Source organism: Streptomyces hiroshimensis, assembly GCF_014650335.1.
Classification (GTDB): Bacteria; Actinomycetota; Actinomycetes; order Streptomycetales; family Streptomycetaceae; genus Streptomyces; species Streptomyces hiroshimensis.
Genome location: NZ_BMUT01000003.1, coordinates 450,577 through 564,743, shown reverse-complemented (window position 1 = coordinate 564,743; position 114,167 = coordinate 450,577). Strand labels below are relative to the sequence as shown.

The window sequence follows — 114,167 nt, the reverse complement described above, 5'->3', positions numbered from 1 at the left end:
GCGGACGCCTTCCTGCTCGTCGGGGTCCGTCCGTGCGACCAGGCACACCATGTCGTCGCTGCCGTTGTTCACCGGCATGTGCGGGGTGTCGGCGGGGATGTGGATGTAGTCGCCCGCGTGCAGCACCACGTGCTCGGCCAGGCCCTCGCCGTGCCACACCTCGACCTGGCCGGACTGGATGAAGATGGCCGATTCATGGCCCTCGTGCAGGTGCGGGCGGCCCCGGGTGCCGGCGGGCATCACCAGCCGGTGAAGGCACAGCGCCTTCGCCCCCGCCGACTGGGCGCTGATCCCCGCGCCGAACGTGCCGCCCTGAACGCCTTCGTACTGCCCGGTGCGGACCACCGTGCACTCGTTGTGATCTTCCATGCGCGCAGTACAACAAGTCTGCTGCAGCATGCGATCAGTTCGAGCCAGACGCCGCCGCCTCAGGTGCCCACGCGAGGGCAGGCAGCGGCAGCTTGAGCTCACACAGGGCGGGGATCTCCGCTGCCGAGCACCGGATCGGGCTGCCGCGTCGCTGTCCGCCGGACCGCCCGGGGCGCCGGCACCTGGGCCATCCTGCGCTCCGGGCCGCGACGCCGCAGGACCAGATAGCCCAGGAACGCGACCGGCCCGAAGAAGATCTGGGCAGGGACCAGCGAAGGCTCCTGTCCTGTCACGGCGGTGGTGATGTGCAGGGTCGCGCTGGGGGCGACGGCCCCGAAGAGGGTGACCAGGGTGAGTGCGGTGGCCAGCCCCGGCCTGCCGTAGGCCTTGTACGCGGCGGTCGTGTACAAGGCGTAGGCGAGCAGGTCGCCCATGCCGACCACCGCCGCCAGACCGCCGATGCGCATCCCGGCGGTGGGTGCGAAGGGGTAACCCTGGATGGCGTCGGCGAGTTCCTGGGTCAGCGGTACCACGGTGGCGAAGAACGCGTCGTAGGCGGTCAGCGCGAGCAGGAACAGCGCGACGTGCCTCAGCCGCATGCCGCCTTGCACGTTGAGGTTGGTGGCCGACACCACGATCAGGCCGACGAGGCAGCTGTTGGCGAGCCAGTACGCGGGCGAGTCGGAGCCGATCGCGAGGCTGCAGGTCATCACGGTGACGAGCAGGGCGGCGATCAGCGCCCAGCGGATTCTCCCGTCCGGGACGACCGCCTGGTAGCCCACGGTCAGGCCACCCGCGAACGCCAGCGCGAGCAGCGTCGGCAGGGTGGCGCCGGGCAGCGCGAGATAGACGTAGGGCAGTACGAGGACGAACCCCATCGTCATGGTGATGTCCCGGCCGTTGAAGGTGCCGATCGGTGCGCGCTGAACGCGCACGGTGCGGAAGAAGACGACCGCACCGAGGCTCACCGCGAGCGCGAGCACCACCGTTCCGGCGATCTGGAAGAGGACGGTCATGGGGCGCTCCTGGTGAACGTGTGCTCCAGCAGGTCGCAGCGGAGCGGGAACCGCCGGGCGGCGGCCGCGGGGTCGAGCGGCAGTACGGTGACGGTGGCGTCGATGCCGTGTGCCTGCAGCCGTGCCGAGGCATCCGAGGCTGCAGCCTCCCGTGTGGCGATCTCCACGTGGAGCTTGCCGTTCGCACCCACCTCGGCCCGGTGGCGGATCGGCCACTGCAGGCCGGGGGTGCCGTCCAGCGCTTCCAGGACGTCGCGCGGCGTGAGCGTGCCGTCCGCGGTGCGGTGCAGCCGGCCCGCCTTGCCGAGGATCTGCGAGACCGCCGGGATGGCCCCCATTTCGCAGTCCAGGTCGCCGGGCAGGGCTCGTACGACGTCACGCGTGTCGTACCGCAGGACCGGCATGCACTCCCGGTACGGGTAGTACGGGGTGACGGTCAGGGTGCCGAGCCGTCCGGGCTCGGCGGGCGACCCGGTCTCCAGGTCGAGTACTTCCGCGTACCCCATGTTCGGGTCCATGTGCAGATGGCGGTGGCTGCAGGTCCGCCCGCCGACGGGCAGGAGCTCGGTCATCCCGAAGATGTCGTTGACCTGTTCGGCTCCGAAAGTCTTGCCGATCGCGTCCGCGAGCCCCGCCGTCAGCATCTCCCCGCCGACGTTGACGGCCCGCAGCCGGAAGTCGCCCGGACCGCAACCGCGGCGCAGCGCCTCCGTGACGACCTGGCCCAGATAGCTGGCGTTGCTCGCGACGATCGTGGGCGCCCGTCCGTACGTGCCGAGCAGGTGGTCGAGCGACTCCTCTGCCGGAATCTGCCCGACCACATGGACGGAGGAGTGGGTGAGACGGGACACTTCGACGGCTTCCCGGATCGGGGCCGTGGCCCGTGAACTCACGTTGATCTGTGTGAGGTCGGCCGGACGCAGATCGCCGCGCAGCAGCACGGCCAGCGCGACGAGGGCGGGCCACAGCCCCATCTCGTAGCGGGAGACCCACAGCTGGAGCGGCCGGCCCGTACTGCCCGTCGTCTGCGTGGCCAGGTAGGGCGCACTGCACAGGAAGTCCGCCGGGCGTTCGATCAGATCGGCCTTGCGCGTCACAGGAATCGCCGGCAACGTCTCGGTGCTCACCCGGTCCGGATCCACCCCCGCCAGTCGCTCCCGGTAGAACGCCGACTGCCGGGCGAGCCGCCGCACCGTGCGGCGGAGCGCGCGATCCTGCAGATCGCGGCGGTCACCGGGGTCGGCGAAAGGCCCGTCGCTCAGTTGCTCGACCTCGTCGCCGAGCGAGCCGAACTCGTCGAGTGTCGCGAGGGCGTCGGCGACCAGGGCCTCCAGGGCACGTACGTTCAGCCGGCGGCCGAACACCATGGACATCGCCATCCGCACCTGCCGGACCCCCGTTTCCAGCATGGAATTCTCCTCGGGCCGTCGGCACGGGTGGAGGGGCGGTTGCGACCGCCCCTCCACCCTCTGGATCAGGAACTGCAGCAGGTACCGAAGAAGACCGCCGTCATGGCGCCCATCACGTACTTGAACTGCTTGGCACTGCTCTTGACCGTGCTCATGGAAGCCCTCCCTTTTCGTATGCGGACATGTGCGGAGGATGCCCTACGGCCGACTATGCGGCGCGTATGGGGCGGGCTCTCCGCCTCGCAGGCGTCAGAGTGGCAGAGCATTCTCGGAGGGCGCAACAAATAATTCCGGGCAGCCGGGTGTGTGGCCGGTAAAAGGTTCGTTCTGCCTGGTGGGGGCCGGTTCGGGGGCTCCTTTACAGAAGAGGGAATTCCGGACACCCGGGTGGGGAATGTTATCTTCTTAACGATTTCGGCGATGCCTGATTCCGCTTTCCGGAAATGTGGAGGAAATAATTCTGCCCGCCGGTCCTGTATTCACGGGCGTGTGGCGCCGACCGGTGTATGCGAGGCCGCGGATACCGCTTCGGCATCCACCTGATGATCATCCGTGACACTCGTCCGGCAGGATGGCGCCTGTGAACGACTACCAGTACCAGCAGTCCCCGCCCCACCCATACGGTTCACAGCCTCAGCCCGGGCATCCGTATGCGCACCCGCAGCAGCCGCCCTATCCGCAGCAGCAGTCATACCCGCACCCGTATTCGCAGCAGTCGCACCCGCACCCGCAGCAGCCGAATCCGTACCCGCAGCAGCCGTACCCGTACCCGCAGGCCCCCGTCGTCCCCGAGCCGGTCGGTGACGAGCGCCGCATGCTTGCCTCCGCAGTCGACGGCACCATCACGGTCGTCGCCGGTCTCTCCCTCGGCCTGCGGCTCGCGGACGACAAGAGCGTCGGTGTCTTCTGGGCCGTCGTCGCCGCGTGCGTGTTCGGGGTGTCCTTCGTCCACCACGTGCTGGGGGCCGTGGTGTTCCGGACGACCGTGGGCAAGTTCCTGCTCTTCACGCGCGTGGTGCGCGAGGCCGACGGCGGGCGGCCGCGCTTCTGGCAGGCCGTGGGCCGCTGGCTCATCGGCCTGACCTGGCTTCCGATGCAGCCGCTGCGGAGTCTGGTCTGGGCGGACGGCGACCCGTACGAGGACGGCTGCGGGCTGCGGTACGTACGCAGCAAGGACCTTCGCTGACCGCCGGCGAGTGCAGCGTGAGCCTCTTGGTTGCGGAGGAGTCCATGTACCAATAGACCTGGTCACATGGCATTGAGTTGGAAGCTGGTCATCGACAGCACGAACGCACCCGCCCTCGCGGATTTCTGGGCCGCGGCCCTGGAGTACGAGGTGGAGGACCCCAGCACGCTCGTCGAGCAGCTGCTGGCCGCCGGTCACCTCGGCGAGGAGGCGGTCGTCGAGCGCCACGGCCGCAAGACCTTCCGTGGCTACGCCGCGATCCGCCACCCGGAGGATCCGTTCGACGAGACCAGCGGCGTCGGCCGCGGTCGGCGGCTGCTCTTCCAGGACGTGCCCGAGGGCAAGTCCGGCAAGAACCGCCTGCACCTCGACGTGCACAGCGAGCCCGGAGGCCTCGACGCGCTGGTGGCCCGGCTGGAAGGGCTGGGGGCGACGCGCGTCCGCGAAGTGAACAGGGGCCCGGCCGGGCACTGGTGGGTGATGCAGGACCCGGAGGGCAACGAATTCTGCGCGGCGTAAGCGGCCGGGCGAGCTGCGACCACACGTCGTACGCGCGTCTCGATCGCATGTGAAGTGAATCACGGTGATGGACTGTCACGGTCTGCCGGTGCGAGGTGTCTCGATGGGTGCCCGAAGAGAGGAGCCGGTTGTGGGGGACGCCTTCACCGAACACCGTGCGCTGCTGTTCACCATCGCCTACGAGATGCTGGGCAGCGCCACCGACGCGGAGGACGTGCTGCAGGAGAGCTATCTGCGCTGGAGCGCGGTCGATCCGGCCGCGGTCGAGCATCCGCGCGCCTACCTGGTCCGCGTGGTGACCCGGCAGGCCCTCAATCACCTGCGCTCGGTCAAGGCGCGCCGCGAGGAGTACGTCGGCGCGTGGCTGCCCGAGCCGATCCGTACGGCGCCCGGGGTGAGTGAGGACGCGATCCTGGCCGAGTCGGTGTCGATGGCGATGATGCTCGTCCTGGAGACGCTGAACCCGACCGAGCGTGCGGTGTTCCTGCTGCACGACGTATTCGGCTACACCCACGGTGAGATCGCCGCCTCGGTCGGCAAGACCGAGGTCACCGTCCGGCAGATCGCCCACCGGGCACGCCGGCACGTTCACGCGCGCCGCCGCCGCTTCGAGCCCGACTCCGCCGCCGGCCGGGAGATCGTCCAGCGGTTCCTGCTCGCGTCGGCGACGGGTGACGTCCAGGCGTTGATGGACCTGCTGGCGCCCGATGTCGTGGTGATCTCCGACGGCGGCGGGAAGGTGGTCGCCGCCCGCCACCCGATCACCGGCCGCGACGAGGTCGCCCGGTTCGCCCTCGGGGTGTCCCGCACCGGCGCTGCATCGGCCCCCTTCGAGCACGTCACCTGCAACGGCATGCCCGCGGCGCGGTTCCTCGCCGACGGCGAACTCGACTGGCTGCTCGCGTTCGAGATCCACGACGGACGGATCACCGGCCTCTACGGCATGCGCAACCCGGACAAGCTGCACCGCGCCGATGCGGTGCGCCCACTCGACAGAGGAGGACGTCAACCGTGGAAACCATGATCGTCGAACGCGTCGTCAACGCCCCGATAGACGATGTCTTCGCCTGGCTCACCACGACCACCAACTACACGAGCTCGCCGCTCGTGGTGCGCTGCCGCCTGACCCGGAGCGGCGAGACCGCGGCCTACGGGGTCGGCGCGGTGCGCAGTCACCTCTGGCTGATCGGCTGGTTCCGGGAGCGCATCACCCACTACGACCCGCCGTACGCCACCGAGTACGTCGTCGAGCGCAGCCTGCCGCCGGCCCGGCACGAACTCGGCCGTATGACGTTCACCGAGGTCGAGGGCGGCACCCACGTCCGCTGGACCACCCGCGCCGAGATCCCCGTCCCGCTGGTCGGCCCCTTCCTCACCCGCCGCCTCGCGCGGCCGATCATCACTCGCACCTTCCGCAACATTCTCGACGCCGCCGACGGTGCACTGGCCTCGGGTCCCGCTCGCAAGTGAGCCGCGGGCAGTGAGCCGCGGGCAGTGAGCGGTGAGCAGTGAGCGGCGAGCAGTGAGTCGACCCGCGACCTGAGCGTCAGGACTCCCCGTCAGCCGGCCGTCTCCCGGGCGGCCAGCGCGCGGAGTGCGTCGGCCAGTTGGCCGGACGTGAGCGGCGGGGAGGGGAGCGGGAGCGCAGCGTCGGCGGGCGCGCGCAGGCCGTCGAGGAGGAGGCGGAGGTGGCGCCGCCAGGCGTGCGGGGCGACGGTCACTGAGGCGGGGACGACGCGGCCGAGGGCCGCCAGCGCGAACAGCAGATCCTCGACGACCACGTCGTCGCGCATGGACCCCTGTTCCTGGGCGCGCCGGATCAGCAGGCAGACGGTCTCGTGGTGGTGGGTCTTGAGGGCGTCGAGGGAGGGAACGCCGGGGATGCCCGTCGTCATCAGGTCGTTGGCGCCCCGGTCGGCGGCCAGGCCCTCGAAGATGTACTCCAGATAGCCGGTCAGGCCCGCCCACGCGTCGTCGGCGTTCCGGGCTTCCTCGCCCCGGCGCAGGGTGTGGGTCAGGGCGTCGCCGAAGACCGCCTCGATGAGTGCGCCGCGGGTGGGGAAGCGCCGGTAGAGGGTGGCGTTGCCGACGCCCGCGCGGCGGGCGATGTCGTCCAGGGGGGCGTCCACGCCGCGCTCGGTGTAGATCTCGCGGGCGGCCGCGATGAGCAAGTCCCTGTTGCGCTGGGCGTCCTTGCGCAGGGGGGCCGTCCCTCCCCGGCCCGAGCCGGAGCGGGAGCCGTGGCCGTCGTCGGGGCTGTGGCCGTGGCCGGGTGAGGCGCCCCCGCCGGTCGCGTCGCTCATGGCTCCTCCTGCGGGATGTTCAGCGGGATGTTCATACAGCAGCGACAGCACTCTAACAGCGAAGCGTGGACTGGTCCCCGTTTCGCTGTTAAGGTCACGGCACGTAGTGGGGAGCTATCCCCACTTTGCCGGTCCGCTACCGGCTGACGAAGGGATGACGATTCATGAGCACGCTTCCCGACTTCCAGGCCCTGGCCCCGGCCGGCATGGACCTCCCGGACTTCGTGGCCGACCCCTACCCCCTCTACGCCCACCTGCGCGAGCTGGGCCCCGTCCACCGCGTCCCCACGGAAGGGGCGGGCGACGTGTGGGTGATCCTCGGGTACGAGGCGGCGCGCGCAGCCCTTACGAACCCCGCGCTCAGCACCGACGTGCGCTACTCCTCCCGGTGGACCAGCGACGGCGGCCAGGCCGTCGGCCGCAACATGCTCCAGACCGATCCTCCCCAGCACACCCGCCTGCGGGCGCTGGTCGCCGGAGAGTTCACCGCCCGTCGCATCGAGGCCCTCAGGCCGCGCATCCAGCAGCTCACCGACGAGCTGCTGGACCGGATCGCCCCGCTGGGCGCCACGGACCTCGTCGCCTCCCTCGCGCTGCCCCTGCCCATCGCCGTCATATGCGAGCTCCTGGGCGTACCCGAAGCGGACCGCGAGCCCTTCCGCGAGTGGTCGCAGCGGATCGTCTTCGAACCCGCCTCCCCGGAAGGCGCCGCGGCGGCCGCGGCGATGGCGGCCTTCCTCGCCGACCTGCTCCGGTCCAAGGAACACAGCCCCGGCGAGGACCTGCTGAGCGCCCTGGTCCGGGCCGAGGACACCGAAGGGCAGCGCCTGCCGGCGGACGAGTTGATCGGCATGGCGTTCCTCCTCCTCGTCGCAGGCCACGAGACCACCGTCAACCTGCTGGCCAACGGCACGTACGCCCTGCTCACCCACCCCGAGCAGCTCGCAGCCCTGCGATCCGAACCGTCCCTGATGGAAGGCGCGATCGAGGAGATGCTGCGCTACGAGGGGCCGGTGACTTCCGCCGCCTACCGCTGGACCACGCACACCATCGAGATCGCGGGCCGGACCATCCCCGCGGGCGAGCCCGTCCTGATCATGCTGGGCTCGGGCTCCCGGGACCCCGGCCGCTTCGCCGGTCCCGACCGCTTCGACATCCGCCGCCCCCGGACACCCGGCGGCCACCTGGCCTTCGGCCACGGCATCCACCACTGTCTGGGCGCTCCCCTCGCACGGCTGGAGGCGGCCGTCGCCTTCCCCGCCCTCCTCGACCGCCTGCCCGGCCTCAACCTGGACACCGACCCGGCCAAGGCCCCGTGGCGCCCCGGTCTGATCCGCGGCCTGTCCCGCCTGCCCGTCCGCTACACCCCCACCCGTCCGACGCGGTAAGGCGCGGTAAGGCGCAGTAAGACGGAATGGGGAGCAGTAAGGCGAAGTAAGGCGCAATAAATAGATGGAACGGATGATCGATGCGCGGCTAGAGTGCCGCTCAGCGGGGGCGGCTCCGCAGGCGTGCTTCCTTCTCACTCTCTGACATCCGTAGCGCGCCCACTCTCCGCCCCCGCCTTTCTGCACCTTTCACCACCCCAGGGGCCTTTGTTTGTCCGTGACGTCGTCGCTCGCGCCCGTGCTGTTCCGCCGTCTGCGGACGGTCTACATCGACCACGCCGGGCCTCGCCCCGGTGACGCACCGACAGACGAGGGCCTGGTCGCCCTCGAAGCCGAGCTCCTCGACCGGGGATTCGTCCCTACGGGACCCCTCCGCTCCGCTCTCGCCTGGCTGGGGCCCACCGGTCTGGCGGAAGCGGGCAAGGACCTGCTGCGCCTCATCGACGCCGAACTCGGCGCCGACCGCACCCACATGCCGCTCTTCCGCAGCTTCCCGGTCTCCGTCCCCGACGACACCTTCGGTCTCTACGTCGACCGGGTCTTCACCATCCTGCTCCAGTGGCCCGACCAGCCGTGCGTGCTGTGCGGCACCAACGGCTCCGTACAGGCCGTATCACCGTGTGCCCACCTGGTGTGCCGCGCGTGCTGGGACGGCGCCGACTACTCCGGCTGCCCGATCTGCCACCGCCGGACCGACCCCGCCGACCCCTTCCTGAAACCGGCCCCGCCCGCCAGGCCCGTCGAGACGCCCGGCGGCCCGTTGCAGCCCCTGACGCGCGGCGTCGACGCGGCCGCGGACGCCGCCAGGGCCCTGCAACGCCTCCTGGCGCGCCGCACACCCCTGCCGCCGCAGGACCGCGACGACGTCAAGGTGCTGCTCGCGCACGCCCCGCCCGCGCTCGACTGGCTGCCCGACGCCATCCCCGTACGCGAGACCAAAGCACTGGTCATGGGCACCCTGCTGCTCGACCGCCGTACCCGCGAGGCCGCACGCCCCTTGCTGACGGAGCGGCTGACGACCGCCACCGACGTACTGCGGCTGCTCGCCGTCTGGTCGGGCGGCGAGGCAGACCTTCTGGACGAGCGGCCCTTCCGCTCGCTGCCCCGGGCGCTGCGCCGCACCCTCCTCACCATCCTGGACGGTCTGGACACCGCTTCTCTCGTCGAGGACCTGCTGCGCCACCCGGCGAGGTGGAAGCGGGCAGCCGAAATCCTGCACCCCTACGAGCAGTACGGGCGCCACCCGCGGGCCGCCCTCGCCTTCGCGGTGCTGCGTGCCACCGACACCTCGGCCGGTCCGCTCGGCGACGCACTGCTGCGCACCGCTGCCGAACACCCGCGTGCCGTACGGGTCGACGGCAACCGCATCAAGGCGAACACCTGGCCGGGCCGCGTCGAGCAGGCCCTCGCAGGCCGTGACCCGGATGCCGCCGTGGCTCTGCTCGCCCGGCGTCCGGGCGAACTGCTGCGCCGCCTCGACCACGTACTGCGCTCCTGCCCGGGCGGCGTTCCGTCCCCGGCCCTCAAACGCGCGCTGGAGAGCGGACTGGCCAAGGCCGGTCCGGGTCCGCTGCTCGCGTCCCTCGGGCGGCTGAGGACCCGGCACGTACCCGGTGAGCGGCGGGTGTTCTTCCCGCGCGGCCAGGTCACGCACTCGTACACGACCGACGACACCCGTGCCCCGCTGCCGTCCGCCACCGTCGCAGAAGTCTGCGCACTCCTGGAGCGCGAGGTGCTCCGCCGCCTCGGCGACGGGGAGGCCGAGCGCTACGACATCGCCGTCCTGGACGAGGCGCTGGCCGGCCTGGCCGTGCCGTCCGCCGAGGGCGCGGCGGCCAAGGCCCTGGTCTCCGTGCCGCGCGGCAGCACCCAGCCGCTGCCTGCGGGCGCGGTGCTGCGGATGTTCCTGCACTGGACCGAGCCCGCAAAGACGCGCGTCGACCTGGACCTGTCGGTGGCGCTCTTCGACGCCGACTGGGAGTACGTCGGCCTGTGCGACTTCACGCATCTCGTGTACGGGAAGCGGGCCGCCGTCCACTCGGGCGACCTGACGTCGGCGCCCGCACCGCACGGGGCGACGGAGTACGCCGACCTCGACCTGGCGGGTCTGTCCGCGGCCGGGGTGCGGTTCGCCATGCCCATCGTGTTCAGCTTCAACAACATCCCGTTCGAGCAACTGCTGGACGCCTTCGCGGGGTTCATGGCCCTTCCGTCGGCTGACGAACGGGATGAAGTGAGTGAAGTGAGTGAAGTGGGTGAAGGAGGGGGACGGGGTGCCCGGAGTGCCCGGTACGACCCGCGCACCGTGCGGCAGCGCTACGACCTGGTCGGCGAGTCCCGGATCCACGTGCCGATGCTGGTCGACCTCCAGCGGCGCACGTTCTTGTGGACCGACCTCCACCTGCCGTCGTCCGAGGGATTCCACAGAGTGTACCGGCACAGCGCCGACCTGGGCCGGGTCGGCAAGGACCTGCACCAGTACTTCACCGCGGGCCGGACCACACTGTGGGACCTGGCCGTGTGGCACGCGAGCGCAGGCGCACCGACCGTGGCCGTGCTGCGCGAGCATGAAGTGTGGCGCTACGAGCGCGGCCCCGGCGAGGACGTCGCCCTCTTCGCCGCACGGATACGGACCCTCGCGGCACCGGACGCCGTAGAGCCGGCGGACCCGCAGGGCCCCGTCGGCGTCGGCCGCCGGGTGTTCCTCGCGCTCGTCGAGGGCGACTTCGCACCCGTACAGGCGAGCGGCACCGTCTACAGGCTGCTGCCCGGGCCGGTGGACGGCTGCGGGCTGGACCAGATGACGGCGGGGGACCTCGTGGCCGCACTCGGCTGAGCCGGCACGGCCGTCGTACTCGTGGAAAGAGGAAGCGTTCAGTTCTGTGGAGATCTTAGAAACGCACCGTGCCCTGCTGGACCGGCTGCTGCCGGACGACGAACCGGCTGAACGAACCGTCCGCCGCGGTCAGTTCCATCACGTGGTCATCGGCTCCGACCGCGTCGTGTGCCTGCCTCGCACGGACGCGGTCGCCTCCCGGTTGCCGGATCGGGCCGCCACGCTGCGCACACTCGCCGCGCTCGACCTCGGCTTCCGCACGCCTGAGCCGTTGTGCGAGGGCGGAGGCCATGAGGACGCAGAGGAGGCAAGTGAGATGCCGTTCCTGGTCCTGAGCCGCATCCCCGGCGCACCTCTGGAGCCCGGCGCGCTCGACGACCCTCTCGTGGCCGATGCCGTGGCGGAGCAGTACGCCTCACTGCTGGCCGGCCTGGCGCGGGCAGGCACCGACGAGACGGTACGAGCGGCTCTGCCCCGTGCACCGGAAGGCCGGTGGCGGGAGTTCGCGGCGGACGTGCGCGCGGAGCTGCTCCCTCTCATGTCCGGCAGCGGACGCCGGCGAGCCGAGCGGGAACTCGCGGCACTCGACACGCTTCCCCACCTCACCTGCGCGGTGGTGCACGGAGACCTCGGCGCCGAGAACGTCCTGTGGGAGCACACCGGCGGAGTGCCCCGGCTCAGTGGAGTCGTCGACTGGGACGAGGCCGGGCTCGGTGACCCCGCCGAGGATCTCGCGGCCGTCGGCGCGAGCTACGGCCGGGACTTCCTGGGGCGGGTGCTCGCCCGCGGCGATCGGCCCGCTGACGGACTTGCCGCCCGTGTCGCCGCGATCCGCGGCACGTTCGCGCTGCAGCAGGCCCTCTCCGGCTACCGCGACGGCGACGAGGAGGAACTGGCGGAGGGCCTGGCCGGCTACCGCTGAGCGCCGGCGGACGGCCCTGCGCCGGACCCGGCACCGGACGGCCCTGCGCCGCACCCGCCGCCCTCCGGGGGCAGGTGTACGTCCAGGAGGCACACGTCGTCGAGTTGCTCGTCCGGGAGCAGGCGGGTCAGCAGCGCGTCGAGCGAGCCGGTGCCGCCCTTGGCGTACTCGGTTCCGGCGGCGTCGGCGAGGCGGCCGAAGCCGACGTCGAGGTGTTCTCCGGGGCGCTCGACCAGGCCGTCGGTGTACAGCAGCAGGTGGTCGCCGGGTTCGAGCCGGCATGCGGCCTCGCCGAAGGAGGGCCGCAGCGTGGCGCCGAGCAGGATGCCCTCGGGCGGGGTGAGGAGCTCCGTCTTTCCCCGCCGCACCAGCAGGGGAGGGAGGTGGCCGGCCTGAGCCCAGGTCAGACACCGGTCGGCAGGGTCGTACCGGCCGAGGACCAGGGTGGCGGTGGCATGCGTCTCGTGCGTGTGCAGGAGCAGCGTGTTGAGCCGGTGCAGTGCGCCGGTCAGCGACGAGCCGGTGAAGACCATCCCCTTGGCGGTGAAGCGCAGCTGCGCCATGGTGGCCACGGCGTCGATGCCGTGCCCGGCGACGTCCCCGACCGCGAAGAGCACGCACCCGTCGGGCATCTCCACGGCGCTGTACCAGTCGCCGCCCACGTTGAGGTCGTCGTGCGACGGCAGGTAGGCGACGTTCACCTGCAGGTCGGCGAGGCCCAAGGACCGCCCGGGGTGGGGCAGCAGGGCGTGCTGCAGACGGGCGGCCACGGTGCGTTCCGCCTGCAGGACGCCGCGCTGGGCCAGGACGGCCTGCTGGGACTCCAGCAGGGCCAGCTCGGCGCGGCGCTGGGCCGTGAGGTCCTGGACGAAACCGCGTACCTCCACAGGGGTGCCGTGGGCGTCCTGCACCGCCTCGGCGACCAGGCGAAGGTGCTTGACGCCCGTCGCCGTCATGCACCGGAAGGGGTGGTCGACGGGCGTTCCGTCGCCGAGGAGCGACTGGACGGCCCGGGCGAAGGCGGGGAGGTCTTCGGGCAGCAGACGGCCCGGGAGTTCCTCTAGGGTCATCGGGCCGAGCGCCCGGTCGCGGTCGAAGATGGCGTAAACCTGGGGTGACCAGGTGATCGTGTCGGTGACGAGATTCCAGTCCGTCCAGCCGAGGTTGCCCAGGCGCTGCAGGTCGGCCAGCAGCTCCTGCTGCCGGTCGGCGGGGTCGTGGCCGACCCAGGTGACCACCAGGCGGTTCCCAAGCCTCGCCGCCCGTACGGAGTAGGTGGACAGACGCCGGACGCCGGCGACGACCTCCTCGTAGGGGAGCGGACCGCTCTCGTACGGCCTGCCGGTCTCCAGCGTTCCGAGGAAGCCGTGCCAGGCGGGCGAGCCCGCCATGGTGGGATAGCACTCCAGGACGCGCAGGCTCACCAGCTGGTGGCCATGCCGGCCCGCGACGTCGACGGAGTGGGGTGCGGCCGCGTCGATGCGGAAGTCCTCGACCTCGCCTGCCGGCGACCGGAGCGGGGTGAGCAGGGCGGCGGGGCCCGGAAGCGCGTCGAAGACCGCCTGTACGAGTTCGGCGTCGCGGCCCGGGGGAGGGGCCGAGGAGCCGTCGCACATGTGCAGGCTCCCGGCGCACAGCTGCGCCACCCTGTGCAGCAGCTCGCGCAGGCCGGGGCCGAAGGGGGTGCCGACCGTGCGCAGGACGCCCAGGGCCGCGGTGACGGTTTCGCCGTTGGTCACGGGGAGCCAGGCCCGGGTCGGCCATCGCTGAGCGGATTCCCCGATCAGGTGGTATTGCCGCGCGGCCTCTGCCACGTCTTCCATCCAGACCGGTTCACCTGTACGGACAACGTCCAGTGCCGCAATACCGCTGACGGGTGGCACGGACCGCCACTGAGCCGCCGTGGCGGCCCCCGTACCGGCGTGCCCGCCGAGTTCCAGCGTGCCGTCGGCGGAGGCCAGGAAGATCATGACGGCGTCGGCCTGGACCGGGGGCCCGGCCAGGTTGTCCAGCAGCCGTTCGGCCAGCTCCTGCGTACCCGTGACGCCGGCCAGGGCTTCACCGAGGCCGCTCAGGAGGTCCGCTTCCGTCCGCGACCGACGGCCGGCCGCTCGCGGCGTCGAGTGGCGGGTGTACCGGGCGGAGTCGAAGACGGATCCCTCGGGAGGTGATCCGTCGGGAGGTGACGCGTCGTGAGGCGATCCGTCAGGAGACGATCTTTCAGGAGGTGACCCGTCCTGGCTCTCCGGGGGCCTCCGGGCGGTGGGGACGAACCTGCCCCGGGGGATCTCGCCGAGGGCGATCCAGCACTCCTCCGCCAGCGTACGGCCACCGGTCCGGGCACGCTGCGTCAACTCCGCGTACGCTGCCGCCGAGGAACAGCCGGTCTGCGCCATGACGACGCCCTTGGCGCGCTCCAGCACGGCGGTCGTGGACGCCAAGCGCTCCAGCCGCTCGTTCTCGGCCCGAAGCTTCGCCACCATCTTTGCCAGCGCGGCGACTTGGGGCACGACAGTGGACTTCCGGTCCTGGTCAGACTCGCTGGTCACGCCCCGAGCATGGCACAGACGGCCCCGAGCGGGGCTTTTCTGTATCCCATCTTCCGATGAGTTGACCGGGCTGACCGTGTTGAGCGGGCCGGCCGGTCGACCCGTTACGGTCGGCGCGGTGCACGGGCCGTTATCGGCGTCCGCGCAGGCGGCCGAGCAGCCTGCGGGCCCGGGCACGCTTGCGCGGATCGGCGGCGGCGCGCCGGGCCGACGCGATGGCCCGCCGCCCCTGCGGACTGCGGGTGAACTGCTTGATGCGCGCCATCAACCCGGGCATGACTCCTCCTTCGGGCCGTCCACCTTCCCTCTACCCGGTGGCCACGCGGTGATGTCCATGCGAGGCCGTCAGGTACTGCTACTGCACGGTTCTGGAGCGCGCACGGCTGCGTCGGTGCGGCAGTTGGTGAACAGCGCGCTGAACGGCGCATGCAGTGGCCTTGCGCAACTCACCTGACCGACAACTCAGCCGGCCGACGACTCATCGGCCTGCGCCGACGCATCAGCCTCCGTCTCGACCCCGGGGAGGAGCATGACGCCCCACGTGACCAGCGCCGCACCCACCCCCTCCGGGACGAGCCACCAGCCGGTCCGTACCCGCTCGCCGTACACCAGGCCGCCCAGGGCCAGACTGACCAGCGCCTCACCCAGGGTGAGGGCCGGCTGAGAGGCCACCAGCGGCCCGGACTCCATGGCGTTGGCGAGCAGGAAGAGCGCCAGGGCGCCGGCGGCGACGAAACCGTACGTCTGCCAGCAGGTGAGAAACGCCCCGGCGCCCTGCCGTTCGAAGACGTCGGTGGCGGTCGTCATCAAGGTGGCAGTCAGCGCATAGCCGATGGCAGACGCGGAGCTGAACAGCGCAGCCCTGGCCATGCCCCGGGGCCTGGTGAGGGCCGCCATGACGCAGGCCGCCATGGCGCCCACCGTGGCGGCGAGGGTCAGGGCCCACACTCCGGCGGAGACCTGACCGTGGCCGCCGGAGGGCGCGGCGGCGACGAGCGCCAGCCCCAGCCCGGAGGCCACCATCAGGGACGCGGCCCAGCCGGTCGCGGAAAGGCGACGGCGGGAGAACGCACAGGCGATGACGAGAGTGAAGGGGAGCTCCGTCACGAGGATGGGCTGGACGAGCGAGAGCGACCCGAGGTTCAGGGCCAGCGCCTGGCACCCCGCAGCACCCACGATCACCGCGATCCCGCCGAGCCACGCCGGGCTGTGCACCAGATGCCGGATCAAGCGCACGCTGAACGCGTCACCGTGCGGCACGGTGCGCGCGCCGATGCGCTGGAGCACCGTCCCCGTCGCGTTGGCCGCGGCCGTCAGCAGGGCAAACGCCGAGGAGAGCAGGGCTGACACGCAATCCTCCCGTCGTCCGTACCCGTCGTCCGTATCTCGGGCATGGCCTCACCGGCCGTCACGTGGGAAAGACGATCACACGGCGGGGCGGACCGGGGAAGAGGCGCGCAGGCACGCGGGTGCCGGTGAGGTCGTGCCGAGGGGCGGGCGCCGGCTCGCCGCCCACTTCGGCCGCACCCTCTGACCGGGCGCGGGCCGGCCGGCCCCCCGACCCCGGCCGGCCCCGCTCGGAAGGAACGAACGGCACCTAAAGGGGCGAATAATGCCTAAAGGAACGAACGGCCCCTACTTGTCGGCGGTCAGCTTGCCCGCCACGCCCCAGCTGTCGGCCGGAACCTCGTGAATCCACACCTGCACGGCCTCGGCGGGAATCTGCAGGGCGTCCACGAACGCGTCGGTGACGCGGGCCACCAGGTCACGCTTGAGCTCGATGTCACGGGGACCCTGCTGAATGGTGACGATGGGCATGATGTGCTCCTTGATGAGAGTGCCGCACCGGCCCGGTGATTCCGGTGTGGTGCGTTTTGTCGCTGGAGACAGTTCATCGCGCAGGGCGGGTGCCCACCCAGACCCGAATGGCTCTTGCAGCGATCACGATTACTGATCGCTGATCGCTGAAGGGCAGGTGCTGTTGAGCCGCCGTCGCTGGTCCGACGGCGCTGGTCAGCTGTCGCTGGTCAGACAGCGGGCGGCGCCCCGCCGCCCGGGCGCCGGGCATCCGCCACGGCATCCTGCAACAGGCCGACGAGCGGGGAGGACGCGCCGCCCCGGACCACCAGCTCGACGGGCAACCGCAGCCCGGGCTCGGAGAAGGGGACGAAGGCCACTCGCGGCATCCGCATCAGCCGGGCGTTGCCGGCGTAGACCACCGTCCACATCGGCGTGCCCGAGCCGATCGCCGCCAGAGTGTCCTGGAGGCTGCCGAACACGGGCCCCGGAATGGGCTCGAAGCCCGCCCTCCGGCAGCCGTCGAGGACGAGGTCGACCAGCGACGGGTGATGACGGCGCTCGGTCAGGCGCAACGGCAGCCCCGCAAGCTCGGCGAAACTCACTGTCGACTGCTCGGCGAGGGGATGCCTGGCAGGCACCGCCGCCACCAGCTCGTCCTCCCAGAGCAGGCGGCGCGGCAGCTCGTCACCGTCCCCCTGAGTCATGTCGTTCCGGGCTATGCCGTCCTGCCCCGATGCGCCGTCGGAGGCCGGCGCTCCGCCCCGGACGAAGACGGCGTCCAGACGACCGTCGGCGAGCCGCGCGAGGCGCTCGCGTACAGGCAATGCGACCAACTCCACCCGGACACCCGGTGCATGCTCCCTGAAGGTCTCCAGTACGCGGTCGAGCCTCTCGCCGAGCCCGGTGATCGTGCCGAGCCGGAAGATGCCGCTGCCGCCGCCGGTCAGCTCTGCGGCCACGGCCCGGGCGGAGTCCTCTGCCGCGAGGACGGCGCGCGCTGCGGGGAGGAAGGCCTGCCCTGCCGTGGTGAGGCGGACGAGCCGGGGCGTCCGGTCGAAGAGCTCGATCTTCAGCTCGCGTTCCAGTCGCCGGATCTGCTGGCTGACGGCCGGCTGACCGATCACCAGCCGCTCCGCCGCCCGTCCGAAATGCAGCTCCTCCGCCACCGTGACGAAGTAACGCAACTGACGCAGCTCCACCGGTCTCCCCGTCTTCCCTTTTCCCAGGTCCCTTCGGTCGATCCTGCCGCACCGGCATGGAACGTGCGCCGCTGGGACCGCATCGCCGACGCCTGGGCCGCCGGCGACGCCCAAGGCCTCGACGACGCCTGGACCGACACGATCGCGGACCTGGGCACGCCTAGGGGTGCTGCCCGTCCAGGTGTCCGTCCAGGTGCCCGGCCGGGTGCCCGGTCAGGCGCCCGGCGAGGTGCTCGGGCATCAGGCGGGCGTGGTGGCGGGTCGCGGCGTGGGGGGTGAACCCGGCCTCGGCGCAGAGCTGTTCGACGGTCCCGGCCAGGCCGTGCGAGCTTCCGTACTGAACCCAGCGGCGGTCGGCCAGCTCCGCCAGACGCACGGTCTTGCGCTGTGCCAGGGGATCTCCGGGCGGGGCGAGGACGACGAACTCTTCGGATCCCAAAGGGTGGTGAGGGCCGTCCCAGTTCTCGGGCAGCGGGCCGATGGCCACATCGGCGGTCGCCTCGGTCATGGCACGGGCGAAGGAGTCGAGGCCGGCGTACTCGTGCAGGACCACATCGATGTGGGGGTGCTGCCGGTGCCAGGCGGCCAGGACGGACGGGACCACGCCCAGGGCCACGCTCAGGACCGCGGCGAGGTGCAGTTCGCCGTGGACCATCCCGGCCACGGCGCGGGCGGCGCCGGTGGCCCGCTCGGCACCGGACAGTGCCTGGCGGGCGCCGGGGAGGAAGGCGCGGCCGGCAGGGGTGAGGTGGGCGCCGCGTGGGGTGCGCTCCAGCAACGGGGTGCCGACCGTGCGCTCCAGGCTCTTGAGCTGCTGGGAGAGGGTGGGCTGGGCGACGAACAGGCGGGCCGCGGCGTCGGTGATGGAGCCGGTCTCGACGACGGCCAGCAGATTCCCGCCCCGCCGACGAAAGGGCCCCTCAACGGCCTGGCCACCCTCGCCCTCGCCTACGGCGCCATCTCCATCGTCGGCGCCTTCGCCCCGCCGGTTCGCGACATCACGGGCACCACCCCCATCCCCGCCCTCATCCTGGGCGCCACAGGATGGGCCAACGCCCACCGCATGAACGGCGCCGGCCGCAAGCAGGCCGTAGCGGGCCTGGTCACCGGCCTGACGGGGCTGGTCCTGACCCTCATCACCCGCTGATCCCGTCACCGGCCTCTGCCGCTCAGCCTCCCGGGGCTCGTAGAGTCGGGTCCCATGGGACGCTATGGCCGCGCGCACCTCGTCAGCTGGCACCACCGGTTGCCCGAGCGCCGTCTCGACACCATCACCGCGGTCGTGCTGCACGCCACCGAGCTGCCCGATTTCGACGAGGCGCTGCTGGAGGCCGACAAGACAGCGCGGGAGAGCGAGAGCGGGCGCGGGATGTGCGGGCACCTGTACATCGACCGGGACGGTACGGTGCATCAACTCGTCCCGCTCGAACGCGTCGCACAACACGTCCGGGGGCACAACACTTCGTCGATCGGCATCGAACTGATCAACCGCGGGCGATACCCCCGATGGTTCGATGCCGACCACCAGACCCCGACCGAGCCGTTCCCGGCCGCACAGGTGCAGTCCCTCCTGGAGGTGCTCAGGACGCTGCACAGCGAATGCCCCCGCCTCACCGAGCTGTACCGGCACAGTGACCTCGATACCGCCCTGGTTCCGGCCGCAGACCGCTCCGAGGTGAAGGTGCACCGGCGGATCGACCCGGGACCGCTCTTCCCCTGGACCGACGTGTCAGCGTTCTGGGCCGGGCTGGGCCGCAAGCCATAGGCCGTAGGCCGTAGGTCATGATTGCCGACCGATGGCCGATGGCCGTGGCCGCACTTCGGCTGGTTTCGGTGCTGCTGAGCCGCGCTTCCGCAGGCCACTGTGACGGCAATGGTCCGTCGAGAAGGGTGAGAACATGCGCGATCGCAGTTGGCTCGTCGTCGCCGTGGCAGCACTGACCGCCACGCTGGGATCCACAGGAGTCGCCGACGCCGCCGCCCCCGGCGCGAGACCCGCCGCCGGGGGGCAGCAGTTCGACACGTACAACGCCTTCACATCCCGCTACAGCGGCCGCTGCCTCGATGTCGCGGGTGGCAGCAACCGCGATGAGGCGAACATCCAGCAGTGGGACTGCGTGGGCGTCGCCAACCAGCACTGGAAACTCGCGCCGACCGGTGACGGCTACTACTACATCACCGCTCAGCACAGCAATATGTGCCTGGATGTCGATACCCGCGCGGCCAACGGCGACTACGGAGGCAACGTCCACCAGTACCACTGCTGGGGAGGCGCGAATCAGCAGTGGCGGCTGGACTACATCGGTGACGGCTACTACTACGTGATCTCACGGCACAACAACAAGTGCCTGGACGTGGACACCCGCCCTGGCAATGTGAACGGCGCCAATGTCCACAACTGGACCTGCTGGGGCGGAAACAATCAAATGTGGAGGATCACCCCAGCCTAAAGGTGCCTAAAGGTGCCTGAAGGTGCCCGAAGGGCGGGTGGCCGGCTCGGGTTCTCGCTAGACGACCTGGAAGTTGCCCATCATGGCCATGTCCTCGTGTTCGAGGTTGTGGCAGTGCAGCATGTAGCGCCCCTTGTACCCGGTGAACCGTACGAGGACTTCCACCACCTCGTACGGGCGGACGTCCACGGTGTCCTTCCAGCCGGCATCCGCCGGGGCCGGCGGTCTGCCGCCTCGGGCGACGACCTGGAACTGGGCCAGGTGTACGTGGACGGGGTGGTGGAAGTCGCTGCTGAAGCGCCACCGCTCGACACTGCCCAGGCGTGGGGATGCCAGCACGGTGTCGGTGCTGAACGGCCGGCCGTTGACGGTCCACATCTGCCGGTCTTCACCGGTGTCGGTCCGGCGGAAGTCGAAGGCCCGCACCGGCATGCCCTTGCTCGGCGTGAGCTTGTCGAAGGAGGCGGTGAGGCGGGCCGGTATGCGGCTGTCGTCCCGCGCCTTGCGGACGACGTGGAAGCGCATGACGTCGCGCATACTGCCCTCGGCCACCGTGTTACGCAGGGTGATCCGGCTGCCGGTGGGAAAGCCGGCGAAGTCGAGGACGACGTCGCACCGCTCACCCGGCGCCATGTCGACCGTGTCGAGCGGCCGGGGGGCGTCCAGCAGGCCGCCGTCGCTGCCGATCTGGACGAACCGCCCGCCCCTGCCCCCTTCGGCTCCCAGCCGGAGCCGGTAGCGGCGGGCGTTGGAGGCGTTGAGGAGGCGGAAGCGGTAGCGGGTGGCGGACACCTCCAGGACGGGCCACGGTGCGCCGTTGACGAGCTGGACGTCGCCGAGTACCCCGTCGGGGAAGGCGTCGTGGCCGTGGCCGTGGGCGGGATAGCGGAACGAGCCGTCCTCCTCGAAGGACCGGTCGCACAGCATCAGCGGGATGTCGCGCTTGCCGCCGGGCAGCGGGAGCCGGTCCTCCTCCTGGTCGCCGATGAGGAAGAAGCCGGCCAGGCCGCGCCAGACCTGCGGGGCGCTGTGGTCCATGCGGTGGTCGTGGTACCAGAGTGTCGCGGCCCGCTGCGGCAACGGATACTCGTAGTCGCGGTAGCCCACGGCGACCCGCCCCTCGTGGGCGCTCGCCATGCCGCTGTGCGCCTCGCGTGCCCGGCCGGGTGAGCAGCGGGCGGGTAGCAGCAGGTCGGTGGGGTAGCCGTCGGACTCCGGCGGGGTGACGCCGCCGTGCAGGTGCGTCACCGTCGGGACCGTGAGGCTGTTGCGTACCTGGAGCACGGTCCTGCGCCCGGAGCGGGCGGCGAAGGTCGGCCCGGGGAAGATTCCGTCGTACCCCCACACCGTGGTCTTGCGGCCCGGCAGGATCTCTACGCGGCCCTCGCGCTGCTCGACCTCGTAGACGTCCGCGCCCCGCTCGCTGCGTACCGGCCGGGCCACCGGCGGCACCGGCAGGGGGACGCCGAACGGCTTGGGCAGCGGCCCCTTACTGGCCAGGATCCGGCCGGTGGACGCGCCGGCCAGGCGGGACCAGCCCGCCGCCCCCACGGTCACCGCTGCCCCGGCCCCCGCCGCCAGCCCGAGGAGCCCCCGTCGGCTCAGGCGCCTCACTCGGTCACCCCCGCCACCCCCGTCACAGGCTGTCCCGCCTGCCCGGCGGCACCGGTGCGGTGGGTGAACGCCCAGTACGCCAGGGCCGTCGCGCAGCCGAAGACGGCCATCCCCAGCGGCATGTGGCCCGCCAGCACGCGGGCTTCGCCGAGCCCCTGCTGCACGCTCACCAGCGCCACCAGCACCGCGCCCGCGGCTGCGGGCCAGCCCGGGGCGGCGAGGCGCCGCCACACCACCAGCGCCGCGACGGTCAGGGCGCTGAGCACGCTCGCGTTGGCAGCGTGCCAGGTGAGCAGGTCCAGATCGCCGGTGACGAACAGCCCGGCGAGCGCGGCCTGCACGAGCGTGTCCAGCAGCACCGCCACCGCAACAGCCCGTAGCACACGCATCGGCCACCGCGGCTGATGTCGCTTGCGCCCCGTCACCGGCCGGCCCCGCCGGCCAGCACCTGCTCGTACTGGTGGAAGCCGTCCTCGACCCCCAGGAAGACCTCGCCGAAGGTGAGGTACCCCTCGGCGATGACCGGCGTGTCCCGCAGGGCCTCGATCAGGAAGTAGTACGCGCCCAGGTCCCCGGTCTCCAGCACGACGAAGTCCGAGATACGGCCGCTGAACGCCTCGGCGTCGAAGAAACGGGCCCGGACCCGGTCGGCGTAGGCGGCGAAGACCGGCTCCAGATGCGCCTCGCGCATCGCGTTGCGCCCCTCGCGCGACAGCGTCAGCCACCGCTCGGTGACCGTGTAGGTCAAGACGATGCCGTACTTCATGAGAACTCCCCGCAGCAGTTGTGAACACCGTTAACTTTCGAGGAGGAGCTAAAGTGATAGGTGTTAACTTTGTCAAGGGAAGGCGGGCCGAGCCCGATGTCCAGCACTGCGGGAACCCGTACCGGCCGCCGTCACCGGGTGCGTGAGGAGGCCCTGGCGGAGATCCTGCGCACCGGCCGGCGGCTACTGGTCGAGGAAGGGCCCGGCGCCGTCACGCTGCGGGCCATCGCCCGCGAGATGGGCATGACCGCACCCGGCCTGTACCGCTACTACGCCGGCCACCGCGACCTGATCCAGGCGCTGACCTCGTCCCTCTACGACGAACTGGCCGTCGCCCTGGCCGCGGCGCGTGACCGCCACCCGTCCGCCGGGCCCGGACGGCAACTGCGCGAGGTGTGCCGCGAACTGCGCCGCTGGGCACTCGCCAACCCCCGCGAGTTCGGACTGCTGTTCGCCAAGCCGGTCACCGACGCCGACACCACTCCGGGCACGGTCGCCCACGACTCCGGCTGGCGCTTCGGCGGCGTCATCCTCGAGCTCATGGTCCGGCTATGGCACGGCGGAACCGTCCACCCGCCCGCCGGCCTCGATGCCGCCTGGGTGGCGCAGCTGGAGGAGGTGCGCGAGCACCTCTCCGGCGAACCGGTACCGCTGGAGGTCATCTACGTGTTCGTCGCCTGCTGGACCCGCCTGTACGGGACGGTCGCCGTGGAGGTCTTCGGTCACCTCGACTTCGCCCTCACCGACCCCGAACCGCTCTTCGAGCACACCCTCGACGACATCCTGACCGCCCTGGGCGACACTGCCGGCCGCATGTCTTCTGATGTCTTCTGATGTCTTCTGCAACGGGAACGCCCGCCGACCTTGTCAGCGGAAACTTCAGTGCCCAGGTCGGCGGTCATGTCCACTGAAGCAATGAACGGAGCCCGACACGGGCGGCTGCCGCGCCGACACTCAACCGGCACCGGAAGCCATGATGGGGGTATGGCGTGCAGGCCGGGCGTAGTACGTGGCCGACCGAGGACGACCGAAGCTGACCGAGGACGACCGCGGGCCGGTAGAACGCCCCCTTCGACTGTTTCGAGGCGAACCTGATCCATGACCACATCACGGGACCTGATGATCATCGCCATGGACGCGGCACCCGACCGACCCGTGGAACAAGGCGACCTGTCGCTCGCCCTCGCAGGAGCCGAGGTGATCGATCTCCTCGATTGCCGGGCCGTCACCCTGGACGGCGATCACATCGTGCCGGGCCCCCGGCCCACCACAGCCGACCCCCTGCTTGAACAGGCCGCATCGTCGCTTGTCCGCGAGGTGCCGCCGTACGAGTCGGTCGGCGACTGGCTGTGGCGCAGAGGCCGGGACCTGTCCGCGGCCTATCTGCAGGCGCTGGAAGCGGAAGGGCTGCTCAGCCGGCAGCGCCGTGGGATGTCCTTCAGGGCCGGACCCCTCGTGCTGGCCGATTCCTCGGAGCGTCGCGCGGCGGCGGACCGCAGGGCATCGGGTGAGCCCATCCTGACCGCCCTTGCAGAAGCCATCGGGATCCAAGGCGAGGGCGGTGAGGGCGGAGAAAACGGCGAGGGCGGAGAAGACGCTGCCGGCTTTTCGAGTACGGACGATGATGCCGTGGACACCGTCCTCGCTGCTGTGATCGATGCGCTGATGCAGCTGGAGGCCCTACGGCAACGGCGTGCCATCGAGCAGGCCGCCTTCGACAACATCTGGCGAGGCGACTGACATCGCTCGGTATCCGTCGGTATGCCTCGGCATCGCCGACATCGCTCGGCATCCCTCGGTGTCCCTCGGTGTCCCTCGGCGCCTCTCCCGACGCCTGCCCTGATCCCTCGGACACCCCCTGGCTAAGGTGGACGACAGCACATCGTGAACCGGAACAAGGAGCAGACGTGAGCGAGCCGGCGTCCATCGCCCTGCAGCAGGAGATCGCCCGGGAACTGGAGGTCGCCGAGACCTTCGAGGCCGAGCGGGAGATCGAACGCCGGGTGGCCTTCCTCGCCGAGCGGCTGACCTCCACCGGTCTGCGCTCCCTCGTGCTCGGCATCAGCGGCGGCGTCGACTCCACCACCGCCGGCCGGCTGTGCCAGCTCGCCGTCGAGCGGGCCCGGGCCGCCGGCCACGAGGCGCGGTTCTACGCGATGCGGCTGCCCTACGGCGTCCAGGCCGACGAGCCCGACGCCCAGCTCGCGCTCTCCTTCATCCGGGCCGACCACGTGCTGACCGTGGACATCAAGCCCGCGAGCGACGCCGCGTCCGACGCCGCGCTGGCCGCCGGCGTGAACTTCCGCGACGCCCACCACCAGGACTTCGTACACGGCAACATCAAGGCCCGGCAGCGCATGATCGCCCAGTACGCGGTGGCGGGCGCGCACGACGGCCTGGTCGTCGGCACCGACCACGCCGCCGAGGCGGTCTCCGGCTTCTTCACCAAGTTCGGCGACGGCGCCGCCGACCTGGTCCCGCTGACCGGCCTGACCAAGCGCCGGGTGCGCGCCGTCGCGGACGCGCTGGGCGCGCCCGCCGAGCTGGTGTGGAAGACCCCGACGGCCGACCTGGAGACCCTCGACCCGGGCAAGGCCGACGAGGACGCGCTCGGGGTCACCTACGACGACATCGACGACTTCCTGGAGGGCAAGCCGGTGGGGGAGCGGGCCTTCGAAACGATCGTCACCCGCTACCGCCTTACCGACCACAAGCGTCAGCTGCCGATCGCTCCCTAAGGCCTGCTCGGCGGGTTCTGTGGCTGTCATGAGCCCGAGCCCGGAGCGCGCAAAGACGACCCCGGCCGTCTGACCCATCAGCATGACGATGTCCAGTGCGACGGCCGGGCGTCCTGGGGCCTGCGGACCGTATGTCTTTCAGCGCCATGGAACCGGATGACACTGTGGTTGCGCACCACATCGGGCCGGTCGTCGCCCCGGCCTAGGGTGCGGGCATGACCGCGCCCCACTCCCCGAGTCCGGAGAATCCACGGAGCCTTCCGGACCCCTCCTCGTCCGACCCTTCCGGCCCTTCCATCTCTGCCGTCCTGTCTGTTTCGTCCGCCCCACAGCCTCACCCGGTGCGCACCGCACTCGACTTGCGCGGACGCACCGCGCTCGTCACCGGGGCCGCGGGCGGCATCGGAGCCGCCTGCGCCCTGCGACTGGCCGCCGCCGGAGCCCGGGTGCGTGCCCTGGACCGTGACGCTCCCGGCCTGGACGCCCTCCGCGCACGGGCGGCGAGCCTGCCCGGGGCCGTCGAGGGAGTGCTCCTCGACCTCACCGACCTCGATGCCGCCGAGCAGGCGGCCGCCGGCGCCGACATCCTCGTGAACAACGCCGGTACCCAGCTCGTACGCCCTATCCAGGACTTCCCGCCCGAGGAGTTCCGCGCCGTCCTCACTCTCCTCCTGGAAGCGCCCTTCAGGCTGCTGAGGGGCGCCCTGCCGCACATGTACGAACGGGGCTGGGGCCGCGTCGTCAACATCTCCTCCGTGCACGGGTTGCGGGCCTCCCCTTACAAGTCCGCCTACGTCGCCGCCAAGCACGGCCTGGAAGGACTGTCCAAGGTCACCGCCCTCGAAGGAGCGCCCCACGGAGTCACATCCAACTGTGTGAGCCCCGGCTACGTGCGCACCCCCCTCGTCGAGAAGCAGCTCGCCGACCAGGCTGCCCTTCACGACATACCCGTCGAGAGCGTCCTGACGGGGATCCTCCTGGCGGACTCGGCCGTCAAACGCCTCATCGAGCCCGGCGAGGTCGCCGAGGCGGTCGCCTACCTGTGCGGACCGCACGCCTCCTTCATCACCGGCAGCACTTTGACGATGGACGGCGGATGGACCGCCCACTGAACGAGCAGCGCTCACCGGTCGCTGGCGCGCCGCCGGACGGCGGCGGTAATCCTGTGCGCATGTCCGATGATCACGCCGATCACGCCGATCACGCCGAGACCGAGACCCCGTACCTCGCGCTGCTCGCGCGCGGCGCGCCCGCCGGGGAGTACGAGCATCCGGTGCTGCGCGCCCGCGCCGACGGGGCAACGCCGGACCGGATCGCCGCCCTCGACCGCGCCAAGCACCTCGCCCTGCGCGTACGGGCCGAGCTGGAGGACCGGCGGCGGCGCGAGGCCGAGCTGTCGGCCCTCTTCGCGACCGCCCACGACCTCGCCGGCCTCCGCGACCTCGACGCGGTGCTCCACGCCATCGTGCAGCGGGCCCGCACCCTGCTGGGCACGGACGTCGCGTACCTCACCCTGCACGACGCGGCCGCCGGCGACACGTACATGCGCGTCACCGACGGCTCGGGCTCGGCCCGCTTCCAGCAGTTACGGCTCGGAATGGGGGAGGGGCTGGGCGGACTCGTCGCACAGACCGCCCGCCCCTACGTCACCGACGACTACTTCGACGACCCTCGCTTCCAGCACACCCGGGCCATCGACTCGGGCGTCCGCGACGAGGGCCTGGTCGCGATCCTCGGCGTGCCGCTCAAGCTCGGCAGCCGCGTCATCGGGGTGCTCTTCGCGGCGGACCGCCGCGCCCGGGCATTCGAACGCGGGCAGACGGCGCTCCTCGCCTCCTTCGCCGCACACGCCGCCGTCGCCATCGACACGGCGAACCTGCTGGCCGAGACGCGTTCCGCCCTCGCCGGTCTGGAGGCCGCGAACGAGATCATCCGCGACCGCAGCGCCGTCATCGAGCGCGCCTCCGACGTCCATGACCGGCTGACCGCGCTCGTGCTGCACGGCGGCGACGTACACGACGTCGCCGCGGCCGTCGCGGAGAGCCTGGGCGGGCAGGTCACCTTCCTGGAGGCGGATCAGTGCCCCGCGGCCGCCGTGGACCGCTCTCGTGCCGTACGCCACGAGGACGGCTGGTACGCCGCCGTCTCCGCAGGCGGCGAACTCCTCGGGGCCCTCGTCCTGCACGGGCACCCCGCACTCGACCCCGTCGACCAGCGCACCCTGGAACGGGCGGCCATGGTCACCTCACTGCTGCAACTCGCCGGCCGCCAGGCCGGTGAGGCCGAACAGCGGGTACGGGGCGAGCTGCTCGACGACCTCCTCGACGCGCCCGGCCGCGACCCGCGCCTCCTGAGGGAGCGGGCCGCACGCCTGCGCGCGGACCTGGACACGCCGCACGTGGTGCTGGCGGCGAGAGTGGCGGAGGGCGCAGAGGCTACGGCGCCGGATCCCGGCTCGGGCCTTGCGGAGGGAGCCCCGTCCGCCGACCACCGGCAGCGACTGTGGTCCGCGGCGTCCCATCTGGCGGCGACCCGGCACGGCCTGGCCGCGGCCAGGGACGGCGGCACGGTGCTCCTGCTGCCTCACGACGGGCGGCACAGCGCGTCCGAGGAGGCCCGCCGCGCCGCCCGGCAGCTGGGCGCCGCGGTCCCGGCCGGCGTCACGGTGGGCGCCTCCGCGCCCGTACCCGCTCCGGCGGCCGACCCCGGGGCCGTGGCCGGCGCGTACGCTGAGGCGAGGCGCTGCCTCGACGTGCTGCACGTGCTCGGCCGGGACGGGGAGGGCGCGGCGGCCGACGACTTCGGCTTCGTGGGCCTGCTGCTCGCCGAGGCGGGCAGCGGGGGCGGGGGAGGAGACCGCATCGACCGATTCGTGGCCCGCACCATCGGGCCCGTCGTCGACTACGACACACGGCGCGGCACCGTACTCATCCCCACCCTGGACGCGTACTTCGCCGGCGGCATGAGCCCGGCCCGCACCAAGGACGCCCTCCACGTGCACGTCAACACCGTCGCCCAGCGCCTGGACCGCGTCGGCTGCCTGCTGGGCGCGGACTGGCAGACGCCCGCCCGGTCCCTGGAGATCCAGCTGGCGCTGCGGCTGCACCGTCTTGCGGCGCCGTCGCCGCCGTCGGATCGTCGGGCAGACCACCGAGGTCACGGTGGCGCGTCTCCGGCGCGAGACCGACCGCGACCACCGTGACCACGACGGCGGCGATCACGTACACGGCGACCGGCGTGCCGCTGTCGTACTCCGCGAGCAGCGCGGTGGCGATCAGCGGGGCCGGTGCCCCGGCGGCCACGGAGGAGAACTGCGCACCGATCGAGGCGCCCGAGTACCGCATCCGGGTCGCGAACATCTCCGAGAAGAAGGCCGCTTGGGGCGCGTACATGGCCCCGTGGAGGACCAGCCCGACCGTGACCGCGGCCACGAGCCCGCCGAAACTCCCGGAGTCCACGAGCGCGAAGAACGGAAAGGCCCAGAGCCCCACGCCCGCGGCTCCGATCAGATACACGGGCCGCCGCCCGATCCGGTCCGAGAGGGCGCCCCACGCGGGAATGACCGCGAAGTGCACGGCGGAGCCCACGAGTACGGCGTTGAGGGCGGTCTGCTTGGCCAGCTGGGTGTGCTCGGTGGCGTAGACGAGGATGAAGGCGGTGATGACGTAGTAACTGATGTTCTCCGCCATACGGGCACCCATGGCGACCAGGACGTCACGCCAGTGGTCCCGCAGCACCGCGACGAGCGGGGGCTTCTCCGTCTCACCCGCCGAGGCCCGCGCGAGGGCGGCCTTGAAGACCGGCGACTCGTCGACCGACAGCCGGATCCACAGCCCCACGATCACCAGCAGCCCCGACAACAGAAACGGCACCCGCCACCCCCACGACGCAAACGCCGCCTCGGACAACAGCGCCGTCAGCGCGGACAACACCCCGGTGGCGAGCAACTGCCCGGCAGGAGCCCCGGTCTGCGGCCAAGCAGCCCAGAACCCCCGCCGCCGCGCATCCCCGTGCTCGGACACCAGCAACACGGCCCCACCCCACTCCCCACCCAGCGCAAACCCCTGAACGAGCCGGAGCAACGTCAGCAACACGGGCGCCAGCGACCCGACGGCAGCATGAGTGGGCAACACCCCGATGGCACACGTAGCACCCCCCATCATCACCAAACTCACCACCAACAACCGCTTCCGCCCGAGCCGATCCCCGAAGTGCCCGAACACCAACGCCCCGACGGGCCGCGCGACGAAGCCGACGGCGTAGGTGAGAAAGGAGAGCAGAGTCCCGACGAGGGGATCGGACCCGGGAAAGAAGAGCCTGTTGAAGACGAGCGCGGCAGCAGAACCGTAAAGGAAGAAGTCGTACCACTCGATAGTGGTCCCGATGAGGCTCGCGACGACGATTCTGGAGAGCGAGTTGGGAGTTGGGGTGAGTAGGGGAGGGGCAGCCATGGTCATCACTTCCGGGTGGGCGAGGGACGCGTCATTGCGTTGCCACACCGTAGGAAGGGGCAGGTCAGGGGGCCTATATGGTGGGGGGCCACACTTCGGAGGCGGGGTGTGAGGGCAGCACCCATGAGGGGGCCCTGCGGGCCCTGTGGATCACTCAACTCGATTTAGGAATCCGGCGCGGAGTAATGTCGTGATTGGGATGATCTGGCACTCAGGTGCTGACTCCCGTGCTGACTTGGTGCTGACTAAAATCCCACGTCAGCACCCCTGGTCACCTCTCCCGTGCTGACTTGGTGCTGACTACGCAGCGTTGAACTAGGGCATTCGGCGCGCATCACCCCGCTGCCGAGCGGGCGAAGGTGTTCTTCCGTGGATGTGATTGCCCGAGGCGTGGAGTGCGGGCCCGGCGGATCGCCTGGCTCGGATCTTCAGTGCAAGACGTCCCGCTCTGCATGTCGCGTCAGGAAGAGTTCGCCGGACGTAGGTGCTGTTGGCCTCCTGCTATCGGGAGTCCCTGCGGGTCGCGGACGAGCTGGGTGCGCGGACAGTGGCGTTCCCGGCGATCTCCACGTGTGTCTATCGATGGCCCGTGGAGGACGCGGCCCGCATTGCGGTCGAGACGGTGCGGCAGACGCCGACGTCGGTGGAGGAGGTCCGCTTCGTCCTCTTTGGCGAGCAGGCGTACGAGGCATTCGCCGCACAGGTGAGGTGACTGACCTGCCTCTCCGCCGGGAACCATTGCCCGACCTGAGCCCCCTTCAGAGCCGCTGGGATGCCACCACGCCATCAGGCAGCGGCATCCTGACGGGTTGCTTTTCGGGGACGTTGGTGAGCATTTTCATGTGGGTCTCCTCCAGGAACGGGCGGTGAGGTCGCTGACCTGCATTTCCGCAGGTCAGCCGTGGTGAAGGGGGTGGTTGATCTTGACAGGCTCTGGCGGTCGGTGGCGGTCTGTGACGGTACTGATGCTGACCTAACGCTGACTTTGCTGACGCTCCATCAGCTGAATCGTGGGCTACTCAGCGTGATGGTCCTAGCGTACTGAGACTGGTGCGCCGAGAAACTCCGGTGCCTCAAGAGCCGAGCATCATCAGGTGGAGGCCGTCTCGACTGCTGTGGTGAGTGTGGCGGCCAAGGGGAGGGGCGCTGCGAAGGTGATGGCTGCGCGGGTCAGCGCGTGGGGATGGCGGATTCACGCATCGCCGACACTTCACGAGATGACGCCGCCCCGCCGCTGCCAGCCCGCCTACGCCGAATGCCTCGAGGTCCTGGGGCTGCGGCTGTACAACCTGGGACAGCTCGAACAGGCCCGCCGAGTCTGCGCGTCGGCGGCGCGCGAGTGGAAGCAGATCATCCGCAAGGATGTCCGCCCCACTCGCCGGCTCATCGACGCGCTGCTGGGTGTGGGGCGGCTGTGGTCAGAGACGGGGCGCGGCGACCGTACGCTGTCCGCGTTCCAGCACGCCTCCAGCCTCGCCTTCGAACTGGCCAAGGCCGACCAGTTCGCAGACGCATCCCAGGTCCCGCGTCTGGGAGATGACGCTCGCACCGTTGTCGCCGCTGACACCACGAGGTGTAGGCTGCCGACAGCCATGCGGATCCCGGGCTGAAGCGCCGGGTCCGACAGCACCTCACCTCCGATCCACGCGGACGAACCAGTAGCTCGTGCGACACATCGGATGCCAGGGTTCCCTCATTCTTCTGCGGCCCAAGCACGTGTGCGTGCCGGGACCGCTCCTGAGATGCGATGTGAGACAGAGATGATCCATTCGTTCATCGCCCACACCAGCCCCGGGCGCAGCAGGGTGTTCGCCCTTGTAAGGAGTCCTGCAGACGAGCTGGAGGCAGTGACCACACTGGGAGCGGGCGATCTGCACCTGACCGGGGAACTGGTCAGCGCGCTCAACTCCTTCCTGTACGACCGAGACGACAGCGCTCTCGGAAAGGTGCTGGACCGTGTCCCGAAACCGGTGCGCATGGCCGCACAGCAGTACCTCAGGAACCGGTGCGAACCGGTGATGGGGGCCTTCACCGAGTACGGGCCGGTGGAGGTCGTCCGTGAGGCGGTGTACTTCTCGCAGATCGACGCGGAACTTGAGGAGTACCTCGAAAGTGCCTACATGATCGGACTCGGGATCCGCATGTCGAATGAGAGGCTGCGCGATGGCGGCGTCGGGTGGGTCATCCGGCTGCTCAACGACGAGGTTTCCGTGCGGGCCAGCGCCGAGCCGCGTACCTGGGCCCTGCCTGAAGGGGCGAAGCTCGCACGGACCTGGACGAGTAGGCAGATGACCGGCAGTGTCGGTCCTGTGCGTGGCGCGCTCCAGGTTGCGGTGGATGCGACGGATCAGGGCCGGTGGGTGCGGATCCACACGCTGCTGCACAGCCGCTACGACGTCGACTTCGAGGGCAGCGGAACCTCGGAGTTCGTCGTCGACGTCTTCGACTCTCCCATCCCGCTGAAACAGCGGGGCGAGTGAGGCCGGGGGCTGTTGCCCCGGCTGCTCGCCGGGCCGCCTGGGGCCGGCGGGAGAGAGATTGCCTGTAGCCGTTGCCGCCACGAACGTGAACGAGGCGGCAACGGCCGGCCGGTCCGCCTTGCTCTGGCCGTCTCTCAGCTATGTACGGGGCTGTGCTGTCCGCAGTGGCGCAGGCCATGCCGAAGGTCCTCATCGCCGGTGATCAGTCGGACGACCTGCTCGCGGGGCTGCGGCCCGGGCCCCTCGGCCATGCGGCAGACCTTGCCGGGCGGCTTCGACGGAGTATCAGACGGCCGGTTCGCGAGCTTCGGGCGGCTGGTCCAGTTGTTGTTCCCGGCGCCTTTGCTCCACCCTGAGGGTTTCGACTCTGGCGGTGAGCAGGGCGAGGTTGGCTGCAGGGTCTGCACTGTCGTAGGGCGGCAGAGCGAGGTGGAAGGCGTTGGCGTGCTCCTCGATCGAGTCCGCTGTCTGCTGCAGGTTGAAGCTGCGTTCGCGGAACTTGTAGTACCCGGTGATTCCCGCGCAGATGGCGACCAGCATGGTCAGGCCGATGATGATCGATTTGAGTGGCTGGGCGGTGTCGCTGAACGCTTGTGCCCCAGCGTTGGCGATCGAACCGACGATGATCAAGAGCTGGAAGAAGTTGTGCCGCCGACGGTAGCGGTGGCTCTCCTTGCGTAGCTGATCCAGCTCCTCGGGGATGGACTCGCTGTAGGCGAACTGCCTGTTGCGGATCGGGATGTCGAGCGGAGCGGCATCGATGAGCCGGTTCTCGATTGCGACTTCGAGATTCAGCTCCAGTTCCTCGCGGGTGAGCCGGTCGCCGGGTGTCCCGGGCTGCGGGCCTGCGTGCCTGATCGTTTCTATCCACGAGGACCCGACGAACCCGATGACACATACGACGCCCAGGAGGATGAGCACCGTGTTGATGGGGGCCATGTCGAAACGGCGCCACGTCAGCGCTGTGGGGACAGCGACGCCAAGGACGCAGAGCACGCCACCCGCACCGAAGCTGTACATCAGGCGCTGCCTGAACCTGACGTCCCGAATATGCTGACGCCACTGCAGAACCCGCTCGTTATGCTCGCGCAGGCGTGCGGCTGGCCCTAGTGACAGCGGAGCCGACATCCATCTCCCCCTACCGTTTTACTCTTCCCGGTCCCGCCTCGGCCTCGATCTTCAGCGCGGCAAGCCCGCAGGCAGATCGTCTTCGTCGGCGTATCGGCACGATAGGGCCACGGCCTTGCGCAGGGGGTGGAGTTGCATCAGTTGGCCACAACGCGATCTTCGGACCCTGCGTGGCTTCGTTTCCGTCGGCTCAGCCGTAACGGCCCCTGCCGTGATGCTGGCCGCGTTGTCAGTGGGAGAACGTAGGATCTGCCGATCCTCCCGCGAGGCGTCAGCATTCTGAGACCGCCCGAAGGAGGCTCGTCGGTGGGTCAAGGAACGCGGGGAGGGGCGGTCGGTGAAGGCGGAGCTTGAGGAAGCCATGGTCTGGGGGCGGCAGAAGCTTGGGGAGATGGGGGTCTTCGCTGTCGATGACGGTCTGCGCTGGGCTGCTGCTCACGGACTGGTTCTGTCTGTGTGGCGTAATGGCCCGGTCGAGGACGCGCATGCCGCTCGGCCGACCAGTCGACGCAAAGACATGCCTGACGGGGTGATGTTCGCCCGCAACACCTGGCTCACCCGGCAGGCATTCGATGTGTTGGGATCGACGCGTCAGTACCGTCTGTACGGGCTGGAGCGTCTGATCCTGGACCGCGACACCGAGTGGCCCGGATGCGGCGGAACGCTCACGGACTTCGGCTGGGGCTACCTCGGAGAGATCCAGAAGCACGTGAAGAAGCGCATCGACCAGTTCGCGTACTTTGAGGAGATGCTGGAGCCGGAGGACTTCCTCGTCTTCGCCGCAGCTCCTCAGATCGGCACCCATATTGATCACTATGGCATGCCGCAGTGGCCGACCTGCGTGGAAGCGGCCCTGCGCCGGCTGCGCGGCGAGGATGAGGAGTTCCTCCACAAGTGGGGCGACTTGATGGAGCGCATCGGGCCGGCGCCCGACCGCGTCACCGCGGACATCAATACGGCGGGCCAGCTTCTGCTGGAGTCGCCCTGGGAGCTGGGCGCCGACGTCCTCGAGTGGTTCGCCTGGAACCCTGTCCTTAGCAAGCCGGACATTCCCTCGTAGCGCCTCGCGCCGCCTGTTCGATTCGAGGGCTACGGCGGCGGGCGGCGTCAGCGGTGTTGCGCGCGGACGGTGTCGACTCGCGTGAAATCGTCAGGCATCTCGTCCATGAGCAGGCCGCCGGGGTCCACGAGTGCCGCCACCATGGGGTGGAGGTCCTGGCCGGCGGGGTCGTCCTGGCTGGCGTGCCATCGCGCAACCGCCCGGCCGGCGCCTGCCATCAGGTCGGCAAGCTGGAGGGAGAGGTGGTCCACCGAACGGCCGCGGACCAGGCTCTGAAGGTGGCTCTGCTTGATCAACCTTTGCACCAGGCCCACGGCTGTCGCCCCGCGTTCCAGGACGTCGAGTTTGTCGTCGGTCAGCAGCCGTTGGTCGTCCGCAAGGACCTGGAGCTTGCCGCCGTAGCGGATCGAGGCGTGGAGAATGACTGTCGGCACGGCGGTGACGAGCGGATCGGTGGGCCTCGGCCGGACGTTCACAGGCGAAGGCTTCGGCTTCGGCGCGGGTTCTCGCAGTATCTCCAGGACCCGTGTCGCCTTGTTCGCCTGCAGGGGCTTTACGGCGGCGGGCGTAGGCGTGGCACTGCTGGATGACGGTGAAGAGGTCGTCGACGGTGACATGGTCGCCCGTACGGTTCTTCTTGGAGAAGAAGCCCACGGCGGTGGCGATGAGTCGGTCGAAGCCGTCGCTGCCCATCGCCCGGGGGCCTTCGGTGGCCAGGTCCAGGGCGAACTGCCGGGCGACGCCGTTCATGACGATGTCGATGCCCATGGCGTTGAACCGCTCCTCCAGCAGGAGGTCGACAAGTTTGGCCGCGACGAAGTAGTGCTTGTCGATCACGTATACCGAGGCGCGGTCATGGAGCGGACCACCGGGTGCCAGCAGGTCGCCCAGGAGGTGACGGCGCCGGCCCGCAGCCGGGCCGGCGAACATCTTCTGGAACTTCAGCTCTGTCGCGGACTTCTGGATCCCCGCCTTGACACGCAGGGTGTCCACGATGGCGGCAGCATCGGCGTCATCAATGGCCACCGAGCCCAGGATCATGTAGCGGTCGCCGCCGTGCAGCTGATCGCCGTGGTAGCCGGACTCGTCGATGGCGATCCACCGCCCGGCCCTGGCCCGGTCGTCGGTCGGTTCCAGACGGCTGCGACGACTGAAGTTCGCTCCGAGCAGTCCCGTCCCGGCGTTCGGCGCATGGTCACGTTCGATCATCCCGCCATCCTCGGCGCACGACGCCGCCCCGACAAGCTGCCCGACTGCTCCACCCGACTCCCGTGCCTGCTGCTGCGCTGCAGGCACGACGAGCATGCCGGTGAAGTCTCTTTCTCGCAGCTGGGCAGGGATGACGGGCGTATCGCAGACGAGGGGTGCGCCGCGCAGTTGTAGCGTCGGTGTACCGGTCCGGGGAGGACTGGACCGGGCGCAGGAGACATCCCGGATGCTCCGTGGCGCCGGCAGAGGGTGCGGGGCACCCACTTCGCCCTTCATGATCGTTCTTGATCCGCACCATGTGGTCCTCCAGCCGGCGGGGCAGCACCGAAGGGCTCACCGTGCCCTCCTCGCTCCGCCGCCGGGCAGACCACCTCCGCGCCGCTGGCGAGATCCGTTCCCTTGCCGGCGCCGGCATCGCCGGCACGACGTCGACGCTCCCGACGCCGACCGCGGCCTTGCGGCTCGGGTGCAGGCCGCATGCCGTGAGCTGCTCCTGTCGGCCTGCGGGAATTGCTGTGCAAGTCAGCGCTGCATGAGCCGGATGTCGGGGTACTGGCGTTCGTCGGCAGGCCATGGAACGGCCCACGGCTGGTTGTCCCCGTCCCGCAGGAGGGTGACGATGTTGCGTCCGTCGTACAGCTCCTCGAGGGGCTGACCCGTGACATGGGACAGAACCTGTGCGTAGTCACCCACGTCGAAGGGATCGAAGACGAACTTGGTGGACATGCCCTGGAGGGGCAGCGTCATGACATCGACGTGGTTCTCACCTGCATACAGAAGGTGCTTGGGGACGCGGTTGAACAGGGTGGTCATATAGGCGGCCAGGGCAGCCACCTCATGGAACTGCTGTGGGTGGAGGACGAGTTGTCGGGCCGCCTCGAAAGCCGGGACAGTCACGGCCTGGGCAAGGGCACCCCAGTCCTGGAGCACGGCGACGACGGCGGTCGCTCCGACTCTGATGGCGAAGAACGGGAAGTTGATGATGTCCACGTAGTCGAAGCAGTGGCGCGGGTCGGTGGGCTCCTGCGCCTGGAAAACGAACACGGAGGCCGGATGCTGATCTTTTTGCCAGCGTACGGCGCCGCGGGCCGCCTGCAGCAGCAGGTGGTGCATGCGGAAGGTGGTCAGGAATTCGGGCGAAACGATGGAGCCGCCCTGCGGGTCGCGCCGGTCAGCGAGGAGCGACAGTTCCCGGAACATGAGGCCGTAGTAGATCTTGCCCATCCACAGGAACAGGGTGGTGGCGTCCAGGGCCGCAACCGCTTCGGGGCCCTCGGCGAAGGCGTCGCCCACGGCTTGTTCGATGCGGGACAAGTGTTCGTTGTTGCAGGTGCTGCAGCAGGGAATCTTCATCTGCTTGTACGGCATCAGGGTGCCGTTGAGCAGTGTGATCTTCTCGTTCCACAGGTCGCACCGCCGCAGCAGCCACTGGGGGAAGACATGCTCGTCGGTCCGGCCTCCGGCAAGGTCGGCCCCGCACAGGAAGCATCGGTCCTGGGTGAGCGCCTGGTCGCGGTCCCACTGGTAGAGGAAGCCTGGTATCTCGTTCTGATCGTCGGTCTGTGACACGGGCCGACCCTAGACCAGCTGGCGAGCCTTATGGGCAGGGCAGCGTCGCGACCGGCCGCGCCAGACGGTTCAAGGCTGCCGAACACGTCGTGACAAGTTCCTTGAACCCTTGGCGTCCGTCCTGCAGATTCCGCGGCTCAATCTTCGTTCGTGTTACGGCCAGTACCATGGTCACGAGGTCACTCTGTGCCCGTACCCAAGCATCGCCAGGCTGGTCGAGGCGTCTTCGACTACCAGCGCCCCGCTTTGCTGCGTCCTTGGCCGAGGCATGCGGGGAGTTCCAATACCCGACTCCACCATTATCCCGCAGCCGGGACAGCATCCACGACTTCCTGGACATTGAGACCGCCCGCGCCTCAGCCGACGCCCTCACCACGCTCCACGCCGACCTGGAAGACGGCGCCGGGATGTCCGGCCCGGCCGCCCGCCGTGCCATCCACGCCGCCGCACAGGCCCCCGCCTTCGCTGGCACCGTGATCGACGCTGTTGAAGAATGCGTTCTTCAGGTCCAGGTGGCGCTGGGTGAGCGCGTTGCGGGGAACACTAGCCTCGGTGGCGAGGGCGACGATGGTCAGAGCGCCGTTGGAGCGCCGTGCCCGCGGCCAGACGCCCGGCAGCGAGATGAGGCTGCGCAAGCAGATCACCAAGCTCAAAGAGCTCCGGGCCGCCGACGCCGAGGAGCTCACCCAGCTGCGGGCGGATGTCGACAATCTCGTCGGCGCACTGCACCAGCTGCAGATGGAGAACCGGCAGCTTCGCCAGCAGCTCGCCCGGCCTGACCCGCGCGTGCGCGTACTGCCCACCCAGCCGAGGCCGCCCGCTCGTCACTGACCACCCGCCCGCAACACCGTCCGCCCGGGCGGGCTGACGCAACCCGGCAGCGCTGGCGCCCCTTCTACTTTGCGGTGACGGCCGCAGGTTGTCAGAGGCCTGTGGTGTGCTGGTTCCTCCGGTGCCAGTGCCGTCAACTCTCTTGGGGGTGCACGTGGTTGTTGTCGACAGCAGTGCGAGGAAGAGCCGCAGGGTACGGGAGAGGAGGCGAAGTGCCACCGCCGGCCGGGCCCGCCGGCTCCGATCTTGCCCGGTTCGGCAGGGTGGTGGGCGGTGGTGATGTACCGGCCGACGGCGACGCGCCGCCTGGCCCAGCGCACGCAGCCGCTGGTGTTCGGGGTCCCGGTTCTTAGGGCGCTCGCTGTCACCGCCCTCGCCATCGTGGGGACCGCTGCGGCTGTGGCCTTCATCGTGGCGTGCCTGTGGCTGTCGGACCGCCACTGGGTCCTCGCTACCGCCTTGTCCCCGGCCCTGTTCCTTCTCGCCTGCTGGGGCAAGGAACGCAACGACATCCGTGAGGAATGGGACAGGATTCGGGGCCCCGGGCTACGCCTGCAGTTGCCGGACATCGATGCTCTGCACCATCGAGAGTTCGAGATCGCGATACGCGACCTGATGCGCCGGGACGGCTTTCGGGCCGAACAGCTCGGCGGCGCCAATGATGACGCCTGCGACGTCCGTGGGGTGGACCCCGACGGGCGGGTGTGGGCACTGCAGTGCAAGCACCGGCGGGACGGGCTCCGCGGAGCGGCGACCGGCACACCGGTACTGCAGCAGGTCAAGGGAACCGCCGGGTCGGTTCACAAAGCGGACTTCGCGGTCGTGGTCACCAACGGCCGTTTCTCCTCCAACGCCCTCACCTGGGGTCAGACCCATGGCCTCCACCTCGTCGACCGGAAGAAGCTCGGCCAGTGGGCCGCGGACGGCCGCCTGCTATGGGAGGTTCTCGAGAAGACCCCGCGCCCGCGCAACGCCCCGTCCCGGCCCCGGCGGCCCCGGGGTGCGCGCCGGGCAGCGGTCCGTGCCGCCGCCCGGCGGGCGGTGCCGCTGCGGCGGCCTGGTCAGCCGAAGACCAGGCTCCGGAAGGTGTTGCGGATGTCGGTTAGGGGCTGGCGGTCACGGGTGTAGCAGAGCTTATTCGTCAGCAGGACCGCCCACGTCCCCTGCTTGGGGGAGATCCACATGCCGGTACCGGTGAACCCGTAGTGCACATACGTGCGGTCGGCGGGGTCGGTACCGGGGGCGGGGAAAGCGTCACCCACCTCTGACCGGCACACATCCGCCGGCACTAGGAGAGAACGCCGGTCCGAACGAAACGCAGTCGCTCGGACCGGCCGTCAAGACCCAGTCCCACCCTGCCGCCAGAGACCGGCAACCTACAGCAAGACCTACTAGCGATCCAGGGCGTACCGCCCTCAGAACGCCAGATCTCTCACCGCGAAGAGAGGGATCTAAGGCTGAGCGCGCCTCCGCACCCCCAGTCACCCCCAGCCGCAGGCCCCTCCCCCCCCCCACGCCTGCCACGGCCGCGCAGCGTCTCGCCGAGCCGTTGCAAGACTTCACGAGAGGGGAATTCCTCAGCTCTGTCCGGGACCTGAAGATCGTTCCGCTCCTAGTGATCCTTTCGCAGGCTTCGTCCGGGGGCAGTCGCCGAGCGCTCTCCGGGAGATGGATGCGAGACGGTCCGCATGTAAAAGAAGCGTGACTGTTTGCGTATGGGAGGGCACGCAGTTTCGGCCAAGGGCGGACGATTGGGCCATGGCCGGGCGCGTGCAAATGTGGATCGGCGGAACTATCGCAGGTGTGGCTGCGGCGGTCCTTGCAGTGCATCTTGCGGTGGCGGGGTTGGAAGCCGCGGACAAGTGGGCCAGTGTCTTGAGCTTGTTCGTGGGCCTGGCCGGGCTGGGCGTGGCTCTGGCTGGTCTGCAACGCAACCGTCAAGAGAACAGCAAGCAATCCGTGGAGGACAGCGGCATCGATGGCAACCTCTCCATGGTTTCCGGAACAGGTGGAAACGTGAGCATCACACGCCGCCTTCGCAGCCGTCGCCCGGCCGGTGGCGCGCCGACGGTCCCGATACCACCTGCCGGAGCGCCCTCGGCGCCGAACAGCGGACAAACCGTGCGTAAAGTCACCACGTCTGGTGACGTCAGCATGGTTCAGGACACGGGCGAGAATGTAGATATTAAAGAGGTCCCGTGACTGCTGAGGGGCCCTGGCGCCGCTGGTGGCCGAGCCACGGAAAACGGACCGCCCGGGCTTCGCAGGTGGTCACCTCCTCGGTCGTGTTCGGGTCGCTGGTAATGGTTCAGGACACCACCGGCAACGTGGACATCAGTTTGCCCGCGCCAGTCTCAACCGCTCTGGCGTCACTGCCCCCTGTGCCGGCGGGCTTCACCGGCCGGGACCAGGACCTGGCTGAACTGCTGGAGGCGCTGGCCTCCGGCTCGGCCGCTCCGGCGGGAGCGGGAGCGGCCGTATCAGTGGCCGGACTACCCGGCGTGGGTAAGACCTCTCTCGCTCTGGCAGCTGCTCACGCCGCGCGTACCCGAGGCTGGTTCGCCGGGACGCTGTTCGTCGACTTGCGCGGCTACGACGAATCCCCCGTCGAGCCTTCTCAAGCCCTTGAGAGGCTCCTGTGTCAACTGGGCGTTGCCCAGCCGTTCCCGCCGACCTTGGAGGAACGGCAGGGCCTCTATCTCTCGCGGCTAAGCGCCCTCGCTACCGCCGGTCGAGGAATGCTGGTGGTGGCGGACAACGCTTCCCATGTAGAACAAGTGCGCCCATTGCTGCCTGCCCACGGCCAGCACCGACTGCTCGTCACCTCGCGGGACAGGCTGCCCACCTTCGAGGCGCGACTAATCGAGTTGCACGTTCTGACCCCCGAGGCGGCGGTGCGCGTTCTCGATGCAGCACTGAGGATCACTGACCCTGCCGACTCCCGCATCACCAGTGACATAGACGCGGCGCAGACCCTGGCCATGCGGTGCGGGTATCTGCCGCTGGCCTTGCGTATCGCCTCTGCTCGGCTCATCGCCGACATGGGACAACAGGCGGCCGCGCTGGCCGCTGAGCTGGAGGAGATCCGTTCTCGACTGGAGCTTCTGGACGACGGGGAACGCGCGATCCGCGCATCCTTCTATCTGTCCTACCGCCACCTGCCCGCCGCCTTGGCCGAGACCTTCCGGCTGCTAGGGCTCAACCCGGGCGTGGACATTTCCACCGAGACTGCAGCAGTCCTGTCTGACGCTCCCCCTGAGGCGGTGAAGCGGCTGCTGACTCAACTGACCCAGGCCCATCTCCTGGGGCGAGGCCAGGCCCAGGGCCGGTGGCGCATGCACGACCTGATCCACGCCTACGCCGGAGAGCAGGCCCGTGCCCACGCTCGGGGCCACCCACGGGTCGCACGCACTTACCAATGGACCCAGCGCCGGCTACTGGAGCACTACACGGCTCATGCGGAAGCCGCCAGTACACACTTTGATCCCGATCCGGCCGCAGCCAGGTCGCCGCGGTTCAGCACCCGGCGTCAGGCTGCGGACTGGCTCGACGTGGAACTTCCCAACGTCATCGCTGCTTTCACAGGCCCGATGCCCTCGGAACAGAAACGGATCATTCTCCACCTTCCCCGCACCATGGGCAGCTACCTCAACGCCTACAGATACCTCGACGAATGGCTCATCATCTCCCAGACCGCCGTCCAGGTCGCACGAGAGCTCAGTGACGAGGCAGCCGAAGGTGTCGCCCTGGAAGCATGTGGAACAGCCCTCAGTGGACTCCGCCGGATGCGCGAAGCCGAAGAAGTACTCAACGGGGCTCTAGAAATATCCCGACGCACACGCAACCGCGACCTTGAAGCCCTGACCCTGACCGATCTCGGCAATCTCGCAAATTCCATTAACTGCAGAACATGCGCCCTTGACCATCACAGGAAAGCGCTGAAAGTTTTCCAGTCACTGCAAGACGAACGCGGTGAAGCAGCAGCCTGGAGCAACCTCGCCCTGTCATTAATGTTCGCAAATGTGCCTGACGAGGTGCTCAATGCACTGGATCGTGCCGACAGTATATACCGCCGACTCGGAGACGAAGACGGCTCTGCCAAGGTTTTGATGACCCGAGGCATAGCCCTAGGGAAACTCCGACGGTTTAACGAAGCGATCACCTGCTTCCGTACGACTGCCGCAGCATGGCGCGAACGGCACCAGGAATACGAAGAAGCTTCGGCGCTGAGCAACCTGAGCTGGACCTTGCTGGCAGCACGGAAACTTGATGAGGCCATCGTCGTCAGCCGGAGCGCGGTGGAGATAAGCCGCCGGGTAGCGCAGAACAGCCATGGCGAAATTCCCTCCCTAGGCTTCGTCGGCGCGCTCAATGCATACGCGGAGGCCCTGTACCGCTCGCGCAAGAACCTGAGTCAGGCTGCTGCAAGCATCAACGAGGCGCTTACCCTGCTCGAGCAGATCCCCCATCCGGGTGGACACCTGGAGGCGGCCCACTTCACCGCCATCAGAATTCTCAAAAGGCTGCGGCGCGGCAGGAAGAACGCGAAAATCCGACGTCAACTCTCAGCACACCTCGGTCCGACGGTAAATGCATCAGTTCAGCGACAGGGGCGATGGACGTCACGTTGGCGTGGAATAACGCTGCTCCAAACCGCTTGGGTCGCCGTGGTTTGGTGCGGTTTCTTTCATGCGCGCCAGGCCAACACGTCGGTATGGCTGCTGATCCTCTACTGCGTCGCCGGACTGATCGCCACGGGGTTCATAAAGATCAAGCCGCGTACCAAAACCCAAGGAAGCCTCATGCAGACTGGGCATCCCTCGAATATGGAGATTAGCTGCATGCCCAGGCTTTTGCCAGCCCTCAGCCTAGTCGTGTCTCTCTCCATTCCTCAGATGCTGGGTCCGTTCAATACAGCTGGTGACCTACTTGTTCGCATGCTGGGATTGTCCTGACCCGCCGCGCCCACGGTGTGGCGGCACCCTTGCACATCACCGCGCGTCTGAGGAGCCAACCGGAATACGCCGGAAATAGGCAACAGTCGGATCAACAGGTGGGACGGATCTTGTGAAAGAGCTGATTCCGGTGGTGGCCGGGTTCCTGCTCACCACGGTGCTGGGCGGACTGCTGGGCTCCTTCTTCCAACGTCGCGCTTGGGCGCATCAGCATCGTGTCCAGACGCAGGACCGGGAGCGGGCTGTGCTGGTATTCGAGGAGGTCAGCAGGCTGCTGGACAAACGCCTCTACCGGGGCGGCCTTCGTGGAACTGGGCGAGGCCGTGGAGGCCATGTGGAGGCGGTTCAACAGCGGCACCGGTACGGCAAGCCGCGAGCGGATCAACGACGCGCTGCTGACCGCGCTCGGAGGCAGATTTACGCTTACAACCTGGACATGATCCGGGCCATCCAAGGTGGAGCAGTCGGCTGGTTGGTCGAAGAGAACCGCCGCCTGCCAGGGCGAGACAGTGGGAACCGGTCGGCCTGATCGCACCCGCACACCAGGCCACAACGCGCTCACTCACGACGCCCCGGCAATGGCCATCGCCGAGGACGGCGTCCAGGACCTCGCTGGTGAAGGAGGGGCAGATCCAGATTGCCTGGTGCCGACGCTAATTCTGCTGGAGGCGATGGTGGTCGTCTTCCGCCGTAGCACGGGGCACTGCTTGAGGTCGGCAGCCTGTTCGGGGGGGGCGAGGCGGACCAGGTCGGCGGTGAAGCGGGGCAGGGCCTCGTACGTGGGCACAGCGAACTTCTCCAGGAAGCACGAAGCCCCGGCCCCGACCGGGGGGTGCTGTTCGTGGCGAAGGGCGTCGGTGACGCGGTGCGTTCAGCAGTGGGGGTTGTCGGGGGGTGTTGCGCGCGGAGGCCCTGGGCCTCGGGCCGCTTCGGCGACTGCATCCAGCCGCCACGGGTCGGCGGTTACGGTGAGTTTGCCGGACGGGGGCGGTCGCTCTCGACGCTGGGCCCTCCGCTGGTCACCCCGTAGACGCTCGAGGAGGAGGCCACCACCAGGCGCGGGACGTGCATGCGGGTGGCCGCGTCCATCACGCGCTGGGTGGCGAGGATGTTGGAGCGGACGTACTCGCTGAACTGCCATCCCCATGACGGGCGCACACCGGGGACGCCGGCCAGGTGGAAGACGACGTCCGCGTCGACGAGCAGCGGGTCGATCGCGCAGTCGATGAGGTCGGCGGTGACGGGGATGTAGCCGTCGCGGCCGTGCAGCACGCTGAGGTTGGCGGCTGTGGACTCGTCGCTGGCAGGGCCGCGCCGGTCCACGCCGATCACGGTGGCCCCCGCCTGGAGGAGAGTGTGTGCGAGGTGGGAGCCGATGAACCCGGCCGCGCCCGTCACGACCGCGCGCCGGATGACCGGTGCGGTGACGGCGGGGTGGATCTCTGACATAGGGGACCTCCGAAAGGGCCGTGGCGAAGGGGTTAGCTCAGGCGTGAGAGAACGGTGCGGCCGTGGGCGGTCAGGGTGGGGTCGTCCTGTTCGTGTCCGCGGACCAAGGCGGTGGCGGCTTCGATGGCGCCGAAGCGCTCGAGAAGGCGCTGCTCGGTGGCGGACGGGCGGGATCGGTAGCCTTCGAAGAAGGCGTCGCGCAGGTGCGGCGCTGCTTGCCAGCGGCGGAATTCGAGCCGCGCGAAGTCGCGCACGCGGGCATCACGTCGCATGTGCTCCATGTCGATGACCCGGAACTCGTCTCCAGAGATCCAGTTCTGCGGCTGGTAGTCGAGGTGGCAGACGGCGCTGTCCATCGGGGTGCTGGCCAGCTCGGCGGCGATCCGGCCGAGGAGCCGATGTTCGGCTCCTGAGAGGAGGTCGGCCCGCTCGGCCTTGGCGATCCAGCTGCGTAGGCGGGTGGCGAGCTCGATGCTCAGGGCGCCGGCACTTCGTCCTGCCGTGCCCCGATGCAGAGCCTGGAGGACACGGCCGGCGTCGTGGTGCGCCTGCTCCTCCTCGGCGGATCCGGGAGGGAGGCTCTGGCCTCCTTGTCCGTGGACGGCAGTGAGCAGCAGCGTTCGCGTGGCGTCCTGTCGGGCGACGAGCGTCGGTGCGTGACCGTGCAGATGGCGGACCCACGTCGTGTAGGCCCGGACTTCTTGGGCGTAACGGGCGGATCGTTCGTGCTGCTTGGCGAAGTAGGTGTTCTCTGCGCTGTCGGCGAGCCGTAGCAGGTGTGGGGGGAGTGCCGGGTCTGTGACGACGGTGACCTCGCCGACGGTACTGCGAGCGAGTTGGACGCGCGGGTCGTCGGAGTCGGCGCTCACGGCGCGGGCTCCGTCGTCGGCCCGGCGAGGTGCGCGGTGTCGTTGTGGACCTTGAGCAACCACCGGTGCTGGCCGAGCCGGTTGAGGTGGTGCTGCCACCGGCTGATCGAAGCGTGGGAGATGGCGAAGCCGGCATCGGTGCCTGGACCGAGACCGAGCAGCAGGGTGTGGGCGGCGATGACGGTCTCGCCGTGCGCGGCGAACAGGAGGCAGTCGCCTTCGTGGGTGGCGATGAGGTCGCGGAGAAAGGCACCGGCCCGTTGCAGGTAGCCGTTCCAGGTGTCGGATCCCTCCGCCCACGGCTGGTCAGGATGGGCGTGGGGCGCGCCTCCGGCGGCGGTTTTCACCTCGGTCCAGGGTTTGCCGTCGGCTGCGCCGTGGACGGGACCGTCGAGGCCAGGGTCGGTGCGAACGGGCAGGTTGAGGGCCTGGCTGAGGATCTCGCCGGTCTGGCGGAGCCGGAGGCGTGGGCCCGTGTAGAGCGCGGTGAACGGCGTGCTTCGGTGCTCGGCGGACAGCCGGGCAGCTGCCAGTGTCACCTGGGCGTGGCCGCGGGTGGTGAGTCCTGTGCAGGTCGCGGGGCCGCCGACGACACCGTCAACGTTGCACTGGGCCTCGCCGTGCCGGATGAAGACGATTTCGGTGGTGATCACGTTGAGCCTCCGAATCGTGGGATGCCGAAGCGGTAGCCGTTGCGTCCGGTGTACGGGGCGGTCAGGTGCACGTGGAGGGTGAGAAAGGCGTGAAGGCGCTGGAGATCGGTGGCGGCGAGCCGGGTGTCGTGGCGGGAGGCGGCTGCGTTGTAGAGGTCCAGTGCCTGCTCGATGCCGGGCGGTTCGATCGGGCCGTGCGTCATGACCAGCGTGGTGATCAGCTTGGCCAGGTCGTATCCGAAGGGGGCGAGCGTGAGGTCGTCGGTGTCGACCGTGAAGATCGTGCCGTCGGTGGTGATCAGGAAGTTGCGCGGGTTGCTGTCCTTGTAGAAAGCGACAGGCCCTCCAGCGGTCTCTTCCAGGAGTGCGAGCAGCATGTCCAGAACCGACGCGTCGCGCAGGTGGCCCTGCTCCAGCCGCTTGCGCAGGGCGACCTTGCGGCACGCGACATAGTCGGGGAACGGGGCGCCGTCGCGGAAGGTGTGTGGCATGGCGAGCGAGGCGTGGTGTAGGTCGCTGGTCCAGGCGGCGCCATGGGCATCACCCAGCATTCCGGCCAGTCGCGGCAGGTCGTGCGGCTCGGCGTGCCGGCCCTCGACCCATGCGAACGTCAGGCTGGCTGGGGCAACGGCGGTGAGCGCCGGCTGCAGGAGCGGCCGGGCGTGTGCGGTGAGCCAGTGGTAGTGCCGGGCGGCTTCGGCCGCCTGCCTCGCGCTGACGTAGCCCTTGGTGAACCGGGTGGAGGTCATGGTCGGCCTCCCCGGTGCCGGGCCACGACGTAGGTGATGACGGAGCTGGTGGTGATCGGCTGCTCGGGGAGCGCTTCGTGGAGTGCCTCGGCCAGTGCGCTCGGGTTGCCGTAGAGACCAGGGGTGAGGTGGTACTTCGGGTTCGTGGCGAGGTACTCCGCCGCGTGATCAAGCCCGTCGAACGTGAAGCGGTGCTCTTCGTGCTCGGTCGTGACCACTTCCAAGGAGGTGTCCGTCAGCTCCGCGAGGTTGCCGCTGTGCGCGGCGGTGTAAAGGCTCTCGTGTTGCTCGGCGCGGGGGTCGAGCCCGGCGTCGGCGACGAGGGAGTCCATCTCTCGATAGCTGTCGAGCGATTTGGTGACCAGGACGGCGAGCCCGTCACCGGCCAGCACGCGGGTGATCTCGGCGAGGGCCCGTTCGGGCTGCGGCGAGTGGTAGAGGCAGAAGGCGGCCACCACCGACTGAGCTGAACCGTCGGCCAGAGGCAGATGGTGGAAGTCCGCTTGGACGAACTCCGTACGAACATTGCGATGCCTTCCCGTCCGCTCGCGGGCGTCGGCCAGGAGTGCCGGGGCCAGGTCGATGCCGATCAGCCTCGTCGGCCGGAGCTGCTCAGCCAGGGCCCGGCTGGTGGTACCGCGTCCGCAACTGATGTCCACCACCAGCCCAAGCTGTGGTGCGCCCTCGCCGCGATGATCCGTGAGGCTGCGGACGATGGCCTCGGGCACCGGTCGACCGGAGGTCTTCGCACGCATGAGAGCGCCGGTCCGGTGGGCCAGCCGGCCAGTCTGGCCGTACAGATCGTGATGCCGTCCGGGGTCGAGAAAGGGGTTGGTGATCATGAGCCGCACCCCCGCAGGGGCTGCGACCGGCTCAGCTGTGCTCTGCGGCGACCTGCCGGAGCCAGCGGCGCGTGTGGCGTCGGCTGGTCAGCAACACCACGGTGGCGTGCCCGGCGGCGAACTGCTCGATCTTGGCCATGACGCGGGGCCGCATCTTGCGCCGGTACGTCGCGACATACTTGATCACGCCCCAGTGGATCCGGTTGTGCACCCCGTTGCCCTGGTGACCGGCGCCGTGCCGGATCTGCCGGGAGAAGATCCCCCACAGGGCGGCCGGAGTGGAGACGTCCATGAGCACGACCGTGTCGCAGGCTTCGAGCCGGATCTGGAGCGTGGAGTTGTAGTTGCCGTCGATCACCCAGGCCGACGCGGCGACGAGGTTCCGCTGCACCTCGGCGAACTCCGCCATGGGCAGCTCGTTCCACTCCTCGTCGTAGAACGCGGCATCCAGGTGCGTCACCGGTGCGCCGAGCAGAGCGCCGAGCTCGCGGGCGACGTGCGACTTGCCGCTGCCTCCGCAGCCGACGACGGCGACTTTCTTCATGATGCTCCAGCCTAGGGCTACGGGGACGGCCAGGCGGCCTGGCTGCCGAGAAAGGTCCGGGTGATCCGGGACGGGCTGCCCGAGCGTGGCCATTCATCGGGCCGCTCCGCGGCAGGCACCCACTGGGGCGCTGGAGACCGAGCCGAGGACGGCTTCCAGCGCGTCCACCTGACGGCTCAGGCCGAAGAGCTCGAGGCGGGCGAGACAGGCGGAGATCAGTTCCGCGTGCCGGCGTGTGCCGGCGATCTTCTTCAGATCAGTGATCTTGCGGACCACATGGCCGCCCGACCGGACCACCAGCTCCTCGGGGACGAACCGCTCGACGTGCCGGATGTCGGACGGGGCCAGCGGCAGGCAGCCGGCCAGCACGGCCTCGAAGATCCGCTGCGTCATCTGGCCCGCCGCGGCGTACCGCTCGGGCAGCAGCAGGACAGTGGCCAGCGCGCCACCGTACAAGTGGGCGACCTCCGTGAAAGGGACCCGTCCGAGAAAGGTGACGTGCGGCCAGCGACCGGTCTTGGTCCACTTGCCGCCGACCCGGTGCTCGAAGCAGGAGGCGGCCGGGGCGAAGAAACGGTCGAAGGCTTTGTTGCGGTCGTACTGGTTGCCCACGTAGGCCAGCGGCACCTCGCGGGGCTTCACCGCCAGGGTGTCCGGATCGGCCTGGGCGAGGAGTCCCTCGTCGACGGGGAACAGGAGCGTGTGGGCGCCCGGGGTGGGCTCCAGGGCGGCCTCGCACACCGCGACCGTGGGGTGGCGCCGCCAGATGCTGTCCTGTCGCAGCTGGCGATCCTTGTCCCAGATCACCGTGGGCACGCGACGGTGCGTGGTGTAGTGCAGCAGCAGCTCGGACTGGCGGTGCAGATCACAGGTGTGGCCCGAGGTTCCGCAGATGGTCGTGTTGCGCCCTTCGATGGGCCAGCGCCACTCGAGGAACAGGACGTCGATGTCGGGGAACCCGGCATCGAAGGTGTAAGGGCTGCCGACGGTGTCGCCGGCTTCGAGCCGGTCGCGGTCGGCTTGCAGGAAGACGATGTCGTGGCCGCGCGCGAGGAGGGTGTCGATCAGAGGACGGCGGTGGCTGCGGCCTCCGTCAGGGGTGTCGGTGATGCCGCTGCCGAGGAAGCCCCAGAAGCTGTACCCGATCTTCATTTGGTGATCCACCGGCCTTCCAGGAACAGTGCGTCCAGCCCGGAGGTCGCGAGGCAGTCGAGCGCCATGTCCGGGGTTCCGCAGATGGGCTTGCCCTTGACGTTGAGCGACGTGTTGATCAGCACGGGGACGCCGGTGCGGCGCCCGAACGCCTGGAGAACGTCGTGCATGAAGGGGTTCTGCTGTGCGGTGATGGTCTGGAGCCGGGAGGTTCCGTTGGAATGGACGACAGTGGGGATCTGCTCGCGGGCCTTGGGGGTGACCTGGGAGGCCATGGACATGTACGGGGCGTCCTGGCCGAGGGTGAAGAACTCCCCGGCCCTCTCGGCGAGGGTGATGGGGGCGAACGGGCGGAACGGCTCCCGGAACTTCACCGTGGCGTTGAGCCGTTCCACGACGCCGTCCTCCAGCGGGGAGGCGAGGATCGATCGGTTTCCCAAGGCGCGGGGGCCGGCCTCGACGCGTCCCTGGAACAAGCCGATGATCATCCCGTGGGCCAGCTGGTCGGCGAGGAATTCCGCGGCTTCTGCGCCCAGGGTCTTCTGCTTCAGGCCCGGCCACCGGGTGAGGTCCAGGCGCGGCTGCGGGTAGGACGGGCCGAGATAGCAGGCGCGGGCGACCCCTTTGAGAGGCTGCCGGCTGCCGGTATCCGTGTGCACGGCGATCGCGGCGCCGATCGCGGTTCCGGCATCGCCCGGCGCGGGCGGGACGAAGACCTCATCGAAGGCCCCTTCCTCGATGATCCGCCCGATACTGACGCAGTTCGTGGCCACGCCCCCGCCCACGCACAGCCTCCGCGACCCGGTGACCCGGTGAGCGCGGCGGGCCAGGTGGAGCATGACCTGCTCGGTGCGTTCCTGGAGCGCTGCGGCGAGGTCCTGGTGGACCGGCTGGGGCTGCTCTCCCGGGTTTCGCGGCGGACAGGTGTCGGTGGTGAAGAGAGGCGAGATCCGGGGGTAGCCGGAGTGGAGCACCCGTGGGGGGAAGTAGGCCGGGTCCACGACGAAGCCGGTGGCGGTAATGCGGAGTGCGCGGGCGAAGACGGGCCGGAACCGGGCGGCGTCGCCGAGGGCCGCGAGCGCCATGACGGTGCCTTCCTCATCTCCGCGTCGCCAGCCGAGATGTTCGGTGACGGCCCCGTACACATAGCCGAGGGAGGCTGGGTCGCAGATCTCCTCCAGCGGGCGGATGCTCGGACGTTCGGCGTGGCGGCCGTGGGCGACGGTGGTGGTCTGCCGTTCCCCGAGGCTGTCCACGACGAGGACGGCCGCCTCACTCCATCCCGACGCCGCGAAGGCGATCAGCTGGTGGGCGCGGTGATGCAGTACGGGGACGACCCGGGCGCGGGGGAATTGCCGTCGCAGGTATTGGAGACGGCGCTGGGTGCGCACGGCGACCTTGGCGAACCCGGTGACGCGCGGCAGGGCTCGCGAGCGGGTTGCGCTCGACAGCAGCAGCCGCGCCGCGGCTGGTACCTCGGCCAAGTAGCGGGCGGGCTGGAAGTTGTACGCCACGGCGTCCACGTCGGCCGGCGCGAGGCCGGCCCGGCCGAGGAGCCAGGCGACGGCGTGGTGGGGGTATTCCGGGGTGTGCTTCTTGCCGGAGAGGCGTTCCTCTTCGACGAAGCCGACCAGCTCGCCGTTCACCAGGAGGGCTGCGGCCGAATCGTGCGTGAAGGAACACAGGCCGAGGACGACGGCGGGTACCTGATCCATCGCGGCTCACCCTTCCGCTGCGGACGGGACAGAGGCGTCGGCACGGCGGTTCAGTTCGCCGTACCAGTGGATCAGCGCCTCGCCGAGCGGTCCGTCGACGGTCGTTGCGATGTGTTGTGCCTCCTGGCGCGCCCCGTGCTTCCACAGGCGGTAGCTGCGCATCGTTGCGGCCATGGAGTCCCAGGTGGGATGCCCGGTCTCGCCTCCGGCTTCGACGCGGTCGAGCAGTTTGTCGAAGCCCTCCCATGGGGTGGCCAGGGCGGGCATGACCTGGCTCGCGTTGACGTCGGTCAGGCCGTCGGCTTGCTCGAGGTCACGTTCGTAGACGTGCAAGGAGCCGACTTGGTGGTGGTACTCCCCGAGTTCGGCGCCCAGCCATCCGGCGACCAACTCGTGCAGCGTGGTGTAGAAGAACAGGTCGTACGGCATGCCGATCCACACGTCCTGGCCGCGCATGCTCGTCGTCATGTGCAGGCGGCCGGCGCGCAGGTGGAAGCGGAAACCGAGGGTGCACGGGACGTCCTTGTGGCCGGCGGCATCCTGCGCCGGGTCGTAGAGCTGGATCAGGGCCCGGCGGGAGTCGGGGTCCTCCTTGAGGATCTTGACGACCCTCTGGAGCTGATCGATCCTCCCTGCCCAGTTCCGCATCCGGGGCCCGTACGCGCCCTTGAGAATGCCGTTGTCGGCGTAGTGGCGCAGCCGCCCGTTGAACTCATGGATCCACGGGGCATCGGTGCCGGAGAGGTACCAGACCGTCTCGGCCACGGCGAAGGCCGGGTTGATGATCCGGGCCGGCGGAGCGCACAGCAGTCGTGCCCTGGGCTGGGTCAGCCGCATGGTGACGTTGAGGATCTCGCGGGTGGCCATGTCACGGGGGCTGACTTTGTCGCCGTTCTTGGCCAATGCCACGGCTCCAACGAAGAGTTCGGCAATGCTGTCGGAGGTCAGATGAGTCATGCTTGCGTCTCCTCACCTTGCGATTCGCCGGGCCAATGCCCCGGCACGGTGGTGAACGTGGCTACGTCGGGGCGGGTCCGAGACCGGTCGACGATGAGGCGGGTGATGTCGCGGGCGCTGGTGCCGCGCCAGTGGCACACCGCGTCGGTGTTCCTGCGCGACCCCTGCGACTGGGGCGGCCTGCTCAGTGCGTTGGCGAGGTCGTCGGCCGAGCTGCAGCGCTGGGCGAGCCCGTGGTCAGCGAGGCCCAGCGTCCGCCCGCCGGGATGGGCAAGTTCGACCACGGGGACATCCAGCAGCACGGCCTCGATGCCGCAGGTGGAGTAGGCACTCAGGACCGCGTCGGCGCCGGCAAGGCACCCGCGGGCGCCGATCCCCGGATCGGCGGTCGCCACCGGCGGCCCGCTTGCCCTTTCGAGGAGGAGGGCGAAGGAGCCGGCGCTCTGCGCAGGGTGGGGCGCGATGACCAGGCCCCAATCGCCCTTGGCCTTCCGCAGGCCCTCCAGGACGAGGCTCCCCTGGGCGCGGAGAAGGTCGGGACCGAAGGGCTGACAGGCCCATACCGCGATCTTCTCCGGCCGGCGGTCCGTGCGGGCCGCCAGAAGTTCGTCGAGGTAGCGGCGCTGCTGCTCTTGATCGATGTCGGCGAGGGCATCGAACCGCGGTTGCCCCAGGACGTGGATCTCGGCGTCCGGGTGCCGTGCCCAGGCCCTCGCGGGCGCGATGTCCCGTTCGCCCATGACGACGATGTGACGGCTGTGCAGAGCCGGCCACGTCACCGACTGCGGGGTCCACGCTCCGTGCTGGACATAGACCGTGGTTATGCCGTGCCGTTCGGCAGCATGAACCGCGAGCGCCCCCAGCGGGCTGGTGTCGTTGCAGAGCAGGACGGTGTGCGGCCGGGTGGAGGCGAACACGCCGTCGAGCCAGGTCTCGGTGCGGACCATCGCGCGCCACGACGGCTGGGTGCTGCCGCCGCTCGTCTCGACGACGGAGGCAGCAAGGCTATCCAGGCGGTCCAGTCGCACGGCCAGCTCGCGGACACGGATCGTCTTGTCGTGGTCGCCAGGGTCCTCGTCGGCGAGGGCGGGGCGGGAGACCGTACCGGCGGGGGAGAGGAGGCTGGGCGGCGCCGGGCACAGGCGGATGGACGGGGTCGTCGGCTCCGGGCATCGATCCGCGGCGTCCGTGCCCAGATCGACCAGGACAGTGGGGTGGCCGCCGCGGGCCAGCTCCTTCAGCACCGGCAGGAGGGTCTCGGCGTGGCGGGACGACCACGACAGCGCTACGACCTCGGACTGTGGCAGCGTCGAAGGTACCGGGCTGGGCACGGGCGAAACCTCCGTGCGAGAGACCGCGAGCTGTTGGAGCTGAGCGGACCGCCTCGGATCGCCGGGAGCCGGCGCGCCCAGGAGGTAGGCGATGCCGGACCAGGTGACGGTGTAGAGGCGGTAATCACGGGAGCTCGTCTCACGCGTACTGATCAGTGCTTCGCCCGCAGCGGGAATGATGCAGCCGGGGTTCTGCGCGAACGGCTCCCAGGCGCTCAGGGCCAGCAGCTTGCGCACAAGCCGACCGACGAGGCGTCGCACCGGAACGTGCTGCACGTGCAGCCATGAGGCCCCACCGGGCGTCAGAGCCCGCTGGGCGCTGTACGCCTCCAGCTCGGCCATCATGGCCTGGACGTGGGAGTCCAACTCCTGCCGATCGGTGGGCACGACATCGAGAGCCGTAGTGGCGATCCACGCCGCTGTCCGCTGGTTCGGCAAGGCGCCTTCTGCGACGAGCGCCCACCGGTACGCCTCGTCCGCCCACACCCGGGCGAGAACGAGGGGGCCCGCATCGTCCGGGTTCACAGCAGGCTTCCTTCGAGGAAGGGCCCGGAGTGCCGGCCCTCACCGAGGAACTGGAGGAGATCCTTCGGAGCGCGCGCGGTCGGAGGGACCGGGGCACCGGGAGAGCCGTAGCCCCAGGCCGCGTGGACGTAGGCGACTCCAGCTCGGCGCGCCGCTTCATGGTCGACCGCCATGTCGCCCACGAAAGTGGCTTGCGCCGGATCAGCACAGAGATCGACGAGCGCGAGCAGCAGGGGATCGGGGGCCGGCTTGCTGCGGCCAGGGCCGCCGGCTGCGCGAACCGAGCCGAACGGGCACCCGAGCTGTGCCAGCAGCGGGGCCGCGCGATCCAGTGGCTTGGACGTGACGACACCGAGGAGCCAACCGCGGGCGACGAGGGTGTGGAGTACTTCCTTCATGCCCTCGAACGGCCGAGCCAGATGGGCGACGGCCATCGACGCTTCCGAGTACGTCTGATGCACAGCCTCGGCATCGGTCACGGCCAGGCGCCTCATGATGTCGTTGAACGGGCGGCCCAAGTGCTGCTCGTACTGTTCGAACGGCACATCGATGCGGTGGCGCTGCTGGACCGCGCCCCACGCCTTCTGCATCACCGGTCGTGTGTCGAGCAGGACTCCGTCGAGGTCGAGGAGCAGCGAGCGCTGTCCGCCGCGGCGCGCCGGATCGGTGTGACGGCTCTGTATCGCGGGGCGAGGTGTCGAGGCCATGTTCTTCTCCCTCGAGTCCGGGGTGGGACTGCCGTGGTTCGAAAGGGCGTGCCGAGCCTTCGGATGCCGGTGAGAGCGATGCGTGGGCGATCACTCCTCGGCCGGCAGATCGGACACGCTGGCCGGCGGTGGGTTCGGCACGGCGTTGTGGTGGTGTTCGAGCCGGACGAGCTGCCCGAGCAGCCCCAGCGTGGCGACGACTCCGACCCCGTACGTCCACTTGCACACGGTGCCGACGGGGTCGTAACAGACGAGTCGGCGTCGAGGCTGTGCGCGGTCCCTCATGACGCGGCCGCCGGGTAGGGCTGCTCGAAGCCCGGTTCGGCGAGCGCGAGAGCGAGGAGGTCGCGACAGATGTGGGCGAGCTCTTGGGCGTACACGCAGCGCACGACCGCGGGGCCGGCCTTCGGCTCGTTGTTCAGCCTGTCTCGCACGGAGGCGGTCATGAGGCGGATCTGGTCGTCCTGGCCGAACCGCGCCCAGCCCTTGGCCTCGATCTCGGGCAGCAGCAGCTGGATGTGACCGCGCAGGCGCAGCAGCAGGTGCTCGACGATGGCAGTCAGCGGCAGCCTGCCGAGGGTGATGCGGACCGTACTCATGATGTCGTCGACATCGATGGGGCAATGGGCGTGCCTGACTGGGGAAGCGCCCTGGCGGGTAGCGCGCAGTCGGCGACCGGCGGCTGTCTTGAGCGTTCTCATGACATGACCACCCGCCCGGATGCGGCCGGCTTCGTGGCGGATCGCGAGGCGGGCGCGAAGCCGCGGAGGAGACGGAAACGGGGCTCGCCGAGGACGCGCCAGCACAGGCGGCTGCCGGTAAAGGATTCGCGGGCGTGGAGCCAGCGCCCGTTGTCGATCAGGTAGCCCTGGCCGGCGTCCAGCGGAAGGCGAATCTGGTAGGTGGTGAGCGCGCTTCGGAGATCCGGCAGGTAGCTCTGCACGATGGGGCTGAAGCGGGCGAGGCCGTCGAGCCTGAGCCGCACGGACACCCGGCCATCGGGGTGTTCGGTGAACACCTGCGTTGCGTGGCCGTCTCCGCCGCCGAAGAACGCCGTGCGCTCCTTGCCCAGCGCGACGATGGCCTCGCGGCGGCGTGCCGCGATGCCCGTGTAGACCGCTCGGCCGTCGGTGAGCAGGCAGTCGCCGCCGTAGGGGGCGGGGGTGCCGCAGACCAGGAGCATGAGCCGGGGCGGCTCGGGGACGCCGGAGCGCTCGGTGTGCGGGGCGAGTTCGCTGTTGCCGAAACCCCCGTATCCGGCCAGGTGCATGTGGCGGCGGGTATTGCGGAGGGTGGTCAGCCCGTCGGGGTCGCTGTCGCGGTGAGGAGTGATGTCCATGATTCGGGAGGCGAACTCACGAACGACAGTTCGGGAGATGAAGCCGGTGAGGGTGACCATCCCGGTGACACGTAACCGCTCGCGGACCACCTCTTCGGCCCGCGACGACTGAACGTCGACGTAGTGGGCCGTGTACGGCTTGGTCTCGCGCATCAGTGCACTCCTTTCCTCGGGGACGGTGTGGCCAGGGTCGACTCGGACCGGTGGCGTGGTACAGCGACGGATTGTCGACTCGGACAATTCGCTTATAGGGGCGGAGGGTTGTCGGGCGCGTGCTATGTTCCGCACGCCCCAAGGAACGGCGACGTACGAAGGACAGCGATGACCTACACGCCCCCGACCTGGCCCGTTTCCGTCAAGGCCGTCGCCCTCGACATCCACCAGCGCGTGCTGCTGCTTAAGAACGAACGCGCGGAGTGGGAGCTGCCGGGCGGCCGCCTCGAGCACCACGACGACAGTCCGGAGACGACGGTCGAACGGGAGCTTCTGGAGGAGACCGGCTGGGAGGTGAAGACCGGGCCGCTCATCGACGGCGGCGTGTGGATCTACGAGCCGATCCCTGGCCGGCGCGTGCTGATCGTGACGTACGGCTGCACAGTGCTCACCCCGGATCGCGCGCCGGTCGTCAGCCATGAGCACAAGAGCATCAGCCTCTTCACAGCCGACGAGGTCCCAGGACTGAACATGCCCGACGGCTACAAGCGCGCCATCGCCACCTGGTACGGACAGCGGCAGCGCTGACCGGCCGCCGGGGAGAACGACATGATGCCGCCGGCGCCCCGCCCTGCCGCCCGCCATGTGGTCTGGCACTGGGCGACCCCGCAGGCCGAGGCCGTCCTCGCCAGTCACGACCTGGGGACGATCTTGCGGTTCCACCGGGCCGTGCACCGGCTCAACCAGACCGAGCTCGGCGAGGTCCTGGGCTACGACAAGACGTACGTCTCGGCCCTGGAACTCGGCAAACGCCCGCTGGACGACGTCGGCTCCCGCCGCCGCATTGCGGAGCGGCTCGGCCTGCCACCGCACGTCCTTGGCGTGACCGACGTCGCCGACACCGACCACCGGGCCATGGTGCAGTTCGGAGAGTCGACCGTCCGGCTCGCCGAGATCGCCCGCCAGTCCGGCCACGCTTCCGAAGCCGTCGCCGAGCTCTGGCCGCTCGTCGCGCGCCTGGAAGCCCGCATCGAAGATGGGCACAGCGAACGTGACGTCGTACGGCTTCTTGCCCGCGCCCGCGTTGGCCTCGGCGTCGCCCTCGGCAACGTGCTCCCCGAGGAGCGCCTGGCCACCGCGGCCCGCTGGACCGCCCGCAGCCTGGAAGCGGCCCACCACCTCGGCGACGACCCCGCCCTGCTCGCCGGCATCATGCGCATGCACGGCAACGAACTGCGCAAAGCCCGCATCCACGGAGCCGCCGTCGAACGCCTGCGCCACGCCGCTGCCGTCGCGCCCACTTCCGACGACCGTGCCGCCGTCCTGCCGCTCCTGGCCCGTGCCGCCGGGGCCATCGGAGACCGGAGCCTGTTCGACACAGTGATGCGCGAGACCGACGGCCTTCTCGACCGGGCCGCGCACACCTCGCTGTTCAACCCCTACTCGCTCCACGAGATCCGCCTGCGCGGACTCCTGGCCACGGGCCGCGCACCGGCGGCGATACGGCTCGTCGAGGAACGGCCGGCGCTCACGACCAGGGTGGCGCCGCAGTGGCGGGTGATTGAGCTGGTCACCGTCGCCCAGGTCCGTCTCATCGGCGGGGACCGCGCGGGGGCGGCCGAGGCCCTGGGCGTGGCGCTGGGCGAAGCGGTGGTGCAGCGACTGCCGCACCAAGTGCAGCGCATGATGCGCGCCGCCGGCCAGCGGCTGCCGGACATCCGGGTCACCGCGGGCGAGGCGCTGGACCGGATGCGACAGGAGATGGCCGCGTAGGACCGCGGCCGCGAGCCCGCTCACTGGATCTGCCCGGGGCCGAGATCGGGGAAAGGGACCGCGCGGGCGAGGTCGTAGTAGACCTCGAAGTCGTGGGCGGGCCAGGATGTCGCATCGCCGTGCGCTTTCCGGTAGTGGGCTCCGACGGGGGATTCGGCGGGGCTCTCGAACTTCTGCTCCGGATAGGGCGTGGGTCCGGACATGGCCGTGCCAGGAAAATCGGGCATGGGGAGGCTCCAGCCTGAGCGGTCTGCGGGCGCGGCGAGCCATCGTTGCCCATCGGTTCGAGACGATGGCCCACCGCGTTGTGTACGGGGGATGGAAGGCGTTGCCCAAAACCGGTAAGAATCAGGGTCGTTGAGTCATGCGCCTGGGCACGGATACTGCACTTCGCCGCCACGGCTGTGAAAGCAGCGGATGCGTACGGCCCCCGGATGTACGCATCAACGGCGTGGACGATGAAGGAGACGCGATGCCGCAGCCGCCGAAGCCACTGAACCCGACAGGATCGGTCAGGGAACGGTTCGGTGCCCACCTCCGCCACTGGCGCATGGTCCGGCGCCTGTCGCAGACGCAGCTCGGCGCCCTGGTCCACGTCAGCGGCAACCAGATCGGCAAGATCGAAAAGGGTGAGCGGATATGCCGGGCACCGCTGGCGCGCCTTCTCGACGCCGCGCTCGACACGGGCGGAATTCTGGAGTGGATGTGCCCCTACGTCGAAGCCGAAGCGGACAACGGCCGGCGTGATGCGTACAAGACCAAGGACGGGACAGACTCTGGCCGTATGGGTGTTCCCGAGGCGGTCATGCTGTCACTAGACGATGACATGCTGAGTGACAACTGGAGTGACGTGCGACGCCGTTCCTTCCTCACCGCCGGAGGCGCGACCGCGATAGCGGCCTCTCCCTTCTCCCACCTGCTCGCGCCCACCGAGCCCGCGCAGCTCCCGGCTGTCGTGCGCCTTCAGGACATCGAGCAGATCCAGGACGCCGCGAACGTGGTCTCCGGCTGGGACAACGCCTACGGTGGGGGCGGCATCGTCCGACAAGTGGCCACGGCACAGCTGAAGTGGGCCTCTGCCCTCCTCGAGTGCCGCTGCCCGGAGAAGATCCGGCCTCAGCTGTTCGCCGCCGCCGCGCGGCTCGGCATGGTCGTCGGCGCCACCGACTTCGACGCCTACGCCCACGACGACGCTCGCCGCGTGTTCGCCTTCGCCGCAGCCTGCGCGGAGGAAGCCGGGGAATGGCACCTGCGTGCGAAGATCTACAGCTTCCGGGCCCGTCAGGCCATCTGGCTCGGCGACGGAGACACCGGCTTGACCCATGCCGAGCTCGGCCTCGCCCGCTCCGACCGGTTGACCGCTACTGAGCACGCCATGCTCCACACCGCCCGGGCCCGCGCCTATGCCAAGCTCGGCGACACCGAGGCGGCGCTCAAAGCCGTCGGCCAAGCGGACGATGCTTTCGCCCGGCGCGACCCCGCCGTCGACCCTCCGTGGATGGCCTACTACGACGAAGCCCAGCACCAGGGCGACACCGGCCACGCTCTGTACGACCTGGCCCTCGCAGGCCACCACCAGTCGGCGGCTGTGGAGCGCTTCGACACCGCGGTGAAGCTCCACACCGATGCCTATGTACGGTCCCGGGCGATGTCCCGGACGAAGCTCGCCGCCCTGCACATGGCCGTCGGGGATCCCCGCGAGGCCGTCGCCCTGGGAACGCTGGCCCTTGCCGACGTCGGGCAGATGCGCTCCCGACGCGCAGCGGACGGGCTGCGCGAACTCGCGACCCTCGGATACCGACACCGCGCCATCTCAGAGGTCACGGAGCTCCGTGAGCGCGTTAAGGAGACGATCAACGCGTGAGCACCGTTGCCGTAGAATCCCGCCGGGTCCTTAGAGCCGCCTGCCGCCAGATCGGGCTTTCCGACGAAGGGGCTCAGCCGATACGGATCGCAGGCAATGCCATCTGGCGGCTCCCGGGCAAGATCGTCGCCCGCATCGGCCGACCCAACGGCCAGGAGACCGCGGAACGAGAACTGGCCGTGGCCCGCTGGCTCACCGGCAACGGCGTTCGCACCGTCCGTCCGGCCGTCGTCGATCAACCTGTCCTCGTCGATGGGCAGCCGGTGACATTCTGGGACGAGCTCCCACCCCACCGGCCGGGAACCGCCGCCGACATCGCCCGGCTGCTGAAGCAGATGCACCAGCTCTCCCCGCTGGCCTCCCTCTGCCTGCCGCCGCTCGAACCCGTCACCAAGCCCACGCGTCGCATCGCCGACGCCGGCCTCCTCACCGCCGATGACCGCCGCTGGCTCCAGGACCACGCTCGCCGGCTCACCGCGGAATTCGCCGGCCTCCCGGCCGGCCTTCCGCCGTGCGCTCTGCACGGCGACGCCTGGGACGGCAACGTCGCCGTCGACACCGACGGCACCGCCTACCTCCTCGACCTGGAGAACACCTGCTACGGACCACCGGAATGGGACCTCGTCTCCACCGCGGTGAAGCACCTCACGACCGCCACCGTCACGGCAGCCGCGTACGAGGATTTCTGCTCCACATACGGCATGGACGTCACCTCGTGGTCCGGGTACCCGGTCCTGGCGGGCATCCGGGAACTGCGCATGGTTGCCTTCGCCCTCCAGATCGCCGACGAACACCCGCATGCCCGCGCCGAGGCCCAACACCGGGTCGATTGCCTGCGTGGTCGCAAGGGCTCACGGCCGTGGACATGGACGGCCGTACCGTAACCCGATAACACGCCCGGTGGCTCGGTGTTTCAGATTTCAGGTGGCAACGAGTCGCTGCCGGCCTCCTACTGCCGGGAGTCTCTGCGGGGTCGCGAACAAGCTGGGTGCGCGGACAGTGGTGTTCCCGGCGATCTCCACTGGCATCTATCGCGGCCTATGGAGGACGCGGCCCGCATCGCGGTCGAATGCGCCTCGGCCGAAATTCGCCCACGGCAGACGGCGAAACGGCTCCAAAGACTGGAACGTTCCCCGAGGGCCATGTCAACGTACAGCGTCCCCCGAAAACACTAGGCCGATGGAGGCGCAGGGTCTTGCAATCCGGGCCCTGGGCCAACCTTCATTATCAGTCCGCCTTATGAGGCGGTTCCCCATCTTCGTCCCTGCTTCGTGAGAGGCACCGCGCCAAGGAGCCCACTTGTCCAACACTGTGCTTAGTTCCCCATACTTAAGGCTCCGGCCCTTTTCGTTCTCAGCGCACTGAATGCCTGGAGCACAGCAGCGCCAAGAGCGCGGTACTTGGGCCACCGCCCTGTATCTCTGCGCTAGTGCGGCCAGCCTCTTGTAAGGGCTTGCTGCAAAGCGACTTCCGACGTAGGTGGGAGGTCGTCGCGCACTTTGCCGGTATTCCTGATGCCAGTGCCGACGCATCGCCCCCGCATCCGGCGTCCGGGGACGCGCCGTGGTCCGCAACCTCGACTGCCTCGTCGCCGACTACCGCCTCGCCCCTGGAAACCGACGACGTAAAGCCCCCTTCTCTCGGACGGATCGGCCTTCTGACACCTGGTGCTGCTCACAGCCGGAGGGCCTCCGATGGGGGGGAGGTCATACATAGACGATGATCCCCGGTTAGCCAAACCGGGATATCTCCGCACCATAAAGGTGCAGTCAGCCGCAGGGGCGGCTGTGCTCGGGAATCAGACGATCAAGGGGAGTGTGTCTTGGCGCAGGGTGGCAGTTATCGCCTGCTTACGCCGGCGGAGGTGGCTGATTGGCTGAAGGTCAGCGAGAACACCATCAAGAACAAGTACCGGGGTTGGGGGCTGAAGCCCCAGAAGGTGGGCCGTCTGCTTCGCTTCCGCGAGCGTGACGTGGTGGCCTACTTGGACCGCAGATACGGATGATGCAGACATTCATGATGAGCACGGGGTGGACGGCGTAGCTTGGCCAGGGTATTTCAGAAGTGCAAGGAAGACGAGGAGAACAGGAACTACCCGTGCGATCAGACACGGTGCGGCCACCCCTGGACCGCGCGCTACCGTGAGCCAGGAGGCCGCACCGGCCGCCAGCGTGAGAAGACCTTTCGGAAGAAGGGGAATGCCGATGCGTTCGTCGCCAAGATTGAGCGGGAGAAGGATCTCGGCACCTACATCGAGCCTCTCGGCTTCCTGACGCCGCTGGTACAGGTCTACCGCGAGTTCATCGACATCGGCGGTGACGAACGCGTCAACAGCACCCGCTACGCCTACGAGACCAGTCTCCGCCTTCACGTGGAGCCGTACTTCGGCGCCCGGGCCATAGGTGCCATCAAGCCTAAAGACCTCAAGGCCTGGCTGAAGTGGATGGTCGAGGACCGCGGCTACGAAGCCAGCACCGCCATCAACCGCTACGAGACCCTCAGCGGGGTCTTCAGCTTCGCCTTCGCCAACGACTACATCGCTAAGAACCCCTGCCAGCAGGTCAAGGCAGGCCGCACCCGCGCCAAGCGCAAGACCAAGAAGACCATCTACCTGCCCACCCTGGCGGAGATCGAAGCCATCGCCGCCAACCTCCCCGGACCTCTCCAGCTCCTGGTCTGGCTGATGGCCGGGTGTGGCCTGCGCATCGGCGAAGCCAGCGCGGTGTCCCTGCAGCAGATCGACTTCGAGAACGGCACTCTCCACGTCGACCGGCAGATCACCCAGGACGGCAAGAACGAAGAACCCACCACAAAGCGGCAGAAGGCGGTGACCAAGGGCAGGGGGCGTGCCCACTGCATCCGCCACCTCAAGTGGCGGGACCAGGACGAAGGACGCTCCGTCCCCCTGCCGGCCACCATCGCAGCCAAGATCCGCGAACACCTGCAACTGCACGGCACGTTCCGCGTCGAAGACGGTCTGAACCGGATCGCGGGGGACTACCTGTTCTCCAACATCGGACGGACCAACATCCTCATGTACTCCCTCGTCGACCGGCTCTGGCGCAACGCCAAGAAGGCCGCCGGCATCATCAGGAAGATCACCCCTCACTGGCTCCGGCACTTCTTCGCCTCCGCCGGCTTGTCCAAGGGTGTACCCGTCACCGACATGGCCGCATGGCTCGGCCACCGCGACCCCAAAATCACCCACCAGACCTACGCCCACATCATGCCCGACGCCCCACAGCGCCTCAGGACCGTGATGGACTCTGTCTTCATGCTCGAGACGGAGCTGACCCTGCCCCTGCAGTTCGACGCGCTCGTCGAAGCCGCGTAGGACGTCCTGGGTGGCGACCGGGGGTTTGCGCGTAGAGGTTCCTCGGCCCTCTGGCACCCGACATGCCTCACCTGGGCTTTTACGAGACATCATTACTCGTCTGGGGTGATCCAGGCTGGTGGGATCAGAGCGGCGCGCCCACCACGCCAACGTTCTACGACCGCAGTGCGGAAGACGTCATCCTCCAGGTCTGCGTGCTCCATCACGATGACCTGGAAGCCTCCGTCCAGGTGGCTCACCGTGTCGTTGATGGCCTGATAGATCCGCAGCAGTGAGGTCCGGTCCTCGCCGACGAGATCCACTTGTGACCCGTCGTAGTCGGAGGGGAAGTACACCTGGGACGGCTGGTCGAGGACCAGGACTCGCGGTAGGGGGCGACCCCGTTCTGCGAACCATTCGTGGAGACTCAGCAGGGCCGCGATGTGGTAGCCCAACCAGTTCTCGCCGCTACCCATGTCGCTCAGCGGCACCGGGCCCCGAGGAGTGTCGGCGACGATGCTGAGTCTGCGCAGATCCAGCCGTACGGGGTGTTCGGAGTGTTCCAGGCCAAGGGTGCGAGCCTTGGCCGCGATCTTCTGGTTGATCAACGAAAGGCAGCTGGCGAGCCGGTCGGCCTGTGTGTCTGCCCCTAGTGCTTCCTCAAGGTCGGTGATTTCCCGCTGCAGTTCCTCGCGTGTGTCGGTGATGGGAGGAGCATGCTCGGCTCGGGTCGCATTTTCGAGGAAGAGACTGATCCTGCCCTGGACGGAAGCTGCGCGCAGCGCTTGGCTGTGGTAGCGGGCCGCCTCTCGTATGCCGGCGTCGAGTGCCTCACGCTGCTCCCGGTTGCGCACCACTTCGGTGCGCAGTTGCTGGAGTCGTTCTTCCTCAGCGGCGATCATGCTTCGGATGAGAGGGGCGTCCTCGCTGACGAAAGCGACGTCGGAGTCCAGACGCTGCAGATCCTCACGGATGGCCTGAATGGTCTGCTGTGCTGGGGCGACCACACTGTCGCATACGGGACAGTGCTCACCGGCGCGGTCGGTTGCGGTTCGCAGCAGACCGAGGGACGCAAGTCGTTCGCGCTGGTCACTGGCCTGAACCAGGTAGCTGTTCTCTTCAGCCAAGGTTTGGCGGAGCTCAGTGATGCGCGCCCTGATTTGCAGATGGCGGGATCGCAATTCCTGTCTCTCGTGGTCCAGCCGGGCAGCGTGATCGTTGACGTCTGCGTGCTCCAGTTCGCCGGGGGAGTACGTGAGAACGGTAGCGAGGATGCTCAGCGCCTCGTCGAGACTGACGGCCTCGTCGACCGAAGCATGCAGGAGGCCTGCGCTCTCGGCCTCGGCTATGAGCGCGCGAGCCTGTCCAGACGCGGGAGCCGCTTGCGCAGCCTGGGCGATCCGCCGTTCGACGGTTCTCAGCTCGCTGCGCAGCTGCTTGAGTCGGGCGTGGCGGATGGCCTGTTCGGGATCGACTGCTCCCAGAAAGTAGGGCAGGGTGTCGCGGATGGCTTGCGGCCGCCACTCATGCCCCTGGGAGTGAAAGAGGTGATCCGGGTTGGCGATTTCGTTCTGAGCCTGGAGGCAGAAGAACAGAGCGTGGCGAATGGACGGCGACATGGTGGTGCCGCGTGATGCGGGGATGCGGATGGTCCGGTCGATGCCACAGAACTCGCTGAGAAGGCGACGGGCGGCATCCAGGGGGAAGGTAAAGTCGATGTCGTCCTGGGCGAGCGGAGGTGCGCCTGCCTGTTGGAATTGCAGACACAACCGCGGGGCCGGGGTGGTGTTGCTCTCCGGTGCGGGACGGGCGATGAAGAGCTGCTGGTCGCCGCGCACCAGTTGTAGGGCGAAGATGCTGGTGTAGTCACGGACCTTGCCCGCGCGCACGGGGTAGTCGCTGCTGCCCATGCAGTAGTCGGTGATGGTCCAGATCGATGTCTTACCAGTGCGGGAATCGCCAGTGATGATGTTGAGGCGACCTGTATTGAGTGAAAGGACACGCATCTGCTGCAGGCTGTGCCCGTACAAGGTGAGCGATTTGATCTGGTAGGTCACGGGCGCACTCCGAGCAAGGTCAGGGTTGTGGAGCTACCTCCGCCGGTCGGCAGCCAGCGGCCGAGCATGTGTGCCGTCTTCTGGATCGCGACGACGGTCTCTGAGGTGCCGGTGATCGTTGCTGGTATCGCTCGACGGCGCAGCGTAAGCCGTGCGCTCTCATCGAGGCTGAGTAGATCCGTCTGCAGTGCGAAGAGGACGCCGGGGCGGACCATTGCTGCCAGCCCGGGCGCATGGGCGGCCATCAGGACACGGACGGTTTGGTTGTCCGCGGCCCATTTGGGCAGGCTCGCCTTTGTCGTTCCTGGCAGGATCGCCCGAATGGCTGGCTGGAGAGCCATCACCGCAGCAGTGATCGCGATAGGTAGCGGGCAGGAGCCGGCATCGCGCTCGTGCCCTTGCACGGCGCGGCAGCTGACAAGAGCCATGAACGCTGGGTTGAACAGGGCTCGCTCCTCGCGGCTGAGCGCGACGGGTGCGGTCATCGGCCCGCCGCCGGCTCCAGAAGGGCCATCAGCCGGGCTTCGAAGTCAGGGTGCCACCCGACACGAATTTCGTCGGCCAGCATCTGGTAGGAGCCTGTCGTCACGAACGCCTCGTCGCAGCCTTCCCTGATCTTGCTTCGGGCGTCCTGCTCGACCCAGGCATAGATCTTCTTTGCTTGTTCCCGCATCTCCGATTCTGCCGCGTCCTCCCCGAGGTCATCGACCATCACGTTGAAGCGTCTCTCCCACTCTTCAACCAAACGTCTCTCGTAGTCCCCGAGTTCGCCGGGACGCAGGAGGTTCTCATTGGACCACCGTGAGCGTTGTTCATACGCCCGAACGTAGTCCCTGACCGCCATCCGGATGCGACGGTTGCCGATTCCCGCGAGCGTCAGCTGGCGCACAAAGGTCTTCTCCGTGTGCTCGCTCGCATCACCGGTGAGGTCCACTACGTCGGCATCGATGGGAAGGCTGTCGGGCCGGAACTGGTTGCGTCGTTGGTCAAAGACTTCATCGAATTCGACTCCGGTGACCGGGCCGGGCCCCATGCCCGCCAGGTGAGCGATGCAGCGCTGGAAGAACCAACCCTCCAGGCGCTGCAGGAAGGCCTGCGCATGCGTGCGACTGACAGCCAGGACAGCGCGGCCATGCAGCTTGCTACCCGTCCTCGTGATGTCGTCCGCCTGGTCGAGTACCTGGATTCGACTGAGCAGGTTCATCCGCTGATTTGTATCGAGAGCATCCCAGGCTGCGAAGTTGGCTACGGCGGTCGAGCTACTCGCGGAAGACTTGGTACGGGCAGCATTGAGCAGCTTCAGCGCCTCTGCCTCGTTTCTCGGCCCGCCTGGCCGACTAGGCGCCAGGTAGGCACCGACGGTTCCCTCAGGCGCGATACCAGTTGTCAGCAGAAACAGGTTCGTCCGCTCCAAAATGAGCTGCTGGTCGGCAACGGCCGTGGCCCAGATCCGTAGCGTCTTCCACAGGTCGCTGCTGGCATCGGTCATGCGGGTCCCGGGGGCACGGTGCTTGAGCTGCCACCAGTCGGTGGACGTATCGCGCACGGTTTCGATGTCATCGCCGGCCTCGATGGCAACTGTCCAGTCGAACCCTGTCTGTAGATTTTCCACACACACCAGCAAAGCCATGCGCAACTGGTACAGGTAGCCGAGCGCCGCGGCGGACGCCTCGAAGGGATCAGACTTCCCACTCATGGCATCCCCCATCTTGGACCTGGCCCGTCATAGCCGTCCGGAGATCGTATCGACCCGACTGCACCTGGTTAAGGGGTGCGCGGACGATCAACCGATTGTGCTGAGATTCGAAGGGCCCTTGACTGTGCCCGGTCGGCCTCAGAGCCCCAGGTGCATGACGGGCCTGCAGTGCTGGTACCGGCCTTCCTAGCCCCCCAATCAGCGTGGCGTTGGTCGGGTCTTCTGCTCGGTTGGATCGTCGTCGTGTAGGGCGGAGCGCGTGGTCGGCACGTGCGCGGTGATCCGTTCCTGCAACTCGGCGATGTCGACACCGAGGGGATCGGCGACCTCTAGCAGATGCGATGGTGCTGGTCGAGGCCCTGCTCGGCGGTCGCCTTTTGTCCCGTGCTGCCCCATCTGGCGGGAGTCTGCTGGGCTGCCAGTCCGATGAGTCGGGACGGGTGCACAGGCGAACTCGACGTTCGCTCGGAGGCGGGGTTGTCGGGGCGGATCCGACGGCAAGCCTTCCATAGCGCCAGGGCGACAGCGTGGTTCCGTCCCTGGAAGCTGGGCTGATCGCGGAGACCAAGAGGTTCCAGGCTGAAAGCGGCGTCGGGGTGGGGCATCGACTGGGCCAGGAGTCTGTAGGGGATCATCGAGGGAGGTTTTTTTGGGGGGGAGTGCCCCTGTTAGGAGGAGGGCGTAGATGTTTCGGCTTGGTTATGTCACCCGCAGCTCCCAGGGAGTCGACGCTCGGCATCTCGAATATGCCATCGTGGATGCAGAGACCACTGGGTTCGACCCGGCTGCGGATCGTGTGGTGGAGGTTGCCGTCGTTCGGGTGACCGGTGACGGCAGAGTTCTGGGAGAGGCCAGCACGCTGGTCGACCCAGGGGTGGGTATCCCGGCCGATGCCAGTGGCGTGCACGGCATCGTGGATGAGGACGTACGTGATGCTCCCGCATTCAGTGATCTGGCCCCTGAGTTGGTCCAACTACTGGACGGGGCAGTTGTCGTCACGCACAATCTGTGGTTCGACGGTGCGTTTCTGGCGGCCGAATTTGCCCGGGCCGGTGTCCGAGTTCCGGTCCTCCCGGCGCTCTGTACCCAGATCACCGCGTACGGGCAGTTGATGGACACCCGGCGCAAGCTTGGTTCCCTGCACTTGCTGATGTTCCGCAAGCGGGTAAGGCACGCACACACGGCCCTCGGCGATGCCCGCGCCACCGCCGCCGTGCTCGAGCAGCTGGTGCGTCATGCTCCTTGCGACCTCCGGTACGTCGGTGACATTCCGGTCGGGAAGCTGCTCGTTCAGGCACCGGAGACGTTCAGGGCTCGCATCGGCATCGGCGCACCGCTGGGGGTTACAGCAGCGCCGGGTAGCGACGGGGATCCTCGCTGGCACCAGCACTGGCAGCCTCAGGAGACACCCGCCGAGCTCTGCCCGGAGTGGCTGGAGGTGCAGGACATCGTGGGCATAGAGACTGTCACACCGCCGGCCTTGGACAGGGCGGCCCGGGAAGAGGTGTTGTCGCAGCGCGCTCGCAGGACCACCGGGTTCGGCCTTCTCTCTGACCACGCACCCGAGCGCCACGACAGCATCATCGATCGCGTGGTGTCCAAATACCGCGGCTTCACTGGCCTGGCACCCGAGCGGAAATCCGAGCTGCGTGCCCTCTTCGTCGCCCGCCTGGCCGACAATGGTGCGGATCTGACTGAGGCGTACGAGCACGTGCTACCAGAGGCATCTCGACGTTGGGCGTGCCCGCGCGATGTGAAGATGCACCGGGTGGGGATGGAGTGCGACACCTTGGAGTGGCCCGACAAGGATCTCAAGGGCTATTTGCAAGACCGTCTTCGAGGGCGAGACTTTGAGGCTGATGACCCTCTTCCTATTGCACTGAAGGCCGCCCTCACTGCCCTTGCCGAACGGCAGAGCGGGAAGAGAGGGGCGAAGGGAAAGGACGCAGGTAGGGGCCACTGAAGCGCATCCGGGTAACTGGGCTCGCCAGTCTGCTTGTTGTCGAGGGAACCGCCGCGTGCACAGGGAACCTTCTCTGTCTGCTCCTTCAGGTGACCACACATGGTCAATAGTCGGACGGGCTCGGCGTCACATGCCCGGAACCGCGTGCGGCCGACCGGGTGGTTCTGTCCGGCGGAGCGAAATCGGTCGCGCATCGCCCTTGCTGTGCACACTGTGCGGTACCCAAGGCCCCGGATGGCTTGCCTACCCACTGTGCGGTACGTCCATCCTGCCCGAGCCTGGCGCCACCTCGGCAGGCGGCGACGCTGGTGTGGTGGAGTACCTGTCGGCTCTTGCGGCGCCGGGCGCAGGGCGGATCCGGTCAGCTGCTCCAAAGGCTCCCCGCGGTGTGGTAATCGCCCTGACAATCGCCGGATTTCTGCTCGCCCCGGCTGGCCGTTCCCTCTTTAAGGAGAGCCGGGACAAGTAGGGCAAGGCGTCGAGGTCAGCCCGGCTAAGGCGACCGCGATTGGCGAGGGTGCCCAACACCCCACATCTCGGGTCGCGGTCGGAGTGTCCAGCAGCTACCGGCTCCCAGGCTCGGGGAAGCGGGCTCGTTCACTTTCGGAGTTCCGGGCCGCCGTCGTGGAGGGTTGGGGGGGCCAGGCGGTCGTTCGTCGCGGAGAGGCAGCCCGCAGCGCCGCTTGGCCCGCCCTTCTGCGTAGCAGGGTCATCAACATCTGGGGGCTCCACACTGCGCACTACGTACCGTCACCATCGTCGAATACCGTTGAGGCGCGTTCCATCACTCCTACGGCGCGTGCCGACTGCGGGCTGAGACCCCGTGCTGGTTTGGTGCTGACTTTGGGCCCCAAAATGAGGAAAACCGCAGGTCCTAGCCCTGTCCGGATGAGTTGTCGTACCACTCGATAGTGGTCCCGATGAGGCTTGCCGCGACGATTCTGGGGAGCGAGTTGGGAGTTGGGGGGTGTGGGGAGGGGCTGGCCATGGTCATCACTTCCGGGTGGGGGAGGGGCGCGTCATTGCGTCGCCACACCGTAGGAAGGTGCAGGTCAGGGGCCTATGTGGTGAGGGACCACACTTCGGGGGCGGGGTGTGAGGACAGCACCCATGAGAGCCCTGCGGCCCCGGCGTATCACTCAACTCGATTTAGGAATTCGGCGCGGAGTAATGTCGTTATTGGGGTGATCTGGCATCGGGTGCTCACTCCCGTGCTGACTTGGTGCTGACTACGGAGCATTGAACTCCGGCATTCGGGCATGGATCGGACCCTGCGTTGGGCCGGCGGACTCCTCGGCCCGATGGGTTGGGAGACCGTCGCACCACCTGGGTCCGCTTCAGCTGGGACCCCGGATCGAGAGCCTCGAGTGCGGGATCGCCCTGGTCGTCGACCCCGCACTCGATGGTCACTGAGGCCCCCTGCCGAGCAGGTGCTGGCAGGATGCCTCAGTGTTCCTCGGCGACGAGGCCCCGCCCCTCGATCCTGTTGTGGTGTCGTCGAGCGTCTCGAGTGCCCGCAGCGGGCGGCGCCGCCGCTGGGCCACCCAGGACTACTATGAGCGTCGGATCTTGAAGGTAAGACCTGCCATGAAATGGTCAGTATGCGGCCCGAGGGGGCACCCGCTCGGTCGGACAGCTACGGTCAGGACCCCGTTCATAGGGACTGCGTGTGACGCGACGAGCCCCCGCCGGAATGCTTCGGCGGGGGCTCGTCGCGCGGTGGACTGCAGTGTCAGAGGATGAAGCCGCAGTCTCGAGCATGGCTCGCCCGCGTCCTTACTTCTCTTCGGTGACGCAAGTGGTGTGGTTGAGGATTCCGACGGTGTCCGTCCCACAGTTGTTGCTGGACCCGGAGGCGTTGCGGGAGTCGATGTTGGCGAGCAGGCCGCCGCTCGGGCCCGTCACCTGACGGTCCTTGCCGTGGTGGTGGGTGTCGCGCCGGGTTACGCACGTCTGGTCGTTGAGCAGGCCGACCCTGCTGGAGCCGCACTGGTTGGAGTGCGTGGCGGCGTTCCTGCTTCCGAAGTTGGACAGCAGGCCGCCGGCCCGGCTTCCGTGGCCAATGGTTCACTTCAAACCGGGATGAAATACTCAGTCAGAGCTGGACCGGATAGAGAGAAACGCCGGCCGCTGCGACGCGGATCTCCACCCATGGGGCGGCGATGCCTTCCGGAAGCGGTGCGGCGAGGCCGAACATGATCAGCGAGCCCTCTACCTCAAGGACTGCGATGTCAGCCTCGGAGACATTGATCCGGCCCCGCAGGATGACGTGGTTGCCGTCCTGCCCGAGCCACGGTTCGGCAAGGGCAGAGAGCCGAATGTTCTCTCCCCAGTGGAGATCTTCGTCCACGGTCCACTCGACATGGTGTTGGCCGTCCGTCTCGTCCGGGTCACCGTGCCAGCTCACCACCGCGGTCCCGATCGCCGAGTGAACCCGTACTGCCGTCTGCGGCAGTGAGACCGCCTGCGTTTTTTCCGCACGCTCCACACGAACCAACATCGCTCGATCATCCATGATCTCGCTCAGGCAGCTCGACACACTAGGGCCGGAGAGCGGGTGTGGCTCGTCAGTCAGGAAGAGCTACACCCTCCTCCGTTTGTACAGGGCCCAGGAGTCGGGGTCGCCGATGTGCGGGTAGGGGGTGGTCCGCTCCTGGGTGAGATCAGGCCGCCGTGGCGAGAGCCCGGGCGGGCTGTGTCTGCTCGTAGGCGTGGCCGACCCGTAGGAGTGTGGGCTCACCGAGGGGGCGGCCCAGCAGTTGCATGCCGATGGGCATGCCCGCCGCGTCGTGGCCGACCGGAACGGTCAGGGCGGGGACTCCGGTGATGTTGGCGGGGGAGCTCAGGCGTACGTAGGCGTCGGAGACGCTCTCGACCGTGCCGTCGGGCCAGGTCACCGTCTCCTGGCCGGCCCCGACTGCCGGCATCGGGACGCTCGGGGCGACGATCACGTCGACGTCCTCCAGCATCCGTGCCCACTCCGCGCGCATGAGCGTGCGGGAGCGCTGAGCGCGCACGTAGTCGCCGGCGCTCATCAACTCGCTTGCCTCCAGGAGGATGCGGACGTCCTCCTCGTACAGGCCGGGGACGGTGCGCAGGCTGCCTTCGTGGTAGGCGCCGGCCTCCGGCACCATCAGGCCCCACTGGGTGGCCTGGATGTAGCGGGTCATCGGGATGTCGACCTCGACGAGCTGGGCGCCCAGGGCTTCCAGCTGCCCGATGGCGTGCCGGACGGCGGTTTCCACCTGCGGGTGGACGTGGTCGAAGTAGTAGGTGCGCGGCAGACCGATGCGCAGCCCTGTCAGGTCGGTGCCGGCACCGGGCCGGTAGTCCACGGTGGGCACAGCGAGCGAGGCGGGGTCGCGCGGGTCGTGTCCGGCCAGCGCGGTCAGGACCAGGGCCGCGTCCTCGACGGTGCGGGTGATCGGGCCGACGTGGTCCAGTGACCAGGACAGGGAGGTGACGCCGTGGCGGGGGACGAGACCGTAGGTCGGCTTGAGGCCGACGACGCCGTTGAGCGCGGCGGGCACCCGGATCGACCCGCCGGTGTCGGTGCCCAGGGCGAAGGTCGCGGTGCCCGACGCCACGGCGACCGCGGAGCCGCCGCTGGAGCCGCCGGCGACCCGGCCGGTGTCCCAGGCGTTGCGGGTCTGAGGGGTGGTCAGGCCGAACGCGAATTCGTGGGTGTGGGTCTTGCCGAGCAGAATCGCGCCGGCTGTGCTCAGTCGTGCGGCGACGGTGCTGTCCGCTGCGGCGCGGTGGCCGGCACGGACCCGGGAGCTGGCCGTGGTGGCCATCCCGTCGACATCGATGAGGTCCTTGAGTCCCATCGGGATGCCGTGCAGCGGTCCCCGGTAGCGGCCGTGCACCGCTTCGTGTTCGGCTTCGCGTGCGGTCCGGCGCGCCTGCTCCGCGGCGACCGTGACGTAGGCGCCGAGGTGCGGCTCCGCCTTCTCGATCCGGTCGAGGACCGAGTCGACCAGTTCGACGGGGGACAGTCGCCGGTCCCGTATCGCGTCCGCGGCAGCGGCGAGGGACAGCTCATACGGCTGCATCGTGCTTCTCCTGTACGGGGTGGTAGGCGGCGGCGGGCGGGACGTCCGCGAAGTCCAGCTCACGCAGGACCGAGACGACGCTGTGGATGTGGTTGGCGACCGCGGCGACCGCGGCGTGGCGCTCGGCGGGCAGGTCGAGTCCGGCGCGGGCGGCCCAGCGGGCGGCCTCGGGCGGTGTGAGTTCGGCGGCGGACATGGATGTTCTTCCTGTCGGTGGGGGGTTGGGGCGGTGGTGTGGTCGGCACTCTGAAGGCGGAGGTTTCGGGTGGGCAGCTGAGGACGCCGCGGCGGCCTGTGCGGGTGCGGCCGGTTGCGCGGTCAGGCCGCGGTGGCCGGGATCTCGGCGGCGTGCTCGGCGAGCAGCCGGTAACGGCCGTTCTCCCGGCGGACGGTGCCGGCCGTGGGCTGCGGGAAGTGGGTGCCCAGGAGCAGCGCGTCGGTGTCCGCCAGGGTGTCGAGCAGCCGGGCGCGGGTGCGGATGGCCTGGGCGGGGTCGATGTCGACACAGCTGTGCACGTGGGGGTGGGAGAGCTGCACGGGGTGATGGATGCTGTCGCCGGTGATGAGCGCGTGGCGGTCGCTGCCGCGCAGTTCGACGGCGACCTGTCCCGGGGTGTGGCCCGGGGCAGGGATGAGCAGGACGCCCGGCGCGACCTCGTGCCCCTGCTCGGGCACGTCCACGAGGTCGTACTGTCCGGCGTCGCGTACGGGGGTGACGGAGTCGCGGAACATCTGGCGTCGGGCCTCGTCCAGGTCTGTGGTGGCCCAGTGGTCCCATTCGGTGCGGCTGGTGAGGTAGCGGGCGTTGGGGAAGGTGGGAACCCAGTCGTCACCGGAGAGGCGGGTGTTCCAGCCGACGTGGTCGGTGTGCAGGTGCGTGGTGATCACGAGGTCCACGGACTCGGGCGGGAAGCCGGCCGCCGCCAGGCGCTGCAGGAAGTCGGTGTCGAGTCCGTTCCAGGCCGGGTTGGCGCGCGGCTTGGCGTTGCCGATGCCGGTGTCCACGACGATCCGCAGCCCGCCCGCCTCCACCGCGAAGCTGTGGCTCGCCAGACGGGGGACGTCGGCGTCGGCGAAGTCCGGGCGCAGCCACGACGCCTCGTCCAGCACCTCTTTGGTGGCGTCCGGCAGCAGCCAGGGTCCGGTCTGGCGCGGCAGTTCGATCTCGTCGACACGGCGTACGGCGATGTCGCCGAGGCCCCATCCCATGCGTGCGTGTGAAGTGGCCTGACGGGGCGTGGTGGTGCTCACCGGTGGTCCTTTCGGATGGGGCGGTTCGGATGGGGCGGTTCGGATGGTGCGGTTCGGATGGTGCGGTGCGGTGTGGGACGGCAGGATCCGGTCAGCCGGTGGTCGGCTGCCGCACGGAGCGGACGAGGCCGGTCAGGGTCAGCAGGATGACCGTCGCGGCGTAGAGGAAGACGGCGGTTTGCAGGCCGTAGAGGTTGGTCAGGAGGCCGGCGAGGACGGCGGGGATGATCATGGCCAGATAGCTGAGGACGTAGTAGGCGGCGAGGGTGCCGGCGCGTTCGTCCGGGGCGGCCGGGGCCAGCAGCAGGCGCAGGGCGCCCTGGGTGACGGCGCCGAAGCCGGTGCCCGCGAGGACGGTGCCGGCGAACAGGGTGGGCAGGCTGTGCAGGTGGGGCGCGCTCAGGGTCAGCAGGGCCCCTGGGATCAGGACCGCAGCGCCGACGGAGCTCGCCGTGCGGGCGGACAGGGACCGCGCGGCCAGGACGGCGAGGCCGGCTGCGGCCGTCAGGGTGAAGAAGACCAGGCCGCCGGTGGCGCGGGACGTGTGCGGGGCGATGAGCCGGGCGAGCGAGGGACCGAGGGAGGAGTAGAAGCCGCCCAGCGCCCAGGCGGCGACGACGCCGGGGGCGAGCAGTCTCATGGACGGGCGGGAGGCAGGGGCGACGGCGATGCCGGGACGCAGGGAGCGCCACGCGCCGGAATGGGGGTGTGCGGTCTCGGTGGTGAGCAGCACCGCGGCCGCCTGCGCGGTGAACAGCGGGAGCAGCAGGAGGTAGACGGTGCGGGTGGGAGTGGGGGCGTACTGCACGAGGGCGGTGGAGGCCAGGACGCCGGCCGCCATGCCGGCCACGGGGGTGATGCCGTTGGCGAGCGTCGCCCGTCCTGGGCGGCCGGGGTCCTCGAAGTCGAGCAGGGCGGCTCCGGCGGCGCTGGTGGCGACGCCGGTGGCCAGGCCTTGCAGGATCCGGGCGGCGATCAGCGCCGCAACGCCCTGGGCGGTGGCGAAGACGGCCATCGCGGCGGCCTCCGCGAGCAGCGCACCGATCAGGACGGGGCGCCGGCCGAGGTGGTCCGAGAGAGTGCCCGCCGTCAGCAGGGCGCCGAGCAGGGTGAGTGCGTAGGCGCTGAACACGACGGTGACGGTCAGTGCCGATAAGTGTCATTCGGCCTGGTAGAGGGCGTAGAGGGGGGTCGGCGCGCTGGAGGCGGCCAGCAGGGCGACCAGGATGGAGGCGTGGAGGGGGAAGGCGCTGCGGCGGCCCAGAACGGGCAGGCGGCGGGACGGGGACGGCGGGGCCAGGACGCTGAGCACGGGGAACCTCTCATGCCTAAAGGCAAACGCTTTGCGTTAGAGATATTAGGCCCCGCGCGCCCCAAAACGCAAACTTTTAGCTTTTAGCTGCCGGAGGGGGTGGCGCCCCGGCCGAGCGCCGACGCCACAAGCCCGTCGGTGTAGGCCTCCGACAGATCCGAGGGGCGGAACAGAATGCGGTACATGAGGGGGGCGACGAGGACGTCCAGCAGGGTCTCCACATCGGGCACGCCCTCCCCACGCCCGGCCGCGCGCACCCCGATGGCCTTCAACTGCTCGGCGGCGTAATCGGAGCAGCGAAGCGCATTGCCCTGCTCCGGGTCGCCCAGCAGGGCGTCGCGGATGTACGTGCGCCCCGCCGTCGAGGCCATCTCCTCCGCGAACTGCACCGCCCACGCCTCCAGGTCCGCCCGCAGGCTGCCATGGTCGGCCGGCGGACCGTCGGGACGCAGCCGCTCGACGGCGACATCGGACAGCAGCTCCCGCAGGTCCCCCCAGCGCCGGTAGATGGTGGACGGCGTCACCCCCGCGCGGGCGGCGATCAGTGGCACGGTCAGCGCGTCCCGCCCCACCTCCGCCTCCAGATCACGGACGGCCTGATGCACGGACTGCTGGACGCGGGCGCTGCGCCCGCCGGGGCGTGTGGTCGCTCGGGCACTCATACGTCCAGCTTAATGCGAAAAAGTTGCGTCCGGCCGATTGAGCCTCCGAAACCCTGCCCGTGCAGAACGCGGCAGAGCCGGAGTCACTCTGCCGGCACACCACCGGGCCGGGCCGGGCGCCGGGTACGGCGCCGAACGCCCACCCCGTTCCCGCTGCACTGGGACCGTTGGAGGACTACGCGGCCTGGTTCGATCACCTTTGCCGGACACGCCCTGGCTGCGAGGACGGTCGGGCCCGGCTCAGACCCTGCCCGTCGCCATCTGCACGCTCTTGGCCTCGGCCTCGCGCTGGTCGTACTCGGCGCGCGCGGCGGCGACCTCGTCCTGGTGGTCCTCGGTCCAGGTGACGAGTGTCTGGATGGTGTCGTGCAGCGTCGCGCCCATCGGGGTGAGCTGGTAGTCCACGCGCGGTGGGACGACGGGGTGCACCGTGCGGCGCACCAGCCCGTCCCGCTCGAGCTGGCGCAGTGTCACCGTCAGCATGCGCTGGCTGATCCCGTCGATCTCGCGCCGCAGTTCGGTGAAGCGCAGGGTGCGGCGGTCGAGCAGGGCGATGACGAGCAGCGACCACTTGTCGGCCACGCGGTCGAGGATCTGACGGACCTCGCAGCCCTCTCGGGTGTCCCACTGGCGGGCCTGGTCGTCATCGGTTCCCGTGCAGTGACTCGGTGACTTCAAAGTGCCTTCTTCCATGGGCATCCAGGGTGCAACAGGATCGTGGCGGTAACAAGGGGGAACTGACAGGCGGTTCGGTAACCGCATGCGAGGCCTTCGTTCCCTCTTCTCTCCCCTTCCCCTTCATTCCCGTCCCCTCTCTTCTCTTCCCTTCCCTTCGTTTCGAGGAGCCGTCCTGTGTCCACGCTGTCCATGTCACCACCGCCGGAGCCCGGCGCCGCCCGTCTGAGCAGGCGCGCCTGGGGAGTGCTCTTCGTGCTGTGCGGAGCGATCTTCCTGGAGGGCATCGATGTGGCCATGCTCAATGTGACCCTGCCGTCGATCCGTGCTGACCTGGGGTTGTCCACTGGTGAGCTGCAGTGGGTGATGAGCGCGTACGTCGTGGGTTACGGCGGGTTCATGCTGCTGGGCGGACGAGCGGCGGACCTCTTCGGCCGCCGGCAGATGTTTCTGTTCTGGCTCACCGTGTTCCTGCTCTTCTCCGGTCTGGGCGGCTTCGCCGACGATGGACCGACGCTCATCGTCGCCCGCCTCGTCACGGGGGTCGCCGCCGCGTTCATGACTCCGGCCGGGCTGTCCGTCATCACGACCGGCTTCGCGGAGGGGCCGCAGCGCGACAAGGCCCTCCTGGTCTACTCCGGCATCGCGGCCGGAGGGTTCTCCATCGGCCTGGTCGTCGGGGGACTGCTGGCCTCGGGCGACTGGCGCTGGGTGTTCTTCGCCCCCGTAGCCCTGTCGTTCCTCATTCTGGTCGCCGGCTTCGCCCTCATCCCCAAGTCCGAGCGGCCCGTCCGCGTCGGCCGGCGTGTCGATCTGCTCGGGGCACTCACCGTGACCGGTGCGATCGTGCTCTTCGTCCTCGCCGTCGAACGCGCCGCCCACACCGGTATGGGGCAGACGCTTGGCACCCTCGCCGCAGGCTTCGCGCTCCTCACCGTCTTCGTACTGACCGAACGCCGGGCGGCCGCCCCGCTCGTACGGCTGGGGATCTTCCGCAGCGGCTCCCTGGTGCGCGCCAACCTCGCCGCGCTGCTCTTCTCCGGCGGCTTCTTCGGCTTCCAGTTCATCGCCGTGCTGTACCTGCGGGAGCTGCGTGGCTGGTCCACGGTCCAGACCAGCCTCGCGCTCCTGGTGATCGGCATCGACGCCGCGCTCTCACCCACCCTCACCCCGAAACTCGTCAACCGCTTCGGCAACGCCCGGGTCATCTTCGGCGGCCTGGTGCTGGCCGTGCTGTCGTACGCCCTGTTCCTGCCGGTCGGCGCCGATTGGACGTATGCGGCGATGTTCCCCAGCTTCATCACCCTCGGCTTGGCGTTCTCCCTGGCTTACGGCCCGCTCACCATCGTCGCCACCGAGGACATCGACGAGGAGGAGCAGGGCCTCGCCGGAGGTCTCCTCTACACGTCCTTCCAGTTCGGCGCCGCCCTCGGCCTGTCCACCGTCAGTGCCGTCAACGTCGCGGCCACCGCTGACGGCGGATCCCCCAAGGCCCTGCTCGACGGCTACCACGCCGCTCTGCTCGTCCCGCTCGTCGCGGCCGCCCTCGCCGCGCTCATCAGCGCGTTCGGCCTCCGTGGTCGCCCCCGTGGGACGGATGGCGAAGCCCCGCGAGCCGCGCGGGCAGCCGCCGAAAGCGCCGAGACGGCAGGGGCGGCGCGATGAGCTCCGCAGGGACGGGAGTGGCGTCATGGCACTGAAAGTGCGTTCCTTCTCCGACGTGGAGAGCGAGTTCTTCCAGTACATCGGCGACATCGCATACGCGACCATGATCACCGTAGACAAGAAGGGACGTCCCCGGGCACGCATGCTCCTGCCCGTCTGGGAGGTCGTCGACGGCCGGCCCGTCGGCTGGCTCGCCGCCTACAAGACGCCGGTGAAGTCGGCGCACCTGGCGAGCAATCCGCACACCACCTGCTCCTACTGGAGTCCACGGCAGAACGCCGTGTTCATCGACAGCGTCTCCGGGTGGGTCGAGGACGAGCCCACCAAACGCCGCGCGTGGGAGCTCTACCGCAAGGGCAGCCCTCCCGGGGTCGGCTACGAACCCCGCCGCTACTGGTCCGGCGGACCGACGGACCCGGAGTACCACGTGTTGCGCATCGAGCCCTGGCGGGTGCAGGTGCTGCGCGGAAGGGATTTGCGCAGCCGGATCTGGACCACGGAAGGCGGGGCATAGGGCACCTCCGCGCGCCCCGGCCACGGCCGGGGCCGCACCTCCGCGCGTTTCGACACGGTCCGGAGGAGCCCGGTGAATCGCCTCCGCAACGGACAGGTCCCTTGTCATTCACCAGCGAGGCGACCTCCTGGTGAATCCGCCCAATGGGCGAAGCCGGGTTCCGTCGTGGCGAAGTGGTCTGCGGACATCCGCAGGTCTATCTCTTGACGGAGACAACCGACTCATCGGGAGTAAGTCATGGGCCTCATCCACATCGAGCTGTTCGCGACTCTCGACCTCGTCGGGCAGGCTCCCGGCGGTCCTGACGAGGACCCGGTGGGGTTCCCGTTCGGCGGCTGGCAGGCGCCCCTGCTGGACGAGGTCGCCGGGGCGCAGGTCGCTGCCGCGTACGAAGGCACGGACGCCCTCCTGCTCGGCCGGCGGACGTACGACATCTTCGCCGCCTACTGGCCTCACCAGGAGGGCGGCGAGGACAACGAGATCGCCGCACTCTTCAACAGCGTCCCGAAGTACGTGGCCTCTCGTGGCAGGCCCGACCTCTCGTGGGCCGGGTCCACGCAGCTCGGCCCGGACCTCGCCGGCGCGGTGCGCGAAATCCGTGACCGGCACGAGCACGTGAAGGTCGTCGGGAGCCTGAACTTCGTGCAGACCCTCCTGCGCGAGAAGCTCTTCGACCGTCTCGACCTCTGGCTGCACCCCATCGTGCTCGGCGTCGGGAAGAAGGTGTTCGACAACGGCGCAGTGCCCACCAACGCCACGCTCCTCGCACCCCCGGCAGCCGGCCCGAAGGGCACCGTGTACCTGCGCTACGGGCTCGCCGACGGCACGCCCGCGACGGGGGACATGAGCGCCATCCGGTAGGAGGCCGGCGTGACACCGTAGGTGCGGGTGAACCAGCGGGTGAGGTGGGCCTGGTCTGCGAAGCCGGCTTCGGCGGCCGCTGTCGAAGGCGCTGTGCCCTCGGCGAGGAGCGCGCGGGCGCGGCGCAGTCGCAGGTCGCCTTGGTATTCGCTGGAGGCGAAGCCGTACGCCGCGCGGAAGCCCCTTTCAGCGCGAAGCGGCTGCACCCGGCGATCCGGGCAAGATCGTCGGCGGCGATGTTCTCAGCGAATCGCTGCCGCAGCAGACTGTGAGCCCGTGCCCTGGCGCCAGGTCTGTACGGCCCGGCGGCTCCGGGAGAGGTACCGACCGCGTCGCCGCACGGTCGACGTCAAGTACGGCACCTCTGTCTCACCTGATGTTGTCGCTCAGGCGCGTTTCCAAGGCTGACCGCCGCCGGACGGCAGTCCTTCGAGCTGGGCTGTCCCAAAGCGACCTTGTCCCTCACGGGCGGATCGGACAGCGTCCGGGGAGACGGAGAGAAGATCTCGTGAGACGGGACATCAAGAGCCGTTAGGCCGAAAGGGGAACTTTGTTCAAGCGTTCGGGGAACGGTCACCGCGACCGTTCCCCGAACGGGAACCGCTGCGGCTGGTATGGCCCAGGTGAAAGAAGCGGCTACAGTACTCTGCCCGTGTGGACGGTACGGATGAGGTGAGGGGTCTTCCCGACTGGCGGGTGCTCGTCGTCGGGGGCGCGTCGGGGATGGGGAAGACCGGTGTCGGGCGGGCATTGGCACGACGGTACGACGTGCCCGTCGTGGAGGTCGACGACATCGTGGAGGCGCTCCTTGCGGTGACACTGCCCGAGCACCTGCCGGAGGTCCACTTCTGGCGCACGCACCCGGAGGCCGCCCGCCGGACGCCCGAGTCGGTGGTCGAGCGGCAGATCGCGATCGCCGAGGCGCTGGCGCCGGCGATCGAGGCGGTGGTGGCCAACCATGTGGGCACCGACACCCCGGTGATCCTGGAAGGGGACTATGTCCTGCCCGGACCGGCGACGCCCAAAGGTCCGGTCCGTGCCGTCTTCCTCCACGAGGACGATGAGGGGCAGGTGACGGCCAACTACCTGCGCCGGGAGCCGGAGGCCGGACCACAGCGCCATCGCGCACGCGTCAGCGTGCTGTACGGCCGGTGGCTCGCCGCACAGGCGCGGGCGGCCGACGTGCCGGTCATTGCTCCACGTCCGTGGGAGGACCTGGCCGGCCGTGTCGCCGAGACGGTGGAGGATGCCTCTACTAAAACCGTGGCGTCAACCCGAACCACCGCTGCCTAGAGCCTTCCGAGGAGCCCGGCGGCTTGATCGATCCGAAGGTGACGGTCAGCACCTTCACCCTTGGCCCACCTGCTGTCAGGCTACCGCCCACGCTCCAGGGGGTTTAGAAACAGGCACCTACCTTGATACTTAACCTCCTGACCTGGGCGCTTGAGCAGGCCGACCTCCCGCAGGCGCTCCAGCACCAGGTTCAGCAGGCGTTCAGGATCCCCGCCTGCCACGTTCCGGTCGCGGAACTCGCTCAACAGGGAGTGGTCGAAGCCCGGATCGGTCAGCTCCAGCCCCAGGAGAAACTTCCAGTCGATGCGTCCACGGACAGCGGCCGCAGCCTGGCGGTCCGACAGCCCTTCCACGAACTGAAGTACCGACACGATCGCCAGCTGATGAGGCGGCCAGGCCGGCTGGCCGCGCTGTGGAAACAGATCGGCGAAGTTCTCGTCCGTGAACAGCGGACCGAGCACCTCCCGGATCCGCATGCACAAACAGCCCTTCGGGAACGCCAGCCGGGCCACCTCCGCTGTCCGAGCGGGGACTTCACCAGGAGCACGGGGGCGCAGCGACACATCGATCACCTCAAGGTCGCGCCCCCACACCAGTCGAACCCATCATCCCGCGACCGCGAGATCCTTTGGCAACGACCCCCGAATTCGCCAACGGTGTCCTACAGGGGACATGACCATCACCGGCTACGAAAATCTTGGAAGAGCCATCTTCCGGACACGCCCTATCGAGGGAGCCAAGCCAGCAGTCGCCACTCCGGTGTGTAGCGTTGGTAGTAGTAGTCCACTACGTTAAAGGCACGCTCGCCTTGAACCTCCCGCCTGGTCCTGGTATTGGTGAGCCAGGTGTAGACGCGGTCGTAGTAGCTGCCTCGCGGCATGTCGGCATCAGCTGAAGGAGAACCTCCCGGAGCGGAGAAAATCACGCTGTCGAAGCACCAGTCGTCCCTCCCGCCTTTCCAGAGCTGAATCCGGGTGGGTTGTCCGAAGCCCATCGGGACGGGAACGGGATAGCTGTCGCGGTCTCCGCGCTCGAAGTCGTTGTAGCCGGGTTTGTCGAGCTTGGTCCAGGACGAATGCTGCCCACGGGCGTTGGTGACACGGACCTGCGGAGTGTTGTCCGTCCCGGCATACCGGCGATCACATGTGTGGATGGTGATCGTGTAGATGTCCACCGGAGAAGGTGCCGCCTGCGCGGCGGGCGCGGCGGTGAGCGCGGCAACGGCCACGACTGCGATACCGAGGCGCTTGACCAGACGGCGGGCGCGGCAGTAACTCTCGGGAGGAGTCCAGCGCGGGCACATGGCGGACATCAGTGCTCCAGGCCGGAGGAGGACTGGTTGCTGAAGACGCTCCTGGCAACGTCTGGCGTGCACCCATGCGACCATGCGGTCTGGGCACTGTGCTGCCAAAGCCACGGCGGAGTGAGCACGTAGCTCTTTGTGGTCGATGTGGTGCTCAGTCGGTAGTCAATCCAGTGGATGCAGATTGGGCAGGGGCGCCGACCGCCAGGGCGGCGAAATCTGCGTGGGCCGCTTCGACGACCGGATCCTGGCGAGTTCGCTCTGCCCGGACTTGGCCGCAGCCGGGCCGCCCTCGACCGCCTGCACGGCCCTCTCCTGGAAGGGTGGTAGTGCTGCAGTGAGGCGTCCTTCGCCACGCTGTGCGGGGTAAACCCTGCCGAGCGCTCCTCGGGCCGCCATCGCTCGCCGCGCGCTGCCGAGGATCGGCACAGAGACGCGGGCCGTGGTAGACCGTTCCACGAGCCGTTCGTTAGTTCAGATGCGTGGGCCCCATGCCGGGGAGCTACCGGCCTGGGTCGTGAATTGGCGTTCACGGAGGAGAGATCAGCGTGCTGTGGTGGAAGCCAAGACGCGGGTCGTGCCTCCAGGAGAGGCCGTCGACATACTGCCGCAGCTGTGGCATGCGCACCCGCTGCCGGACCGTGTTGGCCGGATAGTCGTAGACGGTGATGGTGTTGAGCCCCCGGTTGGCGGTGAACAGCAGCGTCTGGTCAGCGGAGAGCTGGCAGGCGTACACCGAATCGAGCAGGGTTCCGCGCGAGACCCGCAGGGCGGCGAGGAAGTGCCTGCTGCTCGCGGTCGGTGAGCCGCGGGTGAAGGCGTCGGTCACTTGGTGCAGTGCCTGTCGGCCGGCGAGCAGTTGCTCGGGCAGGCCGGGGCGCTCGTCGATGATGCGGTGGGTGGAGAAGTCGTCCAGGTCGATCATGACGATGGTGCCGCTGCCGCCGTTGCAGTAGATCAGTTCACGGTCGGAGACGCAGACGTCCGAGTTGATGTGTGCCGGGGTCTCACGGGGAGCCGCCCAGTGGCGTAGGACCTGTCCGTGTTCGGCGTCGATCTCGAAGACGTATTCCTTGAGGTAGGCCATGGCCCATTCGTGCCAGTCGTGCCCTTCCTGGGGCAGGACGCGGAAGGAGAGGGCGTAGAACCGGTCCTCGCGAGGATGGACCGCCACATGCCAGCAGGTGGCGGGTAAGTCGACGCGCCGGGTCTTGCCGGTGCGCAGGTCGAAGATGCCGACCTCGCGGGCCTCGCCGCGGCCGGGGTGGTCCATGCCTCCGTAGACGAGGTAACGGCCGGAGGCCGTGGTCTTCATGGCGTGGGGCAGCTTCAGGCCGTGTGGGCCCAGGCGCTCGGGACGGCCGAGCTTGTCGATGTCGAACCGCCACAGGTGCTCGCCGATCGCGCCGACGATGTCCCGGTCGCCCAGCCAGGCGATGTGCGTGGTTCCTTTGATGGACGAGTCGGTGGGCTCGATCCGCAGGGTGGACAGGCGGTCGGCCTCCTCGAGCGTGGCGGTGTCGTAGAAGAGCAGGTGCTGGCCGGTGTTGCCGAGGAACCCGAGCGCGTGATCCGGGCTGACGCTGACGGCGTGGCCTCCGACGATGCCGTCGTAGTACTCGATCTTGTACGCGTACCGGCCGGTGGCGGGGTCGTAGCGGAACACGCAGACGCCCGCCCGGCCTTCGAGTCCGTTGAGCCCGTTGCCGTCGAGGGCGATGTGGAAGGCGTACGGGTACCCGTGCGGCGGAGTGGCGGGCGGCGTCAACGGGGCTGCCTCTCGGGCCTGAAGTGGCGGAACCCGGAACTGTCGGTGGACTCGGGCCGCGTCGGCCTCCACGGGGCCAACCCGGCCAGCAGGGTCAACGGCTCGGCCACGCGCGCGACGGTGTCCCGGAGCGAGGAGGCGGCACTGGCCGTCCCTGCGACCGGCACTGTGCTGCCCTGCCCGTGTGCCGCGATGGTGTTCAGGGTGGTGTGGAAGGACCTGCGGTAGGCGTCCTCCACCAGGGCGCGCCGGACTGCGGACCACAGGACGGGGGTGATCGCCTGCCACAGCGGGGGGAGGGCGAACTGCTGATAGGCACAGATGGTCACTCTGGTGCCGTCCGTGGTCCGGGCGAAGGACACCGAGCCGTCGTCCTGGAGCGCGGAGCCGTTCACGCTGTGGATCTGCCGCCAGCGCAGCAGCTGCTCGTCGGGGCCGTAGTCGATGGTTTCCAGCTTGCAGACGTCGAGTACATCGGCGCCGGACAACGCGAGATAGGCGGGCTGGGCCCGGCTGATGCTGCGTTCGACCTGCCGAATCGGCCTTCCGACCTCGTCGCGTGCCCGGACATCCGTACGGCCGCCGAGGTAGCCGCTGGTCAGACCGATCACCTGGCTGATGTCGAGGGATGTGGTGAACTCGTCGAACGGAATGGGCACTTCCTGCTCGCAGCGGAACAGGACGACTTCGTCCAGGTAGCGCCACCGCATCCCGTCGGCACATGGCGGGACGGCCGCGATCAGCTGGTCCAGCGGTTCCAGATGGCGGGCTACAGCCTCGAACTCCGCAGGCGCGAACGCCGATGCATCGACGCCGAGCGGCGTTGGCGCGGTGCGCATCGCGGCGGCGTCATCCGGGCGGATCCGAAGGGCGGTCGCCCACTCTGTCGCCGCCTCCGCCGTCTGGTCGACGACCGCCAGCACCCTTCGCAGCGCCACTCCGGCCAGGGGGATGTTGGGCATGATTCCGCCCTACCCGGCGCCACCACCTCCCATACCAGCCGCGCTCGCCGAGTCCGGCCCCTGGGCTGATCGGCGAACTGCCGAGGCGGACGGTGTACCCGCCGGCTCTCCGGCCTGGCGGCAGCGGCGCATGGACCGCGGCAACGCCGTCGAGAAGAACTCGCCGCAGTCGCCTGCCCGGTCCGGCGCTGCACCTGCCCCGCCCCCGATACCCCCAACTCGTCCCCGGCCGAGGGGGATCCCCGTACGGCGCGACGATCGGCTGCTTCGGACGGCTGCGACCCTACAAGCGGACCGCTGCCTGCGCGCAGGCGTTCGTCCGGCACGCCAGAGGGGAGCAGCGGCTGCTGATCGCCTGATTCCCGGACGATCCGGCCACGCACCACACCCTGACCGAGATCGCGGCCGCCCACGACCGTGTCCGCTACCTTCCGGGTTTCCACCCCGGTTCCGAGTTCGTGCGGCTGCTGGAGCAGGTGGACTGGGTTGCGCTGCCCTACCGGCGGGTGTGGTCCAGCGGCGTGCTGGTGGCCGCGGCGCAGCAAGGCCGCCGGATCTTGTCACCACCGCCGGTGGGGGCGGACGCCTACGGGCCGGCGCTCGAGGACTGGCAGATCGTGGAGCCGTGGGACGACGATGTGGCCGTGCTGCGCTGGCAGGAAGCCCTGATGGTCCCACAGGAAGGACAACGGATGGCGAGCGGGCCGGGGGCTCTGACCCTGCCGCGGTGGGACGAGGCAGCGGACGCCCTGGGCGACTTCTACCACCGAATCCTGGCGGCCTAAGTGGTCCACCGCATCGTTGTAGGAGCAGCCGGCTTCATCGGCCGCCCGCTCGCCGCATACCTCGCCGCCCAGCCGGGACGCCTTCTCCTCGTCGACTCCGAACCGGCCGGGGCCCCCGCCGGCACGGTGCGGGGATGGCACGCTGTCGACTGCCGCTCCGAGCGTTTCAAGCAGCTGGTCGACGAGTTCGTCGACGGAGCTGAACGCGTGGAGCTCTTCCACGCTGCCGGGCGGGTACCTCACCTCGCCCGGATCGCCACCAACGACGTAGACGACTTCCGTACGGCGATCGAGGACAACCTGGTGACCACTTACGCGGTCCTGCGTACGGTCGCCGAGGCCGCGGCAGCCCACCGCGTACCGGGCGCCATGCTTGTCCTCGGCTCGGTCGGCGGCACCCGGGCACACCGTTACAAGGCCGGCTACGACGCGGCCAAAGCTGCAGCCGAGAGCCTCACCCGCAGCTTCGCCCTGGAGTACGGCCCGCGCCGCATCTCGACGCGGGCCATCGCGATCGGCCCCATCTCCGGTTCCTCGACCACTTCTGGACTTGGGAGTCCGCTGAGTCACAGGAGGATGCCGGCGCCCTCACATGGTGGTCCTGTTCGCGTGGCGGCCGAAGGGTCGTTCGCCTCGGCGACACGGTGACGGTGAAGATGTTGCTGGTCAGCGGGCGAGTATGTGGCCGTCGTGGGGGCGGTGGTCGCGGGAGCGGCGCAGGTCGGTGGTGACGTACGTGCGTTGCAGCCAGCGGTCTGCTCCGTCGTATCGAGGGTGGAAGGCGGTGCGGCCGTGGACGGTGACGCGGTTGTCGATGACGACCAGGTCGCCGGGTGTCAGGCGCAGAGTGCGGGCGGTCGCCTCGCAGGCGCGGCCGAATTCGGTCAGCGCCGCCGCGGCCCGAGGGGTGAGCGGGGTGGTGACGAGTTGGGCCATGCGTATGTCGGGATCCTCGACTGCTCCCGACAGCACCGGTCGGGGCTCGACACCAGGCTCACCTGCGGCAGCGCCGGGGCCGAAGGAGGGGGGAGGTGTGGTGATGAACTCCGGTGCGAACAGGGCCTGGCGGCCGGCCGGGGTGAGGAGCGGCAGTGCTCGGCGGATGCCGGCGATGCGCATGCCGGCGATCCGGTCGTGGTCGGCGCGCAGGCACAGGAAGATCACATAGTCGGGCGGGTGGGGGTGGAAGCCGTTCTCGGTGTGGAAGGACAGTGGCACCGATCCGGCGTTGCCGTGGAAGGTCTCCTGCCCGGGGACGGGCACGACGTCCTGCACGAGGGCGCCGGATTTCTCGGCCAGGTAGGCGAGGGGCTCGCCGAGCCCGCAGGCCACCATGGTGAGCACCGCCGCCGGGATCGTGGCCTGGCGCTGGACCGAGCCGGGTACGGTCGGTGTCTCGGGCAGGGCCGCCTGATCGACGGGCAGGCCGCGGATCACCAAGGTGCCGTGAGGGCCGGAATGCCTTCGGAACCGGCGCACCTCACGGCGCAGCAGTAGCGGAAGGTCTTCCCAGGCGTCCCGGGCCCGGGCCACCCACTCGGGGTTGTCGACCTGGCCGTGCCCGCGGGTGCACAGAGTGCGGGCCAGCCGCTCGCACGTGCCGGCATCGGCCGGATCCAGTTCCCGGTCTGCGGCGAGGACGGTGCTTTGGGTGGTATCGGTCGTCGTCTCGGGCATCGGGGTCTCCTGCCGGGGGCGTGGGCGGCGGACGCGCGGACTCACGAGTGGCGCAGGCCGGCCACGGCGTCGGCGATGTAGTGGTCCCCGAATCGGATCAGCGAGGCGTACTGGGCTGCGCGACGATGGCGCATGAGCCGTAGTTCGGCGACCGCGTTGTCGGGGCCTTCGGGTTTCTGAGCGATGGAACGACGCAGATGCACCATCGAGTACGCGAGGGTGACGTGCCGTTCACCGTCCACGATGTCGGCTTCCAGGAGAGCACCCCGCGCTTCGGCCAGCTCCGGGGCGCGGGCTGCCAAGCGCTCGTAGGAGTCGGGAACCACGGCCAGCAGGTCCTTCATCGCCGCCCGGAACAGCTTGTATCCGCGATGCTGGCGCCCGCTCAACGGGATTTCCACCGACGGAGGCGCCATGGTGTGGCGTATCGCCGCCATGTAGTAGTCGGCCGGGATCGTACTGGCGTGGGCCATAGCCGCCGGGAATCCACGCACATACACCGTCGCATCGGCCAGCCGCAGCAGCGCGGCCTCGTCGTCGCCGAGCCGCAGAGAGCGGGCGGCGTCGGCCACGGCGACCGCAGCGCAAACGTTGAACAGGACATGGACCTGGTGACCGATGAGCCACCGAGCACTCCACACACTCTCCGACGACGATCCCGCACCGGCCTCGGGGACGGCCACCGGCGGGACGGAGTCATGGTCTGCGCCCGGCGCTGCGCCGGTGAGATCGAGCACCGACTGCCGCATCCCGGTCATCTCCAGCGCCATGTCGGAACCCGACAGCGGAGCATCACACAGATCTTCCAGACCGCGGTGGATGACCAGGACACCGTGCAGGGCAGCCTGCTGATCCGACAGCTCCCGCTCACGGACCCGGAAGAACGACTGACTGGTCGACTCCGCCGGCAGTTCCTCACCGACCAAGGCCGGAGCCAGATCCGACAGCGCGGCCGCCAACTCACCGGCGACCGTGGCAGCCTGCCGCAGCGCGAGGGTGCGCTCGACAGGTCCGGCATGGGTCGGCACCGCAGCCAGCACGCGCGCGGTCCGCTTCGCCTCAGCACCGACCCGTGGGCCCAACACCGGCACGGACCGCCCGCCTCGGGGCTCTCGGAAGACAGCGACAGCAGGATGACCGGCAACCGGTGATAAGCCCATGGTTGAAGTATTTCGCCACGAACACTCCACACGAAACCTGATCTGCAAGACCATTCCTGTATGGTCCACCGGAGTTGGCCGGGGAGGCAGTGGCGGCGAGTCCGGTACGCCCCGCGGACTCCGTCCGACTCAGGCCGTCAGCGCCGCCGCCACCGTGCCTCCGGCACCCGCTCCGCGGATGGGGCATCGCCCGTTCGGTGCTCCTCAACGGGACGCAGTGGAAGCCGACGCATCCGGACGACCCGCCGCCGCGACGGCCCGAACCACCCCGAGGCATGGAAACGCCGTCGGCCTTCGTGGTCCAGCGCCCCATCCGGGTCCGCCGCTCCGGCGGGCCCGGCCGGCGCTCCCACACCTCCGGAGGATGTCGCGCATCACCAGCTCGTCGACGCGATCGAGTCCGCCCTTGGCCGGCGAGGCCCCCAGGCGATGGGGACGAAGCCCGCTCGCGGACCCGCGCCCGACCGGGCCCTGCCGGCGATGACCCCAGCCCGGCCGCTCGACACGATCATGCGGCGTAGCCGCTTGCACCCCCGGCTCCGGGCCTTCCAGAACAGGCGCGAACTCCACCCGCACGACTACTTCACCGACACCGTGACCCGGCGAGGCCAGGGCATACGGCCGGCGAACATGACTCGCCTTGGGGCCCTGATGCGGGACGGCGGCTCGACGGCGTCCTCTCCGCACGGTGCCACGTCGGTCTGCTGGAGCCCGGCGAGGTGTCCGCGCTGCTCGACCGGGCGACGGCCGCGGGGACCGACCTCCACGCGGTGCGGCCCGGACTCCTCGCCCGGGCCGGGAACCATCCGTACCTGCTGGGCATCCTGTGCCGACGGGTGGTGATCGAGGAGGTCGACCTCGATTTGTCCGGCCGCGGCGCGGAACTGCTGTGCACGGTCGCCTGCAGCGGGCCGGTCTCCGGCCTGTCCGCCGAGGACGTGCAGGATCTCGTCAACAAGGGGGCGCTCACCCGCGACGGCGGCGACGGCGACGGCGGCAGCGAGTCCGGGGCCGTGTCCGGATCCGTGCCCGGGTCCGTCCGGCTGTTCTCCGAGTCAGCTGTTGACCGTCTCCCAGCCCTTCGAGTCGATCAGTTTCATCGCCAGTGTGTGCGGGGTGTCGTGCGCCCGGAAGTCCTCGGCGGTGATGACGATGTGGTAGTCGTTCTCGATCCGCTTGAGCACCCGCTCCGCACCGGCCTCGTCGCCGCCCAGAGCGAAGAACCGGTCGTTCGGATCGCACGCCTGGACGCCGATCTCCTCACGGAAGAACCGCGCCATGATGCTGGTGAAGATCTGCTGGTCGTCGGAGACCTTCGTCGCCGTGCCGCGCACGGCGATGACCAGCGCCATCCTCATCCTGTCGGTGACGTTGGCCTTGCTCCCGTGGACCGTCATGCCGTCGAAGAGCGCCGCGGAGCCGGCCGGGAAGTCCGGCTGCACCCGGTAGGGGCTCAGCCTTTCCAGCACGGACTCCTCGACCGACGGCAGGCCCGCCCCCGCCTTGGTGTACACGTGCGGTGCCAGCCCGAGGCGGTGGCTGCGACGGTAGAAGTAGAAGCCGGCGTTCTCGTCGTGCACGTCGTCGAGCGCCACCCACAGGTGCAGGTACTGCGGCGGGTCCATCGGCGTCGCGAACAGTTCCTGATGGGCGAGCAGCGGGCCGGTGTGCGGTGCCTTCGGGAAGATCTCCAGGTAGAACAGCTCCGGGTCCCAGGGGACGGCCTCCCGGAAGAAGTCCAGGAGCCGCGGATCCGTGCCGAACTCGCGGAACCAGGGGTCGTACCGGTGCATGTCCGTCATGCTGCGCAGCGCGCCGTCCGGGTGGTACTCATGATGCGCACGCGGCACCGTCGGCAGTACGTCGTCGATGTAGCGCCGGAGCTGGCGCCGTATCTCGGCGACCTTCTCCGCATCGAAGAACCGGTCGATGAAAACGACGCCCTCGCGGGCCAACATGTCGCCGATGCGCGGGTCGTCCGCCTTCACGAAATCCATGGCCTGCTCCTCAGGTTCGTTCCGCTGTGGGCGTGTCGTCGGTCGGTTCCTCGTCCTCGGCCTCTTCCAGTTCCGTGAGGGCCTGCAGGTACTGCTTGCGCACCTCCTCCAGGTCGCTCTCGCTCAAGATGCGGGAGAATGAGGTTGGCAACGTGTCCTCCTCGTATGGACGTTCCAGATGGTGGTGCCGGACGTTTCCCGCGCGGTCACGCGCGGTCACGCGCGCAGACCCCACTCCTGGGCGTTGTAGATCACCAGCCCGTTGGTCGGGTTCGCCCGCACGTTGGCGAAGCGGTCATCCACGACAAGCAGGCTCGGCTTCTGGCACAAGGGGAGCGAATACGCCTCGCGGGAGAGGATCTCGTCCGCACGGTTGAGAAGTTCGTGGGCCTTGGGCAGGTCGAGCGTCTCGTTCGCCTCGCCGATCAAGCGGTCCACCTCGGCATCGGAGAAACGGCCGTAGTTCATGCCGCCGTCGGTGGTCCACATGTCACGGGCCGGACCGACCCGCACCGGGTTGCCGATCCAGTTGAACGAGACGATGTCGTAGTCGCCGGCCACCATGGTGCCGGGCCGGTCGGTCGGTTCGACGCGGACCTCCAGGCCGATCCGGCGCAACTGATCGCGCACCAGCTCGCCGGTGCGCCGGCGCATGAGGTCACCGGGTGCGTGCCGGAAGCGCAGCACGCCGACGGGCGAGCCGTCCGGGGCGTGCAGGAGGCCGTCGCGGACCTTGTACCCGGCGGCGTACAGCAGCCGCTCGGCCGCCTCGATGTCGCCACTGCCCTGACCGGTGCCGGTGATCACGTCGCGGTAGGCGGGTTGCCCCGGCAGGAAATTGTGGCTGTTCAGCGGCTCGACATCCGGGTGGAAGGTGCCGATGGTCTCGGCCAGGATCTCGTCCCGGTCGATGGCGGTGAAGATCGCCCGGCGCAGCACCGCGTCGGCGAGGAACGGATTGCGGGTGTTCAGGTCCACGTGCTCCCAGACCAGCCCCTGGCGCAGCTCGTAGCGGACACCGGGCATGTCGCGGAACGCGTCCACGAGCGCCTTGGTCGGCTGGGGGGTGGACATGCCGTGCACCGCCCGTTGACGCACCGCGTCCGCGAGTGCCACCGGGTCGGTCACCACCCGGAACACGACGCGGTCGAGGCTCGGCGCGACGCGGCCGTACCAGTTCGGGTTCGGAACCAGCACCACCTCGACGCCGGGCTCGACGTGCTCCACCTGGTACGGCCCCGCCGACCAGGTGGGTACCGTCTGGGCGAACGAGGCGAACGCCGCCGCAAGTCCGTCGGCCGTACCGAGGTCACCGGCACGCGCCGCGATGTGCGCCGGATAGAGGTACGAGAACATCGCGTCCCAGTCGGGGAACGACTTGCCCGGCGCCAGGGTGACCACGATGGTGCGGCCGTCGTCCGCGCCTTCCACGGACTCGACCAACTCGTACCCGGCGTGGGTCGACGGCAGGCACGCGGGGCTGTGGTGCCCGCTGGACACCCGCCAGGTGTAGCGGAAGTCCTCGACTCCGACGGGGACCCCGTCGTTCCAGCGGGCCTCCGGCCGCAGCCTGTACACGATGGTCTGCGGGTCCGCCGCGACCAACTCCGGCTCACGGGTGAACAGGTCCTCGTTCCAGTGGTGCTCCAGGTCCGGGAACGCGACGTACGGGCTCGGCGTGATCAGCTGCAGCACCATGCCCGTGTCGACGACGTTGCCGGCCGCCGAGAGCAGGTTCCAGTTGGGCGGGGTGTTCCCGACCGCGTGCACGTAGGTGCCGCCCGGTTTCACGGCCGCCCGGTTCGAGTCGTTCAGCTCCACGGTGAACCCTTCACTCAGCGAACGGCGGCGTCGGCTGCGACCGTCGCTCTGTCGTCGTCGGAGGTTGATGTTCAGCACCGGAGCAAGCACCGGCTCGTTGCCGACCAGGCGCGCACGGCGCCTTCGGAACGTACCGACGGGCGGTTCGGGAGCAGTTATGCACGCGGCACCGGTGCAGCGGCGACGGACTCACCGGCCTCTTCGCATAACCGGCGGCTAACTCGCCCGCCCTAGTCTGGGCCGGCACCGGGCGCCCGTCGCATGTGCGTCCCGCGAGCACGTGGGAGATGGAGGACGCGTCGGACCAAGGGACATCGATTCGCACCCGTGTGACCGTCGTAGCCGTGAGGGGATGAGGGGACTCATGATGCCCGGAGAGAAGCCGATGCCCGCACCGGACGATCCGATTCCGTCGCCGCGCTCCTCCAGCGAACCGGTGCTGTGCGAGATGTTCGCCGACTTGTTCGAGCTGGACGGCGTCGATGCCGATGCAGACTTCTTCGACCTGGGCGGCACCTCGGCGCAGGCCACCCGGCTGGTCGGCAGGATCCGAAAGGTCTTTCCGGGGGACATCACGTTCGGCGATGTCTTCGAAGCGCCCACTCCCAGGGGTCTGGCCGAGCTGCTCGACCGGGCGGTCGTGACGAGCCCGGTCCCGGGGCCGGCCGACCGCCCGGAGAGGATCCCGCTGTCCCCCGGGCAGTCGACGTTCTGGTTCTACGAACAGCTGCGCGGCCCCAGCGCGGACCACAACATCCTGCTGTCGCTGAAACTGACCGGGCCGCTGGACCGCGAGGCGCTCGTCTGGGCGTTCGATCGGCTGATCGACCGGCACGAGATCCTGCGCACGGTGTTTCCCCGAGATCAGGACGAGCCCTGCCAGGTCGTGCTCGACCCCGAAGCCGCCCGCCCCGGACTCCGCGTCGTCGACGTCGCCGGCGACCGGATCCCCGAGGAGCTGGCGAAGCGCGCCGCGCTGCCGTTCGACCTCGCCGCAGAGCCTCCCCTGCGGGCCTGGCTTCTGGCGATCAGCCAGGACGAGCACGTCCTGCTGATATCCCTGCACCACATCGCCGGCGACGGCTGGTCGACGGGCCCGCTCTGGCGGGACCTGTCCGCCGCGTACCTCGCGAGGCGCGACGGACTGCCGTGGCAGCCCCGGCCGCCGGCCGTGCAGTACGCGGACTACAGCATCTGGAAGCGTGACCTGCTGGGCCGCGAGTCCGACAGCCAGAGCCTCATCGCCCGCCAGGGGCGGTACTGGGCGCAGACCCTCGCCGGCCTTCCGGAAGAGCTGCCGCTCCCGGTGGACCGGCAGCGTCCCGCGCGGCTGACCGCACGCGCAGAGGGCGTACGGTTCACCATCGCGCCGGATGTGCACCGCCGGCTCCTCACACAGGCGACGGCTGCACGGGTCACCCTGCTGACGACCCTGCGCGCTGCCGTGGCGGTCCTGCTCTCCGAACTCGGCGGCGGCGGAGACATCCCGATCGGCGGCCTGGTGTCCGGCCGGACCGGTCCGGGGTTCGAGGACGCCATCGGCTTCTTCGTCAACACCCAGGTGCTGCGGTGCACCTGGGACGGGGACCCGACCTTCGAGACGGTGCTGGCCCGCGTCCGCGAGGCCGAACTCGGGGCGTACGCGAACCAGGACATGCCGTTCGACCGGATCGTCGAGATCCTGAACCCGGTCCGGATCGCATCGCGGAACCCGCTGTTCCAGGTGATGGTCGTCGCCGACGAAGGGATCGGTGCCGGTGACGTTCTCTTCGGCTGTGCCGCCGAGCCGCAGCCGGTGGAACTGCTGGGCCTCCCGACGTTCGACCTGTCCTTCAACTTCACCCTGCCCGAGGCGCCCGAAGAGACCGGTGCCGGTATCGCGGGCTGGCTCGGCTACAGTCCTGACCTCTTCGACCGCCCGACGGTCGAGCGCATCGCCGCCCTCGCCGTACGGATCATCGACGAGGCGACCGCGCATCCGGACGCGCCGCTCAGTGCGTTGGCCCTGCCGTCGCCGTTCGACGACCGACCGGCGAGCGTGGCCGCCGCCGACACGGGGACCCCGGTGGCGGGGGAGGACTCCGCACGCCCCCGCACACCGCGGCTGGACGCCCTCTGCAGCGCGTTCGCCCAGATCCTCGGAGCGGAGGAGGTCGGGGCCGACGACAACTTCTTCCGGCTCGGCGGGCACTCCCTGATGGTGGTGCGCCTGGTGAGCCGCATTCGCTCGACGCTGAACACGGAACTGCCGGTACGCGTGGTCTTCGACCAGCCGACACCTGCGGGCATCGACCGGTGGCTGGACCGGGCCGAGGCGGCATCCGGCGCGCCGGGTCCGGCCGCCGACGGCTTGGACGTCGTGCTGCGTATCCGTCCCGAGGGCGACCGGACCCCGGTGTTCGTCGTGCCCCCCGCCCTCGGTCTGAGCTGGTGCTACACACCGCTGAGCCGCTGGCTGGACGACGGCTTCCCGCTGTACGGCCTGCAATCACGCGGCATCCGCGGCTCCGGCCCCGCCGGCCGGACGCTGACGGACATCGCGGCGGACTTCGTCGGCGAGCTGCGCCGCATCCAGCCGAGCGGTCCGTACCAGCTCCTCGGCTGGTCGTTCGGCGGCAATGTCGCCCACGCCATGGCCGTGTTGCTCGAAGCCGCCGGAGAAGAGGTCTCCATGCTCGCGCTCCTCGACAGCTACCCCTGGGACAGCGAGCAGACGGATCCGACGGCGGCCGTGGAACCCGTGGCGGTGGACCCGAAGTCGACAGCGGAGGAGCTGGAGCGGGTGCTCCAGGCCTCGCCCGGCACGGCGGCGGCCCTACCCGACGAGACCCTTCCGGCGCTCGCCCAGGTCTTCGCCGGCAACCGCGACGCCCTGCTGCGGCACCGGTCCGGGCGCTTCAGCGGGGACGTCCTCGTGTTCACGGCGGCGGAGAGCCTCGAACAGGGAATGGATCCGCGTTCGTGGCAGAGGTTCGTCGACGGCCGCGTGAGGACCTGGTCCGTCGGCGGCAACCACTACGAGGTCTTCGGCCCGGAGCCGTTGGAAACGATCATGTCCGTCGTCAATGCGGAGCTGACCGCGCACCAGGGTCGGAACCGGGCCCGCGCGACGCAGGAGAGGGGAGTGGCCGGATGAGTGACGTCCAGTCGACGTCCGAGATCGACACCACAGCGGTGCTGCTGAGGATCTGGCAGCAGTTGTTCCGTGACCAGCAGGTCGGTCTCGACGACGACTTCTTCGACCTCGGCGGGCACTCGCTGCTCGCCACTCGCGTGATCTCCCAGGTCCGTGCGGCGCTCGGCAAGCGGGTCATGTTCAAGGACATCACGGAATGTCCCACGATCGCGCTTCTGGCGGCCCGGATCGAAGAGAAGGGGTAACCGGGCCATGCCTTCGAGCAGCGGACGGGAAGGACGTCGGGGAACCGTGGTCATCGTCGAGCCGTACTCATCGGGAAACATGCTCGCCCCGGCCTTCCGGCAGGGCGGCTTCTCGCCCTGCGCCGTCACGTTGACCGGCTCCTCGGCACCGAACCCCGCGACGCTTCGCCTGTCCGACTTCGACGAGCACATCGCCTACGACGGTGGTGAACTCGGCCCGCTCGTCGACAGGTTGCGGGCCCTCGATCCGGTGGCGATCGTGCCGGGGACCCATACCGGGGTCAAGCCGGCCGATGAGCTCGCCGCGGTGCTGACGCCCGAGCTGGCGAACGCGCCGGACCTCGGCCCGGCGCGGCACCACAAGGGCGCCATGATCGCCGCCGTCGCGGCCGCCGGGCTGCCGACGATCAGGTCCCTGTGCACGTCCGACGCCGGCGACGCGCTCGCGTGGATCGCGCGCGAGGGACTGTCCGGCCGTGATCTGGTGGTCAAGCCCGCCGACTCGGCCGGCACGGACAGTGTCCGGTTCGTTCCCGGTGGACATGAACTGCACGCCGCCGTAGCGGAGTTGCTCGGTTCGACGAGCCGATACGGATCACGCATCTCCGAGGTGCTCGTACAAGAGCACGTCAAGGGCGTCGAATACGCGGTGGACACCTTCAGCTACGAGGGCAGGTGCACGGTCAACGACGTCGTGCGCTACCACAAGGTCTCCAGCCGGCGGCACATGGCGCTGTACGCCAGCATGGAGATCCTGCCGATGGACGCACCCGGCAACGACGCGGTCATCGGCTACGTCAAAGCGGCACTCGACGCACTCGGGATCAGGTTCGGCGCGGCGCACACCGAGGTGATGGTCACCGAGGACGGGCCGATGCTCATCGAGGTCAACGCCCGGCTCTCGGGCGGCGGGCACCCGTGGACGTGCGAGCTGGCGACCGGTGACAACAGCATCGACCGCATGGTGCGGTACGTGGCCGGGGACCGGAACATCCCGGACGGCTACCCGCTCCGACTGACCACCCGGGTGGTCTTCTTCTCGGTGCGGTCCGCCGGAACCGTCAGCGGCATCGCCGGCCTGGACGCCATCGCGGACCTGCCCAGCTGCTACCACCTGCAGGTCAACCTCCAAGACGGAGACCACGTCCCGGAGACGGCCGACATCTTCGACGCGCAGCGGCTGGGCGCGGTGGTCCTGGCGCACGGCGACCCCGCACAGGTCGCCGCCGATCACCGGGAGGTCCACAGGATCGCGGCCGGAGCGGGGCGTCCGGGCGGCCTCACCATCGATCCGAACCGAGAGGGAGTGCAGTAGAGATGGGACAGACGGCCCCGCTCGTCGTCCATACGGCAGCCGATTCGTACGTGCGAGACCTGCGTGATCCGGCGCTCGTGCCGATGCTGGGCGTCGACGACCGCCGGTTCGCCGCCCTCGCGGGCCTGCTGGGAGGACCCGCCCGGCGCTCGGACCCGGACGTCTCCGGCACGCTGGTGGTGGCGCCTCCCGGCTCGGCGGCCACGGCCGCGGGACGGGCGCTGGCGGACCGCTTCGGCGGCTCGTTCGAGGAGTTGCCCGCAGGGGGACTGCACCGGATCCTCGACGCACGCCTGGAACCCGCGCAGGTGGTCTTCGTCGCCCTGCACGACGAAATCGATCTCGACGTGGTCACCGAGTCGCTCCAGGCCGTCGGCGCGCACCGCCATGAAGGCCGGCACGCCACGATCGGATTCGTGATCGGGCCGGACCTCTCCGAGCTGAGCTGGCTGCTCGCCAAGGGGCTCAGCTGTCACCTCAGGAAGCCTCCGGAGCGGAGCCGGCTGACCGTGGTCCCCTGGCTGCGCCGGCACGCGGCGGCGGTCCGGGCAGCGGGTCCGGACGGCGCGGAAGCCGTGCCGGAGTGGGTCGTCGGCGCGAGGGCGAGCCGCGCGGTCCTCGAACCGATGCTGTCCGAGCAGTACACCGGACTCGTGTCCTTCGCGTCGGCCGGCCGCGAGCACGCGCTGATCCTCGGCGACACCGTGATCTGCGGCGACCACGCCGGACACCGGGGGCCCTCCGCCCCTGGCGCGGACGCACCGAGCTGCGCCTCCTCGGACCGCTGCTTCCGGGACGGCGTCCGGGCGGGGGACGTCATCAGGGCGGCCGGTGTCCGGGCTGACGTCGTGTTCGCCAACTCCTGCATGGCCTGGCGGCCCGGTACCGGTCTGGTGGCGGCCGAGTACCAGCTGGCGGGCGCGTTCCAGTACGGGATTCCGGCCGCCTACATGGGTGCCGTCCACCAGATGCGGCCGAACCTGACCGTCAACGAATTGGTCGACGAGGCCGCGGCGGCGGGCACGGACATCGGACGGGCCTGCGCCGCGGTCAACGACCTCGTCCGGGAGTCCGGTCGCGAGCTGCCCTACTTCGCGGTCCTCGGACTACCCTGGGTGACCGCGGGCAGCGGATCCGAGCCCCCGTCCACCACCGGGGCCGGGCCCGGCCCCGGTGCCCGCGACGGCGTCGGCGACCTGAAGCCGCGACTGCTGCGCTTCGGCCGGACCGTGCGGGCCCTCCGCGAGTTCGGGCCGAGCGGGTTCATGCCGCCGGACGGAATCGTCGCCATGGAGGCCGAGATCCTCGAACTGGCCCGGACGCTGAAGAGGGGGGCCCTCGGCGCGGATCCCGCCGAGGAGGTCCTCGGCCCGCTGGACCGGCTGGGCGGTCTGATCGCCGACGCGGAAATGAGTGCGGTCGCCGACTTCCACGAGTTCGGCAAGATGAGCCACTCCGCCCTCAACGAGATGTGGGAGGGCATCCTCGACACGCGTGTCCGCCCGACCGACGGTGCCTGCCCGTACTGCAAGGGACGGCTGGCGGAACTGGTCGCGCTGCACCCCGTGTACGAGCGGGTCGGGCGACGCGCGCTGATCTGCAACGTGTGCGGGCCGGTAGTGGACGCCCCGCTCGACCCGGTCATCGGCGACGTGCTCATCGAGTGCCCGACGGTCTGGGAGCGGCCGGGCACCGTCACCGTCGACGTGCTGCTGACCCCCGCCGCGAGCGTGTCCCAGGAGATCGTCGTGGCCGGCGCCGTCCACGTCTCGGGGGCCGCGAACTCCGGCATGTCGTTCCCGGACGCGCGGCGGATCGTCATCCGCCCGGGATCCCCCGCACGCATGCGCGTCGACGCCACGCTGGACGCCGAGGCGTTCACGCACCACGAGCACTTCGTCAGGTTCGTGGCGGTGGCGGAAGGGCTCGTCCACTACGCCTCGCGCCCGGTGGCGGTGGCGCCGGCCAGGTGAGCCTCAGTCCCAGTCGTCCAGCAGTTCACTGGCGAAGGCGAGGTCCTCGCAGATCGCGCGGGCGGCGTTGATCCCGCTGCTCGCCGCTCCGGTCCACATGAAGTACGAGGACCCTTCGACGTTCCCGGCGCTGTAGACGAGCGGGTTGGACGTCATCCCGTACAGGCTGGTCTCGGGGAAGCCCTCCGCCGACAGGTCGAGGTCGAGTTCCTCGGCGAGTTTCCGGTAGGGCCGGGCCACATCGCCGAGCAGCAGGGTGTCGGCGTCGAGGGTCCGGCCGTGGGCCGTCTCCAGGACGACGCCGCCCGCCGGATCCGCAGAGGCGCGGACCACCTCGTCGGACAGGACTTCGACGCCGTGGCGGGTGAGCAGGCGCGCGAGTCTTCCCCGGCTCGCCGAAGGGTCCCCGACGAGGACCGTCATCCGCTTGGCGAACTGCCGGGACAGGGCCGCCATCTTGAGCGTCTCGTCCCCGGTGCCCACGCAGACGAACGTGCCGCCACTGTGCTCGTACGTGTGGCAGTAGGGGCAGTCGAAGGCCGTTCTGCCCCAGACACCGTCCGGCAGCCAGGCCGGCAGCACGTCGACGCGGCCGGTGGCGAGGAGCAGCCTTCTGCCGCGCAGACCGGGATGACCGCGGCCCTCGACGACCACGTGGTCCTCGTACGCGCGAGCGGATATGACCTCGTCCCACAGGATGGTCGCTCCGTACCGCCCGGCGTCCTCCTCCATCTTCCGGTAGATGTCCGCCGGGGCGGCTCCGTCCGCGTACGGCACGTTGCTGACCGAGCTCGCCGGCGAATTGCGCCGCCGGGGCCCGGAGACCACGAGCGTGCTCCGCATGGAGCGGCTGAGCATGGTGGCCGCCGTCAGGCCCGCCGGTCCTGCACCGATCACAATCACGTCATAGAGATCGTCGTACATCGAGACTCCCCTTGATGGCTCCGAGGCGGTCGCTATCCGGCGGGCTGAAAGAGCTCCCGCAGCGCTGCGCGATCCACCTTTCCCGTCTGGCCCACCGGAAAGGTCCGGCATACGGCCACACGACGGGGTTGCATGTACCCGGGCAGCCATTCGCCCAGGCTTTCCCTGACGGTCCTGGCGTCCAATTCGCCCCGGGTCCTCAGCGCCAGTGCCAGGTACGGAGAGTCTCCGTCGTCCAGCTTCAGGGCGACGGCCTCGTCGACGTCCAGGCTCCGCAGTGCCACCTGCTCGATCTCGCCGAGCTCGATGCGGAACCCGTGGATCTTCACCTGCGAGTCGATGCGGCCCAGGAACTCGACCCATCCGTTCGAGGTCCAGCGGGCGCGATCGCCGGTCCGGTACATCGTGGAGGCACCGCCCCGGTCCCAGGGATCCGGCAGGAAGCGGTCCGCCGTCAGGGCCGGATCGCCGAGGTATCCGGCGGCTACGCAGGCACCGCTGATGTACAGCTCGCCCGGTTCGCCGATCTCGCAGGGCGTGCGGTCCTCCCGAAGGACGTAGTAGCGGCTGTTCTGCATCGGATGCCCGTACGGGATGCTCCGCCACGACGGGTCCACCTCGTCCACGACGAAGTCGTTCGACCAGACGCAGGCCTCGGTGGCACCGCCCAGCGCCACCAGAGTCGCGCGCGGGAACTCACGGCGCAGGACCTCGCGGGTGTTCAACGGGATCCAGTCGCCGCTGAGGAAGACCCGTCGGAGCGTGTCCCGGTGCCGGCGGGAGGATTCGTCGAGCAGCAGCGTCACGGCGGTGAACACGGCCGGCGCGGAGTTCCACAGCGTCACCCCGTGCTCGACGAGAGCGATCGTGATCTCCTCGAGCTCCTGCAGATCGGCATCGGGAAGCAGCAGCACGCTCGCGCCGGCGGCCAGGGTGCCGAAGACGTCGTAGACCGACAGATCGAAACTGAACGACGCCACCTGCAGGAGGATGTCGCTCGGGCCGACGGAGTTGCGCCGGTTGAACCACTCGATCAGGTTGACGACGCTGGAATGCCGGACGGCCACCGCCTTCGGCCGCCCGGTGGAGCCCGAGGTGAAGATCGTGTAGGCCAGCGCGTCCGGTCCTGCGGGCCCGGCCTCGTGCTGTCGGACCGGCTGCCTGGGGGCGGATCCCGCGACCACCTCGGGGTCACCGCCCCGGCGCACTGCAATGACCGCCACGTCCTCGCCGAGGCCGCTCGCCCTGTCGCGATAGGGATCCGTGACGAGGACATGTCCGATGCCGCTCGCCTTCAGCACCTCCGCCATGCGGCGTGCAGGCCATCGCGGATCCAGCGGGACGTAGTAGGCGTCCGCGCGCAGAACCGCGTGGATCGACACGACGGCCTCCGGGACGTGGTCGACCAGCAGGCCGACCGGCGTACTCGGGAGGACGCCGTGCGCGGCCAGGTGACGGGCGAGCCGCGAGCTCTCGGCGGCGAGTTCGCCGTGCGTGAGCGCGACTCCGGACGTCGTCCGAAGGGCCGGCTCCTCGGCGTGCTCGACCGCCGCGACGTCGATGAGATCCATGATGCGGCTCGTCGTGGAGTAGTCGCACCGGGTCTCGTTCCACTGTTCGACCGGAGTCGGGTGCCGAGGCGGATGATCGGAGATCATGAGACGCTCCCAAGGTCGCGGGGCAGGGACTGGGCGGTCAGCCGTCGGTGGATGCGGAAGCCGGCCAGGAGGCGAGCGAGCGCTCCGGGTCCGCGGTGGCGGCGGCCACGGCATCGGCGATCAACCTCACCATGTCGAGCGCCCGCCCGTGACTGAACATGCTCCCGTCGAACTCCAGACGCAGGCGGTATCCTCCCGGCTGTTCCTCCACGAGCAGTGCCAGCGGCGAACCAGCGCTCGGCTCGCCCTCCAACGGGTCGAATTCGAGGAGTTCCAGGTCGCCGAGTGGCCAGTCGGGCAGCGGGACCGACGGGGTCACGGTGACGCCGACCGACCCGAGGTTCCGCAGGTCGGCACCGTCTCCGCCTGCCGCGGTGACGACCTCCGGGAACGGCGGGTGCTGCCGTTCCAGGGTGGCCCAGACCTCACGTTGCACCGCCCGCGCCAGCACACCGAACGTCGCGTCGGCGGCGAACCCGACCCGTATGACCCGCGGCCCGGCCAGCGGGCCGACGTGGGCCTGCGACTCGGGTGTCAGCCGGTTGTCGACCACGGAGGCGACCCAGAGATCGGTCTGACCGGTATGGCGGTGCAGCATGGCCATCGTGCCCGCGGAGAACAGCGCGAACGGGTTCACCCGCAGCCGGCGCAACCCGGCCGCAACGGCACCGTCCGGGTCGGCCAGCACCGTCTCGACGGCCCCGGTGGGCGCCAGTTCCGCCCTCACGGGCCCGGGCAGGTCACGGGGCAGGCGCATGACCGGCAGATCGCGGAGCCGGGAGGTCCAGAACTCCTCGTCGGCGCGGCGTGCCTCCGGGTCCGGATTCCGAATGAGGCGAGCCGTCTCCCGGTACGCCTGCCCGATCTCCGGCAGGTCGTCGGGCGTCCCGTGGATCTCGGCGCGGTACAGCGTGGCGAACTCCTGGAGCAGGAGGTTCTGCCCGTAGCCGTCGATCACCAGTTGGTGGCAGGTCATGACCAGCTGGTGGTCCTCCTCGGCGCGTCGGACGAGGGTGGCCCGGAACAACGGCTCCTCGCCGAACCGGAACGGGGTGCGGGCGATCTTGCGAAGGAGTTCCTCTGCCGCGTCCGGGACCGCGTCGTGCACCTCCACCACCCGCAGGTCAGGCGGCTCGGCGAGCCGTGTGGTCGGCGACGGCCCGTTCTCGAACACGGTACGCAGCAGGTCGTGGCGCAGGGACAGCCGCCGTACGGCCGCGGCCAGCGCCGTGCGGTGCACCTCCCCGCGCAACCGGAACACCACCGTCGCCAGCAGCACCGGGGTGGACGCGAGAGCGCGCGCGGCCCGCCACAGGTCGCCCTGCGGGGACGGGAGCGCGGTCGCGTCCGGCGGTCCGCCGAGCACGGCCGGACGACCGGTGTGGTGCCGAACGAGAGCCGCGATCTGCTCGTCGTCGAGCACGCCACCCCAGAAGCAGTTGTTCCGCACGCTCGATACCTCCTGACCGTGGCGGCCCGTCGGGGCCCGGACGCGGGTGACGGCGTATATGGCGGTCCGGTCACCGACACCGGACCCAGCCTAGGAACGCGGGGTTAGGCCGTGGTTACGCGTGCCGTCCTCAGGACGCCGAGGCGTCGACGATCAGCTCGGCGAGGTCCTGGGCGAGGGTCCGCACCTCCGTCGCGCTCCAGTTCCGGACGGTGTGCAGGAGTTGGGCGCTCGCCCCGCTGCGTGCGACGCTCAGCGCGAGGTCGTGCCGCAGCCGGACGTGGCCGCGCGGCATCGGCGTGACCACCACACCGCCCGCGCGCACCGGCTCCTCCGGAGCGTTGAACTCCTCCACCCCGATGTTGGTGACCGGGTCGTCCCACGCGGTCAGCGGCCCCAGGGCTCGGGCCACGTCACGGTAGGGCACGTCCGCGTACCGGAGGGCCGACAGCACGGCCTCGCGTCCGGAGGACAGCGCGGCTGCGAGGCCGGCCGCCGGGCGGGGCGCGAGCACGATGGGCACCACGTTGATCAGGCAGCCCATCAGGTGCCCGCTGCCGCCGCCGTCCCGGATCGCGACGGGTGAGGCCACGACCGTGCGCTCGGATCCGGACGTGCGGGACAGCAGGTGGCCGAAGAGGCCCGTCAGCCCCATGTACCGGGTGGCCCCCGCTCTCCTGCACGCCCGGTCGAAGGAGGCCCATGCGGCGTCGGTCACGGGGAGTTCCACAGCGGCCGCCAGCCGGTCGGTCGCCGGCCCCCGGAGTCCGGGCAGCGCCACCCGGGACGGAGCCCCCCCGAGGAGCCTGGCGGCTTCGAGTGCCCTGCCGCTGTCCACGGCAGCCCGTTCCCGCGCGGCCCGGGCGAGCAGCCACTTGCGGTAGGCGGTCGGATCGGGGCCGGGAGGCAGGGCCGCGTCCTGGGCTCCCGCCGCGTAGCGCGACAGCAGTGTGCGCAGCAGCACGCCGTGGGACCAGCCGTCACTGATGAGATGGTGGAAGACGAGGACCAGCACGTGCTCATCGGATCCGACCCGGATCAGGCGGGCCCGCCAGAGCGGGCCCGCCTCCAGGTCGAAGGGTTCGGTGGCGGTGAGCGCTGCCAGGCGTTCGACCCGGGCCGCCCGGGTCTGCTCGTCGAGGGCGCCCAGGTCCGTGTAGGCCAGCTCCGCGGCGGGGGCGTCGAAGGACTGCCGAGGCTCGCCGTCGACCTCGACGACACGGCACCGCATGGCCTCGTGGACCTCGCGGGCGCCGCCGAACGCCGCGCGCAGGGCCTCCGCGTCCAAGGGGCCGTCGATGCGCAGGGCCGCAGTGTCGTGGTAACCGGAGACACCCGGGCTCAACTGTTCGGCGAGCCAGATTCCCTGCTGGGTAGCGGTCATCGGGAGCGCCTCGGGGGGTTGCCTTCGCCGCTGGGCGCGCAACGCCGCCACGAGCCGGGCCCGTTCTGGATCGACACCTTGTATCAACGGCGGTTCCGTCCTTTCCGCGGGAGTGACGGGGGAGTCCCCCGTGATGCGCGGTGAGCGACGTCACCGTAGCAATGGAAGATCGTCTTGAGGAGGGGGGTTCGCGGCGCGGTCCGCATACGGGCATCATCGGTCGCCGCCGCCCGCAGAGGGCGCCGGCAGGCAGTCACGGGAGAACGAGGGAGAAGATGTCGCAACCTCAGGCCTTTCAGTTCGCACTGGTCAGCGATGGTGATGTGACCGAGAAGGAGTGGCGTGAACTCGCCCGCCGAGCAGCGGATCTGGGCTACGACGCCTTGCTCGTCAGCGACCACGTGGACCAGCGGCTGGCACCCGTGCCCGCGGTGGCGGCCGCGGCGGAGGTGACGGACGGGCTTGTCGTCGGTACGTACGTGCTCAACAACGACCTGCGTCACCCGCTGATGCTCGCCCGGGATGCCGCGTCGCTGCACGCTCTGTCGGACGGCCGCTTCCAGCTCGGCCTCGGGGCCGGCTGGTACCGGGTCGACTACGAACGCACCGGAATCGGCTTCGACCCGGGCCGGGTGCGCTACGAGCGGCTGCGGGAGGCGGTCGCCATCTGCCGGTCCCACTGGGCAGGGTGCGCGATCGAAGCCGGTGCGCACTACCGCGTGCGTCAGGAGGCCCAGGATCCGCCGTGCCGTCACGGCGGCCCCCGCCTCCTGCTCGGCGGCACCCGGCGGGGGATGCTCTCCCTGGCCGTGCAGGAGGCGGACATCGTGAGCGTGGTGCCCGGGCTCGGCCCCGACGGGCCCACGGGTCTCGACGACTGCTCGCCCGCCCACCTGGACGAGAAGATGGCGTGGATACGGGCGGAGGCCGCCGCGCTGGGCCGGTCGCCCCGCCTCAACCACCTGGTGTGGGAATGCTTCGTGACACCGCGGCCCGCGGCGGTGCAGGAGGCGCTGGCCCGGGCCGTCGGCCGTACCCCCGGAGAACTGGCCGAGCTCGCCTGCTTCCTGGTGGGTACCGCGGCCCAGGTCCGCGACACCCTCCTGGCCCGGCGCGAGCGCTGGGGATTCGACTACGTCACGGTGCCCGCCGCGGCGGCCGAGCCGTTCGCGGCCGTGGTGGCGGCCCTCAAGGGCCGGTGACCGCGGCGCACGGGTACGCGAACCACGTAACCAGGGTCTAACCACGCGCCCGTACGGTCCGATCAGGACTTCACTCGCGAGGCGTTCCAGCTCGACGACGACCAATGGGAGGCGCTGTGACCGGTCGTACAGGGAAACCGGTCCGTGCGTGCGCCGAGACGGAGGCCGCCCGGGCGCGGCCGGCGCACGACCGCCCCACGGCGGCGAGCGTCGCGGCCGTCTACCGCGACGTGCTCGGCCTGGACGGCTGTGCCGAGGACGAGTCGTTCTTCCGCCTGGGCGGAGACTCCCTCCACGCCGGCCGGGCCCTGGCCTTACTGGCGCGGCGCCACGGAGTTCGCCTGCCGCTGGCGGAGATGTACCGCGACAGCAGCGCCGCGGCCGTGGCCAGGGGCCTGGGGGAGATGATGGACCGCCCCCGGCCGCGGCGCTCGATCACCTCACTGGCCAGGCGCCGCCGGACCTGGTTCCCGCTCTCCTTGAGCCAGGAGAGCTTCTACGCCATGGACCGCGCCACGGGCGGGGCCGGACTGTTCAACAACGTGGGCCGGCTCGACCTGCGCGGGGACATCGACCCCGTGGCGCTGAGGCAGGCACTCGTGGACACGGTCCGCAGACAGCCCGCCTTGCGCACCGTCTTCGGCGAGGACGACGGCCGGCCCGCGCAGCGGTTCGCCGAGCAGGACGCCCCGCAGATCGACATGTGCGACCTGCGTGCCGAGAACGGTGCGGCACTGCTGCGACGCCGCGTTCGGGAACAGCACCTGCGGGGGTTCGACCTGCACGCCGCGCCTCCGGTGAGGTTCGTCCTGGCCCGCACGGCCGACCACGAGTGGACCGTGCTCACCGCCGTGCACCACATCGTCTTCGACGGCATGTCGCAGTCCCTGCTGCTCGACGAGATCGCCCAGGCCTACGCACACCGCGTCGGCGCCGCCCCCGAGAGCCGTGCCCCGGAGTTCACCTACGCGGACTTCGCCTACTGGCAGCGGGACACGCTCCGGGGCGAACGCCTGGAGGAGCACCTGCAGGGGCTGGCGGAGGCCGTGCGCCACACTCCGGCCCCGATCGTGGGCGACGGCGGCCTCGGAAAGGGATACACCTCGCGCATCCGGCCCTTCGAGGTCGAGGACGCCACCGTCCGGGATCTGCGGTACCTGGCCGCCCGACACGACACCACGCTCTTCGTCGGCCTGGTGGCCACCTTGCTGGAATTCGCGGCCCGTCGCGCCGGTGGGACGCGTCAACTGGTGGCCGTGCAGGCGGCCAACCGGGGGCTTCCGGGCACCGAGAACGTGATCGGCTGCTTCTCCAACACCCTGTACGTCTCGGGGCGGGCACGCCCCTCGCTCGATCCCGAAGAGCGGCTCGCCGAAACCCGGGACGAAGTCGCCCGCGCCCTGCGGCACGAGGAGATGCCGCTGGACCACGCACTCGGCCTGCTGGCCGAACGGGGCACGGGCGCCGCATGCCGGCCGCAGATCGGATTCGCGCTGCAGCCGCCGCGCCACCAGACGAGGGAGCTGCCGGGCGGCGTCCTGGCGGCCGAATACCTGCTGCAGAGCGGCGACACCGTCGACCCGACGAACTTCCCCCTCGTCCTGGAGCTGTTCGCGGAGTCCCGCGGGCTCGCCGGCGTATCGCACCATCGTCTGGCCGTCTGGCCCGAAGGCGCCTTCGCGGCGGCGGAAGGGCAACTGGCCGCGGCGTTCCAGTACATGAGAGCGGCCGGACGGCCGTCCGCGACAGAGAGGTAGACCAGTGCCCACGTCGTTTTCCCGGATCCTGAACGAAGAGGACCTCGCCGAAGTGCGCAACCAGTACCTCCAGGCCCTGGAGGCGCTGGAAGAGGAGGAAGAGCAGGCAGAGGGGGCGGAAGGCGATGGTCCGCGAGGTGCCGGGTTACCGTAACCGCGCGGAGAGCGCGGCGCCTTGGCTTCGGCCCGGCGCTCGGCGCCGCGGTGGACATGACGCAGCGGAAAGGGAGTCGTAGGTGGTGGTGGACGGTACGGGGGCCCGGGCAGCGGGCGCCCGACGCATCCGGTGGAGGGCGCCCCTGGTGGTGCTGGTCGGCGAAGTGCTGCGCACCGATCGCCGCAACAGCCTGGTGCTGGCGGCCCTGCTCGCCGTGGGCGCGGTACTGCCCGCGACGCTCGCGGTGACCTCCGGAGTGCTGGCCGGCTCGCTGCTGGACTCCGGTGCGCAGGGCCTCGGCCGGAAGACCGTCGTCCTGGGCCTGCTCCTGGGGACGGTCTTCCTCCTGCTGCAAGTGGTGGGCCCGGTCGCCCAGGCGGTCGCCGAATCGCTGGGCCGGAGCCTGGACCGGTCGGTGTCCCGGCGCACGATGGCCGCGCTCGACGGTCCGGTGGACCTGGTACGGCTGGAAGGCCCCCAGACCTCCGGACTGGTCGACGGAGTCACCGGCGGGGCGGGCGGCAGTGTTGCCCGGGACGCCGTGGTCGGCCTGGTCGGCATCGGCATCGCCCGTGGCGGAGCGGTGTGCGGTGCCCTGGTGCTGCTCGCGTACCGGTGGTGGCTCGCGGCGCTGCTGCTCGCGGCCTACGGGTATGCGATGGTCATTGTCTCCCGCATGTACCAGGCCGCGCTGGAGTCCGCGGAGGGCGCGCCCGCGATGATGCGGCGCGCCATGTACCTCAAGAACACGCTGTGCACACCCGCCGCTGCCAAGGACGTCCGCACCTTCGGTCTGGTCAATTGGCTTCTGGACCGGTACACGGCCGAGTGGAGTTCGGCCATCACCCGTGCCCGGCACGACCGCACCGGAGTCGCACGGGTCAGTCTGCGCAGCGCCTGCGTGGTTCTGGCCGTCCAGGGCCTGACGTTCCTCGTGCTCACCCGGGACCTGGTGGACGGCGATCTGTCGATCGGCCGCTTCACCGCGTTCGCCGTGGCGAGCACGGGCCTGCTGGGGCTCAGCACCGTCACCCCGGACCTGCTGAACATCGCGGTCGGCGGCACGATGCTCAAGACGCTCGCCACGTTGGAGGAGAGCACCGGCAGCCTGCCCCGGCCCACGGGGGAGGCGCCCGCGCACTTCCGCACGTCGATCGTGTTCGAGGGCGTCGGGTTTCGCTACCCCGGATCCGACGCATGGGTGCTGCGCGATCTGAACATGACGATTCCCGCCGGCACCTCACTGGCGGTCGTGGGCGTCAACGGCGCGGGGAAGACCACCCTGGCCAAGCTGCTGTGCGGCCTCTACCGGCCCACGGAGGGACGGATCCTGGTCGACGGCGTCGACATGCGTGACATCAGCACCGACCTTTGGCCGCGTCGCTGTGCGGCGCTCTTCCAGGACTGGATCAGATGGAGCCTTTCCCTGCGTGACAATGTCGTACTCGGCGCTCCGGAACACCCTTCGACCAGTGCGGAACTGGACCGGATCGCCAGCGCGGCGGGCCTCCTCGACCTCGTCGGCGAGCTCCCCGAGGGCTGGTCGACCGTCCTCAGCCGGGAGTTCGGCGGTGTGGATCTGTCCGGGGGGCAATGGCAGCGCGTCGGGCTCGCGCGGGCCCTGTGGGCCCTGTCCGCCGGAGCGGAGGTCCTGCTCCTCGACGAACCCTCCGCGGCGCTCGACGTGCGCGGTGAGACCGAACTCCACGGCCGGCTTCTCGACGCCACGGCGGGCAAGACGGTGGTGCTGATCTCACACCGCTTCTCCACGGTGCGGCATGCCGACCGGATCGTCGTGCTCGACGGCGGGTCGCTGGCGGAGGAAGGGACCCATGCGGCGCTCATGGCGGCGAACGGCCTGTACGCGCGCATGTTCCGAGTGCAGGCGGAGCGGTTCACGGCCGGAACGGAGACCATACGGTGACACCTGTGTCCACGCGGCGCCGCGGCCCTCTGAGAGCCGCCGTCGGCCTGTCCCTCGAAGCGGACCGGAGGGCGACGTGCATCACGTTCGTCGCCTTCGGGCTGCGGCCGACCGTCCTCGTCCTCGTCCTCTACCTGGTGAAGGTCATGGTCGACGCGGCCGTCGCCCACGACACGGGGACACTGAACGCGGCGGTGGCCGGCATCGCACTGGCCAGTGCGATGGCGGTGGGCAGCGTCACCTACTCCATCGAGCAGTCCGTGCGGATGATCGAGGCGACGGCGTCGGCCGTCGACCGCCGGCTGATGACCCTCATCGGCCGCCTCCCGGGCGTCGAGCACCTCGACGACCCGGAGGTGCGCGACCAGATCGAGGTCCTGCGCCAGGAACGCGTCCACCTGTCCGAGGGCGGTGACGCGGCCTCGCTCGTGCTCGGCGCGGCCGTCCGTGCCGCGTTCACCGGCGTGATCCTGGCCGTCGTCCAGCCGGTGCTGCTCCTGCTGCCGCTGCTCGCGGTGCCGCCCCTGCTGGCGACCAAGCGCGCGCAGCGGCGCCGTGACCAGGCGGTGGGGCAAGCGGCCGGCGCTGCCCGGCTGGCCCGCCATCTGCTGGCGGTGGGAACCTCCCCCGCGGCCGCCAAGGAGCTCAGGCTGTCGGGCCTGGGACCCCATCTGCGCGCACGCCAGGCCGAGGCGGCCACCACCGCGGACCGGACGGTCACCCGCACCGTATGGCGCAACCTCGTCACCACGAGCGCCGCCTCGGCCCTGTTCGCCCTCGGCTACTGCGCGGCCCTGCTGTTCGTGCTGCACCGGTTCGCCCAGGGAAGGGTGTCCCTGGGCGACGTGATCCTCATACTGGGGCTCGTCACCTCGGTCAGCACCCAGCTGAGCCAGTCGGTCCAGTTCTTCGGCTTCCTCCAGCAGACCCTCGCCGCCTCGCGGCGCCTGCTGCGGCTGGAAGAGTACGCGGACCGTGCGGCACAGGGAGCCGGCGAAGCCGTACCGGCCGAACGCCTGGTGGACGGGATCCGCCTCGACGGGGTGGGCTTCCGCTACCCGGGCAGTGACGCTCGGGCCCTTGAGGGCGTCGACCTGGTACTGCCCGCGGGCAGCGTCGTCGCGGTGGTCGGGGCCAACGGCGCGGGCAAGTCCACACTGATCAAACTCCTGGCCGGCCTGTACCGGCCGACCAGCGGACGGATCACCGTCGACGGAGTCGACCTCGCCACCGTCCACAGCGATCTCTGGCACCTGCGCACCAGCGCCTGCTTCCAGGACTTCAGCCGCCTGGAGTTCGACGTGCGGCACAGCGTGGGCGCGGGTTCCCCGGCCCACGCCGAGGACGACGCCCACGTCACCCGGGCGCTCGAGCAAGGGGGAGCGGCCGAACTCGTGGCGGGCCTGCCCGCAGGACTGGCCACCCGCCTCGGCACCTCCTTCGACGACGGCGTCGACCTGTCCGGCGGGGAGTGGCAGCGTGTCGCGCTGGCCCGGGCCAGAATGCGCACCGCACCGTGCCTGCTCGTCCTGGACGAACCCACCGCGGCCATCGACCCCTTGGCCGAGGACGTGCTGCTGACCTCCTACGTCAGGGCCGCCCGGCAGACCGTCGCGCAGTCCAACGGCATCACGCTGTTCGCCTCGCACCGGTTGTCCACCGCACGCCTCGCCGACCTGATCGTCGTCGTCGACCGCGGGCGCATCGCGCAGCTCGGGGTCCACGATCACCTGATGGCCGACCGCAACGGCATCTACCGAGACCTCTACGAGAGGCAGTCCCGTGCCTACGCGTGACGACACCGGCCGCGGCTCGGCCACTGCGACGGGCCGCTGGTTCCCCGCCCCCGCCCGCTCCACCTCCGGCGACCACGCCGTACGCCTGCTGTGCCTGCCCTACGCGGGCGGTTCACCGGTGATGTACCGCGCCTGGGGCGAGGAACTCGCGGGCACCGCGGACGTGCTCCCGCTGTGCCTGCCGGGCAGGGCCCATCGGTGGGGCGAGCCACTCGAACACGACCTGCACCGGATCGCCGACGATGTGGTCGAGGCCGTCGCCCCGCTGCAGAGGGACCTGCCGCTGGCACTGTTCGGGTACAGCCTGGGCGCACTGCTGGCCTTCGAGGTCGCGCGGGGCCTGACCCGACGCGGGTGCCCTCCCCTCCTGCTCATGGTGGCGGCCTGCGCACCGCCGCGCGACTGCGAGGGGCTGGCACCCAAGCACATCCTGCCCGACGCGGAGTTCATCGCCCTGCTGCAGGAGATGGGGGCGACTCCCCAGGCCGTCCTCGACAACGAGGAGATGCTCTCCCTGCTGCTTCCGATGCTGCGTGCCGACTTCGCCCTGGCCGACCGCTACCGCCACACGCCGGGCCCCGTCCTGTCCACGCCCATCGTCGCCCTGGCAGGGCGTGAGGACCCCGAGGCCGGCCCCGAGGTCATGGCCGGCTGGGCCCACGAATCGCAGCGGCCCCTGCGCCGCCTCGATCTGGACGGCGGCCATCTGTTCATCGAAGAGGACCCGTTGACGGTCACCGCCCTGGTGCGGGCCGAGCTGCGCACCGCACTGGCACGGGAAGAGCGTTGAAACCCGTGGGAAACGAGGAGGGAGAAACACTGATGGACGCAGACACCGCCGCACCCCGGGGGCATCACGACGCCCCTGCGGTGGCCGACTTCGCCCGCCGGTTCTGGCAGGACCTCCTGAATGTCCCCGAGGTCGGCGACGACGCGCACTTCTTCGCGCTCGGCGGCCATTCGATGCTCGGCACCCGGCTGATGTCCCGTATGCGCAAGGCACTTGACGCCGAACTGCCCGCCGCACTCATCTTCGAGCACCCGGTCTTCGCCGACTTCGTCAGTCGGACGACCGCCGTGCTCGGCGAGGGCTCGGCCGGTGAACGGCTGCGCCCCTCGGGCCGCGCCACAGGGCCGGTGTCGCCCCAGCAGGAGCGGCTGCTGCGCATCGAGGACGCCCTCGGACCCTCACCGGTCCACAGCATCGTCGTGCCCGTCGCCCTGGACTCGCCCGTCGACGCCGCTGCCCTGCGGCTGGCGCTGCACGCAGTGCTCAACCGGCACGGCGCGCTGCGCCTGGCCTTCCCCGTTCCGGACGGGGGCGGCGCACACCAGCAGGCGATCGTCCCCCCGTGGGCGCCCTCCGACATCGAACTGGTCGTTCGCGACCTGCCCACGGGCACCGACCGGCAGGCCGAGGAGGCGGCGGTCCTGAAGGCCGTGCGCCTCGCGCACCTGAGGCCGTTCGACCTCATGCGGGGCAACCTCCTCCGCGCCCAGCTGTTCCGCCGGCGTCATGCGGCCGACCTGCTGGTGCTGCATCTCCACCACCTCGCCGTCGACGGCGTGTCACAGACCGTACTCCTCGACGATCTCGCCGAGGCCTACACGCAGTTGGTCACCGAAGGCGACGCCCGCCTGGCCGAAGGCGACGCCCTCACCCACATCGACTACGCCCTGCACCGCCGCCGCGGACCGGGTGATCCGGCCGCCGGCTCCCGCCGCCACTGGGCGCGGGTGGCCCGTGATCTCGCGGCGGACCTGGCCGCAGCTGCCGAACCCGGCCCGCTCGGCATGCGCTACGTGCGCCGCGGGGCCGAACTGGACACCTCCGTACTGCACGGGCTGCGCGCATGGGCCGGCCCGGAGGGCGCCACCGACTTCGTCGTGGCGACCGCCGCCATCGCCACGGCACTCGCCGTTTCCCGGGGCCGCCGGCACATCGGCATCGGCACCCTGCTGGACAACAGGGCGCACGCCGCCCACGAGCGCACCGTCGGGCCCTTCGCGAACAGCACGCTGCTCGCCGTGCCCGTACCCGGTGGCGCGACACCGCGCGACATCGTGCGGGCCACGCAGGCCCAGCTCGCCGAGGCCCGCCGGTGGGCCGACAGCCCGCTGGACGACCTGCTCGGGCCGCCCTGCGCCACGCTGGGGCTTCGCCCCGACGACCTGGTGGACGCGGTGGTCGCCTTCGACCGGCCCTACCGGACTCCCGCCGGATCCGCCCTGAAGATGTCGCCGCTGTACGACCACGGAGACCTCCTGGTGCCTTCCGCGCTCGGCCCGCGCCTGAGCGTCACTCTGTTCGCGCACGACACCGGAATGCTCAGGGTCACCGTCGAACAGGCGGCGGAGCCCGGAGACGACCGGAGGCCGGACGCGGTCCTGGGCGCCGTCGTGGACACCCTGCGGCGGTTCGCCGAAGCGCCTGACGCGAGCGTCGTACCGACCGGGGCGGCGGTGCCGCGGTGAACGGCTCCGCGGCCGCTCGGCTGCACACCGCCGATGGAGTCGTCGAAGTCGCCTTCGACGCCCTGGACCGGCCGGTCGTCACCGCGCCCGACTGGACGGCCGCCGCGTTCGGCCTCGGTTGGGCGGTCGCCCGGCACCGCCGTGGGCAGATGGACTTCATGCGGCGCCGCAGCCACGGACGGCTCGCCGAAGTCCTCGGTCCGCAAGCCGTGCAGGCCGACGTGCGACAGCGCGTCCTCGGGCTCGCGCAGGTGGCCCGCGACTGCTGGGAGTCGCTGCCCACGGCGCAGCGCAACACGCTGCGGGCGTACGCGGACGGCGTCAACGCCGCCGCACCGAACGGCCCGGGCGGTGCGTGGACACCGGTCGACTGCATCGCGGTCACCCAAGGCCTGTTCCAGGAGCTGTCGTCGGACGGGCAGGACGTCCGTATGGTCGAGGTGATGCGGCGGACGCTGCCGGCGGCCGTCGTCGACTTCCTGCTCGACCCGCAGGACGAGTTCGCCGTCGGTATCGACGGCACGCCCGCCGAAGCGGCCCGATCCGGCCTGCCGGTCGCCGAGTTGCGGGCCCTCATGGCCGAACCACCTCCACCATCGGGCAGGTTGGTCG

At 69.7% G+C, this 114,167-nt stretch carries 104 protein-coding genes and 6 pseudogenes (2 of these 110 only partly in view); 50 read left to right on the top strand and 60 right to left on the bottom strand.

Annotated features, from left to right (window positions below):
- From IE241_RS10860 to IE241_RS10850, 3 genes are all read right to left on the bottom strand, one after another.
- Positions 1–369 carry the 5' portion of a cupin domain-containing protein gene (locus tag IE241_RS10860; protein WP_190021470.1) on the bottom strand. 63 nt of this gene lie to the left of the window's left edge, so 369 of the gene's 432 nt are visible here — the first part of the coding sequence; it begins with the start codon at positions 367–369; its stop codon lies beyond the left edge, outside the window.
- 98 nt (positions 370–467) lie between these two features.
- A complete protein-coding gene (locus tag IE241_RS10855) occupies positions 468–1,385 on the bottom strand; it encodes a hypothetical protein (RefSeq protein ID WP_190021469.1) in 918 nt (305 codons plus the stop codon).
- Positions 1,382–2,794 carry a phenylacetate--CoA ligase family protein gene (locus IE241_RS10850; RefSeq protein ID WP_190021468.1) on the bottom strand — a complete coding sequence of 471 codons (1,413 nt, stop codon included), beginning with the start codon at positions 2,792–2,794 and terminating at the stop codon, positions 1,382–1,384. Before IE241_RS10850 ends, IE241_RS10855 begins: the two co-directional genes overlap by 4 nt.
- Positions 2,795–3,374: 580 nt before the next feature.
- Here IE241_RS10850 and IE241_RS10845 point away from each other — a divergent pair.
- From IE241_RS10845 to IE241_RS10830, 4 genes are all read left to right on the top strand, one after another.
- The gene (locus tag IE241_RS10845; protein ID WP_190021467.1) at positions 3,375–3,980 is read left to right on the top strand and encodes an RDD family protein; all 606 of its coding nucleotides are present in this window, start codon (positions 3,375–3,377) and stop codon (positions 3,978–3,980) included.
- A gap of 66 nt (positions 3,981–4,046) precedes the next feature.
- Positions 4,047–4,499 (top strand): VOC family protein, encoded by a 453-nt coding sequence (locus tag IE241_RS10840; protein WP_190021466.1) that lies wholly within the window; start codon positions 4,047–4,049, stop codon positions 4,497–4,499.
- A gap of 103 nt (positions 4,500–4,602) precedes the next feature.
- Positions 4,603–5,523: an RNA polymerase sigma-70 factor gene (locus IE241_RS10835; protein WP_190021465.1), complete on the top strand. Its 921-nt coding sequence runs from the start codon at positions 4,603–4,605 to the stop codon at positions 5,521–5,523.
- Positions 5,511–5,969, top strand: a complete 459-nt coding sequence (locus IE241_RS10830; protein ID WP_190021464.1) for an SRPBCC family protein — start codon at positions 5,511–5,513, stop codon at positions 5,967–5,969. Before IE241_RS10835 ends, IE241_RS10830 begins: the two co-directional genes overlap by 13 nt.
- 89 nt (positions 5,970–6,058) lie before the next feature.
- On the opposite strand, the gene IE241_RS10825 is transcribed toward IE241_RS10830, so the two are convergent.
- Positions 6,059–6,700, bottom strand: a complete 642-nt coding sequence (locus tag IE241_RS10825; protein ID WP_229899106.1) for a TetR/AcrR family transcriptional regulator — start codon at positions 6,698–6,700, stop codon at positions 6,059–6,061.
- Positions 6,701–6,966: 266 nt separating this feature from the next.
- Here IE241_RS10825 and IE241_RS10820 point away from each other — a divergent pair, with 266 nt between their 5' ends.
- From IE241_RS10820 to vph, 3 genes are all read left to right on the top strand, one after another.
- Positions 6,967–8,190: a cytochrome P450 family protein gene (locus tag IE241_RS10820; protein ID WP_190021462.1), complete on the top strand. Its 1,224-nt coding sequence runs from the start codon at positions 6,967–6,969 to the stop codon at positions 8,188–8,190.
- A 217-nt stretch (positions 8,191–8,407) separates the two neighbouring features.
- Complete coding sequence (locus IE241_RS10815) at positions 8,408–11,026, top strand: MXAN_6230/SCO0854 family RING domain-containing protein (RefSeq protein WP_190021461.1); 2,619 nt, start codon at positions 8,408–8,410, stop codon at positions 11,024–11,026.
- A 46-nt stretch (positions 11,027–11,072) separates the two neighbouring features.
- On the top strand, positions 11,073–11,948 hold the full coding sequence (vph, locus tag IE241_RS10810) for a viomycin phosphotransferase (RefSeq protein WP_190021460.1): 876 nt from the start codon (positions 11,073–11,075) through the stop codon (positions 11,946–11,948).
- Here the strand turns inward: vph and IE241_RS10805 are convergent.
- The 7 genes and pseudogenes from IE241_RS10805 to IE241_RS34945 all read right to left on the bottom strand — a co-directional run.
- A complete protein-coding gene (locus tag IE241_RS10805) occupies positions 11,939–14,497 on the bottom strand; it encodes a SpoIIE family protein phosphatase (protein ID WP_308433666.1) in 2,559 nt (852 codons plus the stop codon). The two genes, vph and IE241_RS10805, sit on opposite strands and share 10 nt — an antisense overlap.
- Positions 14,498–14,627: 130 nt before the next feature.
- Positions 14,628–14,774, bottom strand: coding sequence for a hypothetical protein (locus IE241_RS10800; RefSeq protein ID WP_190021459.1), 147 nt, complete (start codon positions 14,772–14,774; stop codon positions 14,628–14,630).
- Positions 14,775–14,959: 185 nt separating this feature from the next.
- On the bottom strand, positions 14,960–15,847 hold the full coding sequence (locus IE241_RS10795; RefSeq protein ID WP_190021458.1) for a DMT family transporter: 888 nt from the start codon (positions 15,845–15,847) through the stop codon (positions 14,960–14,962).
- Positions 15,848–16,132: 285 nt separating this feature from the next.
- On the bottom strand, positions 16,133–16,315 hold the full coding sequence (gene dmpI, locus IE241_RS10790; RefSeq protein ID WP_190021457.1) for a 4-oxalocrotonate tautomerase DmpI: 183 nt from the start codon (positions 16,313–16,315) through the stop codon (positions 16,133–16,135).
- 209 nt (positions 16,316–16,524) lie between these two features.
- Complete coding sequence (locus IE241_RS10785) at positions 16,525–17,496, bottom strand: LysR family transcriptional regulator (protein ID WP_190021456.1); 972 nt, start codon at positions 17,494–17,496, stop codon at positions 16,525–16,527.
- Between the two features lie 160 nt (positions 17,497–17,656).
- A complete protein-coding gene (locus IE241_RS34150; protein WP_229899079.1) occupies positions 17,657–18,151 on the bottom strand; it encodes a LysR family transcriptional regulator substrate-binding protein in 495 nt (164 codons plus the stop codon).
- A 135-nt stretch (positions 18,152–18,286) separates the two neighbouring features.
- Positions 18,287–18,556: pseudogene (locus IE241_RS34945) on the bottom strand (LysR family transcriptional regulator); the annotation flags it as partial.
- A 141-nt stretch (positions 18,557–18,697) separates the two neighbouring features.
- On the opposite strand from IE241_RS34945, the gene IE241_RS10775 reads away from it, so the two are divergent.
- The gene (locus tag IE241_RS10775; RefSeq protein WP_190021454.1) at positions 18,698–19,261 is read left to right on the top strand and encodes an N-acetylmuramoyl-L-alanine amidase; all 564 of its coding nucleotides are present in this window, start codon (positions 18,698–18,700) and stop codon (positions 19,259–19,261) included.
- A gap of 133 nt (positions 19,262–19,394) precedes the next feature.
- The gene (locus IE241_RS10770) at positions 19,395–19,946 is read left to right on the top strand and encodes an RICIN domain-containing protein (RefSeq protein ID WP_190021453.1); all 552 of its coding nucleotides are present in this window, start codon (positions 19,395–19,397) and stop codon (positions 19,944–19,946) included.
- A 57-nt stretch (positions 19,947–20,003) separates the two neighbouring features.
- On the opposite strand, the gene IE241_RS10765 is transcribed toward IE241_RS10770, so the two are convergent.
- Genes IE241_RS10765 through IE241_RS10755 form a run of 3 tightly spaced genes read right to left on the bottom strand, consistent with a single transcriptional unit; the run spans position 20,004 to position 22,326 of the window.
- Positions 20,004–21,560, bottom strand: a complete 1,557-nt coding sequence (locus tag IE241_RS10765) for a multicopper oxidase family protein (protein ID WP_190021452.1) — start codon at positions 21,558–21,560, stop codon at positions 20,004–20,006.
- Positions 21,557–21,943 carry a hypothetical protein gene (locus IE241_RS10760; protein WP_190021451.1) on the bottom strand — a complete coding sequence of 129 codons (387 nt, stop codon included), beginning with the start codon at positions 21,941–21,943 and terminating at the stop codon, positions 21,557–21,559. The genes IE241_RS10765 and IE241_RS10760 overlap by 4 nt, the downstream gene beginning before the upstream one ends.
- 38 nt (positions 21,944–21,981) lie before the next feature.
- The gene (locus tag IE241_RS10755) at positions 21,982–22,326 is read right to left on the bottom strand and encodes a darcynin family protein (protein WP_190021450.1); all 345 of its coding nucleotides are present in this window, start codon (positions 22,324–22,326) and stop codon (positions 21,982–21,984) included.
- Positions 22,327–22,422: 96 nt separating this feature from the next.
- Between IE241_RS10755 and IE241_RS10750 the strand changes: the two genes are divergently transcribed.
- The 5 genes and pseudogenes from IE241_RS10750 to IE241_RS10730 all read left to right on the top strand — a co-directional run.
- Complete coding sequence (locus IE241_RS10750; protein ID WP_190021449.1) at positions 22,423–23,160, top strand: TetR/AcrR family transcriptional regulator; 738 nt, start codon at positions 22,423–22,425, stop codon at positions 23,158–23,160.
- A gap of 264 nt (positions 23,161–23,424) precedes the next feature.
- Positions 23,425–24,066 carry a GOLPH3/VPS74 family protein gene (locus IE241_RS10745; protein ID WP_190021448.1) on the top strand — a complete coding sequence of 214 codons (642 nt, stop codon included), beginning with the start codon at positions 23,425–23,427 and terminating at the stop codon, positions 24,064–24,066.
- A 167-nt stretch (positions 24,067–24,233) separates the two neighbouring features.
- The gene (gene nadE, locus IE241_RS10740) at positions 24,234–25,064 is read left to right on the top strand and encodes an NAD(+) synthase (RefSeq protein WP_308433665.1); all 831 of its coding nucleotides are present in this window, start codon (positions 24,234–24,236) and stop codon (positions 25,062–25,064) included.
- Between the two features lie 308 nt (positions 25,065–25,372).
- Positions 25,373–26,176, top strand: coding sequence for a 3-hydroxybutyrate dehydrogenase (locus IE241_RS10735; protein WP_229899104.1), 804 nt, complete (start codon positions 25,373–25,375; stop codon positions 26,174–26,176).
- 59 nt (positions 26,177–26,235) lie between these two features.
- A pseudogene (locus IE241_RS10730) lies at positions 26,236–28,185 on the top strand (helix-turn-helix domain-containing protein); the annotation flags it as partial.
- On the opposite strand, the gene IE241_RS10725 reads toward IE241_RS10730, so the two are convergent.
- On the bottom strand, positions 28,067–29,515 hold the full coding sequence (locus tag IE241_RS10725) for an MFS transporter (RefSeq protein ID WP_229899101.1): 1,449 nt from the start codon (positions 29,513–29,515) through the stop codon (positions 28,067–28,069). The pseudogene IE241_RS10730 and the gene IE241_RS10725 overlap by 119 nt on opposite strands.
- Positions 29,516–30,002: 487 nt before the next feature.
- Here IE241_RS10725 and IE241_RS10720 point away from each other — a divergent pair.
- The 3 genes and pseudogenes from IE241_RS10720 to IE241_RS10710 all read left to right on the top strand — a co-directional run.
- Positions 30,003–30,227: pseudogene (locus tag IE241_RS10720) on the top strand (macro domain-containing protein); the annotation flags it as partial.
- 505 nt (positions 30,228–30,732) lie between these two features.
- Positions 30,733–31,125, top strand: coding sequence for a hypothetical protein (locus IE241_RS10715; RefSeq protein WP_190021445.1), 393 nt, complete (start codon positions 30,733–30,735; stop codon positions 31,123–31,125).
- Positions 31,126–31,233: 108 nt separating this feature from the next.
- Complete coding sequence (locus IE241_RS10710; RefSeq protein ID WP_190021444.1) at positions 31,234–31,995, top strand: hypothetical protein; 762 nt, start codon at positions 31,234–31,236, stop codon at positions 31,993–31,995.
- A gap of 285 nt (positions 31,996–32,280) precedes the next feature.
- Here the strand turns inward: IE241_RS10710 and IE241_RS10705 are convergent, their stop codons facing one another.
- Positions 32,281–33,123: a DUF4231 domain-containing protein gene (locus tag IE241_RS10705; RefSeq protein WP_190021443.1), complete on the bottom strand. Its 843-nt coding sequence runs from the start codon at positions 33,121–33,123 to the stop codon at positions 32,281–32,283.
- 337 nt (positions 33,124–33,460) lie between these two features.
- Between IE241_RS10705 and IE241_RS10700 the strand changes: the two genes are divergently transcribed.
- Positions 33,461–34,183, top strand: a complete 723-nt coding sequence (locus IE241_RS10700; RefSeq protein WP_229899075.1) for a hypothetical protein — start codon at positions 33,461–33,463, stop codon at positions 34,181–34,183.
- A gap of 47 nt (positions 34,184–34,230) precedes the next feature.
- Here IE241_RS10700 and IE241_RS10695 read toward each other — a convergent pair whose 3' ends face one another.
- A complete protein-coding gene (locus IE241_RS10695; protein WP_190021442.1) occupies positions 34,231–34,617 on the bottom strand; it encodes a hypothetical protein in 387 nt (128 codons plus the stop codon).
- On the opposite strand from IE241_RS10695, the gene IE241_RS10690 reads away from it, so the two are divergent.
- A complete protein-coding gene (locus IE241_RS10690; RefSeq protein ID WP_190021441.1) occupies positions 34,604–35,566 on the top strand; it encodes a hypothetical protein in 963 nt (320 codons plus the stop codon). The two genes, IE241_RS10695 and IE241_RS10690, sit on opposite strands and share 14 nt — an antisense overlap.
- Positions 35,567–35,914: 348 nt before the next feature.
- Here the strand turns inward: IE241_RS10690 and IE241_RS10685 are convergent, their stop codons facing one another.
- Together IE241_RS10685 and IE241_RS10680 are read right to left on the bottom strand one after the other, a co-directional pair.
- The gene (locus tag IE241_RS10685) at positions 35,915–36,961 is read right to left on the bottom strand and encodes a hypothetical protein (RefSeq protein WP_229899072.1); all 1,047 of its coding nucleotides are present in this window, start codon (positions 36,959–36,961) and stop codon (positions 35,915–35,917) included.
- Positions 36,962–37,317: 356 nt separating this feature from the next.
- Positions 37,318–37,596 carry a hypothetical protein gene (locus IE241_RS10680; protein WP_190021525.1) on the bottom strand — a complete coding sequence of 93 codons (279 nt, stop codon included), beginning with the start codon at positions 37,594–37,596 and terminating at the stop codon, positions 37,318–37,320.
- Here IE241_RS10680 and IE241_RS10675 point away from each other — a divergent pair.
- Together IE241_RS10675 and IE241_RS10670 are read left to right on the top strand one after the other, a co-directional pair.
- Positions 37,583–37,792, top strand: a complete 210-nt coding sequence (locus IE241_RS10675) for a hypothetical protein (protein ID WP_190021440.1) — start codon at positions 37,583–37,585, stop codon at positions 37,790–37,792. The genes IE241_RS10680 and IE241_RS10675 overlap by 14 nt on opposite strands.
- A gap of 279 nt (positions 37,793–38,071) precedes the next feature.
- On the top strand, positions 38,072–38,920 hold the full coding sequence (locus IE241_RS10670; protein WP_190021517.1) for a restriction endonuclease: 849 nt from the start codon (positions 38,072–38,074) through the stop codon (positions 38,918–38,920).
- Here the strand turns inward: IE241_RS10670 and IE241_RS34140 are convergent.
- Positions 38,854–39,039 (bottom strand): annotated as a pseudogene (locus IE241_RS34140) (serine hydrolase domain-containing protein); the annotation flags it as partial. The gene IE241_RS10670 and the pseudogene IE241_RS34140 overlap by 67 nt on opposite strands.
- 511 nt (positions 39,040–39,550) lie before the next feature.
- Here IE241_RS34140 and IE241_RS10665 point away from each other — a divergent pair.
- The 3 genes from IE241_RS10665 to IE241_RS10655 all read left to right on the top strand — a co-directional run bounded on the left by IE241_RS10665 (position 39,551) and on the right by IE241_RS10655 (position 43,276).
- Entirely contained in the window at positions 39,551–39,994 is a 444-nt protein-coding gene (locus IE241_RS10665) for a hypothetical protein (protein WP_190021439.1), read from the top strand.
- Positions 39,991–42,747, top strand: coding sequence for a tetratricopeptide repeat protein (locus IE241_RS10660; protein ID WP_190021438.1), 2,757 nt, complete (start codon positions 39,991–39,993; stop codon positions 42,745–42,747). The genes IE241_RS10665 and IE241_RS10660 overlap by 4 nt, the downstream gene beginning before the upstream one ends.
- Positions 42,748–42,859: 112 nt before the next feature.
- Positions 42,860–43,276, top strand: a complete 417-nt coding sequence (locus tag IE241_RS10655; protein WP_190021437.1) for a hypothetical protein — start codon at positions 42,860–42,862, stop codon at positions 43,274–43,276.
- 434 nt (positions 43,277–43,710) lie between these two features.
- On the opposite strand, the gene IE241_RS10650 is transcribed toward IE241_RS10655, so the two are convergent.
- From IE241_RS10650 to IE241_RS10585, 14 genes are all read right to left on the bottom strand, one after another.
- Complete coding sequence (locus IE241_RS10650) at positions 43,711–44,196, bottom strand: NAD-dependent epimerase/dehydratase family protein (protein WP_190021436.1); 486 nt, start codon at positions 44,194–44,196, stop codon at positions 43,711–43,713.
- Positions 44,197–44,228: 32 nt separating this feature from the next.
- Positions 44,229–45,065, bottom strand: a complete 837-nt coding sequence (locus IE241_RS10645) for an aminoglycoside phosphotransferase/kinase family protein (RefSeq protein ID WP_190021435.1) — start codon at positions 45,063–45,065, stop codon at positions 44,229–44,231.
- Positions 45,062–45,718: a histidine phosphatase family protein gene (locus IE241_RS10640; RefSeq protein WP_190021434.1), complete on the bottom strand. Its 657-nt coding sequence runs from the start codon at positions 45,716–45,718 to the stop codon at positions 45,062–45,064. Before IE241_RS10640 ends, IE241_RS10645 begins: the two co-directional genes overlap by 4 nt.
- Positions 45,715–46,467 (bottom strand): phosphotransferase, encoded by a 753-nt coding sequence (locus IE241_RS10635; RefSeq protein ID WP_190021433.1) that lies wholly within the window; start codon positions 46,465–46,467, stop codon positions 45,715–45,717. Before IE241_RS10635 ends, IE241_RS10640 begins: the two co-directional genes overlap by 4 nt.
- Positions 46,464–47,309, bottom strand: coding sequence for a class I SAM-dependent methyltransferase (locus tag IE241_RS10630; RefSeq protein ID WP_190021432.1), 846 nt, complete (start codon positions 47,307–47,309; stop codon positions 46,464–46,466). Before IE241_RS10630 ends, IE241_RS10635 begins: the two co-directional genes overlap by 4 nt.
- A gap of 31 nt (positions 47,310–47,340) precedes the next feature.
- Positions 47,341–47,853 carry a P-loop NTPase family protein gene (locus IE241_RS10625; protein ID WP_190021431.1) on the bottom strand — a complete coding sequence of 171 codons (513 nt, stop codon included), beginning with the start codon at positions 47,851–47,853 and terminating at the stop codon, positions 47,341–47,343.
- Positions 47,854–47,946: 93 nt separating this feature from the next.
- Positions 47,947–49,005: a glycosyltransferase family protein gene (locus IE241_RS10620; protein ID WP_190021430.1), complete on the bottom strand. Its 1,059-nt coding sequence runs from the start codon at positions 49,003–49,005 to the stop codon at positions 47,947–47,949.
- Complete coding sequence (locus tag IE241_RS10615) at positions 49,002–50,720, bottom strand: carbamoyltransferase family protein (RefSeq protein WP_190021429.1); 1,719 nt, start codon at positions 50,718–50,720, stop codon at positions 49,002–49,004. Before IE241_RS10615 ends, IE241_RS10620 begins: the two co-directional genes overlap by 4 nt.
- A gap of 6 nt (positions 50,721–50,726) precedes the next feature.
- A complete protein-coding gene (locus IE241_RS10610) occupies positions 50,727–51,677 on the bottom strand; it encodes a thymidylate synthase (protein ID WP_190021428.1) in 951 nt (316 codons plus the stop codon).
- Positions 51,674–53,533, bottom strand: coding sequence for a hypothetical protein (locus tag IE241_RS10605; RefSeq protein ID WP_190021427.1), 1,860 nt, complete (start codon positions 53,531–53,533; stop codon positions 51,674–51,676). The genes IE241_RS10610 and IE241_RS10605 overlap by 4 nt, the downstream gene beginning before the upstream one ends.
- Positions 53,530–54,240 carry an HAD family hydrolase gene (locus IE241_RS10600; RefSeq protein ID WP_190021426.1) on the bottom strand — a complete coding sequence of 237 codons (711 nt, stop codon included), beginning with the start codon at positions 54,238–54,240 and terminating at the stop codon, positions 53,530–53,532. Before IE241_RS10600 ends, IE241_RS10605 begins: the two co-directional genes overlap by 4 nt.
- Before the next feature lie 90 nt (positions 54,241–54,330).
- Complete coding sequence (locus tag IE241_RS10595; protein ID WP_190021425.1) at positions 54,331–54,525, bottom strand: hypothetical protein; 195 nt, start codon at positions 54,523–54,525, stop codon at positions 54,331–54,333.
- A complete protein-coding gene (locus tag IE241_RS10590) occupies positions 54,522–54,839 on the bottom strand; it encodes a DUF6415 family natural product biosynthesis protein (RefSeq protein WP_190021424.1) in 318 nt (105 codons plus the stop codon). Before IE241_RS10590 ends, IE241_RS10595 begins: the two co-directional genes overlap by 4 nt.
- A gap of 98 nt (positions 54,840–54,937) precedes the next feature.
- Positions 54,938–55,732 (bottom strand): TauD/TfdA family dioxygenase, encoded by a 795-nt coding sequence (locus tag IE241_RS10585; RefSeq protein ID WP_190021423.1) that lies wholly within the window; start codon positions 55,730–55,732, stop codon positions 54,938–54,940.
- Positions 55,733–55,900: 168 nt separating this feature from the next.
- Between IE241_RS10585 and IE241_RS10580 the strand changes: the two genes are divergently transcribed.
- Positions 55,901–56,320, top strand: a complete 420-nt coding sequence (locus IE241_RS10580; protein WP_190021422.1) for an NUDIX hydrolase — start codon at positions 55,901–55,903, stop codon at positions 56,318–56,320.
- A 21-nt stretch (positions 56,321–56,341) separates the two neighbouring features.
- The gene (locus IE241_RS10575; protein ID WP_190021421.1) at positions 56,342–57,505 is read left to right on the top strand and encodes a helix-turn-helix domain-containing protein; all 1,164 of its coding nucleotides are present in this window, start codon (positions 56,342–56,344) and stop codon (positions 57,503–57,505) included.
- Positions 57,506–57,525: 20 nt separating this feature from the next.
- Here the strand turns inward: IE241_RS10575 and IE241_RS10570 are convergent, their stop codons facing one another.
- Positions 57,526–57,732: a hypothetical protein gene (locus IE241_RS10570; RefSeq protein WP_190021420.1), complete on the bottom strand. Its 207-nt coding sequence runs from the start codon at positions 57,730–57,732 to the stop codon at positions 57,526–57,528.
- A gap of 245 nt (positions 57,733–57,977) precedes the next feature.
- On the opposite strand from IE241_RS10570, the gene IE241_RS10565 reads away from it, so the two are divergent.
- The 5 genes and pseudogenes from IE241_RS10565 to IE241_RS10550 all read left to right on the top strand — a co-directional run bounded on the left by IE241_RS10565 (position 57,978) and on the right by IE241_RS10550 (position 62,703).
- A complete protein-coding gene (locus tag IE241_RS10565) occupies positions 57,978–59,369 on the top strand; it encodes a helix-turn-helix domain-containing protein (RefSeq protein ID WP_190021419.1) in 1,392 nt (463 codons plus the stop codon).
- The gene (locus tag IE241_RS10560) at positions 59,366–60,253 is read left to right on the top strand and encodes a phosphotransferase enzyme family protein (RefSeq protein WP_190021418.1); all 888 of its coding nucleotides are present in this window, start codon (positions 59,366–59,368) and stop codon (positions 60,251–60,253) included. Before IE241_RS10565 ends, IE241_RS10560 begins: the two co-directional genes overlap by 4 nt.
- Before the next feature lie 18 nt (positions 60,254–60,271).
- A pseudogene (locus IE241_RS34940) lies at positions 60,272–60,544 on the top strand (macro domain-containing protein); the annotation flags it as partial.
- Between the two features lie 647 nt (positions 60,545–61,191).
- A complete protein-coding gene (locus IE241_RS10555) occupies positions 61,192–61,374 on the top strand; it encodes a helix-turn-helix domain-containing protein (protein ID WP_095581368.1) in 183 nt (60 codons plus the stop codon).
- Positions 61,375–61,413: 39 nt separating this feature from the next.
- Complete coding sequence (locus IE241_RS10550) at positions 61,414–62,703, top strand: tyrosine-type recombinase/integrase (protein ID WP_190021417.1); 1,290 nt, start codon at positions 61,414–61,416, stop codon at positions 62,701–62,703.
- A gap of 92 nt (positions 62,704–62,795) precedes the next feature.
- On the opposite strand, the gene IE241_RS10545 is transcribed toward IE241_RS10550, so the two are convergent.
- From IE241_RS10545 to IE241_RS10535, 3 genes are read right to left on the bottom strand one after another with little or no spacing between them, the layout of a single operon-like run.
- Positions 62,796–64,739, bottom strand: a complete 1,944-nt coding sequence (locus IE241_RS10545; RefSeq protein WP_190021416.1) for a DUF3732 domain-containing protein — start codon at positions 64,737–64,739, stop codon at positions 62,796–62,798.
- Positions 64,736–65,224 (bottom strand): three component ABC system middle component, encoded by a 489-nt coding sequence (locus IE241_RS10540; RefSeq protein ID WP_190021415.1) that lies wholly within the window; start codon positions 65,222–65,224, stop codon positions 64,736–64,738. The genes IE241_RS10545 and IE241_RS10540 overlap by 4 nt, the downstream gene beginning before the upstream one ends.
- The gene (locus IE241_RS10535; protein ID WP_190021414.1) at positions 65,221–66,435 is read right to left on the bottom strand and encodes an ABC-three component system protein; all 1,215 of its coding nucleotides are present in this window, start codon (positions 66,433–66,435) and stop codon (positions 65,221–65,223) included. The genes IE241_RS10540 and IE241_RS10535 overlap by 4 nt, the downstream gene beginning before the upstream one ends.
- A gap of 754 nt (positions 66,436–67,189) precedes the next feature.
- Between IE241_RS10535 and IE241_RS10530 the strand changes: the two genes are divergently transcribed.
- Entirely contained in the window at positions 67,190–68,398 is a 1,209-nt protein-coding gene (locus IE241_RS10530; protein WP_190021413.1) for a 3'-5' exonuclease, read from the top strand.
- A 1,776-nt stretch (positions 68,399–70,174) separates the two neighbouring features.
- Here the strand turns inward: IE241_RS10530 and IE241_RS34610 are convergent.
- The 9 genes from IE241_RS34610 to IE241_RS10495 form a co-directional block, all read right to left on the bottom strand.
- Positions 70,175–70,303, bottom strand: a complete 129-nt coding sequence (locus IE241_RS34610; protein ID WP_268254370.1) for a hypothetical protein — start codon at positions 70,301–70,303, stop codon at positions 70,175–70,177.
- Positions 70,304–70,493: 190 nt separating this feature from the next.
- Positions 70,494–70,898, bottom strand: coding sequence for a hypothetical protein (locus tag IE241_RS10525; RefSeq protein ID WP_229899068.1), 405 nt, complete (start codon positions 70,896–70,898; stop codon positions 70,494–70,496).
- Positions 70,899–71,061: 163 nt separating this feature from the next.
- Positions 71,062–72,453 (bottom strand): amidase, encoded by a 1,392-nt coding sequence (locus IE241_RS10520; protein ID WP_190021411.1) that lies wholly within the window; start codon positions 72,451–72,453, stop codon positions 71,062–71,064.
- A complete protein-coding gene (locus IE241_RS10515) occupies positions 72,440–72,649 on the bottom strand; it encodes a hypothetical protein (protein WP_190021410.1) in 210 nt (69 codons plus the stop codon). The genes IE241_RS10520 and IE241_RS10515 overlap by 14 nt, the downstream gene beginning before the upstream one ends.
- A 122-nt stretch (positions 72,650–72,771) precedes the next feature.
- Entirely contained in the window at positions 72,772–73,662 is an 891-nt protein-coding gene (locus IE241_RS10510; protein WP_190021516.1) for an MBL fold metallo-hydrolase, read from the bottom strand.
- Positions 73,663–73,795: 133 nt separating this feature from the next.
- The gene (locus IE241_RS10505) at positions 73,796–74,836 is read right to left on the bottom strand and encodes an MFS transporter (RefSeq protein ID WP_229899066.1); all 1,041 of its coding nucleotides are present in this window, start codon (positions 74,834–74,836) and stop codon (positions 73,796–73,798) included.
- Between the two features lie 27 nt (positions 74,837–74,863).
- Entirely contained in the window at positions 74,864–75,016 is a 153-nt protein-coding gene (locus IE241_RS34135; RefSeq protein WP_229899064.1) for a hypothetical protein, read from the bottom strand.
- An 83-nt stretch (positions 75,017–75,099) separates the two neighbouring features.
- Complete coding sequence (locus IE241_RS10500; RefSeq protein ID WP_190021409.1) at positions 75,100–75,678, bottom strand: TetR/AcrR family transcriptional regulator; 579 nt, start codon at positions 75,676–75,678, stop codon at positions 75,100–75,102.
- Positions 75,679–75,918: 240 nt separating this feature from the next.
- On the bottom strand, positions 75,919–76,371 hold the full coding sequence (locus IE241_RS10495; protein ID WP_190021408.1) for a winged helix-turn-helix transcriptional regulator: 453 nt from the start codon (positions 76,369–76,371) through the stop codon (positions 75,919–75,921).
- A 174-nt stretch (positions 76,372–76,545) separates the two neighbouring features.
- Here IE241_RS10495 and IE241_RS10490 point away from each other — a divergent pair, with 174 nt between their 5' ends.
- The 3 genes from IE241_RS10490 to IE241_RS10480 all read left to right on the top strand — a co-directional run bounded on the left by IE241_RS10490 (position 76,546) and on the right by IE241_RS10480 (position 79,393).
- Complete coding sequence (locus tag IE241_RS10490; protein ID WP_190021515.1) at positions 76,546–78,018, top strand: MFS transporter; 1,473 nt, start codon at positions 76,546–76,548, stop codon at positions 78,016–78,018.
- A 25-nt stretch (positions 78,019–78,043) separates the two neighbouring features.
- Positions 78,044–78,532, top strand: coding sequence for a pyridoxamine 5'-phosphate oxidase family protein (locus tag IE241_RS10485; RefSeq protein ID WP_190021407.1), 489 nt, complete (start codon positions 78,044–78,046; stop codon positions 78,530–78,532).
- 237 nt (positions 78,533–78,769) lie between these two features.
- The gene (locus IE241_RS10480) at positions 78,770–79,393 is read left to right on the top strand and encodes a dihydrofolate reductase family protein (RefSeq protein ID WP_190021406.1); all 624 of its coding nucleotides are present in this window, start codon (positions 78,770–78,772) and stop codon (positions 79,391–79,393) included.
- Here IE241_RS10480 and IE241_RS10475 read toward each other — a convergent pair.
- Positions 79,339–79,599 carry a helix-turn-helix domain-containing protein gene (locus IE241_RS10475; RefSeq protein ID WP_229899061.1) on the bottom strand — a complete coding sequence of 87 codons (261 nt, stop codon included), beginning with the start codon at positions 79,597–79,599 and terminating at the stop codon, positions 79,339–79,341. The genes IE241_RS10480 and IE241_RS10475 overlap by 55 nt on opposite strands.
- Positions 79,600–80,047: 448 nt before the next feature.
- Here IE241_RS10475 and IE241_RS10470 point away from each other — a divergent pair, with 448 nt between their 5' ends.
- Positions 80,048–80,686 (top strand): hypothetical protein, encoded by a 639-nt coding sequence (locus tag IE241_RS10470; protein WP_229899059.1) that lies wholly within the window; start codon positions 80,048–80,050, stop codon positions 80,684–80,686.
- A gap of 137 nt (positions 80,687–80,823) precedes the next feature.
- Here the strand turns inward: IE241_RS10470 and IE241_RS10465 are convergent.
- From IE241_RS10465 to IE241_RS10450, 4 genes and pseudogenes are all read right to left on the bottom strand, one after another.
- Positions 80,824–81,249: pseudogene (locus IE241_RS10465) on the bottom strand (transposase); the annotation flags it as partial.
- A 161-nt stretch (positions 81,250–81,410) separates the two neighbouring features.
- On the bottom strand, positions 81,411–81,998 hold the full coding sequence (locus tag IE241_RS10460; RefSeq protein WP_190021404.1) for a PLAT/LH2 domain-containing protein: 588 nt from the start codon (positions 81,996–81,998) through the stop codon (positions 81,411–81,413).
- A 520-nt stretch (positions 81,999–82,518) separates the two neighbouring features.
- On the bottom strand, positions 82,519–83,757 hold the full coding sequence (locus IE241_RS10455; protein WP_190021403.1) for an NHL repeat-containing protein: 1,239 nt from the start codon (positions 83,755–83,757) through the stop codon (positions 82,519–82,521).
- The gene (locus tag IE241_RS10450) at positions 83,754–84,719 is read right to left on the bottom strand and encodes a hypothetical protein (protein ID WP_190021402.1); all 966 of its coding nucleotides are present in this window, start codon (positions 84,717–84,719) and stop codon (positions 83,754–83,756) included. The genes IE241_RS10455 and IE241_RS10450 overlap by 4 nt, the downstream gene beginning before the upstream one ends.
- Before the next feature lie 476 nt (positions 84,720–85,195).
- Here IE241_RS10450 and IE241_RS10445 point away from each other — a divergent pair, with 476 nt between their 5' ends.
- Together IE241_RS10445 and IE241_RS10440 are read left to right on the top strand one after the other, a co-directional pair.
- The gene (locus IE241_RS10445) at positions 85,196–85,504 is read left to right on the top strand and encodes a hypothetical protein (RefSeq protein WP_190021401.1); all 309 of its coding nucleotides are present in this window, start codon (positions 85,196–85,198) and stop codon (positions 85,502–85,504) included.
- Positions 85,505–86,152 (top strand): SDR family oxidoreductase, encoded by a 648-nt coding sequence (locus IE241_RS10440; RefSeq protein WP_190021400.1) that lies wholly within the window; start codon positions 85,505–85,507, stop codon positions 86,150–86,152.
- Between the two features lie 18 nt (positions 86,153–86,170).
- On the opposite strand, the gene IE241_RS10435 is transcribed toward IE241_RS10440, so the two are convergent.
- The 4 genes from IE241_RS10435 to IE241_RS10420 form a co-directional block, all read right to left on the bottom strand.
- Positions 86,171–87,181 carry a TauD/TfdA family dioxygenase gene (locus IE241_RS10435; RefSeq protein WP_190021399.1) on the bottom strand — a complete coding sequence of 337 codons (1,011 nt, stop codon included), beginning with the start codon at positions 87,179–87,181 and terminating at the stop codon, positions 86,171–86,173.
- A 41-nt stretch (positions 87,182–87,222) separates the two neighbouring features.
- Positions 87,223–88,341 carry a 3-methyl-L-tyrosine peroxygenase-related protein gene (locus IE241_RS10430; RefSeq protein ID WP_190021398.1) on the bottom strand — a complete coding sequence of 373 codons (1,119 nt, stop codon included), beginning with the start codon at positions 88,339–88,341 and terminating at the stop codon, positions 87,223–87,225.
- 1,055 nt (positions 88,342–89,396) lie between these two features.
- The gene (locus IE241_RS10425) at positions 89,397–90,338 is read right to left on the bottom strand and encodes a phytanoyl-CoA dioxygenase family protein (RefSeq protein ID WP_190021397.1); all 942 of its coding nucleotides are present in this window, start codon (positions 90,336–90,338) and stop codon (positions 89,397–89,399) included.
- Positions 90,339–90,554: 216 nt separating this feature from the next.
- Entirely contained in the window at positions 90,555–92,159 is a 1,605-nt protein-coding gene (locus IE241_RS10420) for an ABC transporter family substrate-binding protein (RefSeq protein WP_190021396.1), read from the bottom strand.
- 364 nt (positions 92,160–92,523) lie between these two features.
- Here IE241_RS10420 and IE241_RS10415 point away from each other — a divergent pair, with 364 nt between their 5' ends.
- The 4 genes from IE241_RS10415 to IE241_RS10400 are packed head-to-tail and all read left to right on the top strand — an operon-like array spanning position 92,524 to position 98,828.
- Positions 92,524–95,295, top strand: coding sequence for a condensation domain-containing protein (locus IE241_RS10415; protein ID WP_190021395.1), 2,772 nt, complete (start codon positions 92,524–92,526; stop codon positions 95,293–95,295).
- A complete protein-coding gene (locus tag IE241_RS10410; protein ID WP_190021394.1) occupies positions 95,292–95,540 on the top strand; it encodes a phosphopantetheine-binding protein in 249 nt (82 codons plus the stop codon). The genes IE241_RS10415 and IE241_RS10410 overlap by 4 nt, the downstream gene beginning before the upstream one ends.
- 46 nt (positions 95,541–95,586) lie before the next feature.
- Positions 95,587–96,855, top strand: coding sequence for an ATP-grasp domain-containing protein (locus tag IE241_RS10405; protein WP_229899055.1), 1,269 nt, complete (start codon positions 95,587–95,589; stop codon positions 96,853–96,855).
- A 2-nt stretch (positions 96,856–96,857) separates the two neighbouring features.
- Positions 96,858–98,828 (top strand): Trm112 family protein, encoded by a 1,971-nt coding sequence (locus tag IE241_RS10400; RefSeq protein WP_190021392.1) that lies wholly within the window; start codon positions 96,858–96,860, stop codon positions 98,826–98,828.
- A gap of 3 nt (positions 98,829–98,831) precedes the next feature.
- On the opposite strand, the gene IE241_RS10395 is transcribed toward IE241_RS10400, so the two are convergent.
- The 4 genes from IE241_RS10395 to IE241_RS10380 form a co-directional block, all read right to left on the bottom strand.
- Complete coding sequence (locus IE241_RS10395; RefSeq protein WP_190021391.1) at positions 98,832–99,752, bottom strand: NAD(P)/FAD-dependent oxidoreductase; 921 nt, start codon at positions 99,750–99,752, stop codon at positions 98,832–98,834.
- Positions 99,753–99,784: 32 nt separating this feature from the next.
- A complete protein-coding gene (locus IE241_RS10390; RefSeq protein ID WP_190021390.1) occupies positions 99,785–101,410 on the bottom strand; it encodes an amino acid adenylation domain-containing protein in 1,626 nt (541 codons plus the stop codon).
- Positions 101,411–101,447: 37 nt separating this feature from the next.
- Positions 101,448–102,860, bottom strand: a complete 1,413-nt coding sequence (locus IE241_RS10385) for a condensation domain-containing protein (protein WP_190021389.1) — start codon at positions 102,858–102,860, stop codon at positions 101,448–101,450.
- Positions 102,861–102,990: 130 nt separating this feature from the next.
- Positions 102,991–104,244, bottom strand: coding sequence for a condensation domain-containing protein (locus IE241_RS10380; RefSeq protein WP_190021388.1), 1,254 nt, complete (start codon positions 104,242–104,244; stop codon positions 102,991–102,993).
- A 275-nt stretch (positions 104,245–104,519) separates the two neighbouring features.
- On the opposite strand from IE241_RS10380, the gene IE241_RS10375 reads away from it, so the two are divergent.
- From IE241_RS10375 to IE241_RS10340, 8 genes are all read left to right on the top strand, one after another.
- Positions 104,520–105,446, top strand: a complete 927-nt coding sequence (locus IE241_RS10375; RefSeq protein WP_190021387.1) for a TIGR03621 family F420-dependent LLM class oxidoreductase — start codon at positions 104,520–104,522, stop codon at positions 105,444–105,446.
- A gap of 116 nt (positions 105,447–105,562) precedes the next feature.
- Positions 105,563–107,203 carry a condensation domain-containing protein gene (locus IE241_RS10370; RefSeq protein WP_190021386.1) on the top strand — a complete coding sequence of 547 codons (1,641 nt, stop codon included), beginning with the start codon at positions 105,563–105,565 and terminating at the stop codon, positions 107,201–107,203.
- A gap of 4 nt (positions 107,204–107,207) precedes the next feature.
- A complete protein-coding gene (locus IE241_RS10365; protein WP_190021385.1) occupies positions 107,208–107,357 on the top strand; it encodes a hypothetical protein in 150 nt (49 codons plus the stop codon).
- A gap of 148 nt (positions 107,358–107,505) precedes the next feature.
- Positions 107,506–109,284: an ABC transporter ATP-binding protein gene (locus IE241_RS10360; RefSeq protein ID WP_190021384.1), complete on the top strand. Its 1,779-nt coding sequence runs from the start codon at positions 107,506–107,508 to the stop codon at positions 109,282–109,284.
- 5 nt (positions 109,285–109,289) lie between these two features.
- Positions 109,290–111,080 (top strand): ABC transporter ATP-binding protein, encoded by a 1,791-nt coding sequence (locus tag IE241_RS10355; protein WP_190021383.1) that lies wholly within the window; start codon positions 109,290–109,292, stop codon positions 111,078–111,080.
- A complete protein-coding gene (locus IE241_RS10350) occupies positions 111,067–111,870 on the top strand; it encodes a thioesterase II family protein (protein ID WP_190021382.1) in 804 nt (267 codons plus the stop codon). Before IE241_RS10355 ends, IE241_RS10350 begins: the two co-directional genes overlap by 14 nt.
- 32 nt (positions 111,871–111,902) lie before the next feature.
- Positions 111,903–113,555 carry a condensation domain-containing protein gene (locus IE241_RS10345; RefSeq protein WP_190021381.1) on the top strand — a complete coding sequence of 551 codons (1,653 nt, stop codon included), beginning with the start codon at positions 111,903–111,905 and terminating at the stop codon, positions 113,553–113,555.
- Positions 113,552–114,167, top strand: partial view of a penicillin acylase family protein gene (locus IE241_RS10340; RefSeq protein ID WP_190021380.1) — the 5' portion only. Its footprint extends 1,604 nt past the window's final position; 616 of the gene's 2,220 nt are visible here — the first part of the coding sequence; its start codon is at positions 113,552–113,554; the stop codon falls past the right edge of the window. Before IE241_RS10345 ends, IE241_RS10340 begins: the two co-directional genes overlap by 4 nt.

Excerpts from the sequence above, each read along its gene's own strand:
- IE241_RS10855 (WP_190021469.1), bottom strand. The coding sequence starts at position 1,385 with ATGACCGTCCTCTTCCAGATCGCCGGAACGGTGGTGCTCGCGCTCGCG.
- IE241_RS10850 (WP_190021468.1), bottom strand. The coding sequence starts at position 2,794 with ATGCTGGAAACGGGGGTCCGGCAGGTGCGGATGGCGATGTCCATGGTG.
- IE241_RS10840 (WP_190021466.1), top strand. The coding sequence starts at position 4,047 with ATGGCATTGAGTTGGAAGCTGGTCATCGACAGCACGAACGCACCCGCC.
- IE241_RS10835 (WP_190021465.1), top strand. The coding sequence starts at position 4,603 with ATGGGTGCCCGAAGAGAGGAGCCGGTTGTGGGGGACGCCTTCACCGAA.
- IE241_RS10820 (WP_190021462.1), top strand. The coding sequence starts at position 6,967 with ATGAGCACGCTTCCCGACTTCCAGGCCCTGGCCCCGGCCGGCATGGAC.
- IE241_RS10800 (WP_190021459.1), bottom strand. The coding sequence starts at position 14,774 with ATGCCCGGGTTGATGGCGCGCATCAAGCAGTTCACCCGCAGTCCGCAG.
- dmpI (WP_190021457.1), bottom strand. The coding sequence starts at position 16,315 with ATGCCCATCGTCACCATTCAGCAGGGTCCCCGTGACATCGAGCTCAAG.
- IE241_RS34150 (WP_229899079.1), bottom strand. The coding sequence starts at position 18,151 with ATGGTCCACGGCGAACTGCACCTCGCCGCGGTCCTGAGCGTGGCCCTG.
- IE241_RS10775 (WP_190021454.1), top strand. The coding sequence starts at position 18,698 with ATGGGACGCTATGGCCGCGCGCACCTCGTCAGCTGGCACCACCGGTTG.
- IE241_RS10770 (WP_190021453.1), top strand. The coding sequence starts at position 19,395 with ATGCGCGATCGCAGTTGGCTCGTCGTCGCCGTGGCAGCACTGACCGCC.
- IE241_RS10755 (WP_190021450.1), bottom strand. The coding sequence starts at position 22,326 with ATGAAGTACGGCATCGTCTTGACCTACACGGTCACCGAGCGGTGGCTG.
- IE241_RS10750 (WP_190021449.1), top strand. The coding sequence starts at position 22,423 with ATGTCCAGCACTGCGGGAACCCGTACCGGCCGCCGTCACCGGGTGCGT.
- IE241_RS10745 (WP_190021448.1), top strand. The coding sequence starts at position 23,425 with ATGACCACATCACGGGACCTGATGATCATCGCCATGGACGCGGCACCC.
- IE241_RS10725 (WP_229899101.1), bottom strand. The coding sequence starts at position 29,515 with ATGGCTGCCCCTCCCCTACTCACCCCAACTCCCAACTCGCTCTCCAGA.
- IE241_RS10715 (WP_190021445.1), top strand. The coding sequence starts at position 30,733 with ATGACGCCGCCCCGCCGCTGCCAGCCCGCCTACGCCGAATGCCTCGAG.
- IE241_RS10705 (WP_190021443.1), bottom strand. The coding sequence starts at position 33,123 with ATGTCGGCTCCGCTGTCACTAGGGCCAGCCGCACGCCTGCGCGAGCAT.
- IE241_RS10690 (WP_190021441.1), top strand. The coding sequence starts at position 34,604 with ATGACTGTCGGCACGGCGGTGACGAGCGGATCGGTGGGCCTCGGCCGG.
- IE241_RS10675 (WP_190021440.1), top strand. The coding sequence starts at position 37,583 with ATGAGGCTGCGCAAGCAGATCACCAAGCTCAAAGAGCTCCGGGCCGCC.
- IE241_RS10670 (WP_190021517.1), top strand. The coding sequence starts at position 38,072 with ATGTACCGGCCGACGGCGACGCGCCGCCTGGCCCAGCGCACGCAGCCG.
- IE241_RS10665 (WP_190021439.1), top strand. The coding sequence starts at position 39,551 with ATGGCCGGGCGCGTGCAAATGTGGATCGGCGGAACTATCGCAGGTGTG.
- IE241_RS10650 (WP_190021436.1), bottom strand. The coding sequence starts at position 44,196 with ATGTCAGAGATCCACCCCGCCGTCACCGCACCGGTCATCCGGCGCGCG.
- IE241_RS10635 (WP_190021433.1), bottom strand. The coding sequence starts at position 46,467 with ATGACCTCCACCCGGTTCACCAAGGGCTACGTCAGCGCGAGGCAGGCG.
- IE241_RS10630 (WP_190021432.1), bottom strand. The coding sequence starts at position 47,309 with ATGATCACCAACCCCTTTCTCGACCCCGGACGGCATCACGATCTGTAC.
- IE241_RS10625 (WP_190021431.1), bottom strand. The coding sequence starts at position 47,853 with ATGAAGAAAGTCGCCGTCGTCGGCTGCGGAGGCAGCGGCAAGTCGCAC.
- IE241_RS10620 (WP_190021430.1), bottom strand. The coding sequence starts at position 49,005 with ATGAAGATCGGGTACAGCTTCTGGGGCTTCCTCGGCAGCGGCATCACC.
- IE241_RS10615 (WP_190021429.1), bottom strand. The coding sequence starts at position 50,720 with ATGGATCAGGTACCCGCCGTCGTCCTCGGCCTGTGTTCCTTCACGCAC.
- IE241_RS10610 (WP_190021428.1), bottom strand. The coding sequence starts at position 51,677 with ATGACTCATCTGACCTCCGACAGCATTGCCGAACTCTTCGTTGGAGCC.
- IE241_RS10600 (WP_190021426.1), bottom strand. The coding sequence starts at position 54,240 with ATGGCCTCGACACCTCGCCCCGCGATACAGAGCCGTCACACCGATCCG.
- IE241_RS10595 (WP_190021425.1), bottom strand. The coding sequence starts at position 54,525 with ATGAGGGACCGCGCACAGCCTCGACGCCGACTCGTCTGTTACGACCCC.
- IE241_RS10590 (WP_190021424.1), bottom strand. The coding sequence starts at position 54,839 with ATGAGTACGGTCCGCATCACCCTCGGCAGGCTGCCGCTGACTGCCATC.
- IE241_RS10585 (WP_190021423.1), bottom strand. The coding sequence starts at position 55,732 with ATGCGCGAGACCAAGCCGTACACGGCCCACTACGTCGACGTTCAGTCG.
- IE241_RS10580 (WP_190021422.1), top strand. The coding sequence starts at position 55,901 with ATGACCTACACGCCCCCGACCTGGCCCGTTTCCGTCAAGGCCGTCGCC.
- IE241_RS10575 (WP_190021421.1), top strand. The coding sequence starts at position 56,342 with ATGATGCCGCCGGCGCCCCGCCCTGCCGCCCGCCATGTGGTCTGGCAC.
- IE241_RS10570 (WP_190021420.1), bottom strand. The coding sequence starts at position 57,732 with ATGCCCGATTTTCCTGGCACGGCCATGTCCGGACCCACGCCCTATCCG.
- IE241_RS10565 (WP_190021419.1), top strand. The coding sequence starts at position 57,978 with ATGCCGCAGCCGCCGAAGCCACTGAACCCGACAGGATCGGTCAGGGAA.
- IE241_RS10540 (WP_190021415.1), bottom strand. The coding sequence starts at position 65,224 with ATGACCGCACCCGTCGCGCTCAGCCGCGAGGAGCGAGCCCTGTTCAAC.
- IE241_RS10535 (WP_190021414.1), bottom strand. The coding sequence starts at position 66,435 with ATGAGTGGGAAGTCTGATCCCTTCGAGGCGTCCGCCGCGGCGCTCGGC.
- IE241_RS10525 (WP_229899068.1), bottom strand. The coding sequence starts at position 70,898 with ATGTTGGTTCGTGTGGAGCGTGCGGAAAAAACGCAGGCGGTCTCACTG.
- IE241_RS10520 (WP_190021411.1), bottom strand. The coding sequence starts at position 72,453 with ATGCAGCCGTATGAGCTGTCCCTCGCCGCTGCCGCGGACGCGATACGG.
- IE241_RS10515 (WP_190021410.1), bottom strand. The coding sequence starts at position 72,649 with ATGTCCGCCGCCGAACTCACACCGCCCGAGGCCGCCCGCTGGGCCGCC.
- IE241_RS10510 (WP_190021516.1), bottom strand. The coding sequence starts at position 73,662 with ATGGGATGGGGCCTCGGCGACATCGCCGTACGCCGTGTCGACGAGATC.
- IE241_RS10500 (WP_190021409.1), bottom strand. The coding sequence starts at position 75,678 with ATGAGTGCCCGAGCGACCACACGCCCCGGCGGGCGCAGCGCCCGCGTC.
- IE241_RS10495 (WP_190021408.1), bottom strand. The coding sequence starts at position 76,371 with ATGGAAGAAGGCACTTTGAAGTCACCGAGTCACTGCACGGGAACCGAT.
- IE241_RS10490 (WP_190021515.1), top strand. The coding sequence starts at position 76,546 with ATGTCACCACCGCCGGAGCCCGGCGCCGCCCGTCTGAGCAGGCGCGCC.
- IE241_RS10485 (WP_190021407.1), top strand. The coding sequence starts at position 78,044 with ATGGCACTGAAAGTGCGTTCCTTCTCCGACGTGGAGAGCGAGTTCTTC.
- IE241_RS10480 (WP_190021406.1), top strand. The coding sequence starts at position 78,770 with ATGGGCCTCATCCACATCGAGCTGTTCGCGACTCTCGACCTCGTCGGG.
- IE241_RS10460 (WP_190021404.1), bottom strand. The coding sequence starts at position 81,998 with ATGTCCGCCATGTGCCCGCGCTGGACTCCTCCCGAGAGTTACTGCCGC.
- IE241_RS10450 (WP_190021402.1), bottom strand. The coding sequence starts at position 84,719 with ATGCCCAACATCCCCCTGGCCGGAGTGGCGCTGCGAAGGGTGCTGGCG.
- IE241_RS10435 (WP_190021399.1), bottom strand. The coding sequence starts at position 87,181 with ATGCCCGAGACGACGACCGATACCACCCAAAGCACCGTCCTCGCCGCA.
- IE241_RS10430 (WP_190021398.1), bottom strand. The coding sequence starts at position 88,341 with ATGGGCTTATCACCGGTTGCCGGTCATCCTGCTGTCGCTGTCTTCCGA.
- IE241_RS10425 (WP_190021397.1), bottom strand. The coding sequence starts at position 90,338 with ATGGATTTCGTGAAGGCGGACGACCCGCGCATCGGCGACATGTTGGCC.
- IE241_RS10415 (WP_190021395.1), top strand. The coding sequence starts at position 92,524 with ATGATGCCCGGAGAGAAGCCGATGCCCGCACCGGACGATCCGATTCCG.
- IE241_RS10410 (WP_190021394.1), top strand. The coding sequence starts at position 95,292 with ATGAGTGACGTCCAGTCGACGTCCGAGATCGACACCACAGCGGTGCTG.
- IE241_RS10400 (WP_190021392.1), top strand. The coding sequence starts at position 96,858 with ATGGGACAGACGGCCCCGCTCGTCGTCCATACGGCAGCCGATTCGTAC.
- IE241_RS10395 (WP_190021391.1), bottom strand. The coding sequence starts at position 99,752 with ATGTACGACGATCTCTATGACGTGATTGTGATCGGTGCAGGACCGGCG.
- IE241_RS10390 (WP_190021390.1), bottom strand. The coding sequence starts at position 101,410 with ATGATCTCCGATCATCCGCCTCGGCACCCGACTCCGGTCGAACAGTGG.
- IE241_RS10380 (WP_190021388.1), bottom strand. The coding sequence starts at position 104,244 with ATGACCGCTACCCAGCAGGGAATCTGGCTCGCCGAACAGTTGAGCCCG.
- IE241_RS10375 (WP_190021387.1), top strand. The coding sequence starts at position 104,520 with ATGTCGCAACCTCAGGCCTTTCAGTTCGCACTGGTCAGCGATGGTGAT.
- IE241_RS10345 (WP_190021381.1), top strand. The coding sequence starts at position 111,903 with ATGGACGCAGACACCGCCGCACCCCGGGGGCATCACGACGCCCCTGCG.